The 97,044-nt window shown below is 72.5% G+C and carries 92 protein-coding genes, 4 tRNA genes and 1 pseudogene; 41 read left to right on the top strand and 56 right to left on the bottom strand.

Features of this window, described 5'->3' with window-relative positions; all coding sequences use genetic code 11:
* Positions 1–183 precede the first annotated feature (183 nt).
* The gene (locus ASD06_RS18655; RefSeq protein ID WP_082538187.1) at positions 184–408 is read left to right on the top strand and encodes a CsbD family protein; all 225 of its coding nucleotides are present in this window, start codon (positions 184–186) and stop codon (positions 406–408) included.
* Positions 409–632: 224 nt separating this feature from the next.
* Here the strand turns inward: ASD06_RS18655 and ASD06_RS20075 are convergent, their stop codons facing one another.
* Entirely contained in the window at positions 633–1,148 is a 516-nt protein-coding gene (locus ASD06_RS20075; RefSeq protein WP_082538186.1) for a DUF1643 domain-containing protein, read from the bottom strand.
* A 176-nt stretch (positions 1,149–1,324) separates the two neighbouring features.
* Between ASD06_RS20075 and ASD06_RS19045 the strand changes: the two genes are divergently transcribed.
* From ASD06_RS19045 to mraY, 4 genes are all read left to right on the top strand, one after another.
* A complete protein-coding gene (locus ASD06_RS19045; protein WP_157371795.1) occupies positions 1,325–1,651 on the top strand; it encodes a hypothetical protein in 327 nt (108 codons plus the stop codon).
* A gap of 2 nt (positions 1,652–1,653) precedes the next feature.
* Complete coding sequence (locus ASD06_RS19740; RefSeq protein WP_157371794.1) at positions 1,654–1,884, top strand: cold shock domain-containing protein; 231 nt, start codon at positions 1,654–1,656, stop codon at positions 1,882–1,884.
* 293 nt (positions 1,885–2,177) lie between these two features.
* Positions 2,178–2,250 (top strand) — tRNA-Lys (locus ASD06_RS18270).
* Between the two features lie 231 nt (positions 2,251–2,481).
* Positions 2,482–3,594 carry a phospho-N-acetylmuramoyl-pentapeptide-transferase gene (mraY, locus tag ASD06_RS18265; protein WP_056680998.1) on the top strand — a complete coding sequence of 371 codons (1,113 nt, stop codon included), beginning with the start codon at positions 2,482–2,484 and terminating at the stop codon, positions 3,592–3,594.
* 74 nt (positions 3,595–3,668) lie between these two features.
* On the opposite strand, the gene phoA is transcribed toward mraY, so the two are convergent.
* Together phoA and ASD06_RS18255 are read right to left on the bottom strand one after the other, a co-directional pair.
* Entirely contained in the window at positions 3,669–5,048 is a 1,380-nt protein-coding gene (phoA, locus tag ASD06_RS18260) for an alkaline phosphatase (RefSeq protein ID WP_056680995.1), read from the bottom strand.
* A gap of 142 nt (positions 5,049–5,190) precedes the next feature.
* A complete protein-coding gene (locus ASD06_RS18255; protein ID WP_056680993.1) occupies positions 5,191–5,592 on the bottom strand; it encodes a VOC family protein in 402 nt (133 codons plus the stop codon).
* Positions 5,593–5,901: 309 nt separating this feature from the next.
* Between ASD06_RS18255 and ASD06_RS18250 the strand changes: the two genes are divergently transcribed.
* Positions 5,902–6,498, top strand: a complete 597-nt coding sequence (locus ASD06_RS18250; RefSeq protein WP_157371793.1) for a hypothetical protein — start codon at positions 5,902–5,904, stop codon at positions 6,496–6,498.
* Positions 6,499–6,512: 14 nt separating this feature from the next.
* Here the strand turns inward: ASD06_RS18250 and ASD06_RS18245 are convergent, their stop codons facing one another.
* The 4 genes from ASD06_RS18245 to ASD06_RS18230 form a co-directional block, all read right to left on the bottom strand.
* Positions 6,513–7,622: a methyl-accepting chemotaxis protein gene (locus ASD06_RS18245; RefSeq protein ID WP_056680987.1), complete on the bottom strand. Its 1,110-nt coding sequence runs from the start codon at positions 7,620–7,622 to the stop codon at positions 6,513–6,515.
* A gap of 75 nt (positions 7,623–7,697) precedes the next feature.
* Positions 7,698–11,474, bottom strand: coding sequence for a SpoIIE family protein phosphatase (locus ASD06_RS18240; RefSeq protein WP_056680984.1), 3,777 nt, complete (start codon positions 11,472–11,474; stop codon positions 7,698–7,700).
* Positions 11,475–11,584: 110 nt separating this feature from the next.
* On the bottom strand, positions 11,585–12,610 hold the full coding sequence (locus ASD06_RS18235) for a zinc-dependent alcohol dehydrogenase family protein (protein WP_056680981.1): 1,026 nt from the start codon (positions 12,608–12,610) through the stop codon (positions 11,585–11,587).
* 9 nt (positions 12,611–12,619) lie between these two features.
* Positions 12,620–12,886 carry a DUF1876 domain-containing protein gene (locus ASD06_RS18230; protein ID WP_056680977.1) on the bottom strand — a complete coding sequence of 89 codons (267 nt, stop codon included), beginning with the start codon at positions 12,884–12,886 and terminating at the stop codon, positions 12,620–12,622.
* Positions 12,887–13,021: 135 nt separating this feature from the next.
* On the opposite strand from ASD06_RS18230, the gene ASD06_RS18225 reads away from it, so the two are divergent.
* Genes ASD06_RS18225 through ASD06_RS18215 form a run of 3 tightly spaced genes read left to right on the top strand, consistent with a single transcriptional unit; the run spans position 13,022 to position 14,798 of the window.
* Entirely contained in the window at positions 13,022–13,237 is a 216-nt protein-coding gene (locus tag ASD06_RS18225; protein WP_056680975.1) for a DUF1918 domain-containing protein, read from the top strand.
* A 57-nt stretch (positions 13,238–13,294) separates the two neighbouring features.
* Positions 13,295–13,906: an RNA polymerase sigma factor gene (locus ASD06_RS18220; RefSeq protein WP_056680972.1), complete on the top strand. Its 612-nt coding sequence runs from the start codon at positions 13,295–13,297 to the stop codon at positions 13,904–13,906.
* Positions 13,899–14,798 carry a hypothetical protein gene (locus tag ASD06_RS18215; protein WP_056680969.1) on the top strand — a complete coding sequence of 300 codons (900 nt, stop codon included), beginning with the start codon at positions 13,899–13,901 and terminating at the stop codon, positions 14,796–14,798. Before ASD06_RS18220 ends, ASD06_RS18215 begins: the two co-directional genes overlap by 8 nt.
* A gap of 45 nt (positions 14,799–14,843) precedes the next feature.
* On the opposite strand, the pseudogene ASD06_RS18210 reads toward ASD06_RS18215, so the two are convergent.
* Positions 14,844–16,333, bottom strand: a pseudogene (locus ASD06_RS18210) (sugar porter family MFS transporter).
* 359 nt (positions 16,334–16,692) lie between these two features.
* On the opposite strand from ASD06_RS18210, the gene ASD06_RS18205 reads away from it, so the two are divergent.
* A complete protein-coding gene (locus ASD06_RS18205; RefSeq protein ID WP_082538185.1) occupies positions 16,693–18,156 on the top strand; it encodes a DEAD/DEAH box helicase in 1,464 nt (487 codons plus the stop codon).
* Here the strand turns inward: ASD06_RS18205 and ASD06_RS18200 are convergent.
* From ASD06_RS18200 to ASD06_RS18185, 4 genes are all read right to left on the bottom strand, one after another.
* Positions 18,153–20,453 (bottom strand): EAL domain-containing protein, encoded by a 2,301-nt coding sequence (locus ASD06_RS18200; protein ID WP_056680967.1) that lies wholly within the window; start codon positions 20,451–20,453, stop codon positions 18,153–18,155. The genes ASD06_RS18205 and ASD06_RS18200 overlap by 4 nt on opposite strands.
* Before the next feature lie 100 nt (positions 20,454–20,553).
* Positions 20,554–21,267, bottom strand: a complete 714-nt coding sequence (locus ASD06_RS18195) for a phosphoadenylyl-sulfate reductase (protein WP_056680964.1) — start codon at positions 21,265–21,267, stop codon at positions 20,554–20,556.
* Positions 21,264–22,955, bottom strand: coding sequence for a nitrite/sulfite reductase (locus ASD06_RS18190; protein ID WP_056680960.1), 1,692 nt, complete (start codon positions 22,953–22,955; stop codon positions 21,264–21,266). Before ASD06_RS18190 ends, ASD06_RS18195 begins: the two co-directional genes overlap by 4 nt.
* 360 nt (positions 22,956–23,315) lie before the next feature.
* The gene (locus ASD06_RS18185; protein ID WP_056680957.1) at positions 23,316–23,888 is read right to left on the bottom strand and encodes a 1-acyl-sn-glycerol-3-phosphate acyltransferase; all 573 of its coding nucleotides are present in this window, start codon (positions 23,886–23,888) and stop codon (positions 23,316–23,318) included.
* A 110-nt stretch (positions 23,889–23,998) separates the two neighbouring features.
* On the opposite strand from ASD06_RS18185, the gene ASD06_RS18180 reads away from it, so the two are divergent.
* Positions 23,999–25,033, top strand: a complete 1,035-nt coding sequence (locus ASD06_RS18180) for a DNA topoisomerase IB (protein WP_056680956.1) — start codon at positions 23,999–24,001, stop codon at positions 25,031–25,033.
* Between the two features lie 135 nt (positions 25,034–25,168).
* On the opposite strand, the gene ASD06_RS18175 is transcribed toward ASD06_RS18180, so the two are convergent.
* Both ASD06_RS18175 and ASD06_RS18170 read right to left on the bottom strand, forming a co-directional pair.
* Positions 25,169–25,981 (bottom strand): ABC transporter permease, encoded by an 813-nt coding sequence (locus tag ASD06_RS18175; RefSeq protein WP_056680954.1) that lies wholly within the window; start codon positions 25,979–25,981, stop codon positions 25,169–25,171.
* Between the two features lie 71 nt (positions 25,982–26,052).
* Complete coding sequence (locus ASD06_RS18170) at positions 26,053–26,952, bottom strand: ABC transporter ATP-binding protein (protein WP_056680951.1); 900 nt, start codon at positions 26,950–26,952, stop codon at positions 26,053–26,055.
* A 144-nt stretch (positions 26,953–27,096) separates the two neighbouring features.
* On the opposite strand from ASD06_RS18170, the gene ASD06_RS18165 reads away from it, so the two are divergent.
* Entirely contained in the window at positions 27,097–28,287 is a 1,191-nt protein-coding gene (locus tag ASD06_RS18165; protein ID WP_200942303.1) for a sensor histidine kinase, read from the top strand.
* Positions 28,284–28,934, top strand: a complete 651-nt coding sequence (locus ASD06_RS18160) for a response regulator transcription factor (protein WP_056680948.1) — start codon at positions 28,284–28,286, stop codon at positions 28,932–28,934. Before ASD06_RS18165 ends, ASD06_RS18160 begins: the two co-directional genes overlap by 4 nt.
* Before the next feature lie 12 nt (positions 28,935–28,946).
* On the opposite strand, the gene ASD06_RS18155 is transcribed toward ASD06_RS18160, so the two are convergent.
* Together ASD06_RS18155 and ASD06_RS18150 are read right to left on the bottom strand one after the other, a co-directional pair.
* Positions 28,947–29,300, bottom strand: coding sequence for a metallopeptidase family protein (locus ASD06_RS18155; protein ID WP_056680945.1), 354 nt, complete (start codon positions 29,298–29,300; stop codon positions 28,947–28,949).
* A 114-nt stretch (positions 29,301–29,414) separates the two neighbouring features.
* Complete coding sequence (locus ASD06_RS18150; protein ID WP_056680942.1) at positions 29,415–30,269, bottom strand: aldo/keto reductase; 855 nt, start codon at positions 30,267–30,269, stop codon at positions 29,415–29,417.
* 149 nt (positions 30,270–30,418) lie between these two features.
* Between ASD06_RS18150 and ASD06_RS18145 the strand changes: the two genes are divergently transcribed.
* Together ASD06_RS18145 and ASD06_RS18140 are read left to right on the top strand one after the other, a co-directional pair.
* A tRNA-Glu gene (locus ASD06_RS18145) sits at positions 30,419–30,494 on the top strand.
* Between the two features lie 50 nt (positions 30,495–30,544).
* Positions 30,545–30,621 (top strand) — tRNA-Asp (locus ASD06_RS18140).
* Between the two features lie 208 nt (positions 30,622–30,829).
* On the opposite strand, the gene ASD06_RS19035 is transcribed toward ASD06_RS18140, so the two are convergent.
* On the bottom strand, positions 30,830–30,982 hold the full coding sequence (locus ASD06_RS19035; RefSeq protein ID WP_157371792.1) for a hypothetical protein: 153 nt from the start codon (positions 30,980–30,982) through the stop codon (positions 30,830–30,832).
* Positions 30,983–31,140: 158 nt separating this feature from the next.
* On the opposite strand from ASD06_RS19035, the gene ASD06_RS18135 reads away from it, so the two are divergent.
* A tRNA-Phe gene (locus tag ASD06_RS18135) sits at positions 31,141–31,217 on the top strand.
* 151 nt (positions 31,218–31,368) lie between these two features.
* Positions 31,369–31,677, top strand: a complete 309-nt coding sequence (locus tag ASD06_RS18130; RefSeq protein WP_056681298.1) for a hypothetical protein — start codon at positions 31,369–31,371, stop codon at positions 31,675–31,677.
* 52 nt (positions 31,678–31,729) lie between these two features.
* Here ASD06_RS18130 and hpf read toward each other — a convergent pair whose 3' ends face one another.
* Complete coding sequence (gene hpf / locus ASD06_RS18125; RefSeq protein WP_056680940.1) at positions 31,730–32,479, bottom strand: ribosome hibernation-promoting factor, HPF/YfiA family; 750 nt, start codon at positions 32,477–32,479, stop codon at positions 31,730–31,732.
* A 312-nt stretch (positions 32,480–32,791) separates the two neighbouring features.
* Between hpf and ASD06_RS18120 the strand changes: the two genes are divergently transcribed.
* Complete coding sequence (locus tag ASD06_RS18120) at positions 32,792–33,379, top strand: hypothetical protein (RefSeq protein ID WP_056680937.1); 588 nt, start codon at positions 32,792–32,794, stop codon at positions 33,377–33,379.
* Positions 33,380–33,506: 127 nt separating this feature from the next.
* Here the strand turns inward: ASD06_RS18120 and ASD06_RS18115 are convergent, their stop codons facing one another.
* A complete protein-coding gene (locus ASD06_RS18115) occupies positions 33,507–34,148 on the bottom strand; it encodes a trimeric intracellular cation channel family protein (protein WP_056680934.1) in 642 nt (213 codons plus the stop codon).
* Between the two features lie 88 nt (positions 34,149–34,236).
* On the opposite strand from ASD06_RS18115, the gene ASD06_RS19030 reads away from it, so the two are divergent.
* Positions 34,237–34,407: a hypothetical protein gene (locus ASD06_RS19030; RefSeq protein ID WP_157371791.1), complete on the top strand. Its 171-nt coding sequence runs from the start codon at positions 34,237–34,239 to the stop codon at positions 34,405–34,407.
* A 31-nt stretch (positions 34,408–34,438) separates the two neighbouring features.
* Here ASD06_RS19030 and ASD06_RS18110 read toward each other — a convergent pair whose 3' ends face one another.
* From ASD06_RS18110 to ASD06_RS18100, 3 genes are all read right to left on the bottom strand, one after another.
* Positions 34,439–35,416 carry a pirin family protein gene (locus ASD06_RS18110; RefSeq protein WP_056680931.1) on the bottom strand — a complete coding sequence of 326 codons (978 nt, stop codon included), beginning with the start codon at positions 35,414–35,416 and terminating at the stop codon, positions 34,439–34,441.
* Between the two features lie 154 nt (positions 35,417–35,570).
* Entirely contained in the window at positions 35,571–35,771 is a 201-nt protein-coding gene (locus ASD06_RS18105) for a BldC family transcriptional regulator (RefSeq protein WP_056680928.1), read from the bottom strand.
* A gap of 153 nt (positions 35,772–35,924) precedes the next feature.
* Positions 35,925–36,749 carry a hypothetical protein gene (locus ASD06_RS18100; protein WP_200942301.1) on the bottom strand — a complete coding sequence of 275 codons (825 nt, stop codon included), beginning with the start codon at positions 36,747–36,749 and terminating at the stop codon, positions 35,925–35,927.
* A 141-nt stretch (positions 36,750–36,890) separates the two neighbouring features.
* On the opposite strand from ASD06_RS18100, the gene ASD06_RS18095 reads away from it, so the two are divergent.
* Together ASD06_RS18095 and ASD06_RS18090 are read left to right on the top strand one after the other, a co-directional pair.
* Positions 36,891–38,039, top strand: coding sequence for a Glu/Leu/Phe/Val dehydrogenase dimerization domain-containing protein (locus tag ASD06_RS18095; protein WP_056680921.1), 1,149 nt, complete (start codon positions 36,891–36,893; stop codon positions 38,037–38,039).
* A gap of 145 nt (positions 38,040–38,184) precedes the next feature.
* Entirely contained in the window at positions 38,185–38,376 is a 192-nt protein-coding gene (locus ASD06_RS18090) for a DUF3073 domain-containing protein (RefSeq protein WP_056680917.1), read from the top strand.
* Positions 38,377–38,386: 10 nt separating this feature from the next.
* Here the strand turns inward: ASD06_RS18090 and purM are convergent, their stop codons facing one another.
* The 7 genes from purM to ASD06_RS18055 form a co-directional block, all read right to left on the bottom strand.
* Complete coding sequence (gene purM / locus ASD06_RS18085) at positions 38,387–39,502, bottom strand: phosphoribosylformylglycinamidine cyclo-ligase (RefSeq protein WP_056680915.1); 1,116 nt, start codon at positions 39,500–39,502, stop codon at positions 38,387–38,389.
* A 90-nt stretch (positions 39,503–39,592) separates the two neighbouring features.
* Entirely contained in the window at positions 39,593–41,146 is a 1,554-nt protein-coding gene (gene purF / locus ASD06_RS18080; protein WP_056680912.1) for an amidophosphoribosyltransferase, read from the bottom strand.
* A 19-nt stretch (positions 41,147–41,165) separates the two neighbouring features.
* Positions 41,166–41,420, bottom strand: a complete 255-nt coding sequence (locus ASD06_RS18075; protein WP_056680909.1) for a DUF6223 family protein — start codon at positions 41,418–41,420, stop codon at positions 41,166–41,168.
* A 112-nt stretch (positions 41,421–41,532) separates the two neighbouring features.
* Positions 41,533–42,351, bottom strand: a complete 819-nt coding sequence (locus tag ASD06_RS18070; RefSeq protein ID WP_056680907.1) for an ABC transporter permease — start codon at positions 42,349–42,351, stop codon at positions 41,533–41,535.
* 16 nt (positions 42,352–42,367) lie between these two features.
* Complete coding sequence (locus ASD06_RS18065; protein WP_056681295.1) at positions 42,368–43,183, bottom strand: ABC transporter permease; 816 nt, start codon at positions 43,181–43,183, stop codon at positions 42,368–42,370.
* 61 nt (positions 43,184–43,244) lie between these two features.
* A complete protein-coding gene (locus ASD06_RS18060; RefSeq protein WP_056681292.1) occupies positions 43,245–44,456 on the bottom strand; it encodes an ABC transporter substrate-binding protein in 1,212 nt (403 codons plus the stop codon).
* Positions 44,449–45,555, bottom strand: coding sequence for an ABC transporter ATP-binding protein (locus tag ASD06_RS18055; protein ID WP_056680904.1), 1,107 nt, complete (start codon positions 45,553–45,555; stop codon positions 44,449–44,451). The genes ASD06_RS18060 and ASD06_RS18055 overlap by 8 nt, the downstream gene beginning before the upstream one ends.
* Before the next feature lie 121 nt (positions 45,556–45,676).
* Between ASD06_RS18055 and ASD06_RS18050 the strand changes: the two genes are divergently transcribed.
* Together ASD06_RS18050 and ASD06_RS18045 are read left to right on the top strand one after the other, a co-directional pair.
* Positions 45,677–46,450, top strand: a complete 774-nt coding sequence (locus tag ASD06_RS18050; RefSeq protein ID WP_235502383.1) for a FadR/GntR family transcriptional regulator — start codon at positions 45,677–45,679, stop codon at positions 46,448–46,450.
* A complete protein-coding gene (locus ASD06_RS18045; RefSeq protein WP_056680898.1) occupies positions 46,447–47,175 on the top strand; it encodes a cache domain-containing protein in 729 nt (242 codons plus the stop codon). The genes ASD06_RS18050 and ASD06_RS18045 overlap by 4 nt, the downstream gene beginning before the upstream one ends.
* Here the strand turns inward: ASD06_RS18045 and ASD06_RS18040 are convergent.
* A complete protein-coding gene (locus ASD06_RS18040; protein ID WP_056680894.1) occupies positions 47,172–47,534 on the bottom strand; it encodes a sterol carrier family protein in 363 nt (120 codons plus the stop codon). The two genes, ASD06_RS18045 and ASD06_RS18040, sit on opposite strands and share 4 nt — an antisense overlap.
* Before the next feature lie 44 nt (positions 47,535–47,578).
* Between ASD06_RS18040 and ASD06_RS18035 the strand changes: the two genes are divergently transcribed.
* Together ASD06_RS18035 and ASD06_RS18030 are read left to right on the top strand one after the other, a co-directional pair.
* Positions 47,579–48,400, top strand: a complete 822-nt coding sequence (locus ASD06_RS18035; RefSeq protein ID WP_056680892.1) for a thioesterase family protein — start codon at positions 47,579–47,581, stop codon at positions 48,398–48,400.
* 123 nt (positions 48,401–48,523) lie between these two features.
* The gene (locus tag ASD06_RS18030) at positions 48,524–49,789 is read left to right on the top strand and encodes a multidrug effflux MFS transporter (protein ID WP_056680889.1); all 1,266 of its coding nucleotides are present in this window, start codon (positions 48,524–48,526) and stop codon (positions 49,787–49,789) included.
* A 100-nt stretch (positions 49,790–49,889) separates the two neighbouring features.
* Here ASD06_RS18030 and ASD06_RS18025 read toward each other — a convergent pair whose 3' ends face one another.
* The 4 genes from ASD06_RS18025 to purS all read right to left on the bottom strand — a co-directional run bounded on the left by ASD06_RS18025 (position 49,890) and on the right by purS (position 54,692).
* Complete coding sequence (locus ASD06_RS18025; RefSeq protein ID WP_056680886.1) at positions 49,890–51,245, bottom strand: MFS transporter; 1,356 nt, start codon at positions 51,243–51,245, stop codon at positions 49,890–49,892.
* A 209-nt stretch (positions 51,246–51,454) separates the two neighbouring features.
* On the bottom strand, positions 51,455–53,749 hold the full coding sequence (purL, locus tag ASD06_RS18020) for a phosphoribosylformylglycinamidine synthase subunit PurL (RefSeq protein ID WP_056680884.1): 2,295 nt from the start codon (positions 53,747–53,749) through the stop codon (positions 51,455–51,457).
* Positions 53,746–54,447: a phosphoribosylformylglycinamidine synthase subunit PurQ gene (gene purQ / locus ASD06_RS18015; protein WP_200942299.1), complete on the bottom strand. Its 702-nt coding sequence runs from the start codon at positions 54,445–54,447 to the stop codon at positions 53,746–53,748. The genes purL and purQ overlap by 4 nt, the downstream gene beginning before the upstream one ends.
* Positions 54,447–54,692: a phosphoribosylformylglycinamidine synthase subunit PurS gene (gene purS / locus ASD06_RS18010; RefSeq protein WP_056680878.1), complete on the bottom strand. Its 246-nt coding sequence runs from the start codon at positions 54,690–54,692 to the stop codon at positions 54,447–54,449. Before purS ends, purQ begins: the two co-directional genes overlap by 1 nt.
* Before the next feature lie 127 nt (positions 54,693–54,819).
* On the opposite strand from purS, the gene ASD06_RS18005 reads away from it, so the two are divergent.
* Entirely contained in the window at positions 54,820–55,491 is a 672-nt protein-coding gene (locus tag ASD06_RS18005; protein WP_056681289.1) for an MBL fold metallo-hydrolase, read from the top strand.
* Positions 55,492–55,592: 101 nt separating this feature from the next.
* On the opposite strand, the gene ASD06_RS18000 is transcribed toward ASD06_RS18005, so the two are convergent.
* From ASD06_RS18000 to ASD06_RS17955, 10 genes are all read right to left on the bottom strand, one after another.
* Complete coding sequence (locus ASD06_RS18000; protein ID WP_056680874.1) at positions 55,593–56,486, bottom strand: phosphoribosylaminoimidazolesuccinocarboxamide synthase; 894 nt, start codon at positions 56,484–56,486, stop codon at positions 55,593–55,595.
* Positions 56,483–57,751 (bottom strand): phosphoribosylamine--glycine ligase, encoded by a 1,269-nt coding sequence (purD, locus tag ASD06_RS17995; RefSeq protein ID WP_056680871.1) that lies wholly within the window; start codon positions 57,749–57,751, stop codon positions 56,483–56,485. The genes ASD06_RS18000 and purD overlap by 4 nt, the downstream gene beginning before the upstream one ends.
* A gap of 278 nt (positions 57,752–58,029) precedes the next feature.
* On the bottom strand, positions 58,030–59,433 hold the full coding sequence (locus ASD06_RS17990) for an aspartate aminotransferase family protein (RefSeq protein WP_056680869.1): 1,404 nt from the start codon (positions 59,431–59,433) through the stop codon (positions 58,030–58,032).
* Positions 59,434–59,511: 78 nt separating this feature from the next.
* On the bottom strand, positions 59,512–60,150 hold the full coding sequence (locus tag ASD06_RS17985; RefSeq protein ID WP_056680866.1) for a GNAT family N-acetyltransferase: 639 nt from the start codon (positions 60,148–60,150) through the stop codon (positions 59,512–59,514).
* Positions 60,151–61,440 carry an adenylosuccinate synthase gene (locus ASD06_RS17980; protein WP_056680865.1) on the bottom strand — a complete coding sequence of 430 codons (1,290 nt, stop codon included), beginning with the start codon at positions 61,438–61,440 and terminating at the stop codon, positions 60,151–60,153. It lies immediately after the preceding gene.
* Positions 61,441–61,583: 143 nt separating this feature from the next.
* Positions 61,584–62,579 (bottom strand): response regulator transcription factor, encoded by a 996-nt coding sequence (locus ASD06_RS17975; protein ID WP_056680862.1) that lies wholly within the window; start codon positions 62,577–62,579, stop codon positions 61,584–61,586.
* Positions 62,580–62,881: 302 nt separating this feature from the next.
* Positions 62,882–63,295: a DUF3151 domain-containing protein gene (locus tag ASD06_RS17970; protein WP_056680859.1), complete on the bottom strand. Its 414-nt coding sequence runs from the start codon at positions 63,293–63,295 to the stop codon at positions 62,882–62,884.
* A gap of 146 nt (positions 63,296–63,441) precedes the next feature.
* A complete protein-coding gene (locus tag ASD06_RS17965) occupies positions 63,442–64,419 on the bottom strand; it encodes a type IV toxin-antitoxin system AbiEi family antitoxin domain-containing protein (RefSeq protein ID WP_056680856.1) in 978 nt (325 codons plus the stop codon).
* A gap of 190 nt (positions 64,420–64,609) precedes the next feature.
* Positions 64,610–65,641 (bottom strand): class II fructose-bisphosphate aldolase, encoded by a 1,032-nt coding sequence (gene fbaA, locus ASD06_RS17960; RefSeq protein WP_056680853.1) that lies wholly within the window; start codon positions 65,639–65,641, stop codon positions 64,610–64,612.
* A gap of 156 nt (positions 65,642–65,797) precedes the next feature.
* Positions 65,798–67,195 carry an FAD-dependent oxidoreductase gene (locus tag ASD06_RS17955; protein ID WP_056680849.1) on the bottom strand — a complete coding sequence of 466 codons (1,398 nt, stop codon included), beginning with the start codon at positions 67,193–67,195 and terminating at the stop codon, positions 65,798–65,800.
* A gap of 38 nt (positions 67,196–67,233) precedes the next feature.
* Between ASD06_RS17955 and ASD06_RS17950 the strand changes: the two genes are divergently transcribed.
* A complete protein-coding gene (locus ASD06_RS17950) occupies positions 67,234–68,034 on the top strand; it encodes an HAD-IIA family hydrolase (protein WP_056680846.1) in 801 nt (266 codons plus the stop codon).
* Positions 68,035–68,041: 7 nt separating this feature from the next.
* Here the strand turns inward: ASD06_RS17950 and ASD06_RS17945 are convergent, their stop codons facing one another.
* From ASD06_RS17945 to ASD06_RS17935, 3 genes are read right to left on the bottom strand one after another with little or no spacing between them, the layout of a single operon-like run.
* Positions 68,042–68,797 carry an FAD:protein FMN transferase gene (locus tag ASD06_RS17945; protein WP_056680843.1) on the bottom strand — a complete coding sequence of 252 codons (756 nt, stop codon included), beginning with the start codon at positions 68,795–68,797 and terminating at the stop codon, positions 68,042–68,044.
* Positions 68,798–68,800: 3 nt separating this feature from the next.
* Positions 68,801–69,346 carry an FMN-binding protein gene (locus tag ASD06_RS17940; RefSeq protein WP_056680840.1) on the bottom strand — a complete coding sequence of 182 codons (546 nt, stop codon included), beginning with the start codon at positions 69,344–69,346 and terminating at the stop codon, positions 68,801–68,803.
* On the bottom strand, positions 69,340–70,731 hold the full coding sequence (locus ASD06_RS17935) for a ferric reductase-like transmembrane domain-containing protein (protein WP_082538183.1): 1,392 nt from the start codon (positions 70,729–70,731) through the stop codon (positions 69,340–69,342). Before ASD06_RS17935 ends, ASD06_RS17940 begins: the two co-directional genes overlap by 7 nt.
* Positions 70,732–70,956: 225 nt before the next feature.
* Here ASD06_RS17935 and ASD06_RS17930 point away from each other — a divergent pair, with 225 nt between their 5' ends.
* Genes ASD06_RS17930 through ASD06_RS17915 form a run of 4 tightly spaced genes read left to right on the top strand, consistent with a single transcriptional unit; the run spans position 70,957 to position 77,081 of the window.
* Positions 70,957–73,287: an SDR family oxidoreductase gene (locus tag ASD06_RS17930; protein ID WP_056680835.1), complete on the top strand. Its 2,331-nt coding sequence runs from the start codon at positions 70,957–70,959 to the stop codon at positions 73,285–73,287.
* The gene (locus ASD06_RS17925) at positions 73,287–74,492 is read left to right on the top strand and encodes a zinc-binding dehydrogenase (RefSeq protein WP_056681284.1); all 1,206 of its coding nucleotides are present in this window, start codon (positions 73,287–73,289) and stop codon (positions 74,490–74,492) included. The genes ASD06_RS17930 and ASD06_RS17925 overlap by 1 nt, the downstream gene beginning before the upstream one ends.
* 52 nt (positions 74,493–74,544) lie before the next feature.
* Complete coding sequence (locus ASD06_RS17920; RefSeq protein ID WP_200942297.1) at positions 74,545–76,125, top strand: lactate racemase domain-containing protein; 1,581 nt, start codon at positions 74,545–74,547, stop codon at positions 76,123–76,125.
* On the top strand, positions 76,122–77,081 hold the full coding sequence (locus tag ASD06_RS17915; protein ID WP_056680831.1) for a 1-acyl-sn-glycerol-3-phosphate acyltransferase: 960 nt from the start codon (positions 76,122–76,124) through the stop codon (positions 77,079–77,081). Before ASD06_RS17920 ends, ASD06_RS17915 begins: the two co-directional genes overlap by 4 nt.
* Positions 77,082–77,300: 219 nt before the next feature.
* Here the strand turns inward: ASD06_RS17915 and ASD06_RS17910 are convergent, their stop codons facing one another.
* Positions 77,301–77,951, bottom strand: a complete 651-nt coding sequence (locus tag ASD06_RS17910) for a TrmH family RNA methyltransferase (protein WP_056680828.1) — start codon at positions 77,949–77,951, stop codon at positions 77,301–77,303.
* A 42-nt stretch (positions 77,952–77,993) separates the two neighbouring features.
* Between ASD06_RS17910 and ASD06_RS17905 the strand changes: the two genes are divergently transcribed.
* Entirely contained in the window at positions 77,994–78,701 is a 708-nt protein-coding gene (locus ASD06_RS17905; protein ID WP_056680825.1) for a DedA family protein, read from the top strand.
* Positions 78,702–78,782: 81 nt separating this feature from the next.
* Here ASD06_RS17905 and ASD06_RS17900 read toward each other — a convergent pair whose 3' ends face one another.
* Both ASD06_RS17900 and ASD06_RS17895 read right to left on the bottom strand, forming a co-directional pair.
* A complete protein-coding gene (locus ASD06_RS17900; protein ID WP_082538182.1) occupies positions 78,783–79,790 on the bottom strand; it encodes an LCP family protein in 1,008 nt (335 codons plus the stop codon).
* Positions 79,791–79,948: 158 nt separating this feature from the next.
* The gene (locus ASD06_RS17895; protein WP_082538181.1) at positions 79,949–81,229 is read right to left on the bottom strand and encodes an MFS transporter; all 1,281 of its coding nucleotides are present in this window, start codon (positions 81,227–81,229) and stop codon (positions 79,949–79,951) included.
* Positions 81,230–81,292: 63 nt separating this feature from the next.
* On the opposite strand from ASD06_RS17895, the gene ASD06_RS17890 reads away from it, so the two are divergent.
* A complete protein-coding gene (locus ASD06_RS17890) occupies positions 81,293–81,883 on the top strand; it encodes a helix-turn-helix domain-containing protein (RefSeq protein ID WP_056680820.1) in 591 nt (196 codons plus the stop codon).
* Entirely contained in the window at positions 81,883–82,533 is a 651-nt protein-coding gene (locus ASD06_RS17885; protein ID WP_056680816.1) for a DedA family protein, read from the top strand. The genes ASD06_RS17890 and ASD06_RS17885 overlap by 1 nt, the downstream gene beginning before the upstream one ends.
* On the opposite strand, the gene ASD06_RS17880 is transcribed toward ASD06_RS17885, so the two are convergent.
* Both ASD06_RS17880 and ASD06_RS17875 read right to left on the bottom strand, forming a co-directional pair.
* Positions 82,527–84,527, bottom strand: a complete 2,001-nt coding sequence (locus tag ASD06_RS17880) for a hypothetical protein (RefSeq protein WP_056680813.1) — start codon at positions 84,525–84,527, stop codon at positions 82,527–82,529. The two genes, ASD06_RS17885 and ASD06_RS17880, sit on opposite strands and share 7 nt — an antisense overlap.
* Positions 84,528–84,595: 68 nt before the next feature.
* Entirely contained in the window at positions 84,596–85,213 is a 618-nt protein-coding gene (locus ASD06_RS17875; RefSeq protein ID WP_056680810.1) for a LemA family protein, read from the bottom strand.
* A gap of 170 nt (positions 85,214–85,383) precedes the next feature.
* Here ASD06_RS17875 and ASD06_RS17870 point away from each other — a divergent pair, with 170 nt between their 5' ends.
* On the top strand, positions 85,384–86,877 hold the full coding sequence (locus tag ASD06_RS17870) for an MFS transporter (protein WP_056680808.1): 1,494 nt from the start codon (positions 85,384–85,386) through the stop codon (positions 86,875–86,877).
* 43 nt (positions 86,878–86,920) lie between these two features.
* Positions 86,921–87,535 carry a bifunctional 2-polyprenyl-6-hydroxyphenol methylase/3-demethylubiquinol 3-O-methyltransferase UbiG gene (locus ASD06_RS17865; protein ID WP_056680805.1) on the top strand — a complete coding sequence of 205 codons (615 nt, stop codon included), beginning with the start codon at positions 86,921–86,923 and terminating at the stop codon, positions 87,533–87,535.
* A gap of 251 nt (positions 87,536–87,786) precedes the next feature.
* Here ASD06_RS17865 and pyrE read toward each other — a convergent pair whose 3' ends face one another.
* Both pyrE and ASD06_RS17855 read right to left on the bottom strand, forming a co-directional pair.
* Positions 87,787–88,329, bottom strand: a complete 543-nt coding sequence (pyrE, locus tag ASD06_RS17860) for an orotate phosphoribosyltransferase (RefSeq protein WP_056680800.1) — start codon at positions 88,327–88,329, stop codon at positions 87,787–87,789.
* A gap of 36 nt (positions 88,330–88,365) precedes the next feature.
* A complete protein-coding gene (locus tag ASD06_RS17855; protein WP_056680797.1) occupies positions 88,366–89,139 on the bottom strand; it encodes an SDR family oxidoreductase in 774 nt (257 codons plus the stop codon).
* A 51-nt stretch (positions 89,140–89,190) separates the two neighbouring features.
* Here ASD06_RS17855 and ASD06_RS17850 point away from each other — a divergent pair, with 51 nt between their 5' ends.
* Positions 89,191–89,973: an exodeoxyribonuclease III gene (locus tag ASD06_RS17850; protein ID WP_056680794.1), complete on the top strand. Its 783-nt coding sequence runs from the start codon at positions 89,191–89,193 to the stop codon at positions 89,971–89,973.
* Between the two features lie 35 nt (positions 89,974–90,008).
* A complete protein-coding gene (locus ASD06_RS17845; protein WP_056680791.1) occupies positions 90,009–90,365 on the top strand; it encodes a VOC family protein in 357 nt (118 codons plus the stop codon).
* A 54-nt stretch (positions 90,366–90,419) separates the two neighbouring features.
* On the opposite strand, the gene ASD06_RS17840 is transcribed toward ASD06_RS17845, so the two are convergent.
* Positions 90,420–91,025, bottom strand: a complete 606-nt coding sequence (locus ASD06_RS17840; RefSeq protein WP_200942295.1) for a TetR/AcrR family transcriptional regulator — start codon at positions 91,023–91,025, stop codon at positions 90,420–90,422.
* A 62-nt stretch (positions 91,026–91,087) separates the two neighbouring features.
* On the opposite strand from ASD06_RS17840, the gene ASD06_RS17835 reads away from it, so the two are divergent.
* From ASD06_RS17835 to ASD06_RS17825, 3 genes are read left to right on the top strand one after another with little or no spacing between them, the layout of a single operon-like run.
* Entirely contained in the window at positions 91,088–91,981 is an 894-nt protein-coding gene (locus ASD06_RS17835) for an alpha/beta fold hydrolase (protein WP_056680788.1), read from the top strand.
* Positions 91,978–93,477 (top strand): NAD(P)/FAD-dependent oxidoreductase, encoded by a 1,500-nt coding sequence (locus ASD06_RS17830; RefSeq protein WP_082538180.1) that lies wholly within the window; start codon positions 91,978–91,980, stop codon positions 93,475–93,477. The genes ASD06_RS17835 and ASD06_RS17830 overlap by 4 nt, the downstream gene beginning before the upstream one ends.
* Entirely contained in the window at positions 93,474–94,313 is an 840-nt protein-coding gene (locus ASD06_RS17825) for an SDR family oxidoreductase (protein ID WP_056680783.1), read from the top strand. Before ASD06_RS17830 ends, ASD06_RS17825 begins: the two co-directional genes overlap by 4 nt.
* Before the next feature lie 85 nt (positions 94,314–94,398).
* Here ASD06_RS17825 and clpB read toward each other — a convergent pair whose 3' ends face one another.
* Entirely contained in the window at positions 94,399–96,993 is a 2,595-nt protein-coding gene (gene clpB / locus ASD06_RS17820; RefSeq protein ID WP_056680780.1) for an ATP-dependent chaperone ClpB, read from the bottom strand.
* Positions 96,994–97,044: the final 51 nt, after the last annotated feature.

The raw sequence follows: 97,044 nt of genomic DNA, 5'->3' as shown, positions 1-97,044 counted from the left end.
GCCTGCGCTCAGCCTACGACCGCCCTGCCAGCGGCGTCTTGACACAGAAGGGAGCCATGAGCGAGCGCTCGCGCCAGCAGCGACTTAGCCCCTCATGTGGGTGACCTCTGACCCTAGTCGGCGTCCGCCGCGCCATGAAGGGTTAGGACCACAACCGAACACACATCGAGGAGAGCGATTCGCATGAGTGGCAAGTCCGACAAAGCCAAGGGACGAGTCGAGGAAGCCGCTGGCGTCCTGAGCGGCGACGAAGAGCTTCAGGCCGAAGGTAAGCGCGATCAACTCGCGGGCAAGGCCAAGAACAAGACCGCTCAAGCAGAACAAAAGGTTGAGCACGGTATCGACAAGGCAAAAGAAGCGATCAAGTCCGCACGCGACAAGACGAAGGAAGCGCTACACCGCAAGTAAGGCCGACAGCAGCGACGCCGTGGGCCAGTTGGGCGCGGTCCGCATGTGATTGCTGCGGCCACTCGGTCGTGGTCGTTCAGAAATGGGCCGTTTGCGCAACCCGAAGCCGACCACGCACGAGCGCACGCTCATCGGCATGAGAGTGCAACGGCGACCGGACGACTGGCGGCGGAATGACGCGGTGCCCTCTTCGAGCCGAGGTCGCGAAGCCAGACGGTTTGTCGCTACAGGGTTGCGAGGTACGCGACCACATCGAAGGTGTTTAGCCGTGCATCAGCTCGCACATAGAGGGGATGGTGGGGATGCCCAGCTCTACTCCTGGGGCCTCGGGTCAACCACTGAACGTTTGCCAGCTCCGGGAGAGCAACGATGTCGGTGAGGCATTGAGGTAGGTACTTGCGCTTGCGGATGAGCGTGCCCCAAGCCGCCCAAACGTTCAACGTGCGCCCATCGGCGAAAGTCGCGATCGAGCGAAGGTTCCAGGCATGGAGCTCAGGGTCCGCGGCGGCGTGCAAATCGCTCGGGTTGGTAGCCCGCTGAGGGTAGACATTGAGCATCATGAAACCGTCGAAACCACTGTCTTCGGCGACTCGTGCGACTGTTGCCACCGTTGGGTCCAAGTCGCCAGGAGCGGCCGTCGAGGGGTTGATGCCGACGCACACGAGGGGCTGGGCGCACTCGGTCCCCAGCAAGGTGCGGCCTGAGTTGTCAGGACTTGGCGTGTATATCCACGTCGCCACGACGGGAAGGTATCAGTGGGTGCCCTCGACCGTAGTCGTTGGCACGATGTGCGCGGCCTCAGGTCTGGGGCGCCTTGCTGATCGGCCACAAGTTGCGGCCACCCTCTCGACGCGCAGTTGCGGCGAAGGACACGGGCAATGGGTTCTCCGCATCCGGCATTCGGTGAGGATGAGGCATGACGAGTGACGAGGTAATCGCCGCAGCGCTCCATTCGCTGGCGGGTATCAGGCATGCGCACGCCGACGCGATCCGGCTCGTTCCGAAACAAGCTGGGCTGTATGCGTTCTACGGCGACGGACGCGCGTGGGCCGAGCTCAAGCTGAGCCCAGCCTTCGACAGCCAACCTCTCTACGTCGGCAAGGCGGAGCGGTTCACTCACCTACATCGACTTGTACGACTTTCAAGTCGTCATCAACGGAGCGCATGGGAACGCTCGGCTGACGATCAGCGGGAGCTTCACCCTTGCTTCGAGCCCGTGCTCCCCCACGTCCTGCTGAGCTGATCATGACTGAGGATCTAACCGGCACGGTCGCCAGCTGGAGCGAAGACGCCGGGTGGGGCGTACTGGCCTCCGATGCCACACCAGGTGGATGTTTCGCTTCCTTCGCGGTCGTGCACATCGACGGCTACCGAGCGCTCACCGTCGGCCGCAAGGTCACGTTCAGCGCGATCCCCATGGAGATCGAGGGCCTGAGATGGCAGGCGACCTCCGTCACACCCATCGAGCCGAACTAACAACTCGTTGGTCTGTTCTGCCCCGGGTTCAGTGGCGGCTCGGAACTGGCGCCGTGACGGTGGTCGGGCGGGGTTGTGACGCTACCGCCCGCGAATCCCAGCCCATACTCAGTGCCCAGCCCGCGGGGTGGGTGATTGCCTCGGCCGGTGCGCCTGGGCTCGGGACATGCAGCCGAGTTGGCACCCGTTGCTCTCCACGGACCTCAGCCGGCAGTGACCCACCACGAGCCCACGGTGCACGAACTACACTCTGGTTGTCCGGTGGGTTATTCGAACTAATACCCTCCAGTCCCGGGCCTCTAGCTCAATTGGCAGAGCTGCGGACTTTTAATCCGTAGGTTGTGGGTTCGAGCCCCACGGGGCCCACCGTCAACGGATCGCCCGGCCACAGGCCGCCCGCCCCCTCGGAGCTGGCGCGAGCCGCCGACTGCAGGTTCGTCGTCATGTGGCGGCCTGTCGAAAGGCGGCAACAGAGAGGCGTCCCTTAGGTTGGACGCCGACATATCGGTCCGTCGTGCCGCCTAGGCACCTGGGCCGAGCCGGTGTGGGGACCGGTCGACCGCGGACGCCGCACCGGACGGCACGAGGGGGAGGCGAGTGGTCAACATCCTGCTGGCCGGCGGGATCTCCCTCGTGCTGTCGCTGTTCGCCACGCCGCTGCTCGTGCGGTACCTCGCCCGGCACGGCTACGGGCAGTTCATCCGCGACGACCTCGTCCAGCACCACTACAAGCGCGGCAAGCCCACGATGGGTGGAGCGGTCATCATCGGCGCTGCCGTCGTCGGGTACTTCGGGTCCCACCTCGCGCTCGTCGGGGTGAGCGCCAGCGACGTGGCCGGCGTCTCCCCAGGCTTCATCAGCCTCAGCGCGATGCTCGTCCTGCTGCTGCTGGTGGGCATGGGCTTCGTGGGGTTCCTCGACGACTACATCAAGATCTCCAAGGCACGCAGTCTCGGCCTGACGTCGAAACAGAAGCTCGTCGGCCAGACCGTCGTCACCGTGGCCTTCGCCGTGCCGGCGCTGCTCGCCACCGACGCCAGCGGCCACGCACCGGCCTCGACGGCGATCTCAGTCGTCAGGGACACCCCGCTCGACCTCGGTGCGCTCGGGTCGTTCGTCGGCGTCGCCCTCTTCATCTCGTGGGCGAGCATCCTGATCGCGGGTGCCTCGAACGGCGTCAACATCACCGACGGGCTGGACGGCCTGGCCGCCGGGACGTCGGTGATGGTGTTCGGTGCGTACACCGGGATCAGCCTGTGGCAGTACAACCAAAGCTGTGCCGCCACGCCCGGGCCCGCTTGCTACGAAGTGCGTGACGCCCTCGACCTGGCCGTGGTGGCGTGCTCCATCGCCGGAGCCTGCTTCGGCTTCCTGTGGTGGAACGCCTCGCCCGCCAGCATCATCATGGGCGACACCGGGTCACTCTCCCTCGGTGCGGCCCTGGCCGGTATGGCGATCCTGACCCGCACCGAGCTGCTGCTGGTCGTGATCGGCGGCCTGTTCGTCCTGATCACCCTGTCGGTCGTGCTCCAGATCGCCAGCTTCAAGCTCACCGGCAAGCGCATCTTCCGCATCGCGCCGGTGCACCACCACTTCGAGCAGGCCGGCTGGCCCGAGATCACGATCGTCATCCGGTTCTGGATCGTCGGCGGCATCTGCGCGATGGGCGGGCTCGGCCTCTTCTACGCCGAGTGGCTCGCCGCCAGCTGACCTGCCCCCGCCCCCGGACGCCGGAGGGCCTCCCCGCTCACACCGGGGAGGCCCTCCAGCAACGAGCGGCCGGACTACTTCAGCCCGAGCGCGATCGCCATGGTGCGGAACAGGTCCGTCTGGTTCGTGACCCCCAGCACCCGCTGCGACTGCGGGCCCTTGGCGGCGATCCGCACCTCGCTGCCGGTGTGGTCCTGCGACTTGCCTGCGGTGACGGTCGCGTAGCTGATCACCATCGGCGCGCCGTCCGCCGTCCGCAGCGTCTGGAACGTGCCGGGCGAGTGGTGGCCGGCGTCCTGCGGGTACTCCACAATCTGGCTGGTGTGCGCGTGGTCGGCCGTGACGACGACGAGGGTGTCAGGGTGCTGCTTCGCGTACCTCAGGCCCTCGGCGATGGCCGAGTCGAAGTCGGCCGTCTCGCCGATCTGCGCGCAGGGGTTGGAGGCGTGGTCCTGCTTGTCGATCGACGCACCCTCGACCTGCAGGAAGAACCCGCGCTTGCCCTTGGCGGCCTTGGCCTTGGTGTCGAGCAGCGACAGCGCCTTGCTCGTCATCTGGGTCAGCGACGGCTGCCCGGACGGCGCGTTGCCCGGCTGGCACTCGGTGCCGTCCGCGGTGGTGTTCGCCGCGTCGTCCGCGGTGTACGGCTGAGCCGTCGGGCCGGTCCACCGGGTCGGCATCGTCCCGGCGCTGAACAGCCCGAGCACCTTCTGCTTCGCCGTCGCGGCCGCCAGACCCTGCGCGTCGTCGACGAGCGTGTAGCCCTGGGCTGACGCCTGCTGCGACACCGTCCGGCCGGCGTACTTGCCGCCCGTCACGGTCTGGGCGAAGCGGCCCTGCCCGCCACCGAGCAGGACGTCGACTCCGTGGTCGAGCAGCTGCTCGGCGATCGAGCCCGGGCCGCCGTTCTCCTTGGCGTCCTGCGGGCAGGACGCCATGTTGGCCGGCCCCTGGCAGCCGCGTTCGGCGACGTGCGAGGCCAGCACGGCCGGTGTCGCGTCGGTGAGCTCGGCGGTCGTCACGTCGCCGGTGACGAAGCCGCGGCGCTGGGCCAGCTCGAGGATCGTGGGCAGGTCACGGTCATTCCGGTCGACCGAGATGGCGCCGTTGTACGTCTTGGTGCCAGTGGCCCAACCGGTGCCGCTCGCGGCGGAGTCGGTCACGTAGTTGATCGTGCCGTCCTTGTCGACCGAGTACGTCGTGTACGCGCCCGTCATCGGCAGCGAGTCCATCGCCAGCCGACCGTTGGCGCCCTTGAGGTAGTTGCGGGCGATCGTGATCTCGCTGTCGCCCATGCCGTCGCCGATGAACAGGATCACGTTCTTCGCGTGGGTGCCGTGACCGCGGTGGCCATGCGCACCGTCGGCCTGCGCGGACGCCGCAGCGGAGCCCAGCAGCGAGGTGGCACCGACCGCCACGGTGAGCACGCGCAGCTTCTTCGAGCCATGCATCATCTGTCGTCCCTCATCTCGTCGGCGCCCGCGCCTCCCTAGCGGGCAGCGAGCGCGAGACCATCCGAGCAGCGGGACGTGACGGTGCTTCGACGGCGACGCGAACGGTCATCGAACTGCAGCCGGCGCGGCGTTCACCGCACCGTCACTGGGACTTCGCGTCCACCTCAGCGCGACTGCGCAGGACGCAGAACTCGTTGCCCTCAGGGTCCTGCAGCACCACCCAGCCGCCACCGTCAGGCTTGCGCTGGTCGTCGAACTGCTTGGCGCCCAGGCCGATCAGCCGCTCGACCTCCTGGTCGCGCGTCTCACCGTCACGCGGACGCAGGTCGAGGTGCAGCCGGTTCTTGACCGACTTGCCCTCCGGCACCTCGATGAAGATGAGGCCGACACGCTCGTCGTCCGGGTGCACGATGACGCACTCCGTGTGGCCAGGCTCGTTCGGGTCGTCAGCGAGGTCGACGTAGCCGAGCACCGGCTTCCACCACTCGGACAGCTCGTAGGCGTTGGCGCAGTCGACGGCGACGTGAGAGATCCAGGACGTCATGCGCCCCAGTCTGGCGACCAGCGGGCGCCGGCGCGACGCAGATTCAGCCTGTGCGGCATTGACCTTCCGGCGTCGCAGCGGCGAGCGTAGTCTCCGAGCGTGGACGACGTGGGTCGTCGGTCAGCGCAGGCGCCGGATCCGTCGCCGGAGAACGAGTTGCCGCCCCAGCGGGACACGGTCCGGCGACGCTGGTACGCGCGACCGGTCGTCGTCGGTCTGGTCGTCGGGCTGCTCGTCGCGGCCGTATCGACGATCGTCTACCACGCGGACTCCTCGACCGCCCTGGGTTACCTCATCGTGGGGTGGGCCATGGCCGGCGGCGCCTGGGCAGGCATCACAGAAGACGACGCACACGCGACCGAGCGGGCCAGACAGCGCGATCTGCAGACGCAGCAGGCAGCGAAGGCGTTGTCCGCGGCGGCCAGTGCGAGCCATGATCCCGACCCGGCTGAGTTCCTGGCCTACTGGCAGTACACGCACACGCGACTGAACTCGTTCCACCAAGAGGCCAGCCTCCAGATCCGCAGCGCCTACCGACTGGCACAGGTGACGTCGGTGCTGGGCTTCCTCGTCGTCGTCGCTCTCGGTGTCGCGCCGGCTTGGCCTTCAGCGAACACCACCCAGACCCTCGTGGCGGGCGCGCTCGCCGCCATCGCTGCCGCCATGTCGGCTTACATCGGACGGACGTTCCAGGAGACCTACCGCCAGGCGTTGCAGCAGAGCATGACCTTCTTCGACCAACCGGTCGTCGCCTCGAGACTGCTGGCTGCGGAACGACTCGTCGGGCGCCTGCACACCGACGACGCCAAGGACGAAGCGCTGCTGATGATCATCGCCGCCGCTGCGGCAGCACCGGCCGCACCCCGCTTCACCGCCCCGACGAGCGGCACGCCCCGCGAAGCCTGACGGAGCAGCTTCGCTCAGAGGTACTCGCGCGTGACGACGCTCGCGTCGCCAGCCTCGAGCACCCGCCGCCGCAGCCGCTCGGCCTGCTCGCTGATCGCCGCGGCGGCGTCCTGCACGGTCTGCGCCGCGGCAGCCGAGTCCTGCACCGACTGCGCGACGTTGCCGATCCACGTCGACATCTCGCGGGTGGTGGCGTTCTGCTCCTCCACCGCGCTGGCGATGAGCGCCTGCTGGTCGGCGACGTCCGCGATGAGCTCGACGACCCCGGTGATCGCTGCGGACGCCTCGCTGGCCTGCCCCTGCGTCCGCTCGATCATCTCGGTGATCTTGCCGGTCGCATCGGCGGTGCGCGCCGCGAGCTCCTTGACCTCGCCCGCCACCACTGCGAAGCCCTTGCCGAACTCGCCGGCTCGCGCTGCCTCGATGGTCGCGTTGAGGGCGAGCAGCCGGGTCTGCTCGGCCACCCCGCGGATCATCGCGGTGATCGTGCCGATCTCGTCGCTCGACTGCGCGAGCGCCGTCATGTTGTCGCTCGCCGCGCGCGCGGACTCGACAGCCGTCGTCGTGCGCGCGGCCGCGGTGTGCACGCGCCCGGAGATCTCGGCCACGCTCTGCGCCATCTGCGACGACCCGGCCGACAACGCGTCAGCCTGTGCCGACGTCTCGCTGGCCGCCAGCGTCAACGACTCGCCGAGGCCAGTGAGCGACGACGCCGCGCCGGCCAGGTCGTCGGCCAGCGAACGGTTCTCGCCCAGCGAGCGAACCTTCGCGGTGACGTCCTGCCAGCCGACGGCGTACCCGTCGGGCGTCTGCGCGACAGTGACCTCGACGTACACGGCCGCCTCGCCGCTGCCGACGTGCACCAGCTCGCTGGCGGGGTACGACATCGACTCGCTGAGCAGTCGGCGCAGCACCGCGCGCAGCTGGTCGAGCGCCCGCTCGCCATGCGCCGCAGCCGTGCGCTGCGCCATCGCCGTGGCCGCCGCGTTGCGGTAGAGGATCTGCCCGTCGCGATCGGTCAGCAGCACCACCGACGGCAGGTGCTCCAGCACCGCAACGAGCGCCTCCGCCGAGCGCAGCACACCGTCGTCACCTGACCGCACACCTGTGCGCACACCGAACATCGGGCTCACTTCCTCGAGGACTCGCCGACCCCATCGGCCGCGGACCCCCAGACCTGAGCGGAAGCCGGACGCCGGTCAGCCGAGTGAGCGAGTGGCCCACACCGACTTGCCGTTGGTGGTCGACCGGCTCCCCCACTGGTCGGCGAGCTGGGCGACGATGTGCAGGCCCCGGCCGCGCTCGTCGTCCTCCGACGGCGACATGCGGCGTGGGCGGTAGGCCCCGCGGTCCTGCACCTCGAGGATGATCTGCGTGCCGTTGCTGCGCAGCAGCAGGTCGATCGGCGAGCGCCCGTGCACCATCGCGTTGGTCACCAGCTCGCTGGCCATGAGGACGACGTCGTGCACGGCGTCGTCGTCGACGCCCCATTCGCTGAGGTGATGCTCGACCAGCCGCCGGGCGCTAGCCGCCGCCAGCTCGCCGGTGCGGAAGCGGTGCGTGATACCCGCGGCGAACGGCTGCGCGTTCACGCGGGCGATCAGCAGCGCCACGTCGTCGTCCGGCCCCTCAGGCATGCCCGCCGCGACCAGCCGCTCAGGCAGCTCGCCGAGGGGGATCTCCCGCAGTCGCTCGAGCTCACGAGCCACCGCGTCGATGCCGTCGTCGAGGTCGCGGCCCCGACGCTCGACCAGACCGTCGGTGTAGAAGGTGACGATCGCGTCGGGCTGCAGCCGCACCGTCTGCGGCTCGATACCGAAGACGCCCGTGCCCAGCGGCGGGGCGGCCGACCCACCGAGTCGGAGCGCCGGCTCACCGGGCACCACCAGCAGCGGCGGTAGGTGGCCTGCGTTGGCGAGCGTGAGGGTCTGGTCGGTGGAGTCGAAGACCGCGTACACGCACGTGACGATGTGGTCGGCCCCGAGGTCCTGCACCATGCTGTCGAGGTGCTCGAGCACCTCCGCCGGACGCACACCCATCTTCGCGAAAGCCCTGACGCCCGAGCGCAGCTGGCCCATCACGGCGGCCGCGCGAACACCGCGCCCCATGACGTCCCCGACGACGAGCGCGGTGCGGCCGGCGCCCATGTCGATGATGTCGTACCAGTCGCCGCCCACCTGCGTGCCCTCGACACCCGCCCGGTAGTACGTGGCGACGTCGAGGTGCTCGAGCTCGAAGTCGCGCTCGGGGAGCAGGCTGCGTTGCAGCTCGTCGGCGATCGCGTGTTCGCGGGCTGACGCCTCCTCGCGCGCCGTCGACGCGGCCAGAGCGAGCTCGGCGTCGCGCTGCTCGGTGACGTCCTGCAACGAGCCGCGCAGCAGACGTCGGCCGCTGCCGTCGTCGATCACGACCTCGGCCCGCACGTGCGCGAGGCGGTAGCCACCCGAGCCGTCGGCGAGGCGCGTCTCGTACGTGATCAGCTGGTCGTCGACGGAGTTGCCCTCAGAGTCCTTGCCCTGCAGGGCGTTCAGCACCAAGGGCAGGTCGTCCGGGTGCACCACCTGCCGCATCAGTCGGTCGAGGCCGAGCTCGTCGATCTGGTCCTGCGTGCGCCCCATGATGCGTTGCAGCTCCGGCGAGGCCAGCAGGACGTCGGCGTCGAGGTCGGCCTCCCAGCTGCCCACCTTGGCCAGGCGCTGAGCCTGGTCGAGCAGCGTCTGGCTGTGCTCCAGGACCCGCCGGGTGCGGCGCACGCGGTCGAGCTCGAGGTTGACCCGCACCCGGGCCAGGAGCTCGCGCGCCGCGAACGGCTTGACGAGGTAGTCGTCGGCGCCCGCCTCGAGGCCCTCGATCGTGCCGTCCTCGCCACCGCGCGCCGACACCATCAGCACCGGCACACCCACGGTGCGAGGGTCGTCGTTGAGCGCGTGCAAGAGCCCGAAGCCGTCGAGGTGCGGCATCATGACGTCGGTCACCACGAGGTCGGGAGGACGCCGGAACGCCGCGCGCAGCGCCTCGACGCCATCCGACGCGGTCTGCACCTCGTACTCGGCGGCGAGCAGGCCGGCCATGTAGTGACGCATGTCGGCGTTGTCGTCCACTACGAGCACCCGCGGACGCTCAGCGTCGGCACCCACGGTGTCGGCCAAGGCCCGCGACCCGCGGTGCTGGCTCTCTCCGTCGACCCACCGCTGCGCCTCGAGCACGAAGCCGCGCGACTGCTCCTGCGCGTTCAGCGAGTGGCCGGGACTGTCAGCGGTCGGACCATCAGAAGCCCTGCCCTGCAGCGGGATGCGCACGGTGAACGTCGTGCCCTCACCGACCTTGCTCTCGGCCTGCACCTCACCGCCGTGCACTGCGGCGAGCTCGCTCACCAACGCCAGGCCGATGCCCGAGCCCTCGTAGCTTCGCGACTGAGCGCCGTGCACGCGATGGAACCGCTCGAAGAGGTGCTCGAGCTCGGCGTCGGGGATCCCGATCCCGGTGTCGCTCACCGACAGCACCACGTGGTCGGCCTGCTGGCGCAGTGTCACGCTGACACCGCCTTCGAAGGTGAACTTCAGGGCGTTCGACAGCAGGTTCAGGACGATCTTGGCCCAGTGGTCGGGGTCGACCCACACCGGCGCCTCGAGCGGCTCGACGTCCGTAGCGAGCGTCAGGCCCGCCGACTGCATGGCGCTGTCGAACATGCTCACCAGCTCGCTGGTGTACCGGTCGAGCACCACCTCGGTGAACTCTGGCTGGGAGCGCCCCGCCTCCAGGCGCGAGAAGTCGAGCAGGCTGTTGACCAGGCGCAGCAGACGCTGGCCGTTGCGATGGATCACCTCCACGCGCTCGCGCTGACCGGGCGACAGCGGGTCGCTCTGGTCGGCCAGCGCGTCCTCAGCCGGCCCCAGGAGCAGGGTCAGCGGCGTGCGGAACTCGTGGCTCACGTTGGTGAAGAAGTCCGTCTTCGCCTGGTCGAGCTGCGCCAGCGCCTCGGCTCGGCGCCGCTCGAACTCGAACGTGCGGGCGTCGGTGATGGCCGCCGCGATCTGCCCGGCGACGAGCTGGGCGAAGACGCGGTACGACTCGTCGAAAGGCCGATAGCGGTTGAGCCCCAGCACCAGGAAGCCGTACGGCGACGACTGGGCGTTCTGCGCGAGCGGCACGCAGAACGCCTGCAGCGCAGGCTCTTTCCAGCCACCGGTGGGGACGTCGGCGAAGCGGGACGGCAGGTCGTCGACGGTGGAGCTGCGGCCGGCCACCAGCTCGGCCACCGGCCAGACCGCGGCGGGGTCAGCGACGCTCAGGCGAGGGGCCGCCATCGGGTGACCCGCAGGCACCAGACTCGTACCGACGAGGCGTGCGGTTCTGCGGTCGTCGTCGAAGAGGTAGACCAGGCCGAAGGGCACCGACAGCCCGTTCTCGCCCAGGTGCCGGCACGCCGAGGCGATGGTGTCTGCCTCGGTGAGGTCGCTCTGCGCTCGCGAGCCCAGGTCACGCAAGGTGATCATGCGACGGGCCGCGATGACCTGCTCGGTGTCCTCCTTGACGACGCAGAGCATGCCCTCGACGTTGCCCTCGTCGTCGGCCAGGGGGCTGTAGGAGAAGGTGTGGTAGGTCTCCTCGACGTACCCGCTGCGCTCGAGGAACAGCAGCAGCGACTCGTCCCAGGTGGCGACGCGCTCGGTCATGACGCGGTCGATCCGCGGGCCGATGTCGTCCCAGATCTCCGACCACACCTCGGACGCCGGCCGACCCAGCGCCCACGGGTACTTCGCGCCGAGCGTGTCGCGCCGGTAGGCGTCGTTGCAGAAGAACGTGAGGTCCGGCCCCCACGCCATCCACATCGAGAACCGCGAGGTCAGCAGGATGCGGACGGCGTTCTGCAGGCTCCGCGGCCAGGTCTCGGGCTGGCCGAGGGGGGTGCTGTCCCAGTCCACGGCCAGCAGGTCGTGGCCGATCTCACCGTTCGCTAGCAGCGTTGCGCGCACAGGCGTCCGTTCGTCGATGACCTCGTCCCCGGGCGGGGCGCCGCTGCCTGACGCTGAACCCGCCGCTTGGGTGGATTATGCCGAAGCCAGCGGCGTCCACCAAGCCATGATCACCCGGGGGGACCGGCCCGATCAAGCCCGGGCACCAGCACCGCCGCACCGGCGTAGGCGTCAGCGGCGAGGTCGGCGAGGGTGGCCTGCGCCTGAGAGAGCGACCGCTCCACCACGTGCGGGAGCAGACTCAAGTTGGCGGCCAACCGGAGCAGCTCGTCGCCGTCCGCGCGGGTGTTGGCCGTCACCGACCGCACCTGCTTCTCGTAGAACAGCTCGCGCTCGTAGACGAGCGGCGGCACGTCCGTGAGGTGGATCCCGGCGACCACCAGGACGCCACCGCGGTCGAGAGCGCGCAGCGCGACGGGCACCAGCGTCCCCACCGGCGCGAAGCAGATCGCCGCGTCGAGCGGCTCAGGTGGCTGGTCGAAGGCACCTGCCACAGAGGCCGCGCCCAGCGACAGCGCCAACCGCTGAGCCGCCTGCGAGCGCGTCAGCACGTGCACCGTCGCTCCCTGCGCCACCGCCACCTGCAGCACGACGTGCGCCGAGCCGCCGAACCCGTAGAGCCCGAGCCGACCGCCCGGTGGCAGCGAGGCGCGGCGCAGTGCCCGGTACCCGACGATCCCCGAGCACAACAGCGGCGCAGCGTGCGCGTCGTCGAGCGCCTTCGGGAGCCGGTACGCGTACGCCTCCGGCACGACAGCCCGCTCGGCGTACCCCCCGTCGGCGTCCCACCCGGTGAACCGAGCCTGCGGGCACAGGTTCTCGGCGCCCGAGCGGCACCATCGGCAGCGTCCGCACGTGCTCCGAAGCCAGGCCACACCAACCCGCTCACCGAGCTCGAACCGTTGCGCCCCGAGGCCTCGCGCGTCAACGATGCCCACGATCTCGTGACCCGGCACCGTCCGCGGGCGGCGAGGCGCGAGATCGCCCTCGGCGAGGTGCAGATCCGTGCGACAGACGCCGCAGGCGGTCACCTGCAGCCGCACCTCACCGGGCGCCGGCTCAGGGTCCGGCAGGTCGACGTCGGCCAGCGGGCCGCCGTCGATCGGCCCCGGCCGCTCGACCACCCAGGCGCGCATCGCCGCCGCTCACCGCTGAAGGCGGACGTCCTGCTTCTGCACCGCCGCGATGTCCCGCGACGCCAGCTTCAGCAGCTCGACGCCGAGGTCGTGCAGCGCCCGGGCCGCGGCCACCTCGTCGCCGATCTCCGGAACCTCCAGGTCGTGCGGGTTGCGCCGCGCGTGACCGTGGCCCTCGACCGTGCCGTCGCCGGTCGTGAGGACCGCGTGCGCCGCCGTGCCGTCCTCGTGGTCGAAGACGTTGAGCGTGACGTGCCAGGTGTGGACGGTGCTCATGCCGTCGCCTCCTCGGTGGTGGGTCCTCACTCGATGCCACTCCTGCGGCGGCGGTGTCGCCAGGGCCGTTTGTCCCTGTCCGGGGCAGCGCCGGGCACCGACAGTGGTGGTGCACGACAGCGAAGGGAGAGGGCCATGCACGCAGCAGTCGGCGACCGGATCGTCGTCCCCGGCCTGCACCTCAGCGAGCCGACTCGCGACGGCGAGATCCTCGAGGTGCACGGCGCGAACGGCGAGCCGCCGTACGTCGTCCGGTGGAGCGACACGGGTCACGTGAGCACGTTCTTCCCCGGCCCCGACGCGCACATCAGCCACCACGATCCGTTCGGTGGCAGCGCGCTCCAGAGCTGAACGGCGTCCGAGCACGCGGTTTGACGCCAGGGGCTCTCGCGGTGTCACACTCCCCGCGTGCTGGGCGAGGACTTCGCCGCCGACCTGGCGGCGGCGCGCGCCGGTGACGAGGCGGCGTTCGCTCGCATCTGGCGGCGCACGCAGCCTGCCCTGCTGCGCTTCCTGCGCGTCCGCGACCCGGCGCTGGCCGACGACGTCGCCGCCGAGGCGTGGGTCACGGCCGTCGACCGGCTGAGCGACTTCGAGGGCGACGAATCCGGGTTCCGCGCCTGGATGACCACCATCGCTCGCCGCCGCCTGGTCGACCACCACCGCCGTGCCACCCGGCGGCCCGAACGCCTCACCGACTCCGACATCGAGCTGGAGCAGTCCGCACCCGCGGCCGCCGACACCGCCGACGTGGCGCAGGAGCGCGCCGCCACCGAGCGGGCGCTGCGGCTCATCGCCCAGCTGCCGCCGGACGTCGCCGAGATGGTGGCGTTGCGCGTCGTCGTCGGGCTCGACGTCGCGCAGGTCGCCGAGATCGTCGGCCGCAAGCCCGGCGCCGTCCGCGTCGCCGTGCACCGCGGCCTGCGCAAGCTCGCGGCGATCCTGGAGCGCTCCACCCCCGACGCCGCCGGGGCTGTAACGCCCACGATCCCTACGACGTTCACGGACCGAGATGCCTGAGCTGCCGCGCGACGACCACGAGCTGCCGATCGACCCGTGGACCCTGGAGGGTCTGCTGGCCGACGAGCGGCCAGCGGTCGACGCCGCGGCTCCCGGGACGTCGGCGCTCGCGGACCTCGTGTCCGCGGCTCGGCTCCCGGCCCACGACAGCGAGCTCGTCGGGGAGGACGCCGCGCTCGCGGCGTTCGTCGCTGCCCGGGACGGCGCACTCTCGCCCACGCGTACCCGACACCGGAGGACTTCCGTGCTCTCGACCCTCATCGGATCCAAGCTGGCTCTGGCCGCCGCAGCCGGCGCCGTGACCCTCGGCGGCGTCAGCGCCGCCGCGTTCACCGGCTCGCTGCCGGACGGCGCGCAGGCGCTGGCGCACCAGGTCATCGGCGCCCCGGCGGCCGACGACACCGACTCCGCCGACTCGACCGACTCGACCGACTCCGCGCAGGACGACGACGCCACCGAGACCGCTACCGAGGCGCCCAGCGAGGCCGCGACGGCCACCGACGAGCCCACCAGCTCGCCGTCCGCCACGCCGGTGGGTCCGGACGCCACCGGCCCCGCAGCCTTCGGCCTGTGCACCGCGTACACCGCTCAGGTGCGCGCCGGCCACACGCCCGACGCCTCCGCTCCCGCCTGGCGCAACCTCGCCCAGGCCGCCGGGGGCGCGGCGAACATCGCGACCTACTGCGGCACCGTCGCCCTGCCGGGCCGCAGCGCCGACCACCCCACCGGCTCGCCGACGTCGAACCCGGGTTCGACCCACCGGCCCACCAAGGCCCCGGCCACGCACCCGACCGGCTCTCCCACCACGCACCCAGGCGCGAACGACGGCCCGACCGAGCCGACCGACCAGGCGCGCCGCCCGACCGGCGCGGGCACCCGCCCCACCCGCTGACCCCAGCCCCTGCGTGCACTTCTGATCCGAAGTGCACGCAGGAGCTCAGGCGGACTGGCTCGCCGCCGACGTGGCCCGGCGCTCGCCCCCGCGACGGCTGCGGACGTCGCCCGTCATGTCCTCGAGCTCACGTCCCTTGGTCTCGTCGACCTTCCACAGCACGAAGAAGAACGAGATGGCCGCGAACGCGGTGTACAGGCCGTAGGCCAGCACGAGCGACACGGCGGCCAGCGGCGGAAACGTCGTGGTGATCAGGAAGTTCGTGATCCACTGCGCCGCAGCGGAGACAGACAAGGCAGCCCCTCGGATGCGGTTGGGGAACATCTCGCCCAGCAGCACCCACACCACGGGCCCCCACGTGGCGCCGAACGAGACGACGAACAGGTTCGCGCCCACGAGCGCCACCGGACCCCAGAAGCCGTCGAGGTTGGGCGTCTTCGTCCCGTCGGCACCAGTGACGATGCTCGCCTGCGTGAAGGCGACCGTCATGGCGCCCAGCGCCACGGCCATCCCGGCCGAACCGCACAGCAACAGGATCCGGCGGCCGATCTTGTCGACCAGCAGGATGGCGATCACCGTCACCGCCATGTTCGTCACCGACGTGATGACGGAGATGACGAACGACCGGGACTCGCTGAAGCCCACCGCCTGCCACAGCGTGGTCGAGTAGTAGAAGATCACGTTGATGCCGACGAGCTGCTGGAACGCCGACAAGGCGATGCCCACCCAGACGATCGGCAGCAGTCCGAAGGTGTTGCCTCGCAGGTCCTTCAGCGACGGCTTGTCCTCGCGCTGCAGCGACTTCTGGATGTCGTCGATCTTGCGCTCGGGCGACTTCATGCCCACGAACCGCCGCAGCACGTCGGCCGCACGCTTCAGCTCACCGGACGCCACCAGGTAGCGCGGTGACTCCGGGATCTGGATCGCGAGGATGCCGTAGATCAGCGACGGCACGACCTCGACGAGGAACATCCAGCGCCAGGCGGGCAGCCCCGCGATGTCCTGGTCGGCCCCGCCGGCGGTGTTGGCCCAGAAGGCGTCCGACAGCAGCGCGACGAAGATCCCGATCGTGATCGCCATTTGCTGCAACGACCCGAGCCGACCGCGCATGGACGCCGGCGCGATCTCTGCGATGTACGCCGGTGCGATCACCGAGGCGATCCCGATGCCAGCCCACCCACGAGGCGCCAGAACGCGAGGTCCCACACGGAGAAGGCCAGGCCGGCACCGACCGAGCTGGCGAAGAACAGCACCGCGCCGATGAGCATGACGCGCGTGCGACCCCACCGGTCGGCCCAGCGGCCGGCGTACCAGGCACCGGCGGCGCAGCCGAGCAGCGCGATGGCCACTACGAATCCGGTGATGAACTTCGACAACGCGAACTGTCCCTCGACCGCATCGACCGCGCCGTTGATCACCGAGCTGTCGAACCCGAACAGGAAGCCACCGACGGCCGCCGCCACCGCCAGCATCACCACCTTGCCGTGGTCGTCGCTGCGGTCGGTCCTCGCGTCGGCGTCCTGTGTGGCAGCCATGGGGTCCCTTTCGCCGGGATCGTCGGTGATCACTGGGTTCCGACCAAGTTCTACGCCCGGTGCGCCCGACCGGCCACCGGAGCCGCGGCAAGCAGGCCGCGACAGCGCGTGGTCAACAGGCCCTCCAGAAGCCGGTAGGATGGGGGACGTCGGCGCGCGCCGTCTGCACGAACTGGCTCGATGCCAGGGCGGACGACGGCCCCCAGGCAGTCATCAGGCGTTCCGACACCCCACCGGCCAGCACCCGCTGAAGACCCGGTGCCGAGGGTGCCCCTGGAGCGCCCCCCTGGCGTGTCGACGCCCTCACCGTCGCTGGTGGGACCGTCGTGCGCCGTGCCACGAAACGAGTTCCCTCCGCAGTGACTTCTCTCCCCGTTCTGACCGACGACCTCACCATCGACGCCGGCACCGTGCGCGATTTCGCCTCGCTCGGCCTGCCCGAGCGCATCGTCGAGCGACTGGCTCGCGATGGCATCACCACGCCCTTCCCGATCCAGTCAGCGACCGTTCCTGACGCGCTGGCCGGCCGCGACGTGCTCGGCCGCGGCCAGACCGGCTCGGGCAAGACCCTCGCCTTCGGCCTGCCCGTGCTGACCCGCCTCGCCGGCGGCCGCGCCGCGAGCCGCAAGCCGCGCGCGATCGTCCTCGTGCCCACCCGCGAGCTCGCCATGCAGGTGCACGACGGTCTCGAGCCCCTGGCCCACGTCGTCGGCGTGCGCATCAAGCTCGTGGCCGGTGGCCTGCCGTACTTCAAGCAGATCCAGGCCCTCGACCGCGGCGTCGAGCTGCTCGTCGCGACGCCGGGCCGCCTCGCCGACCTGGTCGAGCGCGGCGCGTGCGACCTGTCCGACGTCGAGGTGACAGTGCTCGACGAGGCCGACCACATGTGCGACATGGGCTTCCTGCCCGCGGTCAGCGCGCTGCTCGACCTCATGCCGAAGAACGGCCAGCGACTGCTCTTCTCCGCCACGCTCGACGGCGACGTCGACTCGCTCGTGCGCCGCTACCTCCACGACCCGGTCACGCACTCCACCAACGACGCGACGGCGTCCGTCACGACGATGGAGCACCACGTCTGGCTGGTGAAGCCGAACCACAAGGCACCCCTGACGGCGGCTCTGGCCGCGCGTGAGGGCCGCACCGTCGTCTTCGTGCGCACCAAGCTCGGCGCCGACCGCGTCGCCGGCCAGCTGCGCCAGCAGGGTGTGCGCGCGGCCGCGCTGCACGGCGGTCTGGGTCAGGGCCAGCGCAACCGCACCCTCGGCGCCTTCAAGGACGGCCACGTGCCGGTACTCGTCGCCACCGACGTCGCTGCTCGCGGCATCCACGTGGACGACGTCAGCCTCGTCGTCCAGCTCGACCCGCCGGCCGACCACAAGGACTACCTGCACCGGGCCGGCCGGACGGCGCGTGCCGGCGGCAAGGGCACCGTGATCACGCTCGCGCTGCCGCACCAGCGGCGCACGGTCGAGCGGCTCACCTCCGCTGCGGGCGTGGACGCGCGCCCCGAGTCGGTCTTCCCCGAGGGCGACGCGCTGCTCGCCGTCACGCGTGGGGCGGTGCCGAGCGGGGTCGAGGTGTCCGAGCACGAGCTCTTCCCGCCGAAGCGTCCGGCTCGCACGGGCCGTCCGCACCGCCCGGGCGGCGGCCCGCGCCGCACCGGCTCCGGACCGCGCCGAGAGGGCCAGTTCCGCGCCGACCGCGGCGAGCGCCCCGAGCGTCGCGACCGGCCGGACCGCGGCGAGCGCGGCCAGAGCCGTGGCCACGAGTACCGCGGCAACCGCAGCGGCGGCGCCCCGCGCACCAACCGCTCCGCCGGCTAGCGCGCGGGGGCGCCTCTGCGTCGTTCGACCCAGGTCTGCTCGGGCACGTGCTCGAGGCTGGGACGACCGAACAGCCAGCCCTGCGCGTGGTCGCACCCCATCTCGCGCAGCAGCTGCGCCTGCTGCTCGGTCTCGACACCTTCGGCCGTGACCTGGTGACCGTGGGCGTGGGCCAGCTCGACGACGGCCCGCACCACGGCACTAGGTCGCTCGCTGCCGTCGAGCCGGCTCACGAACGACCGGTCGACCTTGATGAAGCCGACCGGCAGCTCCTGCAGGTACGCCAGTGCGGAGTAGCCGGTGCCAAAGTCGTCGATGCCTGTCTTGATGCCTGTGGTGGCGAGCCGGCGCATCGCGTCCTGCGCCGGCGAACCGCCCGGCACGAGGCTGGTCTCGGTGAGCTCCAGGCGCAGCGCGGTCGGGCCGACGCCGTACGAGTCGAGCACCTGCAGGACGTACTCGTCGAAGCCTGGCTGCTCCAGCGTGCGGGCCGACACGTTCACCTGCATCGTGAGGCCCGCGTTGCCCTGGCGCGCCCACTCGGCGAGGGTCGCGACCCCCTCCTCGAGCATCCAGTGGTCGAGCGCGACGACGAGCCCGGTGTCCTCGGCGACGTCGATGAAGTTCTCGGGCAGCATCAGGTCACCCGAGTCGTCGACCAGCCGCATCAACGCCTCGACGCCGACGACGCGCTCGTCGACCAGCCGCACGATCGGCTGGTACACCGCCGACAACCGGCCGCGCTCGATCGCCGAGCGCAGCCGCCGCTCGGTGGCGAGCCGGCTCTCGGCCTCGGCGTGCAGCTGGCTGTCGTAGACGGCGATGCGGTCGCGGCCGGCGCCCTTGGCGCGGTACATCGCGAGGTCGGCCTCTCGGAACAGCTCGCCGGCCGAGCGCCCGGAGTGCGAGGCGACGGCGACGCCGATGCTGCCGGTGCACACCATGTCGACGTCCTCGATCACCAGCGGCTGGCGCACCTCGTCGAGCAGCCAGCGGGCGACGTCGCAGGCTGCGTCCACGCCCGCCACCCACGGCAGCAGGACGACGAACTCGTCACCACCGAGCCGCGCCACCGTGGGGGCGCAGTCGCTCACGCCCGACAGCTCCAGCGCAGCGGTCAGACGGTCGGCGACGGCGACGAGCAGCGCGTCGCCCACGGTGTGGCCGAGGGTGTCGTTGACGAGCTTGAAGCGGTCGAGGTCGAGCAGCAGCAGGGCGGTGACCGGCCCCAGACCCTCGAGGAGGTCGACGGCTTCCTCCTGGCCAGCCTGCGCGTCGTCCGGGGGCGGCAAGGTGGCGATGCTGCGGCGGGTCAGGTCGTCGAGCACCGCCCGGTTGGCGAGGCCGGTGAGGCCGTCGCGGGCCGCCATCCGGGCGACCTCGCGCTCGGCGCCGCGCTGGGCGGTGACGTCGACCGTGGCGCCGTAGATGCCGGTCATCCGGTCACCGTCGAACACCGGACGCGACCACGCGACGAGCTCGCGCCAGCCGCCGTCGGTGTGCCGCAGGCGCAACGTCTCGGTGCGCCCCTCCGGGTGGTCGGCGAGGTGCGCCGACAGCTCACAGCGGCGCCGGTCGTCCGGGTGCAGCAAGGACTCCCACAGGTCGACCGTGGGAGCAGTGCTCGGGTCGACGCCGGTGATGGCGAACATCTCCTCCGACCATTGCAGCCCGTTCGACACCGCGTCCCAGCGCCACAGCCCCGTGCCGGTGAGGGTCGAGGCCGCGAACAGCCGCAGCCGCTCACCCGCGAGGTCGGTCTCCATCGTCGAGGCGGCCATGGCGGCGGCGCCGGTGAAGGCCAGCAGCGCGAGGACGTCGCGGTCCTCGTGCGAGAACGCGTGCGGCTCCGCAGCGGCGAGCATGATGACCCCGAAGGCGTCGAGGCCGTGAGCCAGCGGCGCCAGCACGGCCGAGCGCATCCCGAAGTGCCGGTAGATCGGCGTCTCGGCCCACGGCAGGCGCGACAGGTCGTGGTGTGCCACGGGCTCACCGCCCCGCAGGCACTCCTCGCTGATCGACTGGGTCGTGGGGAACCGCAGGCCCGGCTGCAGCCCCTCCGGGCCCCCGGACGTCGCAGCGACCCGCAGGTGCGCGCCGTCGAGCAGGGAGACGACCACCGTGCCGCCGATCAGCCGGTGCGCCTCGTCGGCCAGCGCTTGAGCGACGTCGTCAACCACCGGGCCGGCGCGCCTGACGTGCTGCTGGACCTCCACGAGCACCTTGAGCCACTGATCGGCGCCGGCGTACCAGCCAGGGGGATCGGGCGGATGGCGTGCGTCCTCGACGTCGGCCATGCCACCTCCTCCCTGAGCCGCGCGGCACGCCATCGTTGCACGCAGAGCAGGGCGTTGTCGCTCAATCCGGCGACATCCGGACGCACGTCCCCCGAGCGGCTCAGGCGTGGATGCCGCACTCCGTCTTGTCGCGGCCCGACCACCGGCCGGCGCGTGGGTCCTCACCCGGCTCGACGCGCCGGGTGCAGGGCTCGCACCCGATGCTCGGGAAACCATTGTCTCGCAGCGGGTTGCGCACGAGATCGTGCTCGCTCTCATAGGTCAGCAGCTGCTCGTTCGTCCAGCGCACGAGCGGGTTGACCTTGAGCAGATCGTGCGCTTCGTCCCACGCGACGGCGGCGGCCTGGGAACGCGTCGGCGAGTCCTCGCGGCGCACGCCGGTGACCCACGCGGCGTAGGGCTCGAGCGCCCGCGCGAGCGGATCCACCTTGCGCAGGAAGCAACAGAGCCCGGGATCGCGTTCGTGCAGCGCGGGTCCGAACTCGCGCGCCTGCTCCTGCAGGCTCTGCCGCGGCCGGACGTCGACCACGCGCACTGGCAGCTGCTGCGCCACGCGTTCGCGCGTCGCGAGCGTGGCCGCGAAGTGCAGCCCGGTGTCGAGGAACAGCACCTCCACGCCGGGCACGAGGCTCGACACCAGGTGCGGCAGCACGGCGTCCTGCATGCTCGACGCGACGACGAGCCGCCCGCCCACATCGCGGACGGCTGCGGCGGCCCAGGCCACGATGTCGGCGGCCTCGGCGTCCTCGAGCTCGTGGGCCGCCCGCTCGACGGCGCGCCGCAGCTGGTCCTTCGCCTGCGCGTCGACGCTCATCCGAGCTCCTCCTCGTCGGCGCGCACGGCCCACTGGGCGAACCGCTCCCCTGGCTCGCGGCCGGCGAGGTAGCGCCGCACGACGCGCTCGACGTACTCGGGCAGCTCGTCGGCGGTCACCTTGTGGCCGCGCACCTTGCGACCGAAACCGGCGTCGAGCCCGAGTGCGCCCCCGAGGTGCACCTGGAAGCCGGGGGTCTGGGCGCCGTCGTCCGTCGTGACGATCTGCCCCTTGAGCCCGATGTCGGCCACCTGCACGCGCGCGCACGAGTTGGGGCAGCCGTTGACGTTCAGCGTGATGGGGGTGTCGAGCTCGGGGCCGACGTCGGCGAGCCGGCGCTCGAGCTCGGCGACGGCTCGTGCGGCGGTCTGCTTGGTCTCGACGATGGCGAGCTTGCAGAACTCGATCCCGGTGCAGGCCAGCGTGTAGCGGCGGAAGGGGCTCGGCCGGGCCTGCAGGCCGAGCGCGTCGAGTGCGCTGACGAGCGAGTCGATCTCGCTCTCCGCGACGTCCAGCACGAGCACCTTCTGGTGGGGCGTCAGCCGCACCCGGCGCGACCCGTGGCGCTCGGCCAGGTCGGCGAGCTCGCGCAGCAGCGTGCCGGAGACGCGGCCCGCCACCGGCGTCGCCCCGACGAAGAACCGGCCGTCGCGCTGGCGGTGCACGCCGACGTGGTCGCCGGGGTCGGCGGACGGCGGCGCCGCGGGCCCGTCGAGCAGCGGCCGGCCGAGGTAGTCCTCGACCACCTCGCGAAACCGCTCGACCCCCCAGTCGGCGAGCAGGAACTTCAGCCGCGCCTTGTTGCGCAGCCGCCGGTAGCCGTGGTCGCGGAACACCGAGGTCACCGCCGCCCAGACGTCGGGGACGTCGTCCAGCGGCACCCACGCGCCCAGGCGCTCGGCGAGGCGAGGGTTCGTCGACAGCCCTCCACCCACCCACAGGTCGAAGCCGGGTCCGTGCTCGGGGTGGACGACTCCGGTGAAGGCGATGTCGTTGATCTCGTGCACCACGTCGCTCACGGGCATGCCGGTCAGCGCGGTCTTGTACTTGCGGGGCAGGTTGCTGAAGTCGGGGTTGCCGACGTAGCGGCGGGTGATCTCCTCGATGGCCGGCGTCGGGTCGACGATCTCGTCAGCGTGGACGCCGGCCACCGGGCTGCCGAGCACCACGCGGGGGCAGTCCCCGCAGGCTTCGGCGGTCTGCAGTCCCACCGCCTCCAGGCGCTCCCAGATCGCCGGCACGTCCTCGATGCGCACCCAGTGCAGCTGGACGTTCTGCCGGTCAGTGAGGTCCGCCGTGTCACGCGCGTAGGTGCTCGACAGCTCGCCGACGACGCGCAGCTGGTCAGTGGTGAGCGCACCGCCGTCCACCCGCACGCGCAGCATGAAGTAGCGGTCCTCGAGCTCGTGCGGCTCGAGCGACGCGGTGCGGCCGCCCTCGATGCCGGGACGTCGCTGGGTGTAGAGGCCCCACCAGCGGAACCGACCGTGCAGGTCGTCACTCGGGATTGAGTCGAAACCGTTGCGAGAGTATGTCTCTGTGATACGCAGCCGGACGTTCAGGGGATCTTCCTCGGCCTTGAACCGCTCGTTGGCGTTGAGCGGTGTGCGGTCGCCGGCGGCCCACTGACCGTGCTGCTGGCGGTGAGCGGGCGAGGCGGAGCGGGTTGCTGCGGTCGTCGAGGTCATGCGTCCTCATCGGTGCTGGGCGCCACGCACCGAGGTGGCGCGGCGGTGCGACTGACGACGTGCGCGTCGTCGGGCCGGGGTCAGCGACCGCGACAGGCCATGCTGCGCGTGCGCCCGAGGTCGACGTGGCGTCGGCTCACGAGGAGGGGCTGCACGGGAGTCACGCGACGAGCCTGGCACCGTCGTCCGGTGTGCGGAGCCCCGCTCTCAGCATGTGGGCAGCTCGGGTGGGCACCTCGGGTGGGCAGCTCGGGTGCGACGGCCGTCGCGCGGCCGCCGCACCCGTCCCCTCCTGGCTGCCGTCCTGGCACCTGGCTCAACGAGCGATGGCCGCCGAGGTCACGCCCCCACCCCATTCCGCTACTCAGCGGCTGGGCGGTCCTCTTCGCGCAGGCGAGGTTCGGTACGCCGGTCGGGGTGAATTCCGTGCTTGTCGGCGTAGAACGCGCGGACGCGGTCCATGTCGGCCACGACGTCGCCCGTGGGGACGAACGACTCACCGAAGCCCACCGTGCGCGTGGGCCGGTCGACGAACCCCAACACGATCGGCATCCGCGACGCGCGCGCGATGCGGTAGAAGCCGGACTTCCAGTAGTCGGCCTTCTTGCGCGTGCCCTCGGCCGCCACCACCAGCAGGAACGGCTCGCCGCTGCGCGCCTGCATCATCAGCATGCGGATGAGGCCGGCCGGGTGCTTCCGGTCGACCGGGATGCCGCCGGTCGCGCGCAGCACCGTGCCGAGCGGGCCCTTGAACGCCTCCTGCTTGATGAGCACGCGCGGCGAGACACCGCCGTGCCACATCACCAGGATCATCGCGACCCAGTCCCAGTACGACGTGTGCGGCGCCCCGACGACGATGCCCATGTGCGGCGTCTCGCCGACGACGCGCCAGCGCACCAGCCGCAGCAACAGGGACGCGACGCGGCGCCTCATGAGCGCACTCCCGCGTGGACCATGGAGGGAACGATAGGGCCAACCCGCCGCGCCCACCGCTGCACCAGGCTGCGGTTGCAGGCCGGACGCCCCGGCCACAGGATTCCGACATGCCCCGCCTGCGCACCGTGTCGCCGTCTCAGCCCGGCTACACGCGCCGGCGCAGCGGCAAGGGCTTCGTCTACCTCGACGACTGCGAACGCGTGACCGACCCCGACGAGGTGGCCCGCATCAAGGCACTGGTGATCCCACCCGCCTGGAAGGACGTGTGGATCTGCAAGGCGCGCAACGGCCACATCCAGGCCGTGGGCACCGACGACGCCGGACGACGGCAGTACCTCTACCACCCAGTCTGGCGTCAGCAGCGCGACCAGGCGAAGCACGACCGCGTGCTGGAGGTCGCCGCGCGGCTGCCCAAGGCGCGACAGCAGGTGGCGAGGGACCTGGCGCTCGACGGCATGCCGCGCGAGCGGGCGTTGGCCGCGGCGTTCCGGCTGCTCGACCTCGGCTTCTTCCGCATCGGTGGCGAGACGTACGCCGAGCAGAACGGCAGCTACGGGCTCGCCACCATCACGCGCGACCACGTGAGCATCGAGGGCGACCTGATCGTGTTCGACTACATCGCCAAGTCGGGCAAGGAGCGCTACGTCGCCGTCGGCGAGCCCGCGGTCTGCGAAGCCGTGCAGACGTTGCGGCGCAGGCGAGGCGGCGGCGACGAGCTGCTCGCGTACCGCGTCGGCCGCCAGTGGGTCGACATCACGAGCGACGACATCAACAGCTACGTGAAGCAGGTGGTCGGCGGCGAGGTGTCGGCCAAGGACTTCCGCACCTGGCACGGCACGGTGCTGGCCGCCGTCGCGTTGGCGGTGTCGGCGAACGTCGCGTCGTCGCCCACCGCACGCAAGCGCGCCATCGCCCGTGCCATGAAGGAGGTGTCGGAGTACCTCGGCAACACCCCCGCCGTCGCCCGGGCGTCGTACGTCGACCCGCGCGTGGTCGACCTGTACGAGGACGGCGTGACGATCCAGGACGCCCTGCTGAAGCTCGGTGAGGGTGTCGACGTCGGGCAGCCGGCGACGCACGGAGCGGTCGAGCGCGCCGTCCTGCGCATGTTGCGGACGCCCACCCGCTCCCGCCGCCCCTGACCTCTCCCGTTCTTGGCGCGGTGGCACCCCGCCGCCAACCTATGGCAGCAGGGTGCCCCAGTGGCCATCAACGAAGGCAGTGATCCGCCCCAGAGGCGTGGGCTGGCGTGCATGATCACGGCGGGGGTGGGGGAACTACTTCACCTCGCGGCGCAGGCTGCGCCACACCCCCACGACGAGCGGTACGACGATCCACACCGCCACGGACGTCGCCGTCTGCGGCCCCTTGCCCTCGAGCGCGAACCTGGACAGCCGGTCGAAGGCCCCGAACACGTCGAACCACTCGCCTGCGGACTTCAGCACGCTGCCGCTCACGATCGCGAACAGCGTCGGCGCCACGAAGAACGCCGTGAGCGCCGCCCCGGTCACCGGGATGAGTGCACCGAAGCCCGCGCCCATGAGCACGTAGAGCAGCTGGGCGACGAGCTCGCCGCCGACGGCCTTCGCGTCGAGGCTCCACGTCACGCCGTCGCCGGTGATGAGGCCCGCCAGCCCCACCGCGAGCGCCGTGAGCGCCAGCACCGTGACGAACAGCGCGAGCGAGAGCAGCAGTGCCGCCACGACCTTCGCGATCAGGACGCGCCCGCGCCGCGGCGTCAGCGTGAACGTCGTGAGCGCCGTGCGCTGCGACCACTCGCTCGCCATCGCGAGGACGCCCAGCACCGGCACGAGCAGCACCACGGGCGTCATGGCGGAGTCGATGAACCGCATCATCGTGATCGGGCTGTCGGCGGCCTTCCAGACCCGCCAGGCCAGCGCCAGCATCGACAGCGCGGCGATGGCCAGGAGGATCCAGCGCCCGGCGCGGTAGTCGACGGACTTGCGGAGCTCGACTCGGGTGAGCCGCGCGAACGACGGCGCGACGATCCGCGACGTCGGCAGCGGCCCAGAGCGGGTGCGGCCGGTGCTGGTGGTGGTGGGCGTGTTGGCGTTCGTGGTGGTGGGCATGGTGCGCTCCTGACGGGAGTGGGGACGAGCTGAGGAGGTGGACGCCGGGCCGCTCGGGCCGCTCGGGCCGCTCACGCCGCGACGGCGTTCGAGGGCGCCGAGCCGGCGGTGAGGCTGAGGAACAGCTCCTCGAGGCCCGTGCCGTCGGCGGCGCGCAGCTCGAGCAGCACCTGGCGCGCGGCCGCGGCGGCGCGTCCGACCTGCTCGGGGGTGGCGTCGACGGTGAAGGTGCCGTCGGCGCCGGCCGTGGCCATCAGGTCGGCCGCCTCCAGCGCCGCGGCCAGCCCGGCGGGGTCGAGGCCCCGCACCCGGGTGCCCGAACCGGCGAGCAGCTCGCGCAGGTCTCCCTCCGCCACGACCCGGCCGTGCCCGATGACGACCAACCGGTCGGCTGTGGCCTGCACCTCGCTCAGCAGGTGGCTCGACAGCAGCACCGTGCCGCCGCGCGCCGCGAAGTCCTGCAGCAGGCCGCGCATCCAGCGGATGCCTTCGGGGTCGAGGCCGTTGGCCGGCTCGTCGAGCACGAGCACCTCGGGGTCACCGAGCAGCGCGACGGCGATCCCGAGGCGCTGGCGCATGCCGAGCGAGTACTGGCCGACGCGGCGCTTCTCGGCCCCGGCCAGGCCCACCCGCTCGAGCATCGCGTCGGCCCGGGCGCTCGACGTCCCGAGCAGCTCGCCCGCGACGCGCAGCGTCTCGCGCCCGGTGCGCCCGGCGTGAGCGGCGGCGGCGTCGAGCATGACGCCCATGACCCGCCCGGGGTTGGGCAGGTTGCGGTACGCGACGCCGCCCACGGTGGCGGTGCCGGACGTCGGCGGGGTCAGCCCGGTGAGCATCCGCAGGGTCGTGGACTTGCCCGCGCCGTTGGGACCGAGGAAGCCCGTGATCGTGCCGGGACGGCACGAGAAGGAGACGGCGTCGACGGCCGTGGTGTGGCCGTACCGCTTGGTGAGGTCGTTGACGGTGATCATGGCCTCGAGCCTGCCGCCACCAGGGGTCGAGCCTCATCGGCCACGTGGCTCAGCCCACCCCCGACGAAAGTCGGTGCCTCGCGGGCTGCCACCCCGACGTCCGGACGACGACCGGACCGCCCGGGCGCCCCTAGGCTTCGAGGCGTGGAGCTGCGGGCGGTGCGGGCGGTCGGGCGCCGCTGGCGTATCAGCCGGGCGCTCGTGACGCGCGCCAGCCCCCGCGCGCGTGACGTGGCGATGGTGCTCGTCTCGCTGGCCTCCGGTGTCGTGTTCGCCGTGACGCTCCACGGTCACTGGCCGGTGGCCGTCGTCGTGGCGGCCGGGGTGGCGTGCAGCGTCGCGGCCGTCGCGTTGTGGTGGCGGCGCGACCACCCCGTCGCCGTCGCCGTCGTCACGCTCGTGATCGCCATCGCGACCGGCCTTCCCGTGGCGTTCTTCCTGGCGTTGCTGACGCTGGCCGTGCGCCGCCGCGACCGCGTGCTCGCCGTCGTCACGGCCGCCTCGTTCGTGCTCGATGTCGGCCGCAGCATCGTGACCGGGACGAACGTGTTCTCGGCGGTCGTGGGCTCGGTGCTGTTCTACTCGGCGGTGATCGCCTTCGGCGCGTACGTCGGCGCCCGCCGCGACCTCATCGACTCGCTGCGTGCGCGGGCCGAGACCGCCGAGGCCGAGCGCGAGCTGCGGGCCGACCAGGCGCGCCTCAGCGAGCGCACCCGCATCGCGGGCGAGATGCACGACGTCCTGGCCCACAAGGTGTCGCTCATCGCCCTGCACGCCGGCGGCCTGGAGGTGAACCCGGACGCCGGCCCCGAGCAGGTCGAGCGCACCGCCGCGCTGGTGCGGACGACGGCCCGCGAGGCGCTCGAGGACCTGCGGCGCGTCCTCGGCGTCCTGCGCACCGACGAGTCGGCGGACGGGTCGGACCTCGCGCCGCCGCCGCAGCTCAGCGACATCGAGCGCCTGGTGGCGGCCTCGCGCGCGGCGGGGGTCGCCATCAGCCTGACCTGCGACGTCGCCGGCACGCCGCCGGCCGACGTCGCGCGCACCGCTCACCGCGTGGTGCAGGAGTCGCTCACCAACGTGCACAAGCACGCGCGGTCGGCGGCCACGCGCGTCCGCGTGCACGGTCGAGCCGGTGCGGGGCTCGACGTGGTGGTGGCCAACCAGGTGCCGGTGGCGGCGGCCAGCCTGCTGCCGGGCGCGGGGCTCGGGCTGGTCGGCCTGGCCGAACGCGTGTCGCTCGTGGGCGGACGGTTGGTGGCCGGCCCGGCGTCGGACGGCGGTTGGCGGGTGGCCGCGCACCTGCCCTGGCCCGAACCGGAGGAAGCCTCGTGACCCGAGTCCTGATCGTCGACGACGAGGCGCTCGTGCGCGCCGGTCTGCGGATGATCCTGTCGGCGGCCGACGACCTGGAGGTGGTCGCCGAGGCCGAGGACGGCGCAGACGCCATCGACGCCGTGCGCGCCCACCGACCCGACGTCGTCCTCATGGACATCCGCATGCCGCGGCTCGACGGGCTGCGCGCGACCCAGCAGGTGCTCGAGCTCGACCCTGCGCCGCGCGTCGTGGTGCTGACGACGTTCGACCTCGACGACTACGTGTTCCGGGCGCTGGAGGCCGGAGCGAGCGGGTTCCTGCTCAAGGACACGCCGCCACGCGACCTCGTGCGCGCCGTCCAGGTCGTGGCGGCGGGCGAGGCGATGCTCTCCCCCACCGTGACCCGTCGGCTGATCGGGCACTTCTCCGACTCCGGCTCCTCGTCACGGCAGCGGACGGCGCTCGACCGGCTCGGGGCGCTGACGGCCCGCGAGCGCGAGGTGCTGGTGGCGGTGGCGCGGGGGCTGTCGAACGCCGAGGTCGGCCGCGAGCTGTTCATGAGCGAGGCGACGGTGAAGGCGCACGTGTCGCGGCTGCTCACCAAGCTGGACGCCACGAACCGCGTGCAGGTGGCGATCGTCGCCCACGACGCGGGCCTGGTCTGAACGCCGGGCGCCTCAGTCCCAGCCGAGCGCGTGCAGGCGCGCGTCGTCGATGCCGAAGTGGTGGGCGACCTCGTGCACCACGGTGATCGCCACCTCCTCGACCACGTCGTCGCGGTCGTCGCACATCCGCAGGGTCGGGCCGCGGTAGATCATGATCCGGTCGGGCAACGTCGGTCCGGCCATCCACCCGCGCTCGGTGAGCGGGACACCGACGTAGACGCCGAGCAGGTCGTCCGGCTCGTCCGGCGGTGGCTCGTCGTCGACGAGCACGACGACGTTGCTCATGAGGTCGGTGAGCTCGGGCGGGATGGCGTCGAGCGCGTCAGCGACCGCGTCGTCGAACTCGGCGTCGCTCATCTCCACCACGCCCCCAGTGTGCCCGCCCTGTCCGCCACCCAGGCCGCTTCCCGCCACCCAGGCCGCTTCCCGCCGTCCAGGCCGGATTGCGTCCTCCGGCCGCGGCCTGAGTGGCGGAGGCAGTCAGCCGAGCAGCGCCAGCTCGTCGGCCGTCAGCTCGAGGTCGACGGCACGCACCGAGTCGCGGATCGTCTCGGGCCGACTCGAGCCGGGGATCGGGATGACCACGGGCGCCTTGGCCAGCTCCCAGGCCAGCGCGACCTGCTGCGGGCTCACGCCGTGCGCGTCGGCCACCGTCGCGAAGGCCTCGGACGTCGACCCGAGGTCCGCGGCGCTGGAGATGCCTCCCAGCGGGCTCCACGGCAAGAACGCGATCCCCAGCTCGGCGCACAGCTCGAGCTCGGGCTCGCTGGAGCGGAACGACGGCGAGAACTGGTTCTGCACGCTCACCAGCCGGCCGCCGAGGATCTCCTGGGCCTGGCGGATCTGCTCGGGGTTCGCGTTCGAGATGCCGGCCCGGGCGATGACGCCCTCGTCGAGCAGGTCGCGCAGGACGCCGACGGACTCCTCGTACGGCACGTTCGGGTCGGGCCGGTGGAACTGGTAGAGCCCGATCTGCTCCACGCCGAGCCGCCGAGCCGACTCCTTCACCGCCGTCCTCAGGTACTCGGGCGAGCCGTTGAGGGTCCACGAACCGTCGCCCGGTCGCAGGTGACCGCCCTTGGTGGCCACGAGCACGGACGACGCGTCGCCGTCCCAGGTGCGCAGCGCCTCGGCGATGAGCTCCTCGTTGTGCCCGACCTCGTCGGCGTGCTGGTGGTAGGCGTCCGCGGTGTCGATCAGGGTGACGCCTTCGTCGAGCGCGGCGTGCACCGTGCGCAGCGCCCGCTGACGGTCGGGTCGGCCCTCGATCGACAGCGGCATCCCGCCCAGGCCGATCGCCGACACCGTGAGGTTGCCCAGAGTCCGAGTCTTCATGAAGTCCTCTCGCGTGGTTGTCCCTGCCCTGGAGGCAGCCCACGCGGGGGCCCAGATGTTCCCGACCCGAGGCCGTTTTGGTGGTGGCGGTCGGTGTCCCCTATGCTGAACCGCGTCCTCGACGCTGGCACGTTCGGAGGCGTCACGGCGCCCCCATCGTCTAGCGGCCCAGGACACCGCCCTTTCAAGGCGGCAGCGCGGGTTCGAATCCCGTTGGGGGTACCACCTCCCGTTGCCGGTACGATCGGGAGGAGCACGAAGCGGTTGCAGTTCAAGGCCCCGTAGCGCAGTTGGTTAGCGCGCCGCCCTGTCACGGCGGAGGCCGCGGGTTCGAGTCCCGTCGGGGTCGCCAGTGTGCGCGAGCAGTGCTCGCGTCCTTCGCAGAGTGCACGTTCCTGAGCGGTCGGCCGAGCCGCCGAGCCGCCCTCAGTGATCCATCGCCCCGGCGTCGACCGGGATGACCGCACCGGTCACGTACCGGGCCGCGTCCGAGAGCAGCCAGGTCGTGGCCGCTCGCGCGCCGCCGTTCGCACCAGGCCCAGCTGCGCGTGCTTGCTGGGTCACTTGACGCTGCCCGCGGTCAGCCCCCCGACCAGGTGCATCTGCACGATGAGGAAGAGGGCGACGACGGGCACGATGGCCACGAAGGACGCCGCGAGCAGGTGCTCCCACTCGACCTCGCCACGCCCGATGAACTCGTTCCAGGCGGCCATGAACGAGGGGTCAACGTGACCGCCGATCGGCGGGCTGGGTCGGCGCAGCGGGTGCGAGAGGTCGTCGCGCGGTGCGCTATGATCGTCCGTGCGCCAGGGCGACCTGGCGTTGTTCGTGACCTGGGCCGGTCGCCGCGGTGCCCGATCCAGGCCAGTCCGGCCAGGTAGCTCAGTTGGTACGAGCGTCCGACTGAAAATCGGAAGGTCGGCGGTTCGACCCCGCCCCTGGCCACCACTGCCCCATCGCGGAGTCCCATCGCGCAGTCCCATTGCGGAGCCCCGTTGCGGAGTCCCAATGGCCGCGCCGAGCGTCCACGGACCTTCGGCCCTGCCCCCGCAGGCCCAGCACCTGCTGCACTGAACCCCTCACGGGAGGGGTGGTCATCATGCGCCGGACGCATGTCGTCGTCGTCGCGCTGGTGCTGCTGGCGCTGGGCGCGTGCGCCGCAGGCACCAACACCGCGGCGAACCACACGGCGGACGCCGGCTTCTGGCTCGGCCTGTGGCATGGGCTCATCAGCCCGATCACGTTCATCATCTCGCTGTTCAAGGACTCGGTGAGCATCTACGAGGTCCGCAACGACGGGAACTGGTACGACTTCGGCTTCATGCTCGGGGTCTCGATCGCGTTCTCCGGCGCCGGCCGATCGAGCGCGGCGACGTCGTCCGCCCGGCGCCGCCGTCCGCGCGACTGATCCCCTCCCCTGCACCTCCCCTCCCGAGCTCGGGGTGGGGTGCGGCGGGGAATCAGGTGGCGGTGATGAGGCCGTAGTGGCCGTCGTACCTGCGGTACAGCACCTGGGCCGGCCGCCAGGCCGACTCGCGGAAGAAGACGAACGCCTCCCCGCCGACGTCGAGCCGTTCCTTGGCCTGCTCCTCACTGAGCACCGCCGGCGGCCCGATCCGCACGTACTGCCCCGGCGCCACTCGGTGCACGACCGCCTCGTCACCCGTGGCGGCGTCGACGAACAGGTAGAACTCGTGACCCAGCAGCTCCAGGTCGAAGGCCGCCTCGTCGAGCGTCTGGCGGCCGAGCGCGAATGACTTGCGCCGCAGCACTTCTCGTTCTTCGACCGGTCTCGGGAAGTAGGCCTCGCGCGGCGTCGGCTCGGCGCCGTGACGCCACTCGTGCTCGTCGACCACGCGCGTCCACCGATGGCGCGTGCGGGTGCGGTCCTGCAGCTGCACCAGCTGACGGCGCAGCCGGGCCTCGAGCAGGTCGACCGCCTCGTGCAGCCGATCGGCGGCCACGTGCGCCCGCACCGGCGTGCCGTCGACGTCGAGCGTGGCCTCGGCCGTCGACGGACGCACCCGGGCCGGGTCAGCCGAGATCTCCAGCACCACCTGCACCGACCGCACCGGCTGGCGCGTGTACCGGACGACCTCCGCGAGCTTGTGGGCGGCGTACTCCTCCTGACGGTGAGGCACCTCGCCCCGGCTGGTCACCTGCACCTGCGGCCGGACCTGCGGACCACGGGACGTGTCGACGGTCGTCATGCTCCACCTCCCCTTTCGAGGGCAGCTTCACGCTAGGCCGCACGCCGTCGGGGTCGCAGAGCACTTCGTCCCACCGCGGTCGGGTCAGCTCTGACGAAGAGGTCTTCCGCTCCCAAGAAGCCCGGTGCGGCCGGGGTCTAGGACGTCGTCGCAGCCCGAGCCCCGGGACGTACGTCCCCCGGCGAGTGGGACGTTCAGCGCCGAAGACGGGACTTGCAGCCCTGCGCCGCAACGGGTCTGAGGTCGACCCTGGGGGTGCAAGAGGTTCGACGGTCAGGTCGGCACGGCCGACCACACAAGAGAGGCAAGACCATGCGACGCAAGAGCTTCGACACCGTGATGAGCTGGGCAGGAGTCGCCCTCGCGGCGGTGCTGCTCGTGGCGGGCGGTCTGCTCACCTGGGCCCACACCTTCGTGAACGACCAGGTGCACAGCCAGCTGTCGGCTCAGAAGATCTTCTTCCCCAAGGCGGGCGACGAGGGTCTGAAGGACCCGAAGATCGGCCCGTACCTCACCCAGTACGCCGGCCAGCAGCTCACCGACGGCGCCCAGGCCCGGGCCTACGCCGACCACTACATCGCCGTCCACATCGAGGAGATGACCGGCGGCAAGACCTACGCGCAGCTGAGCACCATCGCTCGGGCGAACCCGGACGACGCCAAGGCGGCTGCCATGGTCGAGACCACCTTCAAGGGCGAGACCCTGCGTGGCCTGCTGCTCAACGCCTACGCCTTCTGGAAGATGGGCCAGATCGCCCTGATCGCGGCGATCGCGGCCTTCGTGGGCGCCGGACTCTTCGCGGTGCTCGCGCTGCTCGGGTTCATCCACCGCGGACGGGTGACCCCGGACGAGGAGATCCTCGGACTCGGTTCGCGAGTCCCGGTCACCGTCGAACCGTAACCGGTTGACGCGGAACCGAGACAGGGCCCCCACCGCTCGAGCGGTGGGGGCCCGCCGGCGTCCGGCCGCATCGTGGTGGCTGAGCATCGCGGGTGATGCGCAGGCACCACGCTGTCGTCGGAACCGCTCAGGGCGCGCCGGCCTCGTGGCGCCCGACGCGGGCGGCCGGGGCGTTGAGGTTGAACCGCACGCCGATCATCCGGACGCCGAAGCAGAGCCCGGCCGCCAGCAGCGCCGCCACGATCCCGTAGCCGTGCAGCCGCACCGCGACGACGGTGACCGTGGCGCCCAGAAGCGCGGGGACGGCGTACAGGCCGCTGCTCAGCACCGAGGGCACGCGCCCGATCAGCACGTCGCGGATCGTGCCGCCACCCACCGCCGTGACTGCGCCCAGGATCACGGCCTGCGCGGCCCCGAGCCCGAAGGCCAGCGCCTTGCTGGCGCCGGTGACGCAGAACAGGCTCAGCCCCGCGGCGTCCAGCACGATCATCGGGACGACGAGCCGCTCCAGCGGTCGGGTGAGGAAGAACGCGATGAGCGCTCCCGCCGCCGCCACCGCGAGGTAGCGCCAGTCGACGAACGTGGCCGGGGGCAGCGCGTCGATGAGGACGTCGCGCACGATGCCGCCGCCGATCGCCGTGATGACGCCGAGGGCCAGCACACCGACGATGTCGAGCCGCGCCTGGCGCACCGCCGTGAACGCGCCGTTCAGCGCGAAGGCGAAGACGCCCGCGAGGTCGAGGGCGAGCAGCAACGACACGACCGCCATCGTGCCGCACCCGCCTCGCGACGGCGGCGCCGACCTGCGCCCTGCCCCTCGGCGGCGTAGCGTCACGAGCCCCGTCCCAGGAGGCACGATGAGCGAGCAGCCGAACGACAGCACGGGTTCTCAGAACAACACCGAGGACCTCGAGCAGAAGGCGAAGGACCGCATCGAGGAGATGCCGGCCGAGACCGCGCTGGGCAACCGCGACCCGCAAGGTGGCGGCGAAGGCGACCCGAAGGACTTCCCGCCGGAAGGCAACTGAGCCAGAGCGTCTGACGTTCCCCGCGCAGGCCTCAGCGGCGCCCGCGGGGACGCAGGCGGGACGTCGGCAGCGCAGGTGCGGCCAGGGGCGCGCCGGTGAAGCCCGGCACTGCCCCGAAGCGCACCTGCTCGCCGGCGAAGCCGCCCGCGAGCTCGCCCATCCAGCGCTCACGGGCCTCGACGATCTCCTCGTGCGTGCGCCCGACGAAGTTCCACCACATGAGGATCTCCTCGTCGAACGGCTCGCCCCCGAGCAGCAGGCACCGGCCGCCGGACGCCGAAGTCACGTGGAGGCGGTCGCGACCCGTCCCGAGGTAGAGCAGCCGACCCGGGCGCAGCAGCTCGCCGTCGACCTCGACCTGGCCGCTGGTCACGACGACGGCGTGCTCGAAGTCCACCTGCAGCGGCACCTGCGCCGGGCCCGCGACGTCGAGGTCGGCGCCCACCAGCGGCGAGTGCACCCGCGCGGGGCTGGCCTCACCGGCGAGCTCCCCCACGATCACGGTGACCGTGACGTCGCCGAGCCGCAGCCGCGGCAGGTCGACGACGTGCTCGAAGCGCGGCTCGACGTGCCGTGCGTGCTCGGGCAGCGCCACCCACAGCTGGGCACCGTGCAGCCGGGGCGGCCGCTCCTGCGGCGACTCCTCGGAGTGGGCGATGCCGTGGCCGGCGGTCATCAGGTTGAGCTCGCCCGGCTGCACCATCTGGTGGCTACCGAGGCTGTCGCGGTGCTCGATCGTCCCCTCGAGCAACCAGCTGACGGTCTGCAGCCCGATGTGGGGGTGCGCAGGCACGCGCATGCCGGGCATGGTGATGACGGCGTCCGGGCCGTAGGTGTCGACGAAGCACCAGGCGCCGACCATGCGCCGGTCACGGTGCGGCAGCGTCCGGTTGACCAGGTTGGTCTTGCTGATGGGCACGTCGCGTCCCTCGACGAGCTCGTGCACCGGACCGTCGGAGGTTTCCGATACGCAGACGGTCTCGAAGCGCTGCGCCTCGCGGTTGCTCACGCGGTCACCCCCACCCGACAGCAGGCGGCCCGGCCTGCATGATCACGACGGAGGGGGTACGCCACCCGCCCGTGATCATGCACGCCGGACCACCGGGTGCGGTCTGGGCTGTGCTCAGCTGTGCTCAGCTGCGGTCAGCTGCGGTCAGCTGCGGTCAGCTGCGCTGCTGCGGGATGCCGGCGAGCAGCTGACGCACCTCGTCCTCGGGGTAGCGGCGGTGGCCCCCCAGGGTGCGGATCGAGGTCAGCTTGCCGGCCTTGGCCCAGCGGGTGACCGTCTTGGGGTCGACGCGGAAGAGCGCGGCGACCTCAGCCGGGGTCAGCAGCGACTGGGCGTCGTGGCTCTTGGTTGCCATCGCAAACTCCTTAGCGATATCGCGTCGGATGACGCGGTTGCAGTGTCAAGGATGCCCCTTTTCGGGCACGGATGGAACGTTCGGGAGGGATCATTATGGAACTTCCCCCTGAACTAGTCATTTCTTGGTAAAGAAATGGTCAATAACTAGCCCCTAGGAGGCGGTCGCGAGCCGGGCCACCCGCTGCCAGCGCCGGGTCCAGCGCCGGTACGCCGCCGCCGCCGAGACGACGTCCTCCTCCGCCAGCGCCGCCAGCCCCTGCTCGACGTCGGAGGCTGAGTCGTCACCAGCCAGGTGCGCGTCGTCGAGCAGATCGGCCAGGCCGGCGTAGTCGAGCTCGACGCGGCTGCGGTGGTCGAACTCCTCCAGCCACCGGCCCAGCACCTCGATGTCGGAGGCCAACCCCGCGTCACCCAGGGCGGCGCGAGCCGTACGCAGGCCGATGGCCACGCGCCGCCGGGCCTGGCTCATCGACGTCCGGTACGTGAGGCGGCGCGGGGACGCGACGCTGAGGTCGCGCTCGGACCCTGAGAAGAGCACGAACCACGGCAGCGGCACCTGCCAGGCGGCGGTGCGGGAGAACAGCCGCACCTCCCCACCGTCGACGGCGAGCCGCGCGAGGTCGGCTGCCGCCTGCTCGCGCACCACCTCCGGGACGGCGTCGCCCGGCAGCACGTCGCCCTCCAGGTCGGCAGCACCCAACCGGTGCCAGACCTGCAGCCGCGGCTGCACCGGGGAGACGAACAGCTCGCCGTCCTCGTCGAGCAGCAGGGCGTCGGTGCTCTCAGCCGCCGGCACGGGCACCGGGGGGCGTCCGGCGAGGCGGCGCACGGTGTCGGCGTACAGCGTGCGCTCGACCTCGTGCCGCGAGGGCGCCCTGCGGGCGTAGGCGTTCCACCGCTCGCGGTCAGCGGGAGCGAGGTGCGCGACGGGTTCGAAGACGCGCAGGTGAGCCTGGTAGGGCGGGCGGCGCGTCACGGTGGGCACACCCCAGAGTGGCACCTCGACAGCCCGCCTGCCGACCCGGCGGCCCTAGGCTTGCCCCACCGGGGCCGACGACGTCCCCGGACGGCGGCGCCTGCCTCACGAGGGCCGGCCAACACCCGAGGAGTCACGACCGTGACCAGCACGACCGCGCCCCACTGGGCCACCGAGGACGGCAGCGACGCGTTCGCGGGCGACCACGAGCAGGTGGTCTTCTGCCACGACCCCGCCAGCGGGCTGCGCGCGATCATCGCGCTGCACAGCACCGCCCTCGGCCCCGGCCTCGGCGGCACCCGCTTCTACCCGTACGCCAGCACCGCCGAAGCGCTCGCCGACGCACTGCACCTCTCGCGCGGCATGACGTACAAGAACGCCGTGGCCGGCCTCGAGCACGGCGGCGGCAAGGCGGTGATCATCGGCGACCCCGCGCGTGACAAGACCCCTGAGCTGCTGCGCGCCTACGGCCGCTTCGTCCAGAGCCTCGGCGGCCGTTACGTCACCGCCTGCGACGTCGGCACCTACGTGGCCGACATGGACGTCGTCGCCGAGGAGTCCGACTTCGTCACCGGACGCAGCGAGGCCAACGGCGGGGCCGGTGACTCCTCGGTGCTGACGGCGCTCGGTGTGTTCCAGGGCATGCGCGCGGCCGCCGCGCACCGGTGGGGCAGCGACTCGCTGGCCGGGCGCCGCGTCGGCATCGCGGGCGTCGGCAAGGTCGGGCACCTGCTCGTCGGGCTGCTGGCCGAGGACGGCGCGGAGGCGGTCGTCACCGACGTGTCGGAGCAGGCGCTCACCCGCGTGCGCGACGAGCACCCCGGCGTGCGCGTCGTGGGCTCCACCGACGAGCTCGTGGGCAGCGACCTCGACGTCTACGCGCCGTGCGCGCTCGGCGGCGCCCTGACCCCGGACGTCGTCGCCACCCTCAAGGCCGAGATCGTCTGCGGAGCGGCCAACAACCAGCTCGCCGAGCCGCAGGTGGCCGACCAGCTGCGCGAGCGCGGCATCACCTACGCCCCCGACTACCTGGTGAACTCCGGTGGCGTGATCCAGGTGGCCGACGAGCTGCACGGCTTCGACTTCGAGCGGGCGCGCGAGCGCACGCTGAAGATCTTCGACGCCACGGCGTCCGTGCTCGCTGAGGCCGACGCCGAGGGCGTCTCACCGTCGGTGGCGGCCGACCGGCTGGCCGAGCGCCGCATCGCCGCGGTGGCGCCGTCCGAGCGGCTGTGGCTGCCGACACGCGGCGGCCGAGGCTCCGGGCGGGCGGGCTCGCACCGGGCCTGAGAGCCGATCGGGTCAACGAGGCGGGCGCGGGGCCGACTGAGTCGTCGGAACAGGTCCGGACGATGTACCGTTGTGTCTACGACGAGACCACTGAACCCGGGGCCGCAGCTCGCCGCCCCGGTCTACGCATGAGGGGGTCGACGCCATGGGTCGCGGCCGAGCCAAGGCCAAGCAGACCAAGGTCGCCCGGGAGCTGAAGTACTTCAGTCCCAACACGGACCTGACTGCCCTCCAGCGAGAGCTCCACGGGAGCTCGTCGTACACCGAGCCGGACGACGCCACCGCGCCGTCCGACGACGAGGACGACGACTACCAGCAGTGGGCCTCCGGCCGCTGAGCGGCCGGGCTCAGACCTGCTGAGTCCCCAGCATCCGGACGGCGCCGCCGTCGACTCCCTTCGCCCCCTGGGTGAGGTCACCGGAGTCGTCGGCGGCGTCGTGCGTGCGCACGGTGCCGAGCACCCAGGCGGGCAGGCCGCGCGCCTCCAGGCGACGCACCGCCGCGTCGGCCGACGACGCTGACACCACGGCCACCATGCCGACGCCCAGGTTGAGCGTGCGCTCGAGGTCGGCCAGGGGCACCTGCCCGAGCCGGCGCACGAGCGCGAACACCGGTGCCGGCGTCCAGGTCGAGCGGTCGACCACCGCCTCGAGACCGCGGGGCAGCACCCGGGCGAGGTTGGCAGCGAGCCCACCGCCGGTGACGTGGCTGAGGGCGTGGACGTCGATGCCGTCGTCGCGGCCCGCGCGGACGAGATCGAGCACGTCCTGGGCGTAGACGCGGGTCGGCTCGAGCAGCTCCTCGCCCACCGTGCGCCCCAGCTCGTCGACGTGCCGGTCGAGCGCCCAGCCGGCGACGTCCAGCACCCGCCGCACGAGCGAGTACCCGTTGGAGTGCAGCCCCGACGACGCCATGGCCACCAGCACGTCGCCCTCGCGCACCCGCTCGGGGCCGAGGACGTCGTCCGCCTCGACGACGCCCGTGACGGCGCCCGCGACGTCGTACTCGTCGGGCCCGAGCAGTCCGGGGTGCTCGGCGGTCTCGCCGCCGGTGAGCGCGCAGCCGGCTGCGACGCAGGCCTCGGCGATACCGCGCACGACGTCGGCGATGCGCTCGGGCACCACGCGGCCGCACGCGATGTAGTCGGTCATGAACAGCGGCTCGGCGCCGGCCACGACGATGTCGTCGACCACCATGCCCACGAGGTCGAAGCCGATCGTGTGGTGGATGTCGAGGCGCTGGGCGATCTGCACCTTGGTGCCCACGCCGTCGGTGCTGGTGGCCAGCAGGGGCCGCCGGTAGGTCTTGAGCGCGCTGGCGTCGAACAGGCCGGCGAAGCCGCCGAGGGCGCCGACGACCTCAGGACGCCGAGTGCGCGCCACCCACTGCTTCATCAGCTCGACCGCGCGGTCGCCCGCCTCGGTGTCGACCCCGGCTCCGGCGTACGTCACCGGCTCACTCATGCGCACTCCTCTGGCAACTTCCGGGGAACTTGTCGTCTGGGCGGCCCTCAGGCGACGAATTCCGGGGAATCTGCGCAGAGGGGAGAGGGGTCACGGGCGGGTGAGGGCGTCGGAGCCGCCGCCGGCCAGACCCGTGGGCACGCCCTCGGCGTCGCGCGCGGGGCGCACTGCCTCCAGGCCGGGCAGGGTCTCGAGCACGTTCTTGCCGAGCTGGTCGGCGTCCGGCAGGGGGACGGGGTACTCGCCGGTGAAGCAGGCCCGGCACAGCGAGTCCTTCGGCTGGCCGGTGGCCGCGATCATGCCGTCCTCGCTGATGTAGCCGAGGCTGTCGGCGCCGATCGAGGCGCGCACCTCCTCCACGCCGAGGCCGGTGGCGATCAGCTCGGCCCGGCTGGCGAAGTCGATGCCGTAGAAGCACGGCCAGGTGACCGGCGGCGAGGAGATCCGCACGTGCACCTCGGCCGCCCCCGCCTCGCGCAGCATGCGCACCTGCGCGCGCTGGGTGTTGCCGCGCACGATCGAGTCGTCGACGACGACCAGGCGCTTGCCGCGGATGACGTCGGTGAGCGGGTTGAGCTTGAGCCGGATGCCGAGCTGGCGGATCGTCTGGCTCGGCTGGATGAAGGTGCGGCCGACGTAGGAGTTCTTGACGAACCCCTGGCCGAACGGGATCCCGCTGGCCTCGGCGTACCCGATGGCGGCGGGCGTGCCGGACTCCGGGACGCCGATCACCAGGTCGGCCTCGGCCGGGTGCTCGGCAGCGAGCCGGCGCCCCATCTCGACCCGCGCCTCGTGCACGACGCGGCCCGCGATCGTGGTGTCGGGCCGCGCGAGGTAGACGTACTCGAAGACGCAGCCCTTGGGCTCGGCGGCGGCGAACCGGCTCGACCGCAGCCCGTCGGAGTCGATGACGACCATCTCGCCGGGCTCGATCTCGCGGATGAAGCTCGCGCCGATCGTGGCGAGCGCCGGCGTCTCGCTGGCCACGACCCAGCCGCGCTCCAGCCGGCCGAGCACCAGCGGGCGGATGCCGTGGCGGTCGCGGGCGGCGTACAGCGTGTGCTCGTCCATGAAGACGAGGCTGAAGGCGCCGCGCAGCTCGGGCAGCACCTCCAGGGCCGTGGCCTCGAGGCTGTGGTCGGGGTCGCCCGCCAGCAACGCGGTGATCAGCGCGGTGTCGGTGGTGTTGCCCGCGCGCAGCTCGCCTGCCGCCTGGGCGCCGTACCGCTGCTGGACGACGGCGCGCAGCTCAGCGGAGTTCGTCAGGTTGCCGTTGTGGGCCAGCGCGACCGTGCCACCGGCGGTGTTGCCGAGCGTGGGCTGGGCGTTCTCCCAGACGCTGCCGCCGGTGGTGGAGTACCGGGTGTGGCCGATGGCCAGGTGGCCGGGCAGGGAGTTGAGCGCCGTCTCGTCGAAGACCTGGGAGACCAGGCCCATGTCCTTGTAGACGAGCAGCCGGCGTCCGTCGCTCGCGGCGATGCCGGCTGACTCCTGCCCGCGGTGCTGCAGCGCGTACAGGCCGTAGAACGTGAGCTTGGCGACCTCCTCACCGGGGGCCCAGATCCCCAGCACGCCGCAGGCGTCCTGGGGGGACTTCTCGCCGGGAAGCAGGTCGTGGGTCAGCAGCCCGTCGCCTCGTGCCACCCGCTCAGTGTCCCACAGGTCAGGGGTGGCGGCGGTCGAGCACGAGCGCGACCACTCCCCCGAGCAGCGCACCCAGCAGGCCGAGCAGCACGGCGAGGTAGCCGATGAGCGGCCCTGGGCTCGAGCCGGGGTCACCGGAGCCCGCCAGGCCGGCGATGACCGCCGCCACGACGCCGACCACGCCACCGGTCAGCAGGAACCGGCTGTAGCGCGGGTGCCGGCGGACGGGGATGCGGCGGGGCTGGGGCTCGGGGGGCTGCGACGGCTCGCTCACATCAGCACGGTAACCGGACGCCGCAAGGCCGGCTGACGGGGCATCCGTGGGTGCAGCGATTCCGGGGTGATCACCCCAGGATGGATGCACCCACGGATGCACCCATCGGTGCTCACATGCGGGACTCGCCGGCGGTGGCACCCTCGAGCCGCTGGGCCAGCCACACCGGCAGGATCGACGCCGCCACGAGCAGCACCGCGACGACGTTGACGACGGGCGCCTGGTTGGGGCGGAACAGGTTGTTGAAGATCCAGATCGGCAGCGTCGGCGAGCCGGGGCCGGCCGTGAACGTCGTGACGACGATCTCGTCGAAGCTCAGCCCGAAGGCGAGCAGCCCGCCCGCCACCAGCGCCGAGCGCAGCAGCGGGAAGGTGACCAGCCGGAAGGTCGTGAGGGGCCGAGCCCCCAGGTCGGCGGACGCCGCCTCGAGCGAGCCGCCGGTGCGCCGCAGCCGCGCCGTCACGTTGTTGAACACGACGACGATGCAGAACGTCGCGTGGCCGACGATGATCGTGAACAGGCCGGCCCCGATCCCGAAGACGGGCCCGAGCACGTTCTGGATCACCGACTGCAGCGCGATACCGGTGACGATGCCCGGCAGCGCGATCGGCAGCACCACGAGCAGCGAGATGGCCTGGCGGCCGAAGAAGTCGTAGCGCGTGAGCGCCAGGGCCAGCAGCGTGCCCAGGACGAGCGCGATCGCCGTGGCGCCGATACCAGCCTCGACCGAGGTCCGCAGGGCGTCGCGGGGACCCTGCGCGTGCAGCGCCAGGTCCCACCAGCGCAGGGTGAAGCCGGGCGGAGGCCAGCCGAAGGTGCGGTCGCTGTTGAAGGAGTTGAGCGCGACGACGGCGAGGGGGGCGTAGACGAACAACAGCACGAGCGCGGCGAAGGCCCACAGCGCGCCGCGGGCGCGACGGGTCAGGCGCACGACGACCCCCGGGCGATCACAGGTTCTCCAACGCGCCGGTGCGGCGCACGGCCAGCAGGTAGACGACCATGATCACGACCGACGCCGTACCCAGCGCCGCCGCGAACGGCAGGTCGAGCGTGATGTTCTGCAGCACCGCCGAGCCGAGCACCTGCACCTTGCCGCCGACGATCTGCACCGCGATGTAGTCGCCGAGGCTGAGCGAGAAGGTGAACACGCTGCCCGCCGCGATGGCCGGCAGCAGCGCGGGCACGACGACACGTCGGAAGGTGAGGAGGTTTCCGGCGCCGAGGTCGGCAGACGCCTGCAGGTGGCTGTCGGGCATGCGTTCCAGACCGGCGTACACCGGCAGGATCATGTACGGCAGCCAGAGGTACGTGAGCGTCACGATGACGGCGACGAGGCCGTAGCCCGGCGTCCCGCCGAAGGTCGAGTCGAGAACGCCCTCGGGTCCGAGCATCGCGCGCCACGCGTACGCCTTCACCAGGTAGCTGGCCCACAGCGGCACGAGCACCAGAGCGAGCAGCAGCCCGCGCAGCCGTTGCGGCGCCACCTTCGCCATGAAGAACCCGAAAGGCACGGCCACGAGGACGCACACGACGGTGACGCTGGCGGCGATGAACAGCGTGCGGCCGATGATGCGCAGGTAGACGGGGTCGGCCACCAGGCCCTTGAGGTTGTCGAGGGTGAAGGTGCGCACCACCTGGTTGGTGAACGGGTCGGTGGTCCACACGGCCGTCGCGAAGATCGCCGCGAGCGCGCCGAGGTAGGCGACCACCAGCCACAGCATCGGCGGTGCCAGCAGGCCCGTGAGGGCAAGACGTCGGCGCATGGCGGTCACCTCCTCGGCGCGCTCGGGGATCTACGGACGGTTTCGTTGCGGTGGTTGCGGATCAGCTGTTGCGGACGTCGGTCCAGGCCTTGGTCCACTCGGCGTAGTCGGTGCACTTGACGTCCGTGCGGCCGTCGAGGCACTGCGGGATCGGCGTGTTCCAGAAGTAGACCTTCGAGAAGTAGTCCTCGTCCTCGGCGTGGAACACCTTGCAGTGGTTGGGGTCCGAGGTCTCGGCGCACGCCTTGCGGTTGGCCGGAGCCTCGCCGAAGTACTCGGCGATCTGCGCGTTGGTCTTCGGCGAGACGATGTGGTCGATGAACTTGTAGGCGCAGGTCTTGTGCTTGGACTTCGCCCCCACCATCCAGGTGTCGGACCAGCCGGTCGAGCCCTCCTTCGGCAGCACCGCGTCGACCGGAGCCTTCTCGCCCTGGGCGACGTTCGCGATGACCTGCCAGGTGGTGCCCACCACCGTCGAGCCGGACTTGAAGGCCTGAACCTCCTTGAGGTAGTCCGACCAGTACTCGCTGACGTTGGCCTTCTGCTGCTTCAGCAGGTCGATCGCCGCCTGCAGCTGCTTGCTGTCGAGCGCGTAGGGGTTCTTGATGCCGAGGTCGGGCTTCGTGCGCATGAGGTAGAGCGCGGCGTCCGCGATGTAGATCGGGGAGTCGTAGGCGGTGACCTTGCCCTTGTACGGCGACGCCTGGTCGAACACGACCGACCACGAGTCCGGAGCCGGCTTGACGACGTCCGTGCGGTACATCAGCAGGTTGGCCCCGCGGCCGTGCGGGATGCCGTACGCGACCCCCTTGACCGAGTTGAACGGCTGCATCTTCAGCGCGTCGAAGATGTCGGGGTAGTTCGTGATGAGCTTGGTGTTGACCGGCTCGACGTCACCGGCCGCGATGAGGCGCAGCGTGGCGTCGCCGGACGCCGACACGACGTCGTACTGGCCCGTGCGCATGAGCTGCACGGCCTCGTCGGAGGTGCCGAACGTCTTGACGTTGACGTTGCAGCCGGACTCCTTCTCGAACCCGGTGACCCAGTCGACGCTCTTGTCGTTGCTGCCGTCCTCGACGTACCCCGGCCAGGCCAGCACGTTGACCTCGCCCTCGGGCTGGCCGAGGGCGCTGAGGGCCGACAGCTTGGGCGGGGTGAAGCCGCCCTGGGTGGCGTCGGCCTTGCTACCGCTGCCGCTTGAGCCGCCGCAGGCGGCGAGCGCGAGGGCGGCCACCGCCCCCACGGCGACGGCAGCGAGGGGGTTCCTACGCATGAGGTGCTCCTTCATCGATGCTCGGGGTGGTGGGTGGCGGCACGTCCATCACGTGCTCGTCGCGCCAGGCCAGGCGAACGGGGTCACCGCGCCTGATCGGAGCCGACGCAAGCTCAGAACCGTTCTGCTGCAGGGCGATCAGTCGGGCCCCGGCGCCGATGTCGACGACGACGCGCGTCACCGGGCCGGCGTAGACGACCTCGCGGACGACGCCCTGGGTCGTGCGCTCGTGATCGCCCGGCACCGCGCCGTCCGCGAGCACGCGCAGCTTCTCGGGGCGGATCCCGAAGCTGCCAGCACGGCCGAGCACTTCGCGAGCGACGTTGCCCTGCAACAGGTTCGAGGTGCCGACGAAGCCAGCGACGAAGGCGGTGGCTGGGCTGTCGTAGACCTCGCTCGCCGGCCCCACCTGCTCGATGCGCCCGGCGTTGAAGACCGCGATGCGATCCGACAGCGTCAGCGCCTCCTCCTGGTCGTGGGTCACGAACAGGAAGGTGATGCCGACCTCGCGCTGGATCGCCTTGAGCTCCACCTGCATCTGCTCGCGCAGCTTGAGGTCGAGCGCTCCGAGCGGCTCGTCGAGCAGCAGCACGCGCGGCCGGTTGACCAGCGCCCGGGCGAGCGCGACGCGCTGGCGCTGACCACCGCTGAGCTGGCCCGGCCGGCGCGCGCCGAGGTCGGGCAGGCGCACCTGCTCGAGCGCCTCGGCCGCGCGACGGCGGCGCTCGGCGCTGGGCACCTTCTTGACCCGCAGGCCGTACTCGACGTTCTCCTGCACGCTCATGTGCGGGAACAGCGCGTAGTCCTGGAAGACCGTGTTGACGTCGCGGTCATAGGCCGGCGTGCGCGTGGTGTCGACGCCGGCGAGCTCGACCGTGCCGGCCGTGGGCTCCTCGAAGCCCGCGATGATCCGCAGCACCGTGGTCTTGCCCGAGCCCGACGGCCCGAGCATCGAGAAGAACTCGCCGTCGGCGATGTCGAGATCGACGTCGTCGACCGCGACCACCGGTGGGTGGCCGGCGAACTCCTTGCGCAGGCCACGCAGCCGGACGGCGGGGCCGCCGTCGGGGCGGCTCGGGGTGGCGGAGGGGCTGGACACGCGGCAGAACCTATGACTTCATAGGTCAACGCGCAAGGGTCCGACCGGAACTTCACCGACGTCGCTACCGTTTCGTGACCCGAGGGGCGAGCTGGGTTCGAGCAGCCGAGCAGGAGACGACGTGACGACGACGAGCAGGGGGCTGGCACCCGGCGGACGCCTGTCTTCACGCGCTCGCTCAGCGGTGTTCTCACCCCTGGAGCCCACCGGCCGGGCGGAGGCCGTCACGCGCCGCCTGTCGGACGCCATCGCGCTCGGCCTGCTGCGCGGCGACGAGCAGCTGCCCAGCGAGACCGACCTGGCCGAGAAGCTCGGCGTGTCGACGGTGACGGTGCGCGAGGCGCTGACCTCCCTGCGCGAGCAGGGCCTCGTGCGCACCCGCAGGGGTCGGGGTGGCGGCTCTTTCGTGTGCGCGCCCGCCGACGCCGCGACGTCCGTGCTGCGGGCGCGACTGCGCTCGTTCGCGCTCGGTGAGCTGCGCGACCTGGCCGACCACTACGCCGCGATCAGCGGTGCGTGCGCCCGGCTCGCGGCCGAGCGCGCGGATGACGACGACCACGCCCGCCTGGCGTCGGGCACCGAGCGTCTCGGCGCCGCCACCGAGGCCGGTGCCCGCCGTCGCGCCGAGGGCCAGTACCACCTCGAGCTCGCGGCCAGCGCCCAGTCGCCCCGACTGACGCGTGAGGAGATCGCCCTGCAGAGCGCGGTGGGTCCCGTGCTCTGGCTCGCCTACGCCGACGACGCCACCGTCACCGCCGCGTGCCGCCAGCACGAGCGCCTGCAGCAGGCGGTCGCCGCAGGTGACGCCGCGGTGGCCCGAGCGGCCGCTGAGGACCACGTGGCGGAGATGTTCGCTGCCGCGCGAGCCCTGCATCGCGAGATGATGTCCGGGTGAATGCCGTCCCCGGGCCCGTCGCGACGCAGACCGCGACCGCTGCGCCGGCGCAGGTCGTGGCCGCCGTCGACGCCATGGGCACGCGCGTGGCGCAGCTGCTCGACGGCCTGCGCGAGCAGGTGACGGCGGCGTTCGCCGACGCTCGACCCCGCCGGGCCGACCTGCACGTCGTCGGGCCGGCGACCGCCGCGCTGCGCCTGCCCGACCTGCCCCTCGTGGGCGCGGGTTTCGTCGCCGCCCCCGGGGCGCTGGCCGACGCGCCGTACTGGCTCGAGTGGTTCACCACCGACCACGACGTCGACCAGCCGACGGTCGAGCCGCTCGACGCGCAGACCGATCCCGAGGCCGACGACTTCCGCGACTACACCGCGCTCGCGTGGTTCAGCGCGCCCCGCGACGACGGCCAGGCGCACGTCACCGGGCCCTACGTCGACTACCTGTGCACCGACGAGTACACGCTGACGTTCACCCAGCCGGTGGTCGTCCGCGGCGACTTCGTGGGGGTCGTCGGTGCGGACCTGTTCGCCCGGAGCATGGAGGCGGCCGTGCTGCCGGTGATGGGCCGCCTCGCGACCCCGTCGCTGCTGGTCAACGCCGCCGGGCGGGTCGTGGCCGCGTGCCGCACGACGTGGGTCACCGGTGACCTCGTGCGCGACGCGCCGGCCGACTGGCAGCGGCACCCGTGCTCGTCGCTGCCGTTCACGCTGCTCGTCGCGACCGGCTAGACCAGCGGCAGGTGGCCGCTGAGATCGGCCCGCTCACCGCTCGCGCTCACCAGGGCCTCAGCCCGGGCCCGGCCCCAGGTGACCGCTCCGGTCACGAGCCCGAGCCAGGTGGCGGCGTCCGTCTCGACGACGTTCGGCGGCGTGCCGCGGGTGTGCCGGGGCCCTGCGATGCACTGGGTGACGCCGTACGGCGGCACGCGTACCTCCACCGTGTGCCCCGGTGCCCGCGCCGCCAGCTCCTCGAGGCTCCAGCGCACCGCGGTGGCGGTCACGGCCCGGGCCGCCTGGCCGTCCGCGTCCTGCCACTCGCGCAGGGCCGCCCGTCCGGCGTCGGGGTCGATGCGTCGTCGTGCGGGCATGCCCCGATGCTCGCACCCCCTGCGGCGCCGGACAGGATGACCCCATGCGCTTCGACGACGTCACGGCGGTCACCCCGGCCGGCACCAGCGGCCGCTACACCGCGCAGGTCGACCCGCAGTGGTCGATCGCCGGCAAGCCGAACGGCGGGTACCTGCTCGCGCTGTGCGCCCGGGCGGCACAGGCCGAGCTGAGCGCCGAGGGCGAGCACCACCCGCACGTCGTCGCCGCGAGCGCCACCTACCTCAGCCCGACGGCGTTCGGGCCGGCGCGGCTCGACGTCGAGGAGCTGCGCCGCGGGCGGGGCACCAGCGTGCTGCGCGTCCGCCTCTCGGACGACGACGGCACGCCCCGCCTCGAGGCGCACGTCACCTGCGGCCGACTGCGCGACGACGCCGAGCCGCACCACGACAACGTCACCGCGCCGGACGTGCCGCCGATCGAGCAGTGCGTCCGGCTGCCGGTGGACGGGCCGGGCTTCCAGGTGCCGATCATGGGCGTGCTGGCCGAGCACCTCGACCCGGCGTGCCTCGGCTGGGCGACCGGCGCGCCGTCCGGCGCGGGTGAGCTGCGCGGCTACCTGGCCTTCGACGACGGCCGCGAGCCCGACGCGCTCGCGCTGCTGCTCGCGGTCGACGCCTTCCCGCCGGCGACCTTCGACCTCGGGCTCGGCGGTTGGGTGCCGACGCTGCACCTGAGCGCCTGGGTGCGGGCGCTGCCGGCGCCGGGCCCGCTCGTGGTGCGGCAGGCGGCCCGGCTGGTCGAGGCGTCGATGGTCGACGAGACCTGCGACGTCTGGGACTCGCGCGGGCGGCTCGTCGCCACGGGCCACCAGCTCGCCGGGGTGCGGGTGCCGCGCCCGGCCTGAGCCGCCGTCCAGCATCCGGAACCCGCGGGAGACCGGGAACAGCACGGGTCGCCTCGTGCTTGCCCACGGGGGACGCGCTGAGAGCGATCCCACCCGTCGTGACCGTCGAGCCAGAGGACCGCTGTGACCACCGCCTGCCCGACCGACGAGCGCACGGACGCCTCGGATGCCGCGGCCGCACCCACTCGCGCCGCGATCGGCGTGCCGCTCGGCCTGGTCGTCCTGCTCGGCTCGTTGCAGGGCCTCGGGCCGCTCTCGCTCGACACCTACCTGCCCGCGCTACCTGACATCGCGCGCGACCTCGGCGCGTCGACGTCGGCCACGCAGCTGACGCTCACCGCCACGCTGGTCGGTCTGGCCGCCGGGCAGCTGGTCTTCGGCGCGCTGAGCGACCGGCTGGGGCGCCGCCGACCGCTGCTGGCCGGGCTGGCGCTGTACGTCGTGGCCAGCGTGCTGTGCGCGGCCGCGCCGACGGTCGAGCTGCTCATCGCCGGACGCTTCGTGCAGGGTTTCGCGGGTGCCGCGGGCATGGTCAGCGCGATGGCAATCGCGCGTGACAGCACGCACGGCACGGCCATGGCCCGGTTGTTCGCCGCCCTGATGCTCGTCACCGGGGTGGCGCCGATCCTCGCGCCGGTGCTCGGAGGCCAGCTGCTGCTGCTCACCTCGTGGCGGGGCATCTTCGGCCTGCTGGCCGTGGCCGGAGCGGTGCTGCTCGCCGTGGCGGCGCTGCGCGTGCCCGAGACGCTGCCGGTCGAGCGGCGCCGGGGCGGCGACCTACGCAGCATGCTGAGCACCTTCGGCGGCCTGCTGCGCGACCGCACGTTCCGTGGGCCGCTCCTCGCGCTCGTGCTGGCCTGCGGCGGCCTGTTCGGCTACCTGTCCGGCTCACCGTTCCTGCTGCAGGACGTGCACGGGCTCTCGGCCCAGGCCTACAGCGGCGTCTTCGCGGTCAACACCATCGGCCTCACCGCACTGAGCCAGCTCAGCGGGCGGATCGTGCACCGCACCGGCCCGGCCCGCCTGCTGGTCGTCGGGACGGCGATCTGCGCGCTCGGCGGCGTGGGGCTGCTCGCTGCGACGCTGACCGGCGCCGGACTGGTCGCGGTGCTGCCCGCGCTGTTCTGCGTCGTCGGCGGCATGGGCTTCGTGTTCCCCAACGCCAGCGCGCTGGCTCTGGCGGCGCACGGGGAGACGGCGGGGTCGGCGTCCGCGCTGCTCGGCACCGGTCAGTTCGTCGCCGGGGCCGTGGCCGCACCGCTCGTCGGGCTCGGTGGCGACGCGACGCTCTCGATGGCGGTGGTGCTCGCGGTGGCGACCGTCGCGTCCGTGATGGCAGCGCTGGCCAGCAGCCGCGGCGCGCCGCTCGGCCGCGGAGCGAGTCTCTAGCGCGACGGGCTCTCGGGGAGGACGCCATGCCGCAGTTCGCCGTGCTCATCTCCAGCGACGACTCCGCACGAGCCAGACGAGACCGGCCGCCGACGGGGCGCTACCTCAGCGGGTCGAGCACGGCCTCGTCGCTGGAGTTGAGGGGAGTCGGCGCGACCGCCAGAGCGTCCTCCGCGTCCGGGGTCGACGCGCGGGCATCGGCCAGGACGTCGGCCGGCACGTGCCGCTCGAGGAAGCGCCGGGCCATCCGGCTCGACGGGTGCACGCCGATGGTCGCGACGACGATGATCGCGGCGATGATCAACCAGCCGACGGCGCCCCAGTTCATCGCGAGGAACGTGTACAGCGCCGGCGCCCACACCTTGCCCAGGGTGCCGGCCAGCTCGCCGGCGCCCTGGTAGGAGCCGCGCTGGCGGGGGTCCATCAGCTCGGCCTCGAACGTCCAGCTCGCCGCCGAGAGGTAGAGCTCGGCACCGGTGACGGTGACGTGCCCCAGCCAGACCAGCGCGATCGTGAGCCAGCCGACGGTGTCGTGCGTCGCGAGCGTGATGACGCACGAGACGACGAAGAACACGGACGAGATGCGCATCGCCTTGAGCGCGGTGGGCAGGTCCTTGACGCCGCGGGCCGCCGCCATCGGCAGGAAGATGCACATCACCGTGTTCGTGCCGAACAGGAACGCCAGCAGCACGCGCGGCGCGTCGGTCTTCTGCACCAGCCACAGCGGGATGACGACGTTGAGCAGCACCTGGTTGGTCCAGAAGACGCCGCCGAAGAACTCGGTGAGCAACCAGCCGGGGTTGCGCAGCGGGCCCGGGCCGGCGACCTTCACCTTGCGCTCCTCCGGCGTCCGCTCGTCGTGCGGCGCCCGAGGCAGTCGCGTGATGGCGAGCGCGTTGACCGCGAACGCAGCGGCCGTGAACCACGGCAGCGCGTGCAGGACCTCGTTGGAGCGGAAGGCCAGCGCGATGCCCCCCATGAGCGAGCCGAGGGTGAAGCCGGCGTTGAGCGCGGAGTACATGTAGGCGCGGGACTTCACGCGCTCGCCGGGAGGCAGAGCGTCGATGGTGTACGCCCCGAAGGCCGCGCCGCCGAGAGCGCCGATGACCTCCATGGCCACGGCCATCACGACGTAGCTCTTGAAGCCGGTGACGAACGGCCACACGGCGAACATCGCGCCCTGGCCCATGGCGCTCAGGGCCCACATCTTCTTGGGGCCGAAGCGGTCGACGAGCCGGCCCATCGGCAGCGCCGCGAGGAACGCGCCGATGCCGGCGAAGGTCAGGCCGAGTCCGACCTGAGCCGCCGTCAGCCCGACGATCTGGGTGAAGAACACCGCCGACCCGGTGAGGAAGGTGCCCTGGCCGAGCGCGAACAGCAGCGACTGGGCCGACAGGCGGCCGGCCAGCGGGGACGGTGGGCGGACGCGGTTCACGAGGGCGACAGAGAGTGACACTCTGGCGATTCTCCGTGCACCAGGCCGCGGATGTCGCCTGATTTTCCCGCCCGTGGCTGGCTCTCCCCGTTGATCACGTTAAGGGGGCGACACTCCGGTTGCCGAGGGTTGCAACCCTCGGCAAGCGGCATGTCGCCCCCCAAACGTGATCAACTTCCGGGGGGGCGGGGGTGGGGCGGGGCGAAGGGTCACGCCGAGGGGGTGGGGGGTCAGTGGCCGAAGGCCGCCGGCAGCGTGCGCTCGTGCACCTCGCGCAGCTCGGCGAGCGGCAGCGTGAACTGCCCCTGGACGTCGAGGACGGCGGCACCGGCCTCGCCGTCGTCGACCACGCCGATCCGCAGGTGCGGCACGCCCCGCGCGGTGCACATGTCGGTGAAGCGCACCTCCTCCGAGCGCGGCACGGCGACGATCGCCCGGGCGGTCGATTCGCTGAACAGCGCGACGAACGGGTCGATGCCGTCGCGCTCGCACAGCTCGTCGAGCCACACGCGCGCACCCACGCCGTACCGCAGGCACGACTCCGCCAGCGCGATCGCCAGGCCGCCGTCGGACAGGTCGTGCGCGGCGTCCACGAGGCCGTCGCGCGAGGCGGCGACGAGGATCTCGCCGAGCACCCGCTCGGCGTCGAGGTCGACGGCCGGCGGCAGGCCGCCGAGGTGCCCGTGCACGACATCGGCCCACGACGAGCCGCCGAGCTCGTCGCGCGTGGCACCCACGAGGTAGATGACCTCGCCCGGCGTGCGCCAGCCGGACGGCGTGCGGCGCGTGACGTCGTCGAGCACGCCGAGCACTCCCACCACCGGCGTCGGGTGGATCGCGACGTCGCCGGTCTGGTTGTAGAGGCTGACGTTGCCGCCCGTGACCGGGACGCCGAGGGCCTGGCAGGCGTCGGCGAGGCCGGTGACGGCCTGCGCGAACTGCCACATGACGCCGGGGTCCTCGGGCGAGCCGAAGTTGAGGCAGTCGGTGACGGCGAGCGGCGTCGCGCCGGCGGTGGCCACGTTGCGGTAGGCCTCGGCGAGCGCGAGCTGCGCGCCGGCGTGCGGGTCGAGCGCGGCGAACCGGCTGTTGCAGTCGGTGGAGATCGCGATGCCGCGGCCGGTCTGCTCGTCGACGCGCACCACGCCGGCGTCGTCCGGCATCGCCAGCGCGGTGTTGCCCATGACGTAGCGGTCGTACTGGTCGGTGACCCACGCGCGGCTGCTGAGGTTGGGTGAGCCGAGCAGCTGGAGCAGCGCCGCACGCAGCTCGTCGCCGGTGCGCGGGCGGGCCAGCCGCTCGGCCGTCGGGACGTCGGCCTGGAGCGCGTCGAGGGACGCCGGTCGCTCGTACGGGCGCTCGTAGACCGGCCCGTCGTGGGCGACCGTGCGCGGCGGCACGTCGACGACCGTCTCGCCGTGCCACTCGATGACGAGCCGGCCGCCGTCGGTGACCTCGCCGATCACCGTGGCCTCGACGTCCCACTTGCGGCAGATGGCCATGAACTCGTCGAGGCGCGCCGGCGTGACGACCGCCATCATGCGCTCCTGCGACTCGCTCATGAGGATCTCCTCAGGAGCGAGAGTGTTGTCGCGCAATGGAACGCGGTCGAGCCAGACGTGCATGCCGCTGTCGCCGTTGCTGGCGAGCTCGCTCGTCGCGCACGACAGGCCCGCGCCGCCGAGGTCCTGGATGCCGTCGACGACGTCGGCGGCGAACAGCTCGAGGCAGCACTCGATGAGCACCTTCTCGGCGAAGGGGTCGCCCACCTGCACGGCTGGTCGCTTGCTGGGGCCCGTCGACTCGAACGTCTCCGACGCCAGCACCGACACGCCGCCGATGCCGTCGCCGCCGGTCTTGGCGCCGAACAGCACGACGTGGTTGCCCTTGCCCTTGGCGCTCGCGAGGTGGATGTCGTCGTGCCGCATCGACCCGACGCACAGCGCGTTGACGAGCGGGTTGCCCTGGTAGGAGGGGTCGAAGACGACCTCGCCGCCGATGTTGGGCAAGCCGAGGCAGTTGCCGTAGCCACCTACTCCCGCAACGATTCCGGGCAGCACGCGGTGCGTGTCGGGGTGGTCGATCGCACCGAAGCGGAGCGGGTCCATCACCGCGATCGGCCGCGCACCCATGCTCATGATGTCGCGCACGATCCCGCCGACGCCGGTGGCCGCACCCTGGTAGGGCTCGACGTACGACGGGTGGTTGTGGCTCTCGACCTTGAAGGTGACCGCCCAGCCGTCACCGATGTCGACGACGCCGGCGTTCTCGCCGATGCCCACCATCAGCTTCTCGCGCATGGCGTCCGTGGTCTTCTCGCCGAACTGGCGCAGGTGCACCTTGCTCGACTTGTACGAGCAGTGCTCGCTCCACATGACGCTGTACATCGCGAGCTCGGACGACGTGGGCCGGCGTCCGAGGATCTCGCGGATGCGCTCGTACTCATCGGCCTTCAACCCGAGCTCGGCCCAGGGCTGCTCGACGTCCGGGCTGTCGCCCGCCTGCTTGACCGTGTCGACGCTCACGCGCGCACCAGCCCCTCGACCGACTCGATGACGGAGGTGAAGAAGGTCAGGCCGTCCAGCCCCTCGGTGCCGCTGCGCGCGTCCGGCCCGAAGCCCGGCTCCGTGGCGTGCTCCGGGTGCGGCATGAGGCCGACGACGTTGCCCGCGGCGTTGGAGACACCGGCGATCGCGCGGTAGGAGCCGTTGGGGTTGTCGCCGGCGTACCGCGCGACGACGCGCCCCTCACCCTCGAGCTCGTCGAGCGTGCGCTCGTCGGCGACGTAGCCGCCCTCACCGTTCTTCAGCGGGACGACGATCTGCTGGCCCTGCGTGTAGCCGCGAGTCCAGGGGGTGTCGACGCGCTCGATGCTCAGCGTCTGGTCGCGGCAGACGAACTTGCGGTGGTCGTTGCGCACCAGCGCGCCGGGCAGCAGGTGCGTCTCGCACAGCACCTGGAAGCCGTTGCAGATGCCGAGCACCGGCAGGCCGCCGGCCGCAGCCTGCACCAGCGGCGTCATCACGGGCGCGAAGCGGGCGATCGCGCCGCAGCGCAGGTAGTCGCCGTACGAGAACCCGCCGGGGATCACGACGGCGTCCACGCCCTTGAGGTCGGCGTCGCCGTGCCAGAGCGCGACGGCCTCGGCCCCGGCGATGCGGGCGGCGCGGGCGGCGTCCTTGTCGTCGAGCGAGCCGGGGAAGGTCACCACGCCGATGCGCATCAGGCGACCTCGACCCGCACGACGTCCTCGATCACCGGGTTCGACAGCAGCGTGGCCGCGGCCTCGCGCACCTGGGCGAGCACCTCGTCGGTCACCTCGCCCTCGACCTCGAGCTCGAACCGCTTGCCCTGGCGCACGGAGGTGAACCCCGTGAAGCCCAGGCGTGGCAGGGCGCCGGCGACGGCTTGTCCCTGCGGGTCGAGGATCTCGGGCTTGAGCATGACGTCGACGACGACGCGTCCCATGCAGGCGCTCCAGGTGATGGCGGCCGTGTCGGCCGGGCGATCAGCGGCTCCTCCAGGGTACCGACGCCGTGGGCGTGCTCTGACCACCCCGTCGCCGGTGGACGCCGACCCGTGCCAAGGTGAGGGCATGCAGCTCACCCACCTCGGCCACGCCTGCCTGCTCGTCGAGACCGACGGCGCCCGCGTGCTGTTCGACCCCGGCGTCTTCAGCTCGGGGTTCGAGCAGCTCACCGACCTCACCGCCGTCGTCGTCACCCACCAGCACGGCGACCACGTCGACGTCGAGCGGCTGCCTGCGCTGCTCGCGGCGAACCCGGACGCGCGACTGCTGGCCGAGCCCGAGACGGTGCACCAGCTGCGCGAGGCCTCGATCGAGGCCGAGCCGCTGCACCCCGGCGACGAGGTGGAGCTCGCCGGCGTGCCACTGCGCGGGGCCGGCGGCCACCACGCGGTGATCCACCCCGACGTCCCCCGCGTGGGCAACGTCGGGATGCTGCTGGGCCGCTCGACGACCGACGGCGGCAGCGGCCTGCTGCTGCACCCGGGCGACGCGTACGACGTCGCACCGAGCGGGGTCGACGTCCTGGCGCTGCCGGTGTGGGCGCCGTGGTCGAAGACGTGGGACATGGTCGAGTACCTGCGCGCGGTGAGCCCGGCGGTCGCCGTCCCGGTGCACGAGGGGCCGCTGCAGCCGCCGGCGCGGGCGATCTACCTGGCCCACGCGACGCACCTGGCCCCTGAAGGCACCCGGATCGTCGACCTCGCCGGCGCCGGCGCCACTGACCCCCTGGCTTCCTGACCCCCCCCTGCCGGCAAATTCCCCGGAACTTGTACGCCTGAGAGGCCTCAGGCGTACAAGTTCCGGGGAATTTGCCGCGAAGTGGGTCGGGGCGGCGGGCGTCAGGCGGGGAAGGGTGTGCCGGTGAGGCGCTCGTAGGCCTCGAAGTAGGCAGCGCGGGTGCGCTCGACGACCTCGGCCGGCAGCGGCGGGGGCGGCGCGTCGCCCGAGCGGTCCCAGCCGGACGCCGGCGAGGTCAGCCAGTCGCGCACGACCTGCTTGTCGAACGACGGCTGCGACCCACCCGGCGCCCAGCGCTCGAGCGGCCAGAAGCGCGAGGAGTCCGGCGTCAGCACCTCGTCACCCAGGACGACGGCCCCGCCCTCGTCGCGGCCGAACTCGAGCTTGGTGTCGGCCAGCACGATGCCGCGCTCGCGGGCGATGCCCTCGGCGCGGGCGTAGACCGCGAGCGTGAGGTCGCGCAGGCGCTCGGCCGCGTCGTCCCCGATCGTGGCGGCCACCTGCTCGTAGGTGACGTTCTCGTCGTGGTCGCCGAGCTCGGCCTTGGTGGCGGGGGTGAAGATCGGCTCCGGCAGGCGCGACCCGTCGACCAGCCCCTCGGGCAGCAGCACCCCGCACACCGCACCCCCCGAGCGGTACTCAGCGAGCCCCGAGCCGGTGAGGTAGCCGCGCGCCACGCACTCGACCGGGTACATGTCGAGGCGCTGCACGAGCACGGCCCGCCCCGCCACGGCGTCCGGCACCGGCCCGTCGACGAGGTGGTTGGGCACGAGGTCGGCGAGCTGGTCGAACCACCACAGCGACAGCTGGGTGAGCACCCGCCCCTTGTCGGGGATCGTCGTGGCCAGCACGTGGTCGTAGGCGGAGATGCGGTCGCTCGCGACGACCAGCAGGTGGCCGGTGCCGTCGTCCGGCTCGTAGAGGTCGCGCACCTTGCCGGAGTAGACGTGCCGGTAGCCGGGCAGCTCGGGTGCGGGCGGGATGTTGGCGATCATGCGTGTACTTCGGCCGCCGCAGCGGCGATGTCGGAGCGGTGCTGGCCGCCGTCCAGGTGGATGCGCGCGAGCGCGTCGTACGCCGTCGCGCGGGCGGCAGAGAGGTCGGGGCCGGTGCCGACCACCGACAGCACCCGGCCGCCGGACACGACCACGTCGCCGTCACGCTCGGCGGTGCCGGCGTGCAGCACCGTGGCGCCCGGCACGGCGGCGGCGTCGTCCAGGCCGCGCAGCACGCCGCCGGTCTGGGTGGACGCCGGGTACCCGGGGGCGGCGAGCACGACCGCGACGGCGGCGTCCGGCGTCCAGCGCAGCGGTGCGAGGTCACCGAGGGTGCCGGTGGCCGCGGCGTGGAGCACCGACGCGAGGGGCGTCTGCAGCCGGGCGAGCACCACCTGCGTCTCGGGGTCACCGAAGCGGGCGTTGAACTCCACGACGCGCAGGCCGCGCGCGGTGAGGGCCAGACCGACGTAGAGCAGGCCGGCGAAGGGCGTGCCTCGGCGGGCCATCTCGTCGACCGTCGGCTGCGCGACGCGAGCCACCACCTCGTCGGTGAGGCTCATCGGCGCCCAGGGCAACGGCGAGTAGGCGCCCATGCCGCCGGTGTTGGGCCCGGCGTCGCCGTCGAGCAGGCGCTTGAAGTCCTGGGCCGGCGCCAGCGGGACGACGACCGCACCGTCGGTGATGCAGAACAGCGACACCTCGGGCCCGTCGAGGAACTCCTCGACCACCACCTGCGCATCGCCGCCGCGAGCCAGGCAGGCTGCGGCGTGAGTGAGCGCGGCGGCGCGGTCGTCGGTGACCACCACGCCCTTGCCGGCGGCGAGACCGTCGTCCTTGACGACGTACGGCGCACCGAGGGCGTCGAGCGCCTCGGCCACCTCGTCGACGGTGCGGCAGACGTGCGCCAGCGCGGTCGGCACTCCGGCCGCCGCCATGATCTGCTTCGCGAACGCCTTGCTGCCTTCGAGCTGCGCGGCCGCCCGGCTCGGGCCGAAGCAGGCGACGCCGGCCTCCCGCACCGCGTCGGCGACGCCGGCCACGAGCGGGGCCTCGGGCCCGATGACGACGAGGTCGGCGCCCCACGAGACGGCGAGGGCGGCCACGGCGTCACCGTCGAGGGGGTCGACCGCGAGGCACTCGGCCTGCGCCGCGATGCCCGGGTTGCCCGGTGCGGCGGCCAGGGCCTCGACCTCGCGATCACGGGCCAGGGCGCTCAGCAGGGCGTGCTCGCGGGCTCCGGACCCCAGCACCAGGACCTTCATGGTCGGTGAGCGTAGCGAGCCGGCGTCCCCCTTCCGCCGCTCGGGCCGCCGCGGGCGCCGAAAAACCGGCCTGGGCGGCGGGGCTGGGCAGCACGAAGCCCCCGAGAGGCAGGGGGGTTTCTCTCGGGGGCTTCGTGGTCACGAGAACGCGTCGCGTGGGGGGATGCGACCAGTGGTTCTCGAGGCCGGCGAGCCGGCTACCGCGAGGATGGCAGATACCGGTGCGACACGCCAGGGTTCTGGCACATTTGTGCAGCGTTCAACGGTCGGTCGAGACCTCAGCCGGTGAAGGCCTCGCCCAGTGCCTCGTCGAGCAGGCTGAGACCGAGCCGGGCCTCGTCGTCCGAGACGGTGCACGGCGGGACGACGTGCAGCCGGTTCATGTTGACGGCGGGCAGCAGGCCGCGCCGCTTGCAGGCCGCGGTGAGCCGGCCCATCGGCGCGGCGTCGGCTCCGCTGGCGTTGTAGGGCACCATCGGCTCGCGGGTCTCGCGATCGCGCACGAGCTCGAGCGCCCAGAACACGCCCAGGCCGCGCACCTCGCCGATGACGTCGTGCCGCTCGGCCAGCTCGGCCAGGCCCGGCGCGAGCACCTCGCGCCCGATACGCGCGGCGTTCTCGACGATCTTCTCGTCGGTCATGGCGTTGATGGTGGCCACGGCGCTGGCGCAGGCCAGCGGGTGGCCCGAGTAGGTGAGGCCGCCGGGGAAGGGGCGCTCGCGGAAGGTCTCGTAGATGGCGTCGCTCACGATCACGCCGCCCAGCGGCACGTAGCCGGAGTTGACGCCCTTGGCGAAGGTCACGAGGTCGGGCTGCAGGCGCCCGCCGTCCGACGCGGTGAAGTTGTCGACGGCGAACCACGCGCCGGTGCGCCCGAACCCGGCCATGACCTCGTCGGCGATCCAGACGATGCCGTACCGGTCGCAGATCTCGCGGACGCCGGCCAGGTACGCGGGCGGCGGCACCATGATTCCCGCCGTGCCGGGGATCGTCTCGAGCACGATGGCCGCGATGGTGCCGGGCCCCTCGAGCTGCACGACCTGCTCGAGGTGGGCGAGGGCGCGGGCGCACTCCTCGTCGTCGGTGGCGGCGTTGAACGCCGAGCGGTAGGTGTACGGCCCGAAGAAGTGGACGACGCCCTCAGCGCCGGAGTCGTTGGGCCAGCGGCGCGGGTCGCCGGTGAGGTGGATCGCCGTCTGGGTGTTGCCGTGGTAGCTGCGGTAGCGCGCGAGCACCTTGCGGCGGCCGGTGTGCAGGCGAGCCATGCGCACGGCGTTCTCGACCGCCTCGGCCCCCGCGTTGGTGAAGAACACGTGGTTGAGGGCGTCACCAGGTGCCCGCTCGGCGATGAGGCGCGCGGCCTCGCTGCGCGCGTCGTTCGCGTGCTGCGGTGCGACGGTGCACAGCTTCGCCGCTTGCTCCTGGATGCCGCGCACCACGGCCGGGTGCTGGTGACCGATGTTGGTGTTGACCAGCTGGCTGCTGAAGTCGAGCAGCGGGTTGCCCTCGCCGTCCCAGACCCAGCTGCCCTGCGCCGCCGCCACCACCATCGGATCGAGCGCGCCCTGCGCCGACCACGAGTGGAAGACGTGTGCGCGGTCGAGGTCGTAGGCGCGCTGGGCGGCCTCGCGGTCGATCGGGGGCGCGGTGGGGGCCAGGGACTCCACGGTGACGGTGCTCATGCTGGCCAGCGTAGGTCGGCGGACGGCAGCCGTCGCCTGCACTCTGTACGACGATCCGGCCGGCGCGCTGTCAGACCGTCAGCGCAGCCGGGCCTCCAGCCGCCCGCGCACGCTCGGCCACTCGTCGCGCAGGATCGAGAAGACGACGGTGTCGCGGAAGGTGCCGTCGGCGCGCGCCTTGTGTCGGCGCAGCACACCCTCGCGCGTGGCGCCCAGCTTGGCGATGGCCGCCTGCGAGCGCTCGTTGATGAGGTCGGTCTGCAGCTTGACCCGGCCGAGGCCGCAGTCGTCGAAGCAGTGCGCGAGCAGCAACAGCTTGCACTCGGGGTTGACGGCGCTCGCCCACCAGCGTGGGCCGTAGCCGGTCCAGCCGATGTGGGCGCGCTCGTCGTGCAGGATCACGTCACCGATGCTCGTCGTGCCGACGACCGTGCCGGCGGCGCCGAGTTCTGAGTTGGCCACCAGCCGCACGGTGTAGGCGACGCGGTAGCCGGGCGCGCCAGGCTCGACCGCCCTGGCCTGCTCGGCGGCGAGCGCCGAGCTGCGAGCGCCGGCGACGTCCGCCGGACGCCCCGCGGGGCCGCCGCCGTACCCCGCGGCCCACACGCGCTCGTCGTCGAGCGCCGCGAACAGGCCGGGGCCGTCGTCCGACACCGTGGGGTCGAGCCGGACGACGCGACCGACCAACGGACGCGCATCGGGCGCGATGGCGCCCACTCAGCCCTCGAGCAGGTCGTGCCGGCTGATGATCTGGTCGCGGCCCGGGCCCACGCCGATGGCCGAGACCCGTTGCCCGACAAGCTCTTCGAGCCGCTCGACGTACCGCTGGGCGTTCACCGGCAGCTCCTCGAAGCTGCGGCAGTGGCTGATGTCCTCCCACCAGCCGGGCAGCTCCTCGTAGATCGGCTTGGCGTGATGGAAGTCCGACTGGGTCATCGGCATCTCGTCGTGGCGGACGCCGTCGACGTCGTAGGCCACGCACACCGGCACGGTCTCCAGGCCCGACAGGGTGTCGAGCTTGGTGATGACGAAGTCGGTGACGCCGTTGATGCGCTGGGCGTACCGGCCGACGACGGCGTCGAACCACCCGCAGCGGCGCGGCCGACCGGTGGTGGTGCCGTACTCGCCGCCGGTCTTGCGCAGGAACTCGCCCATGTCGTCATGCAGCTCGGTGGGGAACGGGCCCTCGCCGACGCGGGTCGTGTACGCCTTGAGGATCGCGACGACGCGGTCGATGCGGTTCGGCGGGATGCCCGAGCCGGTGCACGCGCCGCCGGCCGTCGCGCTCGACGACGTGACGAACGGGTAGGTGCCGTGGTCGACGTCGAGCAGCGTGGCCTGGCCGGCCTCGAGCAGCACGGTGCGGCCGTCGTCGAGCGCGTCGGTGAGCAGCAGGCCGGTGTCGCGCACCATCGGGCGCAGCGCCTCGGCGTGCTCGAGCAGCTCCTCGACCACCTCGTCGACCGTGATGGCCCGGCGGTTGTAGATCTTGGTGAGGATCTGGTTCTTCAGCTCCAGCGCACCCTCGACCTTCTGGCGCAGGATGCCCTCGTCGAACAGGTCCTGCACGCGGATGCCGACGCGGTTCATCTTGTCGGCGTACGTCGGGCCGATGCCGCGGCCGGTGGTGCCGATGCGGCGGCTGCCGAGGAACCGCTCGGTCACCTTGTCGAGCACGCGGTTGTAGGGGGCGATGACGTGCGCGTCGGCGCTGACCACCAGACGGCTGGTGTCGACGTCGCGCGCGCGCAGGCCCTCGAGCTCCTCGAAGAGGACGGCGAGGTCGACCACCACGCCGTTGCCGATCACCGGGGTGCAGCCGGGCGTGAGGATGCCGGACGGCAGCAGGTGCAGCGCGTACTTCTCGTCGCCGATGACCACGGTGTGCCCGGCGTTGTTGCCGCCGTTGAACTTCACGACGTAGTCGACGCGGCTGCCGAGCAGGTCGGTGGCCTTGCCCTTGCCCTCGTCACCCCACTGGGCTCCGACGAGCACGATCGCGGGCATGTGGTCACCTGCTTCCTGACGCGACGTCCGCGAGGTCCCGCGGACCCCGCGAGGCTACCGAAGAACGCCGCCCGCTCACGAACGCCGCCCGCTCACGAACGCCGCCCGCTCACGGACGCCGCCCGCTCACGGACGCCGGCCGCTCACGGACGCCGGCCGAGCAGCCCGCGGCGCTCCGCCACCACGCCCAGCTGGAAGCGCGTGTGCACGCTCAGCTCGTCCATGAGCGCGGCCACCCGGCGCCGCACCGTGCGCACCCCGAGCCCGAGGTAGCGCGCGATCGCCTCGTCCTTGAAACCGCTGGCCAGCAGGGTGAGCAGCCGGGTCTCGGCGTCCTGCTCGAGGTCCTGGTCGGGCACGGGCAGGCCGCCGGCCCAGGCGTCGTCGAACACCGCCGTGAAGGCCGCCACGAGCAGCTGCGAGCGCAGCGTCACGGCACTGGTCGCCGGCTCCCCCCAGGTGGCCGCCGCGAGCACGACGTCCGCACCGAACACCGCGAACTCGGCCGGCACCGACTCCACCATGCGCTGCCGCTCGCCCAGCGCCGCCCACTCGCGCACCCACGCGAGGCGCTGGGCGTCGTCCAGCACGCTGACGGGGTAGATCGAGCGCAGCTCGCGGCCTTCGCGCATCACCTCGCGGGCTCGCTTGTCGACGCCCGCGTCGGTGGCCGGGCCGGCCGCGACGGCGAGGTGGAACGACCGGATCGGCCCGGTGGTCGAGGTCAGCAGGTCCTCGACGAGCGCGGCCACGCCGTCGGGGGGCACGACGTCGAACGGCGCCGACCCGAACCCGGCTTGACCCACGTCGGTCTGGCCGGCGCGGTGCTCGGCGGAGAAGTCGCTGACCGCCGCGGCCACTTCGTCGAGCTCGCGCCGGCGCAGCTCGAGGTGGACGCTCTCGCGCTCGATGAGCCGGTTGAGCGTGCGGCGGGGGTGCGGCGCGGCCAGCGTGTCGTCGAGGTTGTGCCGCACGAGCCGGTGCTCGCGCAGCGGGCGCAGCGCACCGTGCAGGTGGTCGACGTCCCAGCCGAGCGTGGCGGCGTACTCCGGCACGGTCTGGCCGTCCTGGCGCAGCACCAGACGGTAGAGCACCTCGGAGTCCGGTCCGATCCCGAAGGTGCCCAGGACCGTGCTCATGCAAGCACCCTGCGGTGCGTGATCTTGACATCACTGAATGTCATGGTTGGCATCTTACTGCCAATGGCAGGTAAGGGACAGACAGATCGCCGGAGAGCGTGCATCATCGTGGGTGGGCGAGGACGCGGCCGGGGCAGGGGTCGGCCGCGGACTCGGGCCACTCAGCGGGACATCAAGGGACGTCGGCACCGGGCAACGCCGCCGTCCAAGGGGCTGGGTCCGGGGCGCTGAGTGGTCAGGGTGGTACGACGTCGAGGGCGTCGCGGTCTGTGGGGGACCGCGGCGCTCTCGCGCGTGCGGGCTCAGCCGAGCTGCTGCGCGGCGGAGGGATCGCAGTCGCGCAGGAAGGTCGCGCAGCGTTCGGCTTCGCCGTCCTCGCCGATCGTGGCGGCGGCAGCGCCGAGCGCGTGCAGGGCCCGCAGGAACCCGCGGTTGGGTTCGTGCTGCCACGGCACGGGGCCCTGCCCGCGCCAGCCCGCGCGGCGCAGCGCGTCCAGACCCCGGTGGTACCCCGTGCGCGCGTAGGCGTAGCCCTCGATCGTCCGGCCCCCCGCCAGCGCCTGCTCGGCCAGCACCGCCCACGGCAGGCTCGCAGCGGGGTGCTGTGCGGCGAGGTCGACGGCCGGCGTGCCGTCCGCGAGGGCCGCCGCCACCGTGCGCTCGGGCTCGTCGGGCAGGTGGGTGGGCGCGATGCCGAGCAGGTTGTCGTGGCTCATGCGCTCATCCTGTCGCAGCCCTCACCCCCGCGCCCGGCCACCTCTCCCCCCGTTGATCACGTTCAGTGGGTGACACTCCGCTTGGCGAGGGTTGCACCCCTCGACAAGCGGGCTGAACCCTCGGGAAGAACCCTCGAGAAGAGCCCTCAGACGAGGCCGAAGAGCACCCGCGCGCGGGCCATCGCCTCCAGCAGCCGATGCCGCACCAGCGCGTGGTCGCGCAGCTCCGCCCACGTGAACCGGACGACGATCCAGCCCGCCCGCTCGATCGCCAGCTCGCGTTGCCGCTCGCGCCACGCGACGTCCGACGGCGACTCCCCCGGCCGCACCAGCCGCCCGTACTTGATGCGGCCGTCGAACTCACCGACGATGCGCCACCGGGTCCAGGCGAAGTCCACCCGGGCCTCACCTCGGTCCGTGGTCATGTCGAGCTGCAGCTCGTTCGGGTCGAGCCCGATGTCGTGGAAGACCAGCCGGGCGAGGCTCTCACCTGCGGACTCAGCCCGACCGTCGGCCAGCGGCAGCAGCCGCGACGCCGATCGGGCGCCCGGCCAGTCCATGCCGGCCTCGAGCTGTCGGCGCAGATCGGCGGACGTCGTCCCCCGACGCAGTGCAGCGTCGGCCACGACGAGGGCCGAGCCCGGCGCCGCCACGCGCGCGACGTCGAAGGCGGTGCGTGACAGGCTCAGCGCGGGGAGGTCGCCGGCCCTGGTGAGGTCGCCAGGGGGCACGGTGCCCATGTGGTGCCACACCTTCGACTCGTGCCGACCGCTGCCCTCGCCGTCCAGATGCGTCACGTGCACCTCGCTGAGGTCGAGCTCGTGCAGCGGGAGGTCGTGCAGCACGGCCGAGGTGGTGTGGCTGAAGGCGTGGCGGGCGGTCAGGGTGAGGTGGGCGGCTCGCGCGGCGAGGACGTGGCGCGCCGCCTCGTCGCTCGCCTCGTGCACCTGGCGCGTGGTGTAGGCGCCGCGCCGCAACCGCACCCACTCGGCGCGCGCCACGCGAGTGGTGATCTCGCGGTGGCTCAGGCCGGCCGCGACGGCTTGCGCCGTGCTGAACACCGACCCCTGCTTGACGAAAGCGGACGACAGGGACGGCGGGAGCTCGATCGAGACGGTGCGCATCGAGGCAGCGTGACGGCGCGAAGCCGGGGGCCGCCGTCCGGGCGTCGGCGCCTGTGGACAAGCCAGCGGCCCGCCGTCCCTGTGGACGACGGGCCGCGGGGGACTTGTCGAGGGGTCCGTCCGGTTGTCGAGGGGTGCAACCCTCGGCAAGCGGAGTGTCACCCACTGAACGTGATCAACGGGCGGCCGCTCAGCGCTGGCGCTGCCCCGCGCTACGCAGGTGCTGGCACGCCTCGACGACGCGCGCGGCCATGCCGGCCTCGGCGGCCTTGCCCCAGGCGCGCGGGTCGTACAGCTTCTTGTTGCCGACCTCGCCGTCGACCTTCAGCACGCCGTCGTAGTTCGTGAACATGTGCGCGGCGACCGGGCGGGTGAAGGCGTACTGGGTGTCGGTGTCGACGTTCATCTTCACGACGCCATAGTCGACGGCGGCCGCGATCTCCTCGGCCAGCGACCCGGAGCCGCCGTGGAACACCAGGTCGAACGGCTTCGACCCCTCGGGCAGGCCCTTGGCCTTCGTGACGGCGTCCTGCGCCTGCTTGAGGATCTCGGGGCGCAGCTTGACGTTGCCCGGCTTGTACACGCCGTGCACGTTGCCGAAGGTCAGCGCGGTCATGTAGCGGCCGTTCTCGCCGAGGCCGAGCGCCTCGGCGGTGGCGAGCGCGTCCTCCGGCGTCGAGTAGAGCTTGTCGTCGATCGCGCCGACGACGCCGTCCTCCTCGCCGCCCACGACGCCGACCTCGATCTCGAGGATGATCCGCGCGGCCGCGGCCTGCTCGAGCAGCTCGCGGGCGATCTGGAGGTTCTCCTCCACCGGCACGGCCGAGCCGTCCCACATGTGCGACTGGAAGAGCGGCTGCTCACCCCGGTCGACGCGCTCCTTCGACACCGCGAGCAGCGGCCGCACGTAGCTGTCGAGCTTGTCCTTCGGGCAGTGGTCGGTGTGCAGGGCGATCTGGACGTCGTAGTGCTTGGCCACCTCGTGCGCGAACGCCGCGAGCGCCACCGCCCCGGTGACCATGTCCTTCACCGTCGAGCCCGAGAGGTACTCGGCGCCTCCGGTGGAGATCTGGACGATGCCGTCGCTCTCGGCCTCGGCGAAGCCGCGCAGCGCCGCGATGAGCGTCTGCGACGACGTCACGTTGATGGCCGGGTAGGCGAACGAGCCGGCCTTGGCGCGGTCGAGCATCTCGGCGTACGACTCGGGCGTGGCGATGGGCATGGGCGCTCCTCGGATGTCGCTCAGCGGGACCTGGCGCCAACCTACCGGCTCGGCCGGAGCCGAGGGGATGTCGAGGGTTCCGGCCACTTCTCGAGGGATGCAACCCTCGGCAAGCGGTGTGTCGCCCACTGAACGTGATCAACGGGAGAGGGCGCGTCAACGGGAGAGGGCGTCGGCGAGCTTGCGGCAGGCGATCTGCACGGGGTCCCACACCGGTGAGAACGGCGGCGCGTACGCCAGGTCGGCGGCAGCGACGTCGTGCGCGCCGAGCCCCGACCACAACGCCATCGCGGCGACGTCGATCCGCTTGCCCGCGCCGCGCCCACCCACGATCTGGGCGCCCAGCAGGCGCCCCGTGCCGCGCTCGCCCAGCACGCTCACCGTGATCGGGTCGGCCTCGGGCATGTAGCCGGACGCCGTGGTCGACCGCACCGTCACCTGCTCGACGTCCCAGCCGTGCCGGCGCGCCCAGTCGGCGAGCACGCCGGTGCGCGCCACCTCGGCCTCGCCGGCGCGCGTGATCGCGGTGCCCACCGAGCCGGCGAAGCGCGCCGAACCACCGCCGATGTTCGTGCCCGCGACGCGGCCGGCCTTGTTGGCGTGCGTCCCGAGCGGGGTGTACCAGTACTGCTCGAGCACGCGGTCCCACACCTCGCAGCAGTCGCCGGCCGACCACACGCCGTCCGCGACGCGCTGAGTGTGGTCGGGCACGAGGCCGCTGTGGTCGCCCACCCGCAGGCCGGCGGCGGTGGCCAGCTCGACGCGCGGGCGCACCCCCACCGCGAGCGCCACGACGTCGGCGCGGTGCTCGTGGCCACCGATGCACGCCGTGGTCAGCTCGCCGGCGCGGGACTCCACGCCCTCGACCTCGGTGCCGCACACCACCTCGACGCCGAGCCGCTCCAGCCCCTCGCGCACGAGCGCGCCCATGGCGGGGTCGAGCGACGACGACATGGGTTCCTCGCCGCGCGTCACGAGCAGCGTCTGGACGCCCCGCCGGGCGAACGCCTCGGCCGCCTCGACCCCGATGAACCCGCCGCCGACCACGATCGCGCGGCGGGGCGGCTCGCCGTCGCGTCCGGCCAGCAGCGAGCGCCAGGTGGCGCCGTCGTCCAGGGTCTTGACGGGGTGGACGCCGGGCAGACCGCGCGCCCAGTCGGGCCACACCTCGGCGGCGCCGGTGGCGAGGAGGACGTCGTCGAAGCCGACGCGCTCGGTGCGGCCGCTGTCGAGGACGCGCACCGCCACCTCGCGGCGGTCGAGGTCGAGCTCGGTCACCTCGGTGCGCAGCCGCAGGTCGATGCCGTTGGCCCGGTGCTGCTCGGCCGTGCGGGCGACCAACGCGTCCGCGGAGTCGACGTCGCCGGCGACCCAGTAGGGGACCCCGCACTGGCTGTACGACGTGTGCTCGCCGCTCTCGAACGCGATCACCTCGAGGCGCTCACCTCGGGCGGCGGCCACGCGCAGCGCCTGGCTCGCCGCGCTCATGCCGGCGGCGTCGGCGCCGATCACCACCAGCCGCCTCGCCCCGCCCCTGCCCGCCGTCCGAGTCATGGCCGCGACGCTAGCGCCCGGCCTGCCACGATGGCCTCATGAGCACCCCCAAGCCGGTCGACTGCTGGCTCACGGACATGGACGGCGTGCTGGTGCACGAGCAGCACCCGATCCCCGGTGCCAGCGAGTTCATCGAGGCGCTGCGGACGTCCGGCCGGCGCTTCCTCGTGCTCACCAACAACTCGATCTACACCCCACGCGACCTGCGGGCTCGCCTCTCCCGCAGCGGGATCGACCTGCCCGAGGAGTCGATCTGGACGTCGGCCCTGGCCACCGCGCAGTTCCTCGACACCCAGCGGCCGGGCGGCACGGCGTACACGATCGGTGAGGCCGGGCTCACCACGGCGCTGCACGACGTCGGCTACGTGCTCACCGACCGCGACCCCGACTACGTGGTGCTCGGCGAGACCCGCACCTACTCGTTCGAGGCGATCACGCGGGCGATCCGGCTGATCGAGGCGGGCGCGCGCTTCATCGCCACCAACCCCGACCCGACCGGTCCCTCGGCGGAGGGGTCGCTGCCGGCCACGGGGTCGGTGGCGGCCCTGATCTCGCGGGCGACCGGCGTCGAGCCCTACTTCGTCGGCAAGCCCAACCCGCTCATGATGCGCAGCGCGCTCAACCGGATCGACGCGCACTCGGAGTCGACCGTGATGGTGGGCGACCGCATGGACACCGACATCGTCAGCGGCCTCGAGGCCGGCCTGCGCACCGTGCTCGTGCTCACGGGTTCGACGCGGGCTGAGCAGGTCGAGCGGTTTCCCTACCGGCCCACCCGCGTCGTCGACTCCGTGGCCGACCTCGTGCCGCTCGTCCAGGAGCTCACCCCGGGCGACTGAGTGCCCCTCACACGAGGGTGGGGTCGGCCTCGACGACGCCATCGGCGTGGACGGCGAGCGCCGCGTAGCCGACCTGACGGCTGACCCACGCGACGGCGTCCGCGCCGCGCACGAACGCCGCCGTGGCGAGCACGTCGGCCCACATCAGGGACGCTCCCACGACGGTCACCGCGAGCAGGGACGCCGGACGGCCGCCGTCGCGGGGGTCGACCAGGTGGGCCCCGCGGGCCGCTGTGCCGGACGTCGCCACCGCGCCCACCGAGCGCTCGACCACGAAGAGGACGCGCGAGCGGTCACGCGGGTCCTCGATGCCGATGCGCCAGGTGCGCGGTGCCTGCCCGCCCACCACGACGTCGCCACCGGCGTTAAGCGAGTACGCGAGGCCGGGCACGGCGTCGAGCACCCGCGCGGCCCGGGCGGCGGCCCACCCCTTCACCAGGCCGGACGGGTCGAGCACGCGGCGTCCGTCGGCGCCCGGCAGGTAGGCGTCGAAGAGCCCTCCGGTGCGCTCGCGCGCGAGGTCGCACAGCCGCAGCACCTCGTGGACGTCGGGCGAGGCGTCGGCGAGGTCGAGTCGGCCGTCGCGCAGCCGCATGACCTCGCTGTCGTCGCGGTAGGTGGTGAAGCGGGCGTCCGCCTCGTGCAGCAGCGCGAAGACGTCGGCGACCGCCTGCAACGTCGCCGGGCTCTGGGCCTGCGGGCCGTCGAGGTGCAGGCTGACCGGCAGCCCCATCACCTGCTCGACGACGGCGCGGCGCGTCATGCGTCAGCCCAGGTGCGCGGCGTCGATGGCCGACTGCAGCGACTGCAGGTACCCGTCGCTGGTGACCGTCGCGCCCGACACGGTGTCGATCTGGGCACTCTGCGCCTGCACCACCTCGGAGTTCAGCACCGGCACGGCGTAGGAGTTGATCTCCTGGTCGCGCGGGTTGTCCTGCGGCACCTGGACGACGTCCGCTGCGGTGATCTTGCCGCCGGAGACGATGATCTGCACCTGCACCGGCCCCCAACGGGTCTGCACCGTGTCACCAGTGAAGGTGCCGTCACCCGAGCCGGCCGAGCCGGACGACCCGGCCGCACCGGCCGACCCGGACGACCCGGACGCCGCCCCGGCCGCCCCGGACGCCGTCCCCGTGAGCCCCACGGTGCCCGCGGTGCCGGCGCGGCCCGACGCGAGCGACGTCCCGTGCGAGGTGGGGTAGACGAACAGCACCGCGACACCGAAGGCCGTGGCACCCGCGGCACCGAGCAGCCGACGGCGCGAGACGCCCCGCTCACGGGCGGCCACCGCAGCGGGGTCGTAGGTCACCATGAGAAGCGCTCCAGGTGGATGTGGTGGTCGGGGACGCCCACCGCGCGGGCGGCGTCACGGGCGGCGAGCATCCACGGCTCGGCGCCGCAGAGGTAGACGTCCTGGTCGGCGACGTCGGGCACGAGCCGCAGCAGGGCCTGAGCGTCAGAGAGGTGCTTGGCCTGCTCGGGCAGCCAGGTAGCGCGGTCGGGGATGCGTGGGCCGAGCACCCACAGCAGCCGCACGCCGCGCTCGCGGCCGATGGCTTCGAGCTCCTCACGCAGCACCAGCCCGCGCTCGTCCGACGCCCGGAAGATGAGGGTGAGGTCGCCCGGTGCGGCGTCGAGGTCGTCGAGCAAGGCGCGCAGAGGCGTGATCCCGATACCGGACGCCATGAGCGTCACCTTCGGTCGCAGCCGTTGCTCGGCGGTGAGTCGGCCGTACGGCCCCTCGACGAGCACCTTCGTGCCGGGCCGCAGCCGAGCCAGGCGCCCGTCGGCCTCGCGCACCGTGATGCGCAGCGTGTCGCCGGCGGGGGCCGCCGACAGCGAGTACGGGTGGGCCCGCGTCCAGCCCGGGCCGTCCAGGAAGCGCCAGCTGAAGAACTGGCCGGCCCGCACGGGCAGCCGGTGCAGGTGCCGGCCGCGCAGGTGCACCGAGACGACGTCGGGCCCCTCGACGACGACCCGGTCGACCACGAGCCGGTGCCGCCACGAGCGCAGCAGCGGCAGGCCGAGCCGGAAGGCGAGCACGGAGCCGAGCGCGATACCCCAGACCGCCCACCAGTAGGCCCGCGCCCAGGGGTGGGTGATGAACTCCTGGCCGGTCCACAGCTGGTGGGGCAGCGCGAGCCCGGCGCCGACATACGCGTACAGGTGCAGCAGGTGCCACGACTCGTAGCGCAGGCGCCGGCGGGCGGCGCGCAACGACGTCACCACCACCATCACCAGCGCGACGAAGCCGGCGAGGGCCAGCAGCATGCCCGGGTAGGTGACCACCACGGCCCACGTCTCGGCGAACAGGCCGGTGCGCGCTGCGGCGGCGTACCCGATGAGGATGAGGACGACGTGCGCCAGCATGAGGGTGAACGACGTGAGGCCGGCCAGGCGGTGCCACCGCGCCAGCTCGTCCTGGCCGTAGCTGCGCTCGACGAACGGCACGCGAGCCATCATCAGCACCTGCAGCAGCATGAGGTCGGCCGCGACGAGGCCGGTCAGGCGCCCCAGGGACGTCGCCACCGCACCGGGTGCCGACACCTCGCTCAGCCCTCCACCGGCGATCCACAGCAGCACGACGGCGGCGAGGCCGGCCCAGGCGAGCGCCGCCGCGACGTCCCGCCACCACCCCGGCGTGGCCCGCACGACAGGGCGCGTCGCGGGCACCGCTGCGAGCAGGTCGTGGCTCATGCTGCGGAGCCTGCCCCCTCAGACTGCAGCCGCACCGTGAGCAGGCTGGGTGTTGCCTGGGAGCCGCGAGGCCGGCCCACGCGGCCGCCAGGTGCTCGCGGGTCGACCCGTCCGGGCGCCGGTCGGCTCCGAAGTGGTTGGATGCCGGGTGGCCCGCGTCACAGACGAGGGCACCCGGGCGCCGCAGGTGCGGCGCCACGGGACCGCAAACAGAAGGGGCACGAGGTGCGGCTGAGGGACCAGCTCGACGGTCGGCGCATCCTGCTCACCGGCGTCACCGGCTTCGTCGGCGAGGCGCTGCTGCAGCGCCTGCTCACCGAGATCCCGGGCGCCCAGCCGGTGGTGCTCGTGCGGCCCAAGGCCGGGCAGGCGGGCCGTGACCGCGTCGCCGGGCTGCTGGCCAAGCCGACCTTCGCGTCGGCGGCCTCGCGCGTGGGCGGCGTCGAGGCGCTGCTCGCCCGGGTCGGCGTGATCGAGGGCGACCTCGCCGACGTCCCCGAGCTGCCGAGCGACCTCGACGTCGTCGTGCACTGCGCGGGCGACGTGTCGTTCGACCCCCCGATCCAGGACGCCTTCACCACGAACGTCGTCGGCACCCACGGGCTCGTCAAGCGGGTGCTCGAGGCGAGCGCCCGGTCGGTGACACCGATCCACTACGTGCACGTCTCGACGGCGTACGTCGGCGGCCGCCGGCGCGGCGCCGTGCCCGAGCGCTCCGTGGCGCACGACGTCGACTGGCGGGTCGAGCGCGACGCCGGCCTGCGGCTGGCCCAGCAGATCGAGGACGACTCGCGGCGCCCGGACGTGCTCGACCGGCTGAGCACCGAGGCCGAGCGAGAGCACGGGCGCGCCGGGCCCATCACGTCGGCGCAGGACGCCGAGCGCCGCCGCCGCGAGTGGGTGCGGACGCAGCAGCAGCAGGCCGGCGGTGAGCGCGCCCGCAGCCTGGGCTGGACCGACGTCTACACCTTCACCAAGGCGATGGGCGAGCGCGTCGTCGAGGAGCTCACCTCGGGGACGTCGAAGGACGCGCCCGGACTGCCCGCCGTCCCCGTGAGCATCGTGCGCCCGAGCATCATCGAGTCGGCCCTCACCTGGCCCCACCCGGGCTGGATCGAGGGCTTCAAGATGGCCGAGCCGATCATCCTGGCCTACGGCCGCGGCGAGCTGCCGGAGTTCCCCGCCGCGCCGGACTCGGTCGTCGACATCGTGCCGGTCGACCACGTGGTCAACGCGATCCTCGCCGTGTGCGCCACCGACCCCGAGCCCGCTGCGCCGCAGTACTTCCACGTGTCGTCCGGCGCGCGGAACCCGCTGACCTTCCGCCGCCTCTACGAGCTGGTGCGCGAGTACTTCGACCGCCACCCGTTCGACCTCGGCGAGCGGGGAGCCGTGCCGCTGGCGACGTGGCGGTTCCCTGGCTCGGAGCGGGTCGAACGCGTTCTCGTGCAAGGAGAACGCGCCCATCAGCTGGCCGACCGCGCCCTCGGCCTGTTGCCGCGCAGCGACCGCGCGCGCGAGTTCTCGCGCGAGCTCGACCGCACCAAGCGCCGGCTCGAGTTCCTGCGCCGCTACCTCGACCTCTACCGCTCGTACACCCAGGTCGAGCTGCAGTTCGTCGACGACAACACGCTGGCTCTGCACCGCGCGCTCGACCCCGCCGACCTCGAGCTCTTCGGCTTCGACACCGCGGTGGTCGACTGGACCGAGTACATCCGCGACATCCACTGCCCGAGCGTCACCGAGCCGATGCGCAAGTACGACGTCATCCGCAAGAAGCGGCAGGCGCAGGGTGACCCCAAGCCGCGCCGGCTCGACGGCGACCCGTCGGGTGTGCTGGCGGTGTTCGACATGGACGGCACGCTGCTGTCGAGCAACGTGATCGAGACCTACCTGTGGCTGCGGCTGCCCGAGCTCGACGGCATGGGTCGCGTGCGCGAGATCGGCCGTCTGCTGCAGCGGATGCCGCGCTACATCGGCGCCGAGCGGCGCGACCGCGGTGGCTTCCTGCGCGCGGTCTACCGCCGGTACGCCGGCGCCGACCTGCACGAGCTCGACACGCTCGTCGACGAGGTCATCGCCCCGCACGTGCTCGAGCGGGTGAGCGGGGCCGCGCTGCGGCGCATCCGCGAGCACCGCGCGGCCGGGCACCACACGGTGCTGCTCACCGGCGCCGTCCGGCCGCTGACCCGTCCGCTCGAGCCGCTGTTCGACCACATCGTGGCCGCCGAGCTCGCCGTCGACGAGCGCGGCCGGGCCACCGGGTTCCTCGCCAGCCCGCCGCTGGTCGGTGAGTCGCGGGCAGCCTGGCTGGTGCGCTACGCCGAGGTCAACGGGTTCGACCTGTCGCGCTCGTACGGCTACGCCGACAGCCACTCCGACCTGCCCCTGCTGCGCGCCGTCGGCAAGCCCACGGCGGTCTCCCCCGACGTCGCGCTCTACCGCGCCGCACGCGCCGCCCGCTGGCCGGTCGAGACGTGGCGGACACCGCCTGCGACCTCGCGCGGGCGCGTGCCCGACGTCCGGCACGACACGACGGGAGTGAGCCTGCCGTGATGCTGGCGCTCGAGATGTTCCGCTCGATCCCGCGGTACGCCGCGGCGAAGGCGGTGGGTGGTCGCGTGCCCGGCCTGCTCGTGGGGCCGATGGCTCCGGTGCGGCTGGTGACGCGCGACGAGCCGGTGGTGCGGCGTGCGGGCTGGGCGCAGGTGCGTCCGCTGCTGTCGGGGATCTGCGGGTCCGACCTGGGCGCGGTGACCGGGTCCACCTCGCTGTACTTCTCGGCGCTGGTGTCGATGCCGTTCGTGCCGGGGCACGAGATCGTCGGCGAGCTGGTCGAGGACTGCGACGACCTCCCGCGGGGCACGCGCGTGGTGATCGACCCCGTGCTCGCGTGCGCCGCCCGCGGGGTCGAGCCGTGCGAGCCGTGCCGCACCGGGCGCACCAACCTGTGCAACCACGTCACCGTGGGCCACGTCTCCCCCGGGTTGCAGACCGGCTTCTGCCGCGACACCGGCGGCGGCTGGGGCGAGCGCCTCACCGTGCACCGCTCGCAGCTGCACCCGGTGCCGGACGGCCTCTCCGACGAGCGGGCCGTGCTCGTGGAGCCGCTCGCCTGCGCGGTGCAGCTCGCTCGCAGGGCGCAGGTGCCGGCCGGTGGCAGCGTGCTGGTTTCGGGCGCGGGCGCGGTCGGCCTCTTCGCCGTCCTGGCCCTGCGTCACCTCACCGACGCCGGACGCATCACGGTCATCGCCAAGCACGGCCGGCAGGAGCAGCTCGCGCGAGCGTTCGGCGCGAGCGACGTCGCCGCTCCCAACGAGGCCATGCGTGCCGTACGGCGCACCACGCGCGCCCTTCGCGTTGCGCCAGAAGGGCTTCCGGGCCCGGCGTCCCGCCTCAGCGGCGCCACCGAGATGCTGCTGGGGGGCGTCGACGTCGGCATCGACGCGGTGGGCTCGACGTCGTCCCTCGACACCGTGCTGCGCTCGACCAAGGCGGGCGGGCGTGTCGTGCTCTCGGGCATGCCGTCGGCCGCCGACCTGTCGCCGGCGTGGTTCCGCGAGCTGGAGGTCGCGGGGACGTACGCCTCGACGGGCGACGCCTTCGACGTCGCGATCCAGCTGGCGCAGGAGGCACCGCTCGACGACGTCGTCGGCGGCCGCTACCCGCTGCACCGCTGGCGCGAGGCGCTCGACCACGCCCAGTCCGCCGGCCGGCTCGGCACCGTGAAGGTCTGCTTCGACGTCCGGAGCCGCGCGTGAGCACCACTGACCACCCGACGAACCGCTTGTCGCACAACGCTAGGAGAAGCTCGTGAGCCGCCCAGGTTTCGTGCTGGAGGTCGACGGCCGCACGCCGCCGCTCGTCGTCCACGAGGGCGAGGGGTTCCGCCTCGAGACGTTCCCGCGCGGCACGCGCGTGGTCTACCCGCCGGAGTCGCTGCCGGGCATCCGCGACGTCGACGGCGCGATCCACCGCGCGCTGCTCGAGCCGGTGGGCAGCGACCCGCTGCCGACCCTGCTGCGGCCGGGCATGCGCCTCACCATCGCGTTCGACGACATCTCGCTGCCGTTGCCGCCCATGGTGAAACCCGACATCCGCCAGCGGATCATCGAGCAGGTGCTCACCATGGCCGCCGAGGCCGGCGTCGACGACGTCGAGATCATCTCGGCCAACGCGCTGCACCGCCGCCTCACCGCCTCCGAGCTCAAGGAGATCGTGGGCGAGCGCGTGTTCCGCTCGTTCTTCCCCCAGGGCGCCCTCTACAACCACGACGCCGAGGACAAGGACAACCTGCTGCACGTCGGCCAGACCGACCGCGGCGAGGACGTCGAGATCAACCGTCGCGCGGCCGAGAGCGACCTGCTGGTCTACGTCAACGTCAACCTCGTGGCCATGGACGGCGGCCACAAGTCCGTGCCGATCGGGCTCGCGTCGTACAAGAGCCTGCGCCATCACCACAACAGCCACACGATGGTGCACTCGCGGTCGTTCATGGACCACACGAAGTCGGCGATGCACCACAGCGCCTGGCGCATGGGTCGCATGCTGGCCGACCACGTCAAGATCTTCACGATCGAGACGACGCTCAACAACGACGTCTTCCCGTCGCAGTTCGCGTTCCTGCAAAAGCGCGAGTGGGAGTGGGGAGTCAAGGACCAGGCGTCCATGCTCGCCGCTCGGCGCGGGTTGGCTCTGGCCCCGAAGGGCTTGACGCACAACATCTTCCAGGGCATGCGGGCGCCGTACGGGCTCACGGGTGTGAACGCCGGTGAGACGGAGGCGGTGCACGAGCTCACCGTGGCGAAGGTGCACGAGCAGCAGCTCGTCGAGGTGCAGGGGCAGAGCGACGTCCTCGTGCTCGGCGTCCCCTACCTCGGGCCCTACAACGTCAACTCGGTGATGAACCCGATCCTCGCCACGTGCATGGGGCTCGGCTACTACTTCAACAGCTACCGAGGTCAGCCCGTGGTCCGCAAGGGCGGCGCGGTGATCCTGTACCACCCGGTCGAGCCGGACTTCAACCAGCTTCACCACCCGAGCTACGTCGACTTCTACGAAGAGGTGCTGACGTCGTCCACGGACCCCGCGGTCATCGAGGCGAAGTTCGAGGAGCAGTACGCCACCGACCCCTGGTACATCCACCTGTACCGGACGTCGCACGCCTACCACGGCGTCCACCCGTTCTACATGTGGTACTGGGCGGCGCACGCGATGGACCACGTCGGCGACGTGATCTGGGTGGGCGCGAACCGCAAGGCCGTGGAGCGCATGGGGTTCCGGGCGGCGTCCTCCCTGCAGGACGCGCTCGAGATGGCGTCGAGCACGGTGGGCCGATCGCCGTCGATCACCTACCTGCGCAACCCTCCGCACCTGATCGCGGACGTGCGATGAGCGGTCCGGTCGCCCACGTCACCCGCCACGTGCTCTCGGGCGAGCTGCTGCGCGGCGCGCGCGCCGACGTCCGCATGGTCGCCAAGGGCTGGCGCTGGGGGCGGCGGCAGATGGTGCCGCGCTCGGCCGAGCCCTTCGTGCCGGCGAAGACGAGCGAGCCGTTCCCCACGGAGTGGGCACGCCGGCCGGCGGCGGTGGCAGTGCGCGACGGGATCCAGCGGTTCGGGCTGGCCCCGTTGCTGCGCCACGAGATCCGGCCGACCGTGCACGGGCTCGACGTCCTCGACCGCGTGCACGGCCCGGTCGTCTTCGTGGCGAACCACACCTCGCACCTCGACACCCCGCTGATCTTGTGCTCGCTGCCGCACGCGTGGCGCCGGCACACCGCGGTGGCGGCAGCGGCGGACTACTTCTTCGACACCTGGTGGCGGGCCACGGGCTCGGCGATGGTCTTCAACACCTTCCCGATCGAGCGCCGCTCCGGCTCGCTGTCGTCGACGCCCGGCTCGCTGCTCGACGAGGGCTGGAGCGTCGTGGTGTTCCCCGAAGGCACCCGCTCGCCCGACGGCTGGACGCGCCGCTTCCGGCACGGTGCGGCGTACCTCGCGGTGCAGCACCAGGTGCCGGTCGTGCCGATCGGCATCCGCGGCTCGTTCGCGGCCATGCCGCGCGGGCGCGGGTGGCCGGTGCCGGGGCGTCCCCCGGTGACCGTGCGCTTCGGCGAGCCGCTGCGGCCGGGTGACGGCGAGGGTCCGCGCGAGCTCGGTGCGCGCGTCGAGGCGGCGGTGAGCCAGCTCATCGACGAGGACGCCACCACCTGGTGGCAGGCGCAGCGGCGGGCGGCCTCGGGCGCCACCCCGTCGACGTCCGGGCCCGACGTCGCGCCCTGGCGGCGCGTGTGGGCGCAGACCCAGGCACCCGCCGTCCGCACGCACCGGCGCATCTGGCCCCGCTGACCCCTCCCGTTGTGTGGCGCGGTGGCACCCTGCGGCCAACCTATGGCAGTGGGGTGCCCCAGTGGGCATCGCTCGATGCAGTGATCTTCCCCAGTTCCCCCGCGCGTCAGGGTGAGCGCGTGGCGGGACTGGGGCGCTCTACTTCATTCGCTGATGGCGACTGGGTGCCCCCGCTTCACTAGGTTGGCCGCAGGGTGCCACCGCGCCAAAGAGGGCCACCTACGGGAGGGCGTGGTGGGTGATCCAGGTGTGCATCGCTATCGCGGCGGCCGCGCCGGCGTTGATCGAGCGGGTCGAGCCGAACTGCGCGATCGACAGGACGACGTCACAGGCCTCGTGCGCGGACGCCGAGAGCCCCGGCCCCTCTTGCCCGAACACCAGCACGCACGCGCGCGGCAGCGGGTACCCCTCGAGCGGCACCGCGCCGGGCAGGTTGTCGATGCCCACCAGCGGCAGCGGCCCGCCGTCCGGCCCGGCGGACGCCGCCCACTGCACGAGCGAGTCGACGTCGGCGTGGTGGCTGACGTGCTGGTACCGGTCGGTCACCATCGCACCGCGCCGGTTCCAGCGCCGCCGCCCCACGACGTGCACGCCCCCGGCGAGGAACGCGTTCGCCGTCCGCACGACCGACCCGATGTTGAAGTCGTGCTGCCAGTTCTCGACCGCGACGTGGAAGGGGTGCCGCCGGGTGTCGAGGTCGGCCACGATGGCCTCGAGCCGCCAGTACCGGTAGCGGTCGACGACGTTGCGGGCGTCCCCCACCCGCAGCAGCTCGGGGTCGTACCGGTCGTCGTCCGGCCACGGGCCGGGCCACGGGCCGACGCCGACTTCGGGCTGCGCACCTGCGCCGTCGCGCGACGTCGGATCCACGCGGCGAGCGTACGCGAGCGACTCACCTACCCTTGAGGGGTGATGCACACCCTCGGCCCCTCGTGGCTCGACCCCCAGCACCTGCTCGACAGCTTCGGGCCGTGGGCTCTGTGGGGCGCCATGGCCGTGGTGTTCATCGAGTGCGGCCTGTTCTTCTTCCTGCTGCCCGGCGACTCGCTGCTGTTCACGGTGGGCCTGCTCGTCAGCGAGGGCACGATCCACTACCCGCTGTGGCTGGTGCTGGTGCTGCTCACCCTCGCGGCGTTCGGCGGCAACGTGGCCGGCTACGAGATCGGGCGCGCGGCGGGGCCGAAGATCGTCGGCCCCAGCTCGCGCCTGGTGAAGCAGAAGCACATCGACCAGACGTACGCGTTCTTCGACCGGTACGGCCCCCGCGCGCTCGTGCTCGGGCGCTTCGTCCCCATCGTGCGCACCTTCATCACCCTCGTCGCCGGGGTCGGGCGCATGGACCGCCGCCGCTTCTACACCTACAGCGGGCTGGGTGCCGTGCTCTGGGCGGTGGGCGTGACGCTGCTCGGCTACTTCCTCGGCACGATCCCGATCGTCCGCGGCCACATCGAGTCGATGCTGCTGGCCATCGTGCTCGTCTCGCTCGTGCCGGTGGGCATCGAGTGGCTGCTCCACCGGCGCCGGGCGAAGGCCACCGCGCGCGACGACGGCCGCGACCCTCGGTACGACGAGGTGCACGAGCGCCAGCGCGTGGTCGACGAGGACGTCACCGGTCCCTGACCCGGACGACGGGCGGCCACCCCGGGCCCCGAGGTGCGCTGGCGTGCATGATCACGGACGACGGGGTGGGCCGGGCGGGGGCTACTTGTCGAGCTGGGCCTTCTGCTCCTCGGCGTAGGGCCGCAGCGCCTTGGTGTCGCTGCGCTTGAGGGCGGCGAACACCTTGCGGGCCTTGGCGTCGTCCCAGAGCACGACCGAGCCCGCGCCCGGGCGGTTCCCGGTGCCGGCCACCGGGACGGTCATCGACAGGCCGTTGCCCCCGGCTGCGCCCTTCATGCCCAAGACGAAGCGGGCCAGGGCCACCGGCCCGGTGTGCTCGTCGACGGTCAGCGCACTGGCCCCGGACGACGCGAGAGGGAACGTGCGGAACGGGTTGATGAGGGTCGAGGGCTGGGTCGCCTTCGACACGATCGCGGCGAGCACCTCACGCTGGCGCTCGACGCGTCCGAGGTCGCCGCGGGGGTCGGAGTGCCGCGCCCGTGCGTAGCCCAGCGCGACGGCGCCGCCGACCTGCTGGCAGCCCTTCTTGATGTTGAGGCCGGCGTCCTTGTCCTTCATGTCGCGCTTGGGGCAGATCTTCACGCCACCGACGGCGTCGACCATGGCCGCGAAGCCGCCGAACCCGATCTCGGCGTAGTCGTCGATCTGCACTCCGCTGGCCTCCTCGATGGTGCGGGCCAGCAGCTTCGGACCGCCGAAGGCGAAGGCGGCGTTGATCTTGTTGTGCCCGTGGCCGGGGATCTTGACGTAGCTGTCGCGCGGGATGCTCATGATCACCGTCGGGCCCCCACCGGCCGGCACGTGCAGCAGCATGATCGTGTCGGTGCGCTGCCCGACGTCGGCGCCGCCGGTGTGCAGCTGCTTGGCCTGCTCCTTGGTCAGGCCCTTGCGCGAGTCCGAGCCGACGACCAGGTAGGTGCGGCCCGGCGTCGCGGCGGTGTCGGCCGGCAGCGCGTCGACCCGGCCGAGGTGGGTCCAGGCGACGGCGAGCAGGGCGATCGGGTAGGCGATGACCGCGAGCACGACCAGCAGCACGATGGTCTTGACGGGCACGCGCCGCCGCCGCCGCGGACGCCCCGTCGCGGGCACCGCGCCACCGGCGTACTCGCCCCCCGACCCGCCGCCTGCGTAGCCACCACCGGCACTCGGCCGCTGCGGACTCCGGCCCCCGGCCGAGGGCGGCCGCACGCCGTGCCCAGGGGCGCCGTCCGGAGCCCGTCCCGGTCCCCGGGTTCCCCCCGTATGGATCACCCGGGTGCGGTCGTCGTCGCCTGGTCGTCGCTCGTCTGCCACCGGGCCAGGGTAGGCCGTGCGGCTGAGTGCACGCGTACGGCGAGCCAGCCGGCGACGAGCAGGCACGCGACGCCGGACGCGACGAACGTCCGCTGCGGCCCGAGCACCCCGCCCGCCCACGCGCCGAGCAGCAGGGCCCCGATCGAGAAGCCCCGCGCCATCCCGTTGAGGGCAGCGTTGACCTGGCCGAGCTGCTGATCGGGCACTCGCGTGAGCACCAGGGTCGACGTCGAGGTGTTGAGCGCGCCGTTGGCCACTCCGAGCACGGCGAACGCCCCGATGACCGCGACGATGGACGGCGCCAGCCCGGCCCCCAGCACGGCCGCGGCCTGCACCGCCGCCGCGATCACCGTCACCACGGCCAGCGCGCGGGCGCCGCTGGCGCGACCGGCCAGCAGCGAGCCGCCGACGATGCCGAGCGTCACGGCCATCCCGACGAGGCCGTACTGCACGCTCGTGCCGTGCAGCGCGTCGCGCACCAGGAACACCTCGACGACGTTCGTCGCCTCGCCGACGACGACGTAGACCATGAGGGCGCTGAGGATCGGCCAGAGCAGCGCGTCGCGCCGGGCCACGCGCAGGCCGTCGAGCGCCTTGGGGCGATCGGCTGCGGCAGCCCGCGCCAGGGCCAGCGTGGCGTCGTGCGCACCGGCCCGGCGCGTGCGGACGGCGAGCGCCACCACCGCGAGCACGCCGAACGTCGCGGCGTCCGCCAGCAGGGCGAGGCGCTGGCCACCGAGGCCGGCGAGCAGGCCACCGAGGGGGGCGCCGCCCACGGCGGCCAGGGTGGTGAGCGCCTGGGTGGCGCCGACGGCGCGGCCTACCTCGTCGGGCCCGACGATGCGTGGCACGAGCGCCTGCCATGTCGGCGAGCTCACCGCTTGGCCGGCCTGCAGGGCCATGACGAGCAGGTACACCAGCCACAACGGCCCGGCGACGGCCAGGGCCACGCAGGCGAGCAGCTGGCCGAGTGCGCTCGCCACCGTGAGCACCCGCGAGTCCACGCGGTCGGCGAGCCGGCCCGCCCACGGCGCGAGCAGCACGGTGGGCAGCGCGGCCGCGCCGAGCAGCAGCATGACGCCGCGTGTTCCGGCGCCGCTGTCGTGCACGTGGAGCATGAGCGCGATGAGCGCGATCTCGTCGCCGAGGACGCTGAGGGCCCGCCCGGGGCCGGCCAGCCGCAGGTCGCGGTGCCGCCACACCGACGTCCGCAGATTCCGAAGGGTTCGCTTCATAACTGTGAAGGTAACGCTTCACACCTGCGGCGCGCAACCCCCTCCACGCCGTAGGCTCGTGCCGTGCCCCGCCGCAAGCCCCCGCCCGACGAGCTCGTCCTCGACGACCCCCGCGCCCTGCGCGCGCTCGCCCACCCCGCGCGCACCGCCGTGGTCGACGAGCTCTACCAGGGCAACGTCCGCACGGCGAGCGAGCTGGCCACCCTGACCGGGCTGACCCCGAGCGCCATGAGCTACCACCTGCGGGCCCTGGAGAAGTGGGGCATCGTGCGGCGGGCGACGTCGTCCGGTGACGCGCGCGAGCGCCCCTGGGAGGCCAGCGCCAAGGGCCTGACGATCATGAGCGCGAGCGCTTCTCCCGCCGCGAGCGACGCAGTCGCCGGCCTCTACCTCGACCGACTCCGCCGTGACCTCGACGCCTGGCGGCGGCGCGAGGACGACGAACCCGAGCCCTGGCGACAGATCGCCACCATCAACCGCGGTTTCCCTCGGCTCACCGCTGAGGAGGCGCGCGAGCTCAGCGAGGCGGTGCTGCAGACCGTCGACCGGTTCAGCCAGGTGCGCGACCTGCGGGAGCGTCGTCCTGACACCCGCCCGGTGAGCTTCTTCTTCGCCGTCGTGCCGGTGCACCCCGACGACGAGATCGCCGACTGATGTCGCACTGGCTCTCGAACCTGCTCGACCCCGACCTCGCCCACCTCACCGCCGGCGGGGTCTACGCGGTGCTCTTCGCGCTGGTGTTCGTCGAGTCGGGCCTGCTGGTGGGGTTCTTCCTGCCGGGAGACACGGTGCTGTTCGCGGCGGGCCTGCTGTCGGCGCAGCCGGGCTCCCCGCTGTCGGTGTGGGTGCTCGCGCTCGGCGTGGCGGTCGCGGCCGTGGCCGGTGACGCCGTCGGCTACTGGAGCGGACGGCGGTTCGGCCGGCCCTGGGTGGAGCGCAGAGCCGGGCGTGCCGCGCGCCATCTGCCTGCGGCAGAACGGTTCTACGAGCGCTGGGGCTGGGGCGCCGTCGTCATCGCGCGTTTCATCCCGTGGGTGCGCACCTTCACGCCCATCGTGGCCGGCGTGGCCCGCATGTCGTACGCGCGGTTCGGCTCGGCGAACGCCGTCGGCGCGCTGCTGTGGGCCACCGGGCTGGTCGTCCTCGGCCACTGGGCCTACAGCGTGCCGTGGCTGCGGTACGCCGCGTACGCCGTCGCCGGGGTCGCCGTCCTGGCGTCGGTGGTCGGCACCCTCGCCGGCCCAGCGATCGCCCGGCGGCGGAGCCGGCGTGGCGAGCGCTCGGTGGACGACGCGGCTCAGTAGCGCAGGTACCGCTGGGCGCTCACGGCCTTTCCGTAGTACGTGGCGCCGTAGTACACCCAGCGGTAGTACGTCCGCCGGCGAGGCTGCACGCTCGCGGCCACCCGCCCGGTGCGCGACGACTTGCGCCACGTGAGGCTGTGCCACGTCGGGCTGCCGGAGTGGCGGTACTGCAGGCGGACGTTCTGGTAGCGCGCCGGTGCGCCGGTGCTCGTGCGCAGGTAGCCGGCGACCAGGTCGGGGCGGCCGCTGCGCACGCCCGAGGTCAGGTGCATCCGGTAGATCGAGTACGTCACGCGAGTCGGCGAGACGTGCGTGGTCCACCCGCTGCCCGAACCCACGGACACGACGACGCGGTAGTAGCGCTTGCCGATCGTCGTCCAGCGTGGCGCCGAGAAGCGCGCCGTGCCGGTCGACGAGGTGGTCGTGGTGGCGAAGGTGCGCCAGGTGCCCACCCCGTTCACCTTGGAGTAGTACTGAGCCGACAGGCGCGCACGCACGGGCGTCGCGCCGTACTTGACCGACGTCGACAGCGTTGCGGCGTAACCGGTGTAGACCTTGGACGTCGCACTCAGCGCGACCGCGAGGGGAGCCGACGGTCCGCTCAGGCTCACCGACCGCTTCGCCACGAGCTGCTGACCCGACGACGTCGTGAACGTCGCGGTGAGGCCCAACGTGCCGTGGTAGCTCGAGGGGCACTGCACGCGGATGCTGAGCGACGTCACGGTCGCGGGCAGGCAGCCGGACGCCGTCGCGGTCCACCGCACCGTGGCCGGCAGGCTCGGGGTGGCGGTGTAGGTGGCGGCGAGCCCGGGACGCAGCGACGTCGGGCCCGAGATCGAGGTGGTCATGACGTTGAGGTAGCTCGACTGCGCGGTGTTCCAGTGCGTCGCGAGGTACGAGCCGGTGCCGGGCGTGCCCGCGTTGAAGTAGTCGTCGCGACCGCAGTCGAACAACCGCTCGTCCGCGTCAGCCTGGCAGACCTGCGTCATGAGGGCGTGCACGCCGGCGTGGTCGAAGCCACCGTCCTCGTAGCACATGACGTCGTTCTCGTCGGTGCAGTGGCCGAGCGTCGTCGAGTGCGGCGCGGACTCCTGCACCCCGCCCAGCATGTGCATCAGCTCGTGCGCCGGCGTCGAGTGGCCCGTCGCGCCCATGCTCCAGCACGCCACGTCGATGCGCGCGACCATGGGCACCGCGGTGTTGTTGGTGTTGGTGGCGGCCGCCGAGTCGTCCTGGTAGATCTCACCGATACCGCACAGGCCGTTCGCGTCGGCGAAGGTCAGGAGCTTGCGGTTGGCCGTCTGGATCCCCGCCTGCTCGGCGGCGGTGGCGATCTCGTCGAGGCCGTAGGTGGTGGTGTTGCCGAACGATCCGACCGGCACCTGCACCGCCCGGATGTCGGGCACGCAGCTGGACGAGGTGACCCAACGCACCCGGCGGTTGCCGTTCGGCGACGACAGCGCGAAGGTGTCGTCGACGTCGGCTACGTACGACTGCAGCGAGGCCCTGATCGATGCCAGCCGGTCGGCCTGGCCGGCCTCGTAGGCGTACAGCACCTGCACCCGGTTGCCGTCGGTGCCCGTGCCCGTGCACGAGGGCGAGACGTGCTGGGTGATGGCAGGGTTGCCCGGAACGCCGGCGGGCACGTCGAGCACGACAGCGGGGCGGTCCGCCGCGAGGGTGTCGCCGGCGAGCTGGCTGCCGGTGCGCGATGACGACCGCGGGGCGAGCCGAGCCGGACGCCGCTCCACACCGGAGCGCGCCACCACCTCAGCCGTCGACACCCGAGCGTGCACGTCGACGCCACGCGGCGCGGGGTCGACGTGCGTCGGATCGGGGCGATGACCGTGCGCCGCCCGCTGGGCGGAGCCGACACTCGAGCCAGGTGTCGCGTCCGGGCGGCCGGACGACGGCGTCGCGCTCGCCACGGACGCCGGCACGACCATCAGGGCGATGACGCCGAGGGTGACGAGGGATCGAGGGAAGGCAGCCACCGTGTGGCTATCGGCAAGGATCGGCGTGTTCTTGAGCCGTTCGAGTCACCTGACGCCGGTGACCCCGGTCACGCCGAGGGCGGGGCCGGAGGCTGCTGGGGGGCGCCGCCCGGCGTCCCGAACGACACCTGCGGCGCCGCGCGGACCTGCTCGTCGTCGGCCTCGAAGTACTCGGCCTGCTTGATCCCGAACATGCCCGCGACGATGTTCGACGGCACCGTCTCGACCTTGGTGTTCAGGGCCCGCACGTTGGCGTTGTAGAACCGGCGTGAGGCGGCGACGCGGTCCTCGGTGTCGGTGAGGTCGCGCTGCAGCTGCAGGAAGTTCTGGTTTGCCTTCAGGTCGGGGTAGGCCTCGGCGACGGCGAAGAGCCGGCCGAGCGCCTGCGTGAGCACGTTCTCCTGCTGGGCCTGCTGGGCCGGTGACGCGCCCGGCTGCATCGCCGCGGCGCGCGCGTTGGTCACCGCCTGCAGGGTCTCGCGCTCGTGCGAGGCGTAGCCCTTGACCGTCTCGACGAGGTTCGGGATCAGGTCGTGCCGCCGGTTGAGCTCGACGTCGATCTGCCGCCACGACTCCTGCACGACGTTGCGCAGCTTGATGAGCCCGTTGTACATCCCGACCGCCGCGAGGGCGAGCACGACGACGAGCACGATGACGATGATCAGGATGACGATCCCGGTACCCATGAAGGTCCCCTTCCGAGGGTGCAGCGCGATGCTACCGGTGGTGCGACGTCCGGCACCGCCTCTGGGTTCCCGACGCCACCCCCCCCGTGATCATGCACGTCAACCCACCCGGGCGTGGCCGAGCCGGTCACCGGCGGGCGGGCGTCGTCCGCCCCACCTAGCGTCGGACCGTGAGCGACCGCACCTCCCCCGACGCCCCCGACGCCCAGCGCTGGCGAGCCCTCGCCGTCTGCCTGGTCGCGGCCTTCATGACCCTGCTCGACATCAGCATCGTGAACGTGGCGCTGCCGTCGATCCGTGAGGGCCTGGACGCGCAGAGCAGCGAGCTGCAGTGGATCGTCTCCGGCTACGCGCTCACCTTCGGGCTGGTGCTGGTGCCCGCCGGCCGCCTCGGCGACGTCTGGTCGCGGCGCGCCATGTTCGTCACCGGCGTGGCCGTCTTCACCGTGAGCAGCGTGGTCGCGGGCCTGGCACCCAGCGCCGTGGTGCTGGTGGTGGCCCGGCTGTGCCAGGGCATCGGTGGCGGCCTGCTCAACCCCCAGATCTCGGGGCTGATCCAGGAGCAGTTCCGCGGCGCCGAGCGGGGCCGGGCGTTCGGCTACCTCAGCGCCGCGATCGGCATCTCGACGGCCATCGGGCCCCTGCTCGGCGGCACGATCATCAAGGTGCTCGGCACGGACGTCGGGTGGCGCTGGATCTTCTTCATCAACCTGCCGGTGGGGCTCGCCTGCATGGCGCTGGCGGCGCGGTGGGTGCCGGCGTCCGCGGGCTCTCGGCGCCGCAGCCAGGGGCTGGATCCCGTGGGCGTGCTGCTGCTGGGTGCCTCCGTGGTCGTGCTGCTGCTCCCGCTCGTCGAGCAGCAGCAGTGGAAGGGCTCGGCGAAGTGGTTGCTGCTGCCGGTGGGGGCCTTGCTGCTGCTCGCGTTCGTGCTGTGGGAGCGCCGGCAGTCTCGCGGCGGCCACGACCCGCTGGTCGACCTGCACCTGTTCGCCCGGCGCAGCTTCAGCGCCGGCACCGCGATCGGCGTCCTGTACTTCTCCGGGTTCACGAGCATCTTCTTCGTGACGACGCTGTACCTGCAGTCGGGCCTCGGGCTGAGCGCCCTGCAGGCCGGCCTGGCGGTGACCCCGTTCGCGGCCGGCTCGGCGCTCACGGCCGTGCCGGCCGGCCGGCTCGTGTCGCGCCACGGCCGGCCCCTCGTCGTCGGGGGCATCGTGGCGGTGGCGATCGGGCTGGCGCTGACCGACGCCGTCGTCGCCTGGCGGGGCGACCAGCCGAGCGTGGCGTGGTGGACAGCGGGCCCGCTGCTGCTCGCGGGCCTCGGCAGCGGCTTCGTCATCTCGCCGAACCTCACCATCACCGTGAGCGAGGTGCCAGTGCGGCAGGCCGGCGCGGCCAGCGGTGTGCTGCAGACCGGGCAGCGCATCGGGACGGCCGCGGGGATCGCCGTGGTCGGCAGCGTCTACTTCAGCACCCTCGCCAGCAGCCAGGGTGATGCCGCGCGCGCCCTCAGCACCGCGCTGCGGCTCACCGTCCTGCTGCTGGTGCTGGCCCTGGTCGCCGGCATCGTCGACGTCGTCCGGCCGGACCGGTCGGCCGAGCGGGACGACCAGTCGGCCACCGCCGAGGACCGCTCGGGCGGGCAGGTGCGCGACCCCGCCTGACCCGCCCCGGACGCTGGGTCGGTCCGGCGTTACGGTCGGGGTCATGGCGAACCCCACGCGCTGGGCGTCCCAGCACGGTCCCGAGCACTCCCAGTGGTACATCGACCGCTTCCGGCGGATGGCTGCCGACGGCGCCGACCTGGCCGGTGAGGCGCGGCTCGTCGACGCCATGGTGCCGCGCGGTGCGCGGATCGTGGACGCCGGGTGCGGCCCCGGGCGAGTGGGTGCCGAGCTGCACGTGCGCGGCCACGAGGTGGTCGGTGTGGACGCCGACCCGCTGCTCATCGAGGCCGCGGAGGCCGACCACCCCGGGCCGCGGTGGCTGGTCGCCGACCTCTCGGAGCTCGACCTGGCGGCGGCGGGTGAGAGCGCGCCGTTCGACGCGGTCGTGTGCGCGGGCAACGTCATGCCCTACCTCGCGCCGGGCAGCGGTGGCGCCGTGCTGCGACGGCTCGCCGAGCACCTACGGGCCGACGGCGTCGCGGTGATCGGCTTCGGCCTCGACCGCGGCTACTCACTCGCCGACTTCGACGCCGACACCGAGGGCAGCGGCCTCCTGCTCGAGCACCGCTTCGCCACCTGGGACCTGCGCCCGTTCGCCGACGACAGCTCCTTCGCCGTCAGCGTCCTGCGCCGCCCCGCCTCCCGCCGTCCGTGATCATGCACGCCAGCGCACCCACCCCCGTCCGTGATCATGCACGCCAGCGCACCCACCGCCGTCCGTGATCATGCACGCCAGCGCACCCACCGCCGTCCGTGATCATGCACGCCAGCGCCACGCTGGGGAGGATCACTTCACTCCATGAGTGCGACTGGGGCACCCAACTGCCATAGGAATGCAGCAGGGTGCCCCCGCGCCAAACCCACGGGAGAGGTTCTGGCGGGCAGGATCGAGCAGGGGCCGGGGGCTCAGAGGCCGACGTCGGCCTTGGAGTACGCGAAGCGGTACTCCAGGCCTGCGTCGCGCACGCGCTCGGCCGCGCCGGTGTCGCGGTCGACGATCACCGCGACGGCGACGACGTCGGCGCCCGCCTCGCGCAGCGCCTCCACGGCGGTGAGTGCCGAGCCACCGGTGGTGGAGGTGTCCTCGACGGCGAGCACGCGGCGTCCGGTGACGTCGGGGCCCTCGATGCGCCGCTGCAGCCCGTGCGCCTTGCCCTCCTTGCGGACGACGAAGGCGTCGAGCTCGCGGCCCTGAGCGGCGGCAGCGTGCAGCATGGCCGTCGCGACCGGGTCGGCGCCCATGGTGAGGCCACCGACGGCGTCGTACTCGAGGTCGGCGGTGAGGTCGAGCATCACCTGGCCGACGAGGGGCGCGGCCGCGCCGTCCAGCGTCACGCGGCGCAGGTCGACGTAGTAGTCGGCCTCCTTGCCGCTCGAGAGGGTCACCTTGCCGCGCACGATCGCGGAGTCGGTGATGTGGGTCAGGAGGGCGTCGCGAGGGCTCGTCACAGGGCCGCAGCCTATCGGGCAGTCGCCGGCGCGACCTCAGCCCTGCGTGCGACGGCGCTGCACGGCGCCCGAGCCCTTGCGCACCACCGACCGCGGCAGGTGACGCATGGCCAGCACGAGCGTGCCGAACCGCCGGCTCGGCACGCTGACGACCTTGCCCTTGGCGACGTCCGCGAGCGCCTCGGCCACGAGGTCGTCGGCGTCGAGCCACCCCCACTCGGGCAGCGCCGACATGTCCATGCCCCCGCGGCCGTGGAACTCGGTGCGCACGAACCCGGGGCAGAGCGCCATCACGCGCACGCCGTACGGCGCGAGCTGGGTCGCGACGGACTCGCTGAACACCGTGGCCCAGGCCTTCACCGCCGAGTACGTGCCCATCGCCGCGAAGCCCGCCACCGACGAGACGTTGATGATCGTGCCGCTCCGGCGGTCGCGCATCGCGCGCCCCGCCGCGTGGGTGAGCACCAGCACCGCGCGGCAGTGGATGTCGAGCAGCCGCTCCTCGTCGGCGACGTCGGTCGACAGGAACCCGCGGCCCAGCCCGAAACCGGCGTTGTTGACCAGGACGTCGACCGGCCGGCTCGCGTCAGCCAACCGGTCGGCGACCCGCTGCACGGCGGCCCGGTCGGTGAGGTCGGCCGAGAGGGTCTCGACCTGGCGGCCGTAGGCGGTGCGCAGCTCTGCGGCCACCTCGTCGAGCCGCTGCTGGTCGCGCGCGACGAGCACGAGGTCGTGGCCGTCGGCGGCGAGGCGGCGGACGAACGCGAGGCCGATACCCGCGGTGGCGCCGGTGACGAGGGCGGTGGTCATGGCCGGACCCTAGCCGCCGAGGGTGTCGGCGCCCGGCGGTAGGTTCGACCTGTGCGCATCGCCACCTGGAACGTGAACTCCGCCCGTGCCCGCCTCGAGCGCATCGTCGCGTGGGTCGAGCGCAGCGACGTGGACGTCGTCGCGCTGCAAGAGACCAAGTGCAAGGACGACCAGTTCCCCACCGAGCGGTTCGAGGCGATGGGCTACCAGGTGGCCCACCACGGGCACTCGCAGTGGAACGGCGTGGCGCTCCTGTCGCGCGTCGGCATCGAGGACGTCGAGCTCGGGTTCCCCGGCCAGCCCGGCTGGGGTGAGCCCCTGGCGGCGGAGGCGCGCGCGCTCGGCGCCACCTGCGGCGGCGTGCGCGTGTGGAGCCTCTACGTGCCGAACGGCCGCCAGCTCGGTGACCCGCACCTGGCCTACAAGCTCGACTGGCTCGAGCACCTGCGCGTCGCGGGGGCCCAGTGGCTGGCCGACGACCCGTCCGCGCAGATCGCCCTCGTCGGCGACTGGAACGTCGCGCCGCGCGACGAGGACGTCTGGGACATGGCGGTGTTCGCCAACTCCACGCACGTCTCCCCGCCCGAGCGGGCCGCCTTCGACGCCATCGTCGACGCGGGGTACGCGGACGTCGTCCGGCCGCATACCGAGGGTCAGTTCACCTACTGGGACTACACGCAGCTGCGGTTCCCGAAGAAGCAGGGCATGCGGATCGACTTCGTGCTCGCCTCCCCGGCGCTGGCGTCCCGGGTGACGGGCGCGGCCATCGACCGCGAGGAGCGCAAGGGCAAGGGCGCGTCCGACCACGCACCGGTGATCGTCGAGCTGGGCTGAGGCCGGCTGTCGGAGGGGGGCACTAGCGTCCCGCCATGGCCATCGCGAAGTTCCCCACCGTCGTCATCGACTGCCCGGACGCCGACCGCCTCGCCCGCTTCTACGCCGAGCTGCTGGGGTGGCAGCTCGAGCCGAAGGACGGCTGGGTCGACATCCGGGCCGACTACGGCGACTGCATCAGCTTCCAGCAGGTTGAGGACTACCGGGCGCCGTCGTGGCCGGGGCAGGAGCACCCGCAGCAGATGCACCTCGACGTGGTCGTCGACGACCTCGACGCCGGCGAGTCCGCCGTCGTCGCCCTGGGCGCCACCCGGGCCGAGCACCAGCCGGGCACGACGTTCCGGGTGTTCCTCGACCCGGCCGGGCACCCGTTCTGCCTCTGCACCAGCTGACCGTCCCCTGCCTGGTCCTCACGAGGGAGCCGGCAGGCGGTCAACCGGCGGGGGTCAGGTGGTGGACAGCCCCGGCCAGAGGACGTCCATCACCAGCTCGGTGGCTCGGTCGGCGCCGACCGCCTGGGCCGCCTGCGCCGTCCGCCACACGGCGACGCGTTCGCAGGCACCGATGACCATCTCAGCTCGCGCGGCGAGCTCGAGGGGGTCCAGCGTCGAGCCGCCAGGCAGGCCGGCCAGCAGGGCCTGGGTGTAGTCGCTCTGCTGGCGCCGGATCTCCTCGATCTCCCGGGCGCCCGGGCCGGTGGTCACCATCGACTCGGCCTGCAGCACCGCCCAGGCCGCCGCGTGGTCGTCGACGAAGTCGAAGAAGGCGCGCACGGCGCGGGCCATGAGGTCACGCGGCTCGCCACCGCCGCGCACTGCGTCGACCGTCTGGTCGTGCAGCTGCTGCCGGGCGCGGGCGAGGCACGCGCGCAGCAGGCCGTCCTTGCTGCCGAAGTACTCGTAGAGCATCGGCTTGGTGACCCCCACCCGCGCCGCGATGTCGTCCATCGAGGTCGCCTGGTAACCGGACTCCGCGAAGACGGCCTCGGCCACCTGCAGCATCTGCTGCTCGCGCTGAGCTCGAGGCATCCGGGTGCGGGTCGGCGACTTCACAGGATCACCTTACGACAGGTAAGTTACCGCCGGTAAGTTCCAGAGCTGACGAAGGAGGCTCCGTGCCGGTCACCACCGAGGTCGCGGTGCGGCCCGTCACCGTGCTGGCGGACGACGGTGCCCGCCTCGCCGCGTGGGTGCACGAGGCGGCGGGCGGCGCCGGTCCGTCGGCACCCACCGTGGTGCTCGCGCACGGCTGGACGCTCGACCACCGCTCGTGGGACCGCGTCGTCGGGCTGGTCCAGCAACGCGTGCGCGTGCGCGTCGTGACCTATGACCAGCGCGGCCACGGGGCCTCGACGCTGCGGGGGCGTCGTCGCCGTCCGCGGGTGCAGCCGAGCGTGCGCGGCCTCGGCGACGACCTCGCCGCCGTCATCGCCGCCGTCGCGCCCGCGGGGCCGCTCGTGCTCGGCGGCCACTCGATGGGCGGCATGACCGTCATGGCGTACGCCGGCACGCATCCGGACGACGTCCGCGCCCGGGTGCGGGGCGTCGCGCTCGTGAGCACCTCGGCGGGCGAGCTGCGTGGCCTGGGGCGCCGCGGGGAGGTGCCGCTGATGCGCACGATCTCCCGCGTGCCGGGCGTGCGGGCGGGTCGGGCGATCACGCACGAGAGCCAGCGCCGGCTGCTGTTCGGCACCCGGGCCGCGCCGGCGGACGTCGCCGCGACGCGCGACATGGTGGCCTCCACCCGCCTGGCCACGATCGGGCGCTACTACGCCGCGCTGAGCGCGCACGACGAGGCCGAGGCGCTCGCGGTGCTGGCCGACGTCCCCACGCACGTGCTCGTGGGCGAGCTCGACCGCCTCACCCCCGTGTCGCACGCCCGTCGGCTCGCCGAGCTCGTGCCGCACGCCCAGCTCGAGGTGCTGCCGGGCGCCGGTCACATGCTGGGCTACGAGGCCGCGGAGGTCGTCGCGCGCCACCTGAGCGAGCTCGTCGAGGAGGCGTCGTGATAGTGCACGAGGCCGTGGTGGTCGGCACCGGATTCGGCGGTCTGGCGGCGGCGATCGAGCTGCAGCGCAACGGGATCAGCGACATCGTGCTCTTGGAGAAGGCCGACGCGCTCGGCGGCACGTGGCGTGACAACCGCTACCCGGGCTGCGCCTGCGACATCCCGTCGCACCTGTACTCCTTCTCCTTCGCGCCGTCGGCTCGCTGGTCCCGCGCCTACGCCGAGCAGCCGGAGATCTGGGACTACCTGCGCCGCGTCGCCGACGAGTTCCGTGTCTCGCAATGGATCCGCTACGGCGAGGAGCTGGTCGAGGCCACCTACGACGCCGGGCTGTGGCACCTGTGCACCGCGCGCGGCACGCGGCTGTCGACGCGTTCGCTCGTCCTGGCCACCGGCGCGCTCAGCGAGCCGTTCGTCCCGGCGCTACCCGGCCTGGAGTCGTTCCGGGGCAACGTCTTCCACACCGCGCAGTGGCCGGACGACGACACCGCCGCCATCGACGGACGCCGCGTCGCGGTGCTCGGCACGGGAGCGAGCGCTGTGCAGGCCGTGCCGCAGATCGCTCAGCGAGCAGAGCACCTCACCGTGCTGCAGCGCACCCCGTCGTGGATCATCCCCAAGGGCGACCGCGAGATCACCTCTGACGAGCAGGAGCGGCTGGAGCGCAAGCCCTGGCTCTACCGTCTCGTGCGCGCGGGCCTCTACTGGCGCAACGAGTCTCGCGTACTGGCCTTCACGACCGCGCCGTCAGTGATGCGGCTGCTCGAGCTCATGGCCCGGCGCCACCTGCGCCGTCAGGTCGACGACCCCGCGACGCGCAGGGCCCTCACACCGACGTACCGCATGGGCTGCAAGCGGATCCTCATCTCGAACGACTACCTGCCGACGTTCAACCGGCCGAACGTCGACCTCGTCACGAGCCCCGTCGCGGCGGTCGAGGCCGGCGCCGTCGTCACGGCCGACGGGCGGCGCCACCCGGTCGACACCCTGGTGCTGAGCACCGGGTTCAAGGTGACCGAGCCGCACGACCAGCTCACGGTCACCGGCGCCGGTGGCCGCACCCTGCGCGAGGCCTGGTCGGCGGGCATGCAGGCCCACCTCGGCGTCACGGTCGCCGGCTTCCCCAACCTCTTCCTCGTCGTCGGGCCCAACTCGGGGTTGGGCCACAACTCGATGGTGTTCGTCATCGAGGCGCAGACCCGGTACCTCGCCCAGTGCATCCGGATGCGCGACGAGGCCGGCGCGAGGTCGGTCTCGGTGCCGCAGCGGGTGCAGGACACCTTCAACGCCGAGCTCGAGCGCCGCTCGAAGCACACGGTGTGGGCCAGCGGCTGCCGCAGCTGGTACCTCGATCGGTTCGGCAACAACCGGACGCTCTGGCCGTCGTCCAGCGTCTCGCTGTGGCGGCGGACCCGCCGCCTCGACCCCGCGCACGTGCAGCTGGACGTCGACGAGCCGGCGCGCGTGCCCTCACCACCGCAGGAGGTCTCGGCATGAAGCAACAGGTCGCCCTGGTCACGGGCGGAGCGTCCGGCATCGGGCGGGCGCTGGCCCAGGCCCTGACGTCGCGTGGACACGTGGTCGTGGTCGCGGACGTCGACGGCATCGCGGCCCGGACGACGGCCGCGGAGCTGAGCGAGACCGCCGCCGGCGCTGGCGGCGCGACGGGGATCACGCTCGACGTCACCGACCGGCCGGCGTTCCGCGACGCCGTCGACCAGGTCGTGGCCACGCACGGCCGCCTCGACCTGCTGTTCAACAACGCCGGCATCGGCGTCGGCGGTCTGGTCGACGAGCTCGACGACGAGCACTGGGACCGCTGTCTCGCGGTGAACCTGCACGGCGTGGTGCACGGCGTGCAGGCGGCCGTGCCGGCGATGACCCGCCAGGGCAGCGGCCACATCGTCAACACGGCCTCGATGGCCGGGCTGATGACGACGCCGATGATGCTGCCCTACACGACGAGCAAGCACGCGGTCGTCGCGCTCAGCCGGGCCCTGCGCTCGGAGCTGAAGCCGGTCGGCGTCGGGGTGACGGCGGTCTGCCCGGCCTTCATCGCGACCCCGCTGCTCGACAACCTCAACCCCGGCATGGCGCCGACCGCGGCGACGTCCGGCGTCCGGCAGCTGGCGGCGACCCTGCAGCCGCGCGGCCTCCCCGGGCCCGAGCCGCTCGCCGACGCGGTGCTGCACGGCGTGGCCAAGAACAAGCCGCTCGTCGTGTTCCCGCGCGAGCAGTGGGCGGTGGTTGCGGCCCAGCGGTGGCTGCCCACCGTCGTCCACGCGGCGGTCGACCAGCAGGTGCGGCGCTACCGCGCCCGCCGGGCCGGCTGACCCCCGCCCCCGGCAAATTCCCAAGAACTTGCACGTCTGGCGTGCCCCAGACGTACGAATTCCCAAGAATTTGCCGGAGGGGGCGTCAGGCGGGGGTGACGGTGAGCCCGTCGGCCTCCCCGGCCGACCGGTCGACCAGCACCGTGTCACCGTCGCGGATCTCACCGGCGAGCAACGCGCGCGCCAGCCGGTCGCCGATCTCCTTGGCCACCAGGCGACGCAGCGGACGCGCGCCGTACGCCGGGTCGTACCCGGTGAGCGCCAGCCACTCGCGCGCGGCGTCGCTGACCTCGAGGCTCAGCCGGCGCTCGGCCAGGCGCTTGGCGAGCCGATCGACCTGCAGGTCGACGATCCTCCCGAGCTCTTCGATCGACAGCGCGTCGAAGATGACGACGTCGTCGAGCCGGTTGAGGAACTCCGGCTTGAACGCCGCCTGCACCGCGCTCATGACGGCGTCGTGCTTGGCCCGCTCGTCGAGGTTCGGGTCGACGAGGTACACCGAGCCGAGGTTCGACGTCAGCACGAGGATCACGTTGCGGAAGTCGACGGTGCGGCCCTGGCCGTCGGTCAGCCGGCCGTCGTCCAGCACCTGCAGCAGGATGTCGAACACGTCAGGGTGCGCCTTCTCGACCTCGTCGAGCAGCACCACCGAGTACGGCCGCCGGCGCACGGCCTCGGTGAGCTGGCCGCCCTCGTCGTAGCCGACGTACCCGGGCGGGGCGCCGACGAGCCGCGAGACGGTGTGCTTCTCGCCGTACTCGCTCATGTCGATGCGCACCATGGCCCGCTCGTCGTCGAACAGGAAGTCCGCGAGCGCCTTGGCCAGCTCGGTCTTGCCGACGCCGGTGGGGCCGAGGAACAGGAACGAGCCGGTCGGGCGGTCGGGGTCGCTGATGCCCGCGCGCGAACGGCGGACGGCGTCGCTGACCGCCTCGACGGCGCTCCGCTGGCCGATCAGCCGGCCACCGAGCACCTCCTCCATGCGCAGGAGCTTCTCGGTCTCACCCTCGAGTAGGCGGCCGGCGGGGATGCCGGTCCAGGCCGCGACGACGTCGGCGACGTCGTCCGGGCCGACCTCCTCCTTCACCATCGGCTCGGACGCGCCGGTGCCCTCTGCCGTGGCCTCGGCTGCCTGCGCCTCGGCGAGCTCGCGCTCGATCTCGGGGATACGGCCGTAGAGCAGTGCGGACGCGGCGGCGAGATCGCCCTCGCGCTGCAGCCGGTCGGCCTGCGACCGGACGTCGTCGAGCTGGCTCTTCAGCTCACCGACCCGGTTGAGCCCGGCTTTCTCCTGCTCCCAGCGGGCCGTGAGCGCGGCGAGCTGCTCGCTGCGGTCGGCGAGGTCCTTACGCAGCCGGGCGAGGCGCTCGCGCGAGGCGTCGTCGTCCTCCTTCTCGAGGGCGAGCTCCTCCATCTTGAGCCGGTCGACGGCGCGGCGCAGCTCGTCGATCTCGACCGGCGAGGAGTCGATCTCCATCCGCAGGCGCGACGCGGCCTCGTCGACGAGGTCGATCGCCTTGTCGGGCAGCTGGCGGCCGGTGATGTAGCGGTCCGACAGCGAGGCGGCCGCGACGAGCGCGGAGTCGGCGATGGCCACCTTGTGGTGCGCCTCGTAGCGCTCCTTGAGCCCGCGCAGGATCGCGATGGTGTCGGTGACGCTGGGCTCGCCGACGAAGACCTGCTGGAAGCGCCGCTCGAGCGCCGGGTCCTTCTCGATGCGCTGGCGGTACTCGTCGAGCGTGGTGGCGCCGACGAGGCGCAGCTCACCGCGGGCGAGCATCGGCTTGAGCATGTTGCCGGCGTCCATGGCGCCCTCACCGGACGCACCCGCGCCGACGACGGTGTGCAGCTCGTCGATGAAGGTGACGATCTGCCCCTCGGAGCCCTTGATCTCCTCGAGCACGGCCTTGAGCCGCTCCTCGAACTCGCCGCGGTACTTGGCGCCGGCGACCATGGCGCCGAGGTCGAGCGAGATCAACCGCTTGTCGCGCAACGACTCCGGCACGTCGCCGTCGACGATGCGCTGCGCCAGACCCTCGACGACGGCGGTCTTGCCGACGCCCGGCTCGCCGATGAGCACGGGGTTGTTCTTGGTGCGGCGGCTGAGCACCTGCACCACGCGGCGGATCTCGCTGTCACGGCCGATCACCGGGTCGAGCTTGCCCTCGCGGGCTGCGGCGGTGAGGTCGACGCCGTACTTGCTCAGCGCGTCGTAGGTCGCCTCGGGGTCGGGGCTCGTCACCTTGGCGCCGCCGCGGATCTTGGGGAGCGCGTCGAGCAGGCCCTCGCGGGTCACACCCGCCGACTTGAGCGCCTGGCCGACGGGGCCGACGTCCGCCGCGAGACCCAAGAGCAGGTGCTCGGTGGAGACGTACTGGTCGCCGAGGGCCTCGGCCTCCTCCTTCGCCGCGTTCAGCACGGTGAGCGTGCCGCGGGAGGGCGCCGCCGGGCCGACCGTGGCGCCGGTGGCGGACGGCAGGGCGGCGAGCGCGCGGTCGACCGCGGCCTTGAGGGACGCCGGGTCGGCTCCCACGGCCTGCACGAGCGGACGCGTCGTGCCGTCGGTCTGGGCGAGCAGCGCCGACGCCAGGTGGGCCGGCTCGACGTGCGGGTGGCCGCCGGCCGACGCCGTGCGGACGGCGTCCGACAGCGCCTCCTGGCTGCGGGTGGTGAGGTCCATGCAGGTGCTCCTGGGGGTCACGCGGAAGGGTTCACCGGTGTCAACGCGCAC

Source organism: Angustibacter sp. Root456 (assembly GCF_001426435.1).
Classification (GTDB): domain Bacteria; phylum Actinomycetota; class Actinomycetes; order Actinomycetales; family Angustibacteraceae; genus Angustibacter.
This window is presented reverse-complemented; position numbering and strand designations above follow the sequence as displayed.

Coding starts and splice junctions, on each gene's coding strand:
- ASD06_RS18655 (WP_082538187.1), top strand. CDS start 184: ATGAGTGGCAAGTCCGACAAAGCCAAGGGACGAGTCGAGGAAGCCGCT.
- ASD06_RS19045 (WP_157371795.1), top strand. CDS start 1,325: ATGACGAGTGACGAGGTAATCGCCGCAGCGCTCCATTCGCTGGCGGGT.
- ASD06_RS19740 (WP_157371794.1), top strand. CDS start 1,654: ATGACTGAGGATCTAACCGGCACGGTCGCCAGCTGGAGCGAAGACGCC.
- phoA (WP_056680995.1), bottom strand. CDS start 5,048: ATGATGCATGGCTCGAAGAAGCTGCGCGTGCTCACCGTGGCGGTCGGT.
- ASD06_RS18255 (WP_056680993.1), bottom strand. CDS start 5,592: ATGACGTCCTGGATCTCTCACGTCGCCGTCGACTGCGCCAACGCCTAC.
- ASD06_RS18250 (WP_157371793.1), top strand. CDS start 5,902: ATGGCCGGCGGCGCCTGGGCAGGCATCACAGAAGACGACGCACACGCG.
- ASD06_RS18245 (WP_056680987.1), bottom strand. CDS start 7,622: ATGTTCGGTGTGCGCACAGGTGTGCGGTCAGGTGACGACGGTGTGCTG.
- ASD06_RS18235 (WP_056680981.1), bottom strand. CDS start 12,610: ATGCGCGCCTGGGTGGTCGAGCGGCCGGGGCCGATCGACGGCGGCCCG.
- ASD06_RS18230 (WP_056680977.1), bottom strand. CDS start 12,886: ATGAGCACCGTCCACACCTGGCACGTCACGCTCAACGTCTTCGACCAC.
- ASD06_RS18225 (WP_056680975.1), top strand. CDS start 13,022: ATGCACGCAGCAGTCGGCGACCGGATCGTCGTCCCCGGCCTGCACCTC.
- ASD06_RS18215 (WP_056680969.1), top strand. CDS start 13,899: ATGCCTGAGCTGCCGCGCGACGACCACGAGCTGCCGATCGACCCGTGG.
- ASD06_RS18200 (WP_056680967.1), bottom strand. CDS start 20,453: ATGGCCGACGTCGAGGACGCACGCCATCCGCCCGATCCCCCTGGCTGG.
- ASD06_RS18195 (WP_056680964.1), bottom strand. CDS start 21,267: ATGAGCGTCGACGCGCAGGCGAAGGACCAGCTGCGGCGCGCCGTCGAG.
- ASD06_RS18190 (WP_056680960.1), bottom strand. CDS start 22,955: ATGACCTCGACGACCGCAGCAACCCGCTCCGCCTCGCCCGCTCACCGC.
- ASD06_RS18185 (WP_056680957.1), bottom strand. CDS start 23,888: ATGAGGCGCCGCGTCGCGTCCCTGTTGCTGCGGCTGGTGCGCTGGCGC.
- ASD06_RS18180 (WP_056680956.1), top strand. CDS start 23,999: ATGCCCCGCCTGCGCACCGTGTCGCCGTCTCAGCCCGGCTACACGCGC.
- ASD06_RS18175 (WP_056680954.1), bottom strand. CDS start 25,981: ATGCCCACCACCACGAACGCCAACACGCCCACCACCACCAGCACCGGC.
- ASD06_RS18170 (WP_056680951.1), bottom strand. CDS start 26,952: ATGATCACCGTCAACGACCTCACCAAGCGGTACGGCCACACCACGGCC.
- ASD06_RS18150 (WP_056680942.1), bottom strand. CDS start 30,269: ATGAAGACTCGGACTCTGGGCAACCTCACGGTGTCGGCGATCGGCCTG.
- ASD06_RS19035 (WP_157371792.1), bottom strand. CDS start 30,982: ATGGCCGCCTGGAACGAGTTCATCGGGCGTGGCGAGGTCGAGTGGGAG.
- ASD06_RS18130 (WP_056681298.1), top strand. CDS start 31,369: ATGCGCCGGACGCATGTCGTCGTCGTCGCGCTGGTGCTGCTGGCGCTG.
- hpf (WP_056680940.1), bottom strand. CDS start 32,479: ATGACGACCGTCGACACGTCCCGTGGTCCGCAGGTCCGGCCGCAGGTG.
- ASD06_RS18120 (WP_056680937.1), top strand. CDS start 32,792: ATGCGACGCAAGAGCTTCGACACCGTGATGAGCTGGGCAGGAGTCGCC.
- ASD06_RS18115 (WP_056680934.1), bottom strand. CDS start 34,148: ATGGCGGTCGTGTCGTTGCTGCTCGCCCTCGACCTCGCGGGCGTCTTC.
- ASD06_RS19030 (WP_157371791.1), top strand. CDS start 34,237: ATGAGCGAGCAGCCGAACGACAGCACGGGTTCTCAGAACAACACCGAG.
- ASD06_RS18105 (WP_056680928.1), bottom strand. CDS start 35,771: ATGGCAACCAAGAGCCACGACGCCCAGTCGCTGCTGACCCCGGCTGAG.
- ASD06_RS18090 (WP_056680917.1), top strand. CDS start 38,185: ATGGGTCGCGGCCGAGCCAAGGCCAAGCAGACCAAGGTCGCCCGGGAG.
- purM (WP_056680915.1), bottom strand. CDS start 39,502: ATGAGTGAGCCGGTGACGTACGCCGGAGCCGGGGTCGACACCGAGGCG.
- ASD06_RS18065 (WP_056681295.1), bottom strand. CDS start 43,183: ATGCGCCGACGTCTTGCCCTCACGGGCCTGCTGGCACCGCCGATGCTG.
- ASD06_RS18060 (WP_056681292.1), bottom strand. CDS start 44,456: ATGCGTAGGAACCCCCTCGCTGCCGTCGCCGTGGGGGCGGTGGCCGCC.
- ASD06_RS18040 (WP_056680894.1), bottom strand. CDS start 47,534: ATGCCCGCACGACGACGCATCGACCCCGACGCCGGACGGGCGGCCCTG.
- ASD06_RS18035 (WP_056680892.1), top strand. CDS start 47,579: ATGCGCTTCGACGACGTCACGGCGGTCACCCCGGCCGGCACCAGCGGC.
- purQ (WP_200942299.1), bottom strand. CDS start 54,447: ATGCGCATCGGCGTGGTGACCTTCCCCGGCTCGCTCGACGACAAGGAC.
- purS (WP_056680878.1), bottom strand. CDS start 54,692: ATGGGACGCGTCGTCGTCGACGTCATGCTCAAGCCCGAGATCCTCGAC.
- ASD06_RS18005 (WP_056681289.1), top strand. CDS start 54,820: ATGCAGCTCACCCACCTCGGCCACGCCTGCCTGCTCGTCGAGACCGAC.
- ASD06_RS18000 (WP_056680874.1), bottom strand. CDS start 56,486: ATGATCGCCAACATCCCGCCCGCACCCGAGCTGCCCGGCTACCGGCAC.
- purD (WP_056680871.1), bottom strand. CDS start 57,751: ATGAAGGTCCTGGTGCTGGGGTCCGGAGCCCGCGAGCACGCCCTGCTG.
- ASD06_RS17990 (WP_056680869.1), bottom strand. CDS start 59,433: ATGAGCACCGTCACCGTGGAGTCCCTGGCCCCCACCGCGCCCCCGATC.
- ASD06_RS17980 (WP_056680865.1), bottom strand. CDS start 61,440: ATGCCCGCGATCGTGCTCGTCGGAGCCCAGTGGGGTGACGAGGGCAAG.
- ASD06_RS17975 (WP_056680862.1), bottom strand. CDS start 62,579: ATGAGCACGGTCCTGGGCACCTTCGGGATCGGACCGGACTCCGAGGTG.
- ASD06_RS17970 (WP_056680859.1), bottom strand. CDS start 63,295: ATGAGCCACGACAACCTGCTCGGCATCGCGCCCACCCACCTGCCCGAC.
- ASD06_RS17965 (WP_056680856.1), bottom strand. CDS start 64,419: ATGCGCACCGTCTCGATCGAGCTCCCGCCGTCCCTGTCGTCCGCTTTC.
- fbaA (WP_056680853.1), bottom strand. CDS start 65,641: ATGCCCATCGCCACGCCCGAGTCGTACGCCGAGATGCTCGACCGCGCC.
- ASD06_RS17955 (WP_056680849.1), bottom strand. CDS start 67,195: ATGACTCGGACGGCGGGCAGGGGCGGGGCGAGGCGGCTGGTGGTGATC.
- ASD06_RS17950 (WP_056680846.1), top strand. CDS start 67,234: ATGAGCACCCCCAAGCCGGTCGACTGCTGGCTCACGGACATGGACGGC.
- ASD06_RS17945 (WP_056680843.1), bottom strand. CDS start 68,797: ATGACGCGCCGCGCCGTCGTCGAGCAGGTGATGGGGCTGCCGGTCAGC.
- ASD06_RS17940 (WP_056680840.1), bottom strand. CDS start 69,346: ATGGTGACCTACGACCCCGCTGCGGTGGCCGCCCGTGAGCGGGGCGTC.
- ASD06_RS17935 (WP_082538183.1), bottom strand. CDS start 70,731: ATGAGCCACGACCTGCTCGCAGCGGTGCCCGCGACGCGCCCTGTCGTG.
- ASD06_RS17925 (WP_056681284.1), top strand. CDS start 73,287: ATGCTGGCGCTCGAGATGTTCCGCTCGATCCCGCGGTACGCCGCGGCG.
- ASD06_RS17915 (WP_056680831.1), top strand. CDS start 76,122: ATGAGCGGTCCGGTCGCCCACGTCACCCGCCACGTGCTCTCGGGCGAG.
- ASD06_RS17905 (WP_056680825.1), top strand. CDS start 77,994: ATGCACACCCTCGGCCCCTCGTGGCTCGACCCCCAGCACCTGCTCGAC.
- ASD06_RS17895 (WP_082538181.1), bottom strand. CDS start 81,229: ATGAAGCGAACCCTTCGGAATCTGCGGACGTCGGTGTGGCGGCACCGC.
- ASD06_RS17885 (WP_056680816.1), top strand. CDS start 81,883: ATGTCGCACTGGCTCTCGAACCTGCTCGACCCCGACCTCGCCCACCTC.
- ASD06_RS17875 (WP_056680810.1), bottom strand. CDS start 85,213: ATGGGTACCGGGATCGTCATCCTGATCATCGTCATCGTGCTCGTCGTC.
- ASD06_RS17865 (WP_056680805.1), top strand. CDS start 86,921: ATGGCGAACCCCACGCGCTGGGCGTCCCAGCACGGTCCCGAGCACTCC.
- ASD06_RS17855 (WP_056680797.1), bottom strand. CDS start 89,139: ATGACCACCGCCCTCGTCACCGGCGCCACCGCGGGTATCGGCCTCGCG.
- ASD06_RS17845 (WP_056680791.1), top strand. CDS start 90,009: ATGGCCATCGCGAAGTTCCCCACCGTCGTCATCGACTGCCCGGACGCC.
- ASD06_RS17825 (WP_056680783.1), top strand. CDS start 93,474: ATGAAGCAACAGGTCGCCCTGGTCACGGGCGGAGCGTCCGGCATCGGG.
- clpB (WP_056680780.1), bottom strand. CDS start 96,993: ATGGACCTCACCACCCGCAGCCAGGAGGCGCTGTCGGACGCCGTCCGC.